Raw genomic sequence first — 115,343 nt, forward strand, 5'->3', positions numbered from 1 at the left:
TCTTCCCCGGGCGGGACGGGTTGACACCGGGCAGCTGGGCCTGCGCGTCACGCGCGATGGTGATGTGGTCGGTGGCGGTGTTGGACCCGGCGTTGCCCGGGCGCAGCAGGATCGCCAACGGTTCTCCGGTGCCGTCCGGGCCGTGGTCGAGGAACGCCAGCAGCGGGTGGAACCCGAACGTCCGCTTGTGGGTGCCGGCGGCCTGCTCCTTCTCGCTGTGCGCGATCACGATGGTGGCGTCGACGTCGATGACCAACGGGTCCGCCGCGGTGGCACCGTGACCAGGGGCGGCATCACCGGCCATCGCCCAGGCGCGCTGGCGAGCTGATGCGCGGGCCCGGTTGATGGCCCGGACCGCGGTGTCCGCGTCAGCGGCCAGAGCCCCCAGGGTCCGGGAGACCGTGGCCTCGGAGGCGACGTTGCCGTACACGCCGGGCGCGGCGCGCAGGAGACCCAGGTCGGCCAGGCAGTCCCCACCCAGCGCCAACGACAGCGCGAGATCACTGGTGATCTTGCCCGGGTCGTGCACCGCCGACGGCTTGCGCCAGGTGCTCAACTCGGCCCTGAGCGAGGCGGTCAGACCGGTGGCCTCGGCGGCGCGGGTCAGCAGCACCCCACCGGCCTGGGCGACCGCGCCCGAACGTGCTGTGTCCACGTGGACTCGCGGGTAGGAACGGGTAGAGTGCTTCACCTGAAAGGTGCTCCTTCTGGGTGACGATGTGTTCTCTAGACAAGTCGCATCATCCCAGGTCAGGAGCACCTTTCTCCGTCACGGCACGCGCCCGCCCGCCCCCACGCGTGAAATCTCGAGGCTAGGGCTCGGGCGCTTGCCGTGATCCGGCGCTACGGGCCAGTGGCAGTGCTGGGCGCCTCGGGCGCCCACTGCTGCCGGCTGTCCTCGCTGAGGGGCACCCGTACGCTTGGTTCGACGCGGTCGAGTCCTCCGACCGGGGCGCCCGTAGCGACTGACCGGCTTGGTGGTCAACGGCTGAGCGGGAACTCATAGTTGCGAGTGGCCGACGGCTCGCATAGGGTCGTAGTCACTAAGACCGGTTCCGCCTACTTCGGTAGGTCCAGGGCCGGTCCTCATTTTTTCTGGTGGTGTTCGTGGGTTAAACGACAAAATGTGTGTCCGGATTCGTCGATTTGTTTGGGTTGATCAGGGGTAATCCGGAAAGTATATGCTCCTAGAGCATATATCCGCCCCGGGGCGGCGAAATACCGGGTGTGACAGCAGCGTGTGGTAGGAGCTGGTGTTGGCATTGATCAATGCCGAAGAACAGACCACGCTGCCACTGCGGCGGCGAGATGAAACGCAACGGTAAGACCTCCGCCAACCGCACCCGGTGGCGGTGCAAAATCTGCGGCGCTTCCACCACCAAGCAGCGCCCCGATATCACCAACTCAGCAGCCTTCGCAGCATTTATCACCCACCTCACAACCGGTGCGAGCTTGGAAACCGCTGCCGCCGAAGCAGGGTGTCATCCGCGTACCCTGCAACGCCGGTTTGAACACTTCTGGCTAGTTGATGTCCCCGATCCCACGATCGGGCACGAAGGCCGGGTCTACGACCAGGTCTTTCTTGACGGCACCTACACCGCCGGCGGATGCTTGATTGTTGCCGCCACCTTGGATCACGTCATCGCTTGGCACTGGTGCACACGTGAGACCACCCGCGACTACCAAAGGCTCCTCGAACGTATCCCCGCGCCCCTGATCGCTGTCATCGACGGCGGCCAAGGCGCTGCCAGCGCAATCAAGACATGCTGGCCTGCAACGAAAGTGCAGCGCTGCCTCGTTCACGCCCAACGCGTGGTGCGTCGGCACACCACCTCACGCCCCCGCACCGATGCAGGACGAGCGATTTACCAGCTTGCGCTCAACCTTACGAAGATCACCGCTCTTGACGAGGCGGCCGCGTGGGGTGCGCAACTGCACGAATACGGCACTATCTACCGCGACTGGATGAACCAGAAAACGTTCACAACCGACCCGGCGACACGGCAACGCACCTGGTCATGGACGCATGAACGCACCCGCAAGGCCTACAACAGTCTCAACCACCTGTGGCGCAACCAGCTGTTATTTGTCTATCTCGACCCACCTGACGGTGTCCTCGATGTCAGCCGGATCAAATCCACCACCAACAGCCTGGAAGGCGGCATCAACGCCCAGTTGAAACTGCTTGCCCGCACCCACCGCGGCAGATCCGGTGAACACCAACGCCGGATGCTGGATTGGTGGCTGTATCTGCAAACGGAACTGCCTGACGACCCTGTTGAGATCGCCAGGCAGTCCAACTGGGGCCAGGACCAACTCGCCAAAGTATCCACCCTGACCCACAACGAGAACCAAGCCGACCACGAAACTGGACGACCAGCCCTCTACGACAACGCTATCGACACCGACTACACACACTCAATCGGCATCCAAAAAGGCCACATCTAACCCCGCGACACGCCGGAGTCAGACACACATTTTGTCGTTTAACCCGTGTTCGTGGGCGAGGGCGTCAAGGCGTACAAGACGTACGCCCGGCAGGTGGAGATCCTCGCGGGTCGTGGCATGGACATGGGGGACCGGGAGTCAGCCGCAGCCACCCTCCGACGCGTGAACTACTACCGATTGAGTGGCTACTGGTACCCGTTTCGGAAGCAGGCGCCCACCGGTCGCCAAGATGACTTCTACGACGGCACGCGCTTCAGTGATGTCGTCGCCCTCTATGAGTTCGACGCTCGTCTTCGCGCCTCCACTTTCGCAGCGTTGGTTCCCGTCGAGTTGGCAATCCGTGCGCTGCTCGGCCCCACGGCGCGACGCGGTGACCAGCACTCCAGGTGGGTTCAGCGGTTCGAGGTCGAGGTGAATCAGTCGCGCGAGGACTTCTTAGCCCACCACCATCAGAAGTACGGCGGGCGACTGCCGGTCTGGGCAGCGACCGAGCTGCTGGACCGGGGGAGCTTGACCTACCTCTATGGCTTCGCTCCCCGCCATGTTCAGGACGTCGTCTCCAATGCGTGTGGGCTCAGTGCACCGCAGTTGACGAGCTGGCTCAAGGCGCTCAACCTGGTGCGGAACACATGCGCTCATCATGGGCGGCTGTTCAACCGCGTCCACACGATCGCACCGAAGCTCCCCGCGATCGGGCGGCACCCTGACCTTGATGCGGTGTCAACCGATTGGAGCCGCACGTTCGGTCAACTCACGCTTGTGCAGTTCTTGTCGGACCGGTTGGGTGCTGGTCGCAGCCGGCTCCTCCCCGCCGTTGTGAAGAGTTTCCCGACCGTGCGGACTGTCCCCATCACTCACATGGGTGCCCCCAATGGTTGGCAGGACAACACTCCGCTCTGGGCCTAACTGACGGTGAGGGAGTCTGCTCTAAAGGTTAATCGGCTACGGAACGTGGTCGAGTTCAAATTTAACGTGTAGTGCTTAACCTCTGCGATGAACTCTTTGATCCCGGGACGTGATGAGGACTGGGGCTATTGTGCTCCCCCGAACGCTACGGCCCGGGGACACGAGGCTGTGTCGCAGGTGCAAGCGAGAGGACCAGGAGCGAAACACAGACCGCTGAGTCGACGCAGTCACGGTAAAGACGGAGCCGTCTAGGCGGTGCTCGAGGTTGCGCGAGATACGGTGACGCTGGGCGTCGGTAAGCGATGCGCATTCGGCGACATCGATGGAAAGCTGGACTTTGCCGTCCGTCGTGTTGACGCCCTGGCCGCCTGGAGTCGACGATTTCGCGAAACGCTCCGCGAGATCGGCGGCGATGACCGCACCGTCGGGGATCCCCGGGCCGGGCGCTATGGTCAGGTCGTTCATGCCGCCCAGCCTAGGTGCCCACAACCCTTTCTCGTCTCGGCGGAAGCGGAGACCGCGTCGCGACGGCCGGGATCCAGCCTCAGTATTATCCTCGTCACCGGTTGATTCGAACGTTTTTTGCTCCTCCTTCTCCCGTCGGGCTTCGATTTCAGCGGCCTCCGTAGGTGGCAGTGATCGCTGGATCCCTCGAACTACCGGTTCCGATCAGCCGTCGAAGGATTTTCGCAGCAGCCGGACCTGCGGCGCCGGTGCCGCCGCCGTAGCCTGACGAGCATCCCCGCCATGACGGCCATCACGACGGCGGTCCCGGCACCGATGATCCAGGGATTACCGAGGAGCCCACCGACGCCTGCAAGTGCTCCGCCCGCCGCGATGAACGGCAGGCCGCAGCAGAGCAGCGACGGAAGCGCGCAGCATGCCAGCAAGAGCAGCCCGGTCACTGCAGCGACGACGGGACCTGCGCGCCATTCGTCGCGGTCCTGATCGGCGCTCATCGTCTGCTTCAGGATGAGATCTCCCCGATTGCCTGTGTTGCCGTTCATGCGCAGCACGACAGCAGCGACGGGTCGGTGGTGAAGGCCTTCGCGGCGATCCGGATGCCCTCGGCCATGGTCAGGTAGGGGGCCCAGGCGTTGGCGACCTCGGCGACGGTCCTGCCGAGCACGTGGACGCCTGCGGCGGCGAGCTCCCCGGCGTCCTTGGCGACGGCGGTCAGGCCGAGGATCTCGTTCGTCTCGGCGTTCACGACGATCTTGATGAACCCGCGGGTGTCGCGGTTCACCAAGGCGCGGGGCACGTGGTGCAGGGGCAGGACGCGGCAGTCGCAGCGGATCCCCGCGGCGAGGACGTCCTTCTCGGTCATCCCGACCGCGCCGATCGCGGGCCCGGTGAACGTCACCCGCGGCAGGCGGGCGTAGTCGACGGACCGGTCGGCGTCGGCGAACGCGTTCTCGGCGACGAGGGTGCCGTGGTGGGCGGCGACGTAGACGAACTCGGGGTGCCCGGTCACGTCGCCCGCGGCCCAGACCCGCGGGTTCGAGGACTGCAACCGGTCGGAGATGACCACCTCGCCGGAGTCTCCGGTATTCACCCCGACCGCATCGAGGTTCAGGCCATCGGTGACGGGACGGCGTCCGAGGGCGACCAGGACCTGGTCGGCGCGGAACTCCTGCGAGCCGCCGGACAAGGCGGCGGTCACGACGGCCTCGCCTCCCGTGCCGCGGGAGACCCGGGTGGGCACTGCGCGGCTGACGACGCGGATACCCTCGTCGGCGAACACCTCCTGGAGCGCCTTCGACACCTCCGGCTCCTCCTTCGACGCGAGCCGGGACCGCACGAGCAGCGTGACCTGCGAGCCGAGGCGGGCGAACAGCTGCGCCTGCTCCAGGGCGACGTAGCCGCCGCCGAGCACCAGCAGCGACTCGGGGACCTCCGTCAGCTCCATCGCCATGGTCGAGGTCAGGTATCCGGTCTCCTCCAGGCCGTCGATCGGCGGTGCCCACGGGCGAGAACCAGTCGCGACCAGGTAGTGGTGGGCCTCGATGGTCTCGACGCTTCCGTCGGATCCGGCAACATCGAGAACCGGCGCATCAGGGGTGCCCACGAACGAGGCGTCGCCGCGGAGGACCTGCCAGCCGTAGGAGTCGGCGACGTCGGCGTACTTCTCGCCGCGCAGCGACTCCACCAACGCTTGCTTCCCGGCGATCAGCGCGGGCATGTCGACGGGATCCGCCGTCGTCGCGATCCCGGGGAACCGGGTTGCGGCGTCGACCGCGACGTGCCGCGCGCCGGCCGCGGCAATGAGCGTCTTCGACGGGACGCAGCCCGTGTTCACGCAGGTGCCGCCGAGCGTCCCGCGCTCGATCATCACCACCGACTTCCCGAGCGTGCTGGCGCGGATCGCAGCGGCGAACGCGCCGCCTCCCGATCCGATGATGGCGAGATCGTACTTCGTAGGCATCGCTGCTCCTGTCAACTCTTGGCTTTCTGCTCTGTCTCAGCCATACTGGACCTTCCAGTGCAGGGGAAGGTCAAGCGCGGCCACGGAGGGAGACAGTAATGTGGATCGGAGAACTCGCCGAGAGGGCGGGCACTACCGCGAAGACCCTTCGCTTCTACGAGGAACAGGGCCTTCTGCCCCCGACCGAGCGCACGCCGTCCGGATACCGCGACTACGCGCCCGAGACGGTCGCTCGGATCGACTTCATCCACCGTGGCCAGGCCGCGGGCCTCACTCTCGCCCAGATCCGCCAGATCCTCGACATCCGCGACGGCGGCCATGCGCCCTGCGAGCACGTGCGCGACCTGCTTGACGTGCGCCTCGCTGAGATCGAGCAGCAGATCGCGCAGCTCTCCGTGCTGCGCGACACTATCGCGGACCTTAGCCAGGACGCCGCGCACCCGGATCCTGAAACGTGCAGCACCGATCAAGTGTGTAGGTACTTGTAGACGGCGGGAGTCAATGACTCAAACGCTACAACCCCGATATGCGCTAGCGCAGGTCGATGCCGCCGGTGCCCACCTCGATGATTTTGGTGGTGGCCGCGATAGCACACAGCAGCGGCATCGGGGCGGAGGCCTGCAGCGCGAAGTGGTGGACTCGGAAGGACGCGTTGTTCACGCCGATTTCGTCCGCAGCCTGGGTGATCTCCAGACGAGTCTTGGCGATCTTTTCCGCAGATGGCCCGCACTAGCTGCCGAAGGCGTAATGCCCGAAGCTTAAGAAGCCGAACGCTTTCATTGGATAACACTCCTTTGATGGTGTTAACGAGAGGGAGTAACTTTGCAACGACATACCGTGGACTTCAAGTTCAACGTCTAACGCTGGGCGTTAATGACGCTTCGCGTTATTGGGGGAGTAGGTTGAAGCGCGGTCCGTTCGTTCGTCGACGCAGCCGCCGCCGGATTCTCGGCGGCGGTTCCGTCCCGAATCTCGGGGACATCCCCCATCTGCGATAGCGTGCGCGAGCTCGAGCACGTCCAGACGACGCTTGGTCCCGGAGCAGCTCGATCCTTTCAAGATCCGCGCTGGAGAGCCAGCGCGCTGGGCGAAGGTGTGTCTCAGCGCTTCGCTTGCGCAGCCCGCAGGCCGTTCAAAATCACGATGACCTCGGCGACTTCGTGTACCAGCACGACAGCGGCCAGGCCCAGTACACCGCTGATCGCCAGCGGCATCAACACGATGATGATGGCCAGAGACAGCACGATGTTCTGGTTAATAATCCTGCTGCCTCGACGGGCGTGCTGCAGCGCCTGCGGGATCAACCGGAGGTCGTGGCCAGTGAAGGCGACGTCAGCGGACTCGATCGCGGCGTCAGAGCCGGTTGCTCCCATCGCAATGCCCACCGTTGCGCCCGCCAGTGCCGGCGCGTCGTTGATGCCGTCGCCGATCATCGCCGTCGGCGTCTTGGAGGAGAGTTCGGCGACGATGCTTGCCTTGTCCTCCGGGCGCAGCTCGGCGCGCACGTCGTCGATTCCGGCGATTTCAGCCAGCGCCCGGGCGGTGCGAGTGTTGTCGCCGGTGAGCATGCTTACTTCCACATCGTTAGTGTGCAGGGTCTGCACGGCTTCGGGCACCTCGGGCCGCAGCTCGTCGCGGACCCCGATCGCCCCGGCAAGGGCGTCATCGACGGTGACAAGGACACAGGTCTGGCCCTCGGACTCCATGCGCTCAACGTCTGCCTTTAGTGGCCCGGCGTCGATCCACCGGGGGCTGCCCACCAGCACCCGTCGACCTTCGACAGTGCCGCCGATGCCATGTCCGGCTTCCTCGCTGATGTCCTGGGCAGCGGGCGCTTCGGGCACCGCTGCCGCGATCGCCGCAGCGAGGGGGTGCGTCGATTGCTGCTCAACTGCCGCCGCGAAAGCAAGCACCTGAGCCCGATCGAATCCGTCTGCCGGAACCACGCCGGTAACCTCGGGCTGGTTGCGGGTAAGGGTTCCGGTCTTGTCCACCGCCAGGTGACGGATTCCACCGAGCCGCTCGAACGCCGCGCCGGACTTGATGACCACGCCGAACTGGCTGGCCGCGCCAATCGCGGCTACGACTGTCAGCGGCACGGAGATTGCCAGCGCGCACGGCGACGCTGCGACCAGGACCACCAACGCGCGGGTGATCCACGTCTCGGGGTCGCCCAGCAGCGAGCCAATCACGCCGACCAGCACCGCCAAAATCATCACTCCGGGCACTAGGGGTTGGGCAATCCGGTCGGCGATCCGGGCGCGGTCGCCCTTTTCCGCCTGCGCCTGCTCGACCAGGTCCACGAGTGTGGTCAGCGAGTTGTCCGTTCCAGCTGCGGTCGTCTCGACCTCCAGCACGCCGGCGGAGTTGATTGCTCCCGCGGGCACCTCGTCGCCGGGCGCAACCTCCTCCGGAATGGATTCTCCGGTGATCGCTGAGGTGTCAAGGCTGGAGCGCCCAGACCGAATGATGCCGTCCGTGGCGATCCGCTCCCCGGGGCGCACGAGCATCAGCTCGCCAACCACGAGGTCCTTCGCTGCGACCTCGACCGCCGTGCCGTCGCGCAGCACCGTCGCGCTCTGCGGTACCAACTTCAACAGTGCCCGCAGCCCGCCCTGGGCCCGTTCCATCGCCTTGTCTTCCAGTGCCTCGGCGATCGAGTACAGGAACGCTAGCGCCGCCGCCTCTTCGACGTAACCGAGGATTACCGCGCCGACCGCGCTGATCGTCATCAGCAAACCAATGCCGAGCTTGCGCTTCGTGGCAAGGTTCCGGATAGCGCCGGGCGTGAACGTATACGCCCCTAGCAGCAGGCCGATCCAGAACAGAACTGTCGCGGGTGTCTCTAATCCGGACCAGTCCAGCGCCAGACCTATGCAGAGGGCTACGCCGGAGAAGATCGGCAGTAGCAACTCGGGGTCCTTCCACCATGGCCGATCGAGATCTTCGATCTCCGTGGCTGGTTCGTGTTCGCATCCACATGCTGAACTCATGCGTCCGCTCCTTTTCCGTCGCAGCCGGGCACCGAGCACTCAGGGTCGATGCACGGGGCGTTTTCGTCGACAGCCAACGTCGCGTTCACGAGTGCGTTGAGCGCTGTCGCGAGGTGCGGATCGGCGATTTCGTAGCGTGTCTTGCGGCCCTCCGGCTCGGCGACGACGATGCCGCAGTCACGCAAGCAGGTCAGGTGGTTCGAGACGTTCGAGCGGGTTAGGTCCAGGTCGCGCGAAAGCACGGCCGGGTAGCTCGGGCCGTCGAGTAGGGTGATCAGGATTCTGGAGCGCGTCGGATCCGCCATGGCCCGGCCGAGCCGGTTCATGACGTCGAGGCGTGAAGCAATAGTCAGCATGTGCTGAACTATACAGTATCCACTGAAATATTCAACACGCACTGAACTGACGTTGGAGCGAAGAGCTTGCGACCTGCAGGGATTAGTCGATGGGGTAGCCGATAACTGGGCTTTTGTGGTTCGGCTGCCAACCCAACGCGGGGGCGAGGTGGGTGGCGAAGTTGTCCAAGATCTTCACGTTGACGTCCACGCCTATCCCGGTGGGGATGGTGTTGAACAGGGTGCCGGCGGACATGACGGCGGCGTCGGCTTTGAGCGTGCTGTCCGCTGGTGTGCCTCCGATGCTGCTGCTTATAAGGTGGCGGGCGCTCCATGAATGCAAGGCGTAGGTCGCGCCTGAGGTCAGGCCGAGGAGGATCCCGTGGCTGACTGAGTCGTAGTCCGAGTTTCCGCACCCCCTGGCCTCTGGTGTACGCGCTAGCCCCGCTCGGGGTAGCGCACGAGGAGATCGTTGCCGATGACTGCGCCGTCGTTGAGCGTTGCCTCGCTCACCTTCGCCCCGGCTGCACCCAGGCCCATAATGTGGCCAACCTCGTCACCGTGGGCGATGAGGTGGTCGGCGATGATGCGCCGGTGGCAGCGCCACCACACCGCCTCGGAGCACATGATCGCGGTGGGAGTTTCGGCGGCGTTCGCCCGTAGCTGCGAGAGCGCGTCCGAGAACTCCTCGCCGAGCGCATGGTCGGCGTAATTGTGGAAGCTGCGGTTACGCCAGTTGCCGTTAACCTCAAACGGCACCGAGTGGGACACGTTGCGCCGCCCGGTGAGGCCCTCGCTTCTGCTGTAAGTGATGCCACATGTGGGAAGGTGTTCGGCAAGGTGGTCGTCGTTGAACCACGGGTACTTCCTGGACCCGGGCAGCTTGCGCACATCCACGATGGATGCCACACCGGCAGCCTTGATCATTTCAGCGAAGTCCTCGAAGTCGAGGTTGGAGTGGCCCACGGTGTAAATGCGCATGTCGCCAATGCTACGCGCCAAGCGATTACACTTACATCGGCTTCACGAATGAGAAGGTGACTTTGCAACGACACGTCGTGGACTTCCAGTTCACCGTCTGAGGGAGGTGGACGTACCGCCCCTCGCAACTGCCTAGCATCGGCACTGCTGGGGGCGCGCTGGAGGGCTTGTCCGTCGCCGAGTATCGGAAGGCAACGCTATCGTTCTCGGGCGCGACCAGAGATATCCAATTGGCAGTTAATGCTGCTTATAAACGCGTAAAGTTCAAGGTCCACGTCCAAAATTCTAAGGAGAGTTGGCCTTGAGCTTCAACGTGTACCTGTCCGGCGAGATCCACACCGACTGGCGCGAAGAGATCCAGCGCGGCGCGGAGGCCGCCGGGCTCGACGTCGTCTTCACCGCGCCGGTGACCGATCACCCTGCCAGCGACGCCGCCGGCGACCACCTCGGAGAAGCACCCGCGGGCTTTTGGCGCGATCACCAGTCCTCGAAGGTCAACTCCATCCGCACCCGCACCCTGATCGAGAAGGCCGACATGGTCGTCGTCCGCTTCGGGGACCAGTACAAGCAGTGGAACGCCGCCTTCGACGCGGGCTACTGCGCGGCACTGGACAAGCCTTATGTCACGCTGCATGGCGACGATATCGTCCACCCGCTCAAGGAGGTCGACGCCGCCGCGCAGGCATGGTGCACCACCACCGACCAGGTCGTCGAGATCCTGCGCTACGTGCTCAAAGCCTAAGAAAAGAGTTCGGGGGACTTGCCTCGGCGTCGTGGAACAGTTGTAAAGAAGATGAGAGGTGCGCAGCTTTGATTAAATCCGCTAACCAATATCCGGTGCACAATCTTTTCAGCCATAACGGCAATGTGCTGTACAAGGTTCCGCCCTATCAGCGTGAATACTCATGGCATAAGCCACAGTGGGAGGACCTCTTTGAGGATCTCATCGATGCTGAAGGTCCGCATTTCCTCGGTACTATCATCACGCTTGATCAGACCACGGACACTCTTGCGGAGAACATTCTCCAGGTCGTCGACGGCCAGCAACGTCTCACGACGCTGACGCTCCTGTTGGCAGCGGTGTATTCGGTGCTGAAGGAGAACATCGACGAGCTCGACGAAGACACTCGAACCGATGTCGCCAATCTAGGGCGGCTATTGGTGCTCAAGGGTGGTGGACAGACACGGGTGACTCCCCAGAAACAGGGGCACAACCTGTCTGACTACCTCAAGGTGCTCGAGGAGGCTGGGCTACCAGTTGAAGGCGAACGGAAGCCTTACTACCCCAGCCGGAAGATAGCGAAGTGCTACCAACACTTTCGTTCGGCAATCCAGAAACTCGCTGAGAGTGAAGAGGTGACCGAACCTGAAGCGGCACTCCGGGTGTATGAGGCGGCAATTCATGCCGTTATTGTCAAGATCGAGGTTGACAGCCACGCTGATGCTTTCGTTCTTTTCGAATCCCTCAACAATCGCGGGATGCCGCTGTCCCCGGTGGATTTGATCAAGAACCACCTCCTGGCTGAGTCCGAGAAGAAGCACGTCATGAACGTCGACCAGGCATTCAAGCACTGGAACGAGATGCTAACCAGCCTTGGCGATAGCTATTCCACGCAAGAGCGTTTTCTGCGGCACTACTACAACGCTTTCAAGTCGGAGCTGCCGGATGTGCCGAATGCATATGTCGCGACGAAGTCCAACCTCATCCGGATCTATGAAAAGGTACTGGGACAGGATCTTATGAGTGTGGTTGATTCTCTCGTAGCGGCGAGCAAAGTCTACGGGCGTATCAACTGTGTAGTGGAGAACGATCAGTCAACCTCGATGGACAGGGCGTTTCGGCGACTCATGCGAGCCCAAGGCGCGCCGTCCTATGTATTACTGCTGTGGCTCATTACTAAGCAGGGGGAGCTGGAGCTGACCGACTCTCACATTGAGAAGGTCACGGACCTACTCACCAGCTTCTTCGTTCGTCGTAATTTGACCGGCTACCCGCCGACCTATGCTCTCGCGAAGCTGTTCATGACGATGATCGGGGACCTGGGTTACGCACGTGGAGATGCCGTGGTGGCACTGATAGGCGAAAAGCTGGATGCGGTGTCAGCATCGGATGAGGAGTTCCATAAACGCCTCCTTGGCCCTATTTATGAGGAGAACACCGACGTCGCCCGATTTGCCCTGAGCACGCTCGCCGAGGACGCGATGACTCGGGAAACCAGAGTTGACCTGTGGCGACAGGAAAAGAATCGTTTCGTGTGGACGATTGAGCACATCCTTCCCCAGGGAGATAATTTGCCGCTCGCGTGGCAGGAAATGCTCGGTGGCGACGCCCTAGCTGCTGAAGAGCAGGAAAAGCACAAGCATCGGCTTGGTAACCTCACTATCACGGCTTATAACAGCACTCTGGGAAACAAATCCTTCATCGAGAAGCGCGATCGTAAGGACTCTAAGGGAAGGTATATCGGGTATAAGAATGGTCTCGCTCTAAACGCGGAGCTGGCTGACCGTTCTGCGTGGACCGGGGAGGACATCGAACGTCGTACCCAGGAGCTGGCGTCGAGGGTGGTGGAACGCTTTCCGCTCGCGGGGAAGGCACACTAACCAGAACTGCACGGATTGTTGCCGACGAATCTATCCCGGGCGGTCCGCGCAGTACTAATCGGCCTTTAGTTTGCCTTGGCGGGGGAGAGGAATCTTGGGCCTCTTCCGTTCTCCCTCGTTTTTCGAGGGTTTGCTAGGCCCAGGCTTGGCTTTCTTCTTTGTCATATTCTCGGTGACTGTGCCAACAGCCTTCTGTGCTTTTTGCCCCGTGTCGGAGATTCGCTCCCACGTGTTTCCGCCGAACTCCTTAGCCGAATCTAACCAGGGCTGTTGGTCCAGTCGGCCAACAGCAGCGTTCTCTAGCTCGAGATAGCCCTCCAACTCCTCGATGTGGTGGAGCGCGCTGTTTGCATTCTGTTGAATTTGGGGGGTTTTCCGGGGAGCTCGTACGCGGCGCGCAACGTCGAGGTCGCCCGCTGAGCGGGTGGTTTGCTTAAAGGTATACAGGCGTTGGGCTATGTCGCTCAGCCGCTTGGCTCTCGCTTGAGTAATACCTTCTCGGTGGGAAGCGAGATGGCTGGGTTCGTGATCGCGCACGCGGGCTAGTTCAAGGACGTACAAGCTGTCGTGCAAGTACACGCTTGTTGCAAGGATGCCGAGCCAGGCGGGGAGCTCTCTATTGAGTTTGTCTAGCTGAATGGACGCCTGTTTAATCTTGACTTTCTTGCCCTGTACCTGGTTGACGGTGTCCTCGATTTGCTCCAGTGCAAATGCTGCGATCTCGTTGAGATGTCCTCCCAGGTGGCTGATCTTTGACCACGTCGTGTCCGACACAGTGCCGCTACGGCGATAGAGCTCATCCGCTTCTTCGATCGCGTGTTGAGTGCCACGGAGCTTTGCTAGTTCTTCGTGCCTGCGCTGGCGCAGGAGCAGATCTACCTTCTCGTCGATGGCGACGAGATAGTTCTTGATCTCAGCTAACGCTGCTTCAAGCGCGATTTGGGTCATCAGACCAGCGACACCTGCTGCCATACCGGGCTTGAACGACGTTTTTTCGAATTTCAGATGTTTGATGATTTCGCCTGGATTGCCGGCGATGCGCAGATCGCCCTTGCGTATTACACCAGTGATCGGGCCCGTTCCCTTGAAATGCTTGAGCAACTCGGCGGATTCTTTATCGAGCTTGAGGTACCTTCCCGAATCCGCATGCCGCCCCATGACTGATCCCACGATTTCAGTTGCATGGATGAGGGCCTGAGAAGTGACGTTGCCGAACTCAAGGCGATTGCCGGACTGTGGCGTAGCAAAGTCGGCTTCCTCACCGAGAAGTAGAAGGCCCTTGCCGTCGCTATCGACGACGAAGCTCAACGCATTATTTGCTGAGGTCATGGAAAGCACTTTAGCAGTGGCAGCTGCTGGTGGAAGTTCTCTTAACCTTCCTAAGCAGGCAGCCGCAGCGTCACGGCGAGCCCACCTTCAGCCCGCGGAGTCAGTTCCACCGAACCGCCGTGGGCCTTCGCAATTGCATCGACGATCGCCAGCCCCAGGCCCTGACCGGCCCCCGAGGTCCGCTGCGCCCGGGCGAAGGGCTCCACCCACGTGCGAACCTCCGCCGCGTCCAGCTGCGGCCCACCTGACTCCACGGTGATCTCCGCGTTCCGACCCACCTGTGCCACCGTCACGGACGGATCCTCGCCGTGGGTGAGCCCGTTGCGCACCATGTTCTCCACCGCCTGACGCACCAGGGTGGGGGAGGCGGCCACCGTGAGCGCTTCCGCCGCCACCGGCACGCTCTGCCCACGACCGATATCACGGCATAGCGCGGCCAAATCCAGCTCCTGGCGATCCCGGACGTCCACGTTCGCCAGCTGCAGCAACGAAGCCACGGTATCGGCGGCCCGTGCATTGACCTCGCGCACCCGCCCCAAGGTGTCCCGCAGCACCTGCGCATCGCCACTGGCCAGGGCCACATCAGCCATCGTCTGGATCGTCGCGATCGGAGTCTTCAGCTCGTGGGAGGCGTTCGACGCGAAGCGGCGTTGCCGCTCGAGGGCATCCGCCAGCTCGTCGAGCATCGCGTTCAGCGCATCCGCCAACTCGCCCACCTCGTCATCAGGGCCCTGGTGGCTGATGCGGGCACTCAAGTCACCCCGGGTGACGGTCGCGGCGTCGTGCGCAAAATCCCGAAGCGGCTTAATCACGAGCCCAGCCACGAACCAACCGATCACCCCAGCGACCGCGGTGAGCAGCGCCAATACGGTCAGGGAGGCCACCAGCACGCGGCGCAGAACCTCATCGGCAATCGGCACCGCGCCGTCGATGACCAGCCCCTCATCCGGGGTTGGGATCTGGGCCATGAAAGGCACCGGCGTGAGCTTCAAATAGGCGTACACCAGGCCAATCAGCGCCAACCCCACGCCCAGGACGGTGCCTAAGAACATCACGGTGATCCGTGCCCGCAAGCTCAACTTCATCGCGGCACCTCCGCCACGTAGTAACCGGCGCCTGCCACGGTATGCACGATCCGCGGCTCGCCCAGCTTCTTGCGCAGATGGGAGACCGTTACGCGCGGGGAATTCGTGAAGGGATCGGCATTCTCGTCCCACGCCTCCGCGAGCAGATCCTCGGCGGAAATCACCCCACCGGCTGCCTCCATGAGGACCTCCAGCACGGCAAACTCCTTCGGGCTCAAGGGCACCGCCACTCCACCCCGGGTGACCTCGCGGCGGAAGGTGTCCAGCCGCACGTCGCCGCACCGGTAGACCTCGCCGCGCACCGGCAGGTTGCGCTTGGCTAGCGCATTAACGCGCGCGATGAGCTCCGGGACCTCGAAGGGCTTGGGCAGGTAATCATCCGCTCCGAGGTCGAACCCAGCCAGGCGGTCGTCGAGCGCCCCCGAGGCGGTCAGCATGATGACCCTCGTCGCCGGGTGGGTATCGACCACCCAGCGGCAGATGTCGTCGCCGTGGATGCCTGGAAGGTCGCGGTCCAGGACGACGACGTCGGGCCGGATATCGTCGATCGATGAGCGCGCGGTGGCACCGTCGTAGACCGCAGTGGCCTGCATGTTTGCGCTGTTCAGTGCGGTGCAAATGGCGTCGGCGAGGTAGCTTTCGTCGTCGACGACGAGAACGCGGATTGTCATGGCATCGATCGTAACGGCACGGGTGTTGTGCCCGCGTTAACGTCCCCGCAACATCGGCCTGCGTACCGTCCCAGCTATGCAGAACCGAAACGTTGGTATCGACGTCGCGCGCGCCGTTGCGCTCGGCGGCATGATGGTCGCCCACCTGACCTACCTGGATGGCGTGGCTGTCCAGGTGTTCTACGGCTTCCCGGCAGCACTCTTCGCTTTCATTTCCGGGGTGTCGATGGGTTACATGCGGGCGCGCCCCGCGCAACTCATCGTGCGTGGACTATGCCTGATTGCTCTGCACTTCGCGCTCGCCCCGTTCACCGGGCAGGTGTTCGTGGTGCTCGGAACCATCGGACTCTGCATGGCGTTGCTCGCCTGGGCGCCGCGCTGGAGCTCGCCCGTCCTCCTGTGGCTGGCCTGCGTGCTGACCTTTGGATCGGCGGTGCTGGCGTCCACCGCGACGGTGCTTATTCCCGCTTTCTGGCCCTACTCGCCGTTGACGTGGGGAGCGCTGATGATCGCCGGGATGCTCTTCCGGCGGCACATGCTCAGCCCGAAGCTGCTCTGGCTCGGCCTCGTTGTCGGCCTGGGGCTCTTCGCCGGGGACCTCGCGCTTCGCTGGTACACCATGCTGCCTGAGTTTTTCGACGTCGGCGGCCATACCGGTGGACTGGGCGACATCATCGGAAGCATCGGGGCGTCGGTGGGCATCTGCTCGTTGTGCTGCCTGCTGCAGCGCTGGATCGGCTGGCTCGCACCGCTGGGCCGTATGCCGCTCACGATCTACTGCATCCACGTGCTCACGGCGGATCGGCTGGCACCGGAGTGGTTCGGCTTCTGGATCAGCTTGGGCGGCGCCATCCTCATCTCTTATGCGTGGCTCGCGGTGTGTGACCGTGGGCCGCTGGAAACTCTGCTTCGCCGCATCACCGCGGTGTTTGGAAAGGATAAAAATGAAGAAGTTCGCAGCTAGCGTGGCCGCCGGGGTGGTCGCAGCAGGAGCACTCGCCATCGCACCAGCCGGTGCCATGGAGAGCAAGACCTTCGCCGGGGACACCGAAGAGGCAAAGCCGGTCGTCTCCGTCCGCGTTGATGATTCTGACCCTGAAGAGGGCGTGTGCACCGGCACCGCCATCGACCCCCACTGGGTGATCACCGCCCGCCACTGCATCGACGCAGCCGCCAAGCCGGGCGGTTCGGTGCGCATCGGCCAGGGCGACGACCAGCGGGTGTACAAGGTGGACCGTCACGAGGCCGCCCCACGCGGGGACATCGCCCTGCTCCACACTGAGCAGGAGATCAACCTGGAGACCTTCGCTGAGGTCGCGGATGAGGTGCCCACCGGGGACGTCAACATTTACGGCTGGTCTTCCGATGGCTCCGGTGGTTCCACCAAGCTGCCGTCCGCTAAGGCAAAGGTCCGCGGTGACTCGCCGCTCGCGCTCTACGAGGCTCCGAAGGCCCTCGACGTTGCCCTGAAGGACGGTGCGCGCATCCAGCCGGGCGACTCCGGTGGTGCGATCTTTGCGGACGGCAAGGTCGCCGGCATCATGTCCGCCGGTCTCTTCGAGGACCCGGAGAACCCGACGGAGGAGGAGATGAAATCTAACGCCGCTGTCTCTGTGGCACCGGTGGCGGAGCAGGCCGACTGGATCCGCGGGGTCATTGGCGGTGATGCGAAGGGCGGCGACAAGAAGGAAGACTCTAGCGAGCCTGCAGCCGCGGCGTCCTCGGAGGAGTCCGGGAACACGGCCCGCAACGTCGGCATCGGAGCGGGCGTCGTCGTCCTCGCTGCGGCGGGTGCCTGGCTGCTGCTGCGCCGCCGCGAGTCCTAAGGCTTGCCTAGTGGCCTGCCTCCTCACCCGGCGGGCCTGCATGATCGCGCCTACACTTGAGGTATAGCCGTTTAACCGCGGAAATACGTTGGCTCAACCGAAGCCGGCTAAACCGAAAAATCTCAAGGACAAGGAGTAGACATGGCAGAGACACGCGATCAGGGACCGAAGCCGTTCGTCGTCGATATCGAGAAGGAAACCCTCGATAACGAGACCTTCCGCACCGCCCTGTGGACCGGAGAGCAGTTCCAGGTCACCGTGATGAGCATCCCGGTGGGCGGCGACGTCGGACACGAGGTTCACACCAAGGAGGACCAGTTCCTGCGCCTCGAGTCCGGCCGCGGCCGCGTCGAGATGGGCCCGTCCAAGGATGAGGTGACCTTCACCGAGGAGGTCTCCGCCGACTGGGCAGTCATCGTTCCGAAGGGGACCTGGCACAACATCATCAACATTGGTGATGAGCCGATGAAGCTCTACAGCATCTACGCACCGCCGCACCACGCGCACGGCACCGTCCACCAGACCCAGGCGGACGACGTCGACTAAAAAGTTCGCTTCGCGACGAGGGAAAAGCGCCCAGCCGACCGGCTGGGTGCTTTTCTTGTCTTGTTATCGTTAACTTTCCCTTCCCCCCTTCCCTGGGGCCCGATGCGGGGCCTATGGACGGGGCCTACCCCACCGAGAGGATTCCGTGAGCATCACTGACCCCGAAAGCGTCATCACCGTCAGCGCCACCGTGATCCGGGACCCGCATGGCCGGGTGCTGTGCGTGCGCAAGGAGGGCTCGCCCTACTTCCAGCTGCCTGGCGGCAAGCCGGAGGCCGGCGAGTCTAGCGCGCAGGCCGCCACCCGGGAGGCCGCGGAGGAGATCGGCGTGGAGCTCAAGGAGGAAGACCTGAGCTTTCTGGGAATCTTCAGCGCGCAGGCCGCCAACGAAAAGGGCTTCCAGGTGCGCAGCACCGTCTACACCCATCCGTACACCGAGGCGCTGGGGCAGGTGGCCGGCGGCCAGGCGGAGATCGCGGAGACCCGGTGGCTGGACATCACGACACCCGAGGAGCTAGATGAACAGCTCGCCCCACTGTTGGCTCAGCGCATCGGGCCGGCGCTGGGCAGGAGGATCAACTCGGTGACCGTGTTCACCGGGGCCAAGACCGGCACGGGGGAGGAGTATGTGGCACAGGCCCGCGAGTTCGGCCAGCCGCTGGCGGACCGGGGCATCACCTTGGTCTACGGCGGCGGGCACGTCGGGCTGATGGGGGAGATCGCCGACGGCGTCCTAGAAAACGGTGGGCATGTGGTCGGCGTGATGCCGCGGCACCTGGTGGACGAGGAGATCGCCCACCCCGGGCTCTCCGCGCTGCTGGTGGTGGAGTCCATGGCCGAGCGCAAGCAGGTGATGACCGACCTGGCAGACGGCTTCGTCGCGCTACCGGGTGGGGTGGGCACCCTCGATGAGGTCTTCGAGGTATGGACCGGCCTCCAGCTCGGCACTCACGGCAAGCCGGTGGCGCTGTGCAACTCCCGGTTCTGGCAGCCGCTGGTCACGGGGTTGGCTGCGATGGTCAGCGAGGGCTTCATCCGCGCGGCGGACATCGATTCGCTGATCGTCACCGAGGACGCGGCCGAGACCCTGGAGCGCTTCGAGGGCTGGCAGCCGCCGCGCCCGCGCTGGTCCTAGCTCTGCTTCGGCGCGTTCGCTGCAGCGTCAGGGGCCTGATCCGACGCCGCCGCGGCTTGCTGCGACGCGTAGCGTTCGTCGTATTCCTCGAGCTTGTCGAGCATCTCCTGGTGCTGGGCGGCCTCCGGGGAGTCCTCATACTCGCCCTCACCCTCATGCTGCTGCTCCAACTCATCCTGCAGCTTCTCACGGAAGCGCTCGTTATCCGGTGCGGTGCCGCGGATGAGCGTCGCGATGCGACGCAGGTCGCGGGTGGACGCCTTGGCCGGAGCCGTAGCGTACTTCCAGATGCGGGAGCGGGCCTTGCCTTCCGCCTCGATACGGCTCGCCGTCTTGAAACGCCACAGGATCAACGCACCCACGATGACCATGCCAATCCAGCCCAGGATCGGGAAGACCACGGAGACCAGGTCGCCGAAGCCCACGAAGCTCACTCCGAAACCGACCAGCACACCCAGCAGATACACCGGGCGGTAGGCCTCCGGCTTCTTGGCGGTCATGCGACGACCCAGGGCATAGAACATGCCCAGGGCTGTGTTGAAAACCATGAACACCACGACCACACTGGCGAAGTGGCTGAACCACGGTGCGATGTGCGTCGTCAGCGCCAGGATCGGGACGTCGGAGCCGAGGACCAGCGGAGCGGCCAGCAACAGCATGATGACCTCGACGACCACCATGGTGCTGTAGATCAGCCCACCCAGCAGACCACCGCGGATCGCGGTTTGCATGTTGCCACTATCACCGCCGATGACCAGGATCATGCTGATGCCGGTGGCTAGCGTCATGCCCGTGTAGTTCAGTGCGGAGAGCCACCATGGCCGCACTGGGGACTCGTTTTGTGCTCCGATGGCAGCAAGTTCCGTGAAAGAGCCGTCCGGTTTATTCAGCAGCACCCACACGAAGACGATGAAGATCACCACGACGATGAGGGGCGTTGCTCCGCCGATGATCGTCGACACGCGGTCCACGTCCAACAATCCCACCAAGGCGATGATGATCGTCAGGCTCAATGCGCCGATCCAGGGCTGAACGCCCCATTGCTGCTCGACGACGGCACCGGCGCCGGCAATCATGATGAACCCAATGGCGAATTGGGTGACGGTTGCTCCCGCATCCATCACCTTGGAGATGATCGGGTGAGAGATGCGGTTGAAGACGGAGGAGTGCTCTTCGGCGAGGAAGAAACTTCCCGCCGTCATCGCGACGATCGCGGCACCCGCGGTGGTGATGGCCGCGACGAGCACACCCCACACGCCCATCGTGCCGAAGCTGACGAAGTACTGGGTAACTTCCTTGCCGGTTGCAAAGCCAGCGCCGACCAGTAGCCCGACCAGCGCCAACCCAATTTTGATGCTTCTCATTCTTAACTTTTCCTCGAAAGGTGCTTCCCGCTACTTCCGGAAATTCACATCCGGCAGCAGCTCTAGCGCCTTCGCCCGGGCGAAACCATAAACCTGGGAGGGCTCGATTTCACCCGGCACCGACACCTCGTCCGGGTTGGTGAGAACCTCGACCAAGTAGGGCTTGGAGGAGTGCACAGCAGTGCGCAGGGCATCGGCCAGTTCCGCTGGCTCGGAGACCTGCACCGACTCCAAGCCCATGGCACGGCCGAGTTCAGCGAAGTCTGGATTATCCAAGTCAGTACCGTACTCCGGTAGGCCAACCTGTTCCATTTCCAGCTTCACCATTCCGAGTTTTGCGTTGTTGAACACCACGATGGTGATCGGCAGATCGTAGGTCACCGCGGTGCGTAGATCGCCTGCCAGCATCATTAGCCCGCCGTCGCCTGCCATCGCCACGACCTGGCGGTCTGGGTACTCCGCCTGCGCGCCCAGCGCCATTGGTAGGGCGTTGGCCATCGAGCCCAAGTTATAGGAGCCGATCAGGCGCCGGGTGCCGCGCATTGGCAGCAGCCGGGAGGGCCACACCGTCGACATGCCGGTATCCGAGGTGAAGATCGCATCGTCGGCGCAGACCTCGTCCAGCGCGGTGGCCACACCCTCCGGGCGGATCCGCTTGCTGGGGTTATCGCCCAGCGAACGCAGCTTGCCGAGCAGTGTTTCATCGAAGTGCGGGTTGGCTAGCTTCTTCTGCCCGTCGAGCCAGCGCTCGTAGCGCTCGCGCAGCCCTTCTGCCCAGTCCTTCGCATCCTTTTCGACGCCGGCGCTGCGCAGCGCGCCGATCAGCAGGCGGAGGCTTTCGGTGGCGTCACCGACCAGGGCGACGTCGATCTGGGCGCGGCGGCCGATGTGGCTGGCGTTGATATCCAGCTGGATCATCTGCTTGCCGGAGGGGATCCACTCCCGGTAGGGGAAGTCCGTGCCGATCATGAAGATCGTGTCGGATTCCTCCATGGCCTTAATCGCCGCCGGGTTACCAATCAGCCCTGATTGACCCAACTGCCACGGGTTCTCATCCTCCAGGAACTCCTTGCCCTTAAGTGTCAGCACCATCGGGGAGTCCAAGATCTCTGCCAGCTCCAGTAGCTCCTCACGGGAGTTCTGCGCCCCGCGGCCGACCAGCAGCGAGACCTTCTCCGCCGACTGCAACGCGTTGACTGCCTCGCCGATCCGATCAGCCGACGGGGTAGACCCCGTGGGCTTTGGCGCGAAGCGTGGGATGGTGGCCTCCTTGGGCAGAGTCAGGCCGCCCACATCGGCGGGAATGCTCAACACTGCCACGCCGCTCTGCGCGATCGCGGCGTTCACGGCCTGCTCGAAAAGGTAGGGCATCTGCTCGGCGGTGGTGACCGTCGCGGTGAAGACGGAGACGTCGTCGAAGAGGCGGTCGTTGTTGACCTCCTGGAAGAAGTTCGTCCCGATGGAGGCCTGCGGGACCTGGCCCACGATGGCCAGCACCGGCGCGTGGGACTTCTGAGCATCATAAAGCCCGTTGAGCAGGTGGATCGCGCCGGGGCCGACGGTGCCCATGACCACCCCGAGTTCACCGGTGAGCTGTGCCTGCGCAGAGGCCGCGAAGGCGCCGGCCTCCTCGTGACGCACACCGATCCAGTCAATGCGATCCTCGCGCCGGATCGCGTCCGTGATGGGGTTGAGGGCATCACCCACCACGCCCCAGACCTTGGAGACCCCGTGCTCGGCCAGGGCCGTAACCATCATTTCGCCAACTGTCATAGCCATGGGTTCAATCGCTCCTCGAATTCAGACCTAAGTTTCTGTTTTTTAAAGAAGCAGTTGCGGCTGGTTGCCGGTCCGGGTCGACCAGCCACAGTGGTGCCCTTTGAGTCCCACTGTAACGGCCGGGTCAGAAGCCTGCAGAGCGTGCGCAGCGCCCCAGCATGAGGGCAGGCGAGGAGTGAGCGGTGTGGCTAGCGCTGCGCGGAACCCTCGAGATTGGCCACTGGCGCCTGTAGCGCCCGCAGCGCGTACAGGACCGCCGCGAGGTCCACGACCTCCTGCAACAGGGCGCCCGCGACCGCCGGGATGTACCCGAATGCCGCCACCAGCATCAGCCCCACCGAGAGCGTGATACCGATGATGATCGAGGTCTTGGCGGTCCGCAGCGTGTGCCGAGCGATCTCGATCGCCTCGGCCAGGGGAGCGAGGCTGTCCTTCAGAATGACGGCGTCCGCGGCCTCGCCGGCCGCCGTCGTTCCCCGCACGCCCAGGGCGATGCCGATGTCTGCCGCGGCGAGCACCGGGGCGTCATTGATGCCGTCGCCGACCATCATCGTCGGGTGGGGAGCGAGGTTGCCCGCCAGCTCCACTTTGTCCTTCGGCAGCAGCCCGGCGTGGACCTCGTTGATTCCCAGTTTTTCGGCCACGGCATTTGCCGTCGGTTCCGCGTCCCCGGTGAGGATCGCGAGCTTGCCGACACCCTGGTTGCGTAGCCAGCGAATCAACGCACCCGCTTCCGGGCGTACCTGGTCGGCCATGTGCAGTGATCCAGCGAACTGGCCGTCGACCGCGACATAGGCGACCGTCTCCCCGGATAGCACCTCCGCCGCATGCGCAGCCGGGTCGGTCTGCTGGATGAAGCTCAGCTTGCCGACCCGGACCTGGTGCCGACCGACCTCGGCAGCCACACCATTCGTGGCGATTTCTTCGAAATCCGTGGCAGTGGGGACGGTGACCCCACGGGCCTCGGCGGCCTGCATGATCCCCTCGGCGAGCGCGTGGGTGGAACCGCGCTCCGCTGCCGCGGCGAGAGCCAGAACCTCGTCCTCCTGCCAGCCATTGCTGGTATCGATGTGCTCCAGTTGCGGCCGGCCCGACGTGAGGGTGCCGGTCTTGTCGAAAGCGGCGGAGCGCACCGTGGCGAGCTGTTCCAGCACGCCACCGCCTTTGACCACCATGCCCCGCTCAGAGGCGCGCGACAGCCCACCCAGGAAGGCCACGGGGGCTGCGATGATCAGCGGACACGGGGTGGCCAGCACGAGCACCTCGGCGAAGCGGGTGGCGTCCTGAGCGACGAACGCCGCCACCGCGGCGAGGAGAACGGCGAAGACCGTGAATGGGAGCGCGAAACGGTCGGCGATGCGCACGACCGGGGCCTTTTCCTCGCGGGCCGTGGCCACCAGGTCGATGATCCGTTGGTATTGAGAATCCGCGGCCACCCGATCCGCCCGCAGACGAAGGGCCGCCTGGCCAGCCAGGGAGCCAGACATCACCTCGTCGCCGGTGTGCTTATCGACGCTGAGGGGCTCGCCGGTCAGCGCGGACTCGTCCACGCTGGCGTGTTCGGAAAGCAGCGTGCCGTCCACCGGGATCTGCTCGGCTGGGCGGACCAGGATGACGTCCCCGATCGCGATGTCCGACACCGCGATCTTCTCGACCTCGTCGGAATCCGCCGAGAGCAGGCGGAGTGCGTGCTGCGGGGCGCGGTTGAGAAGATTCGTGAGGTTGCGCTCCGCGCGGGCCTGCGCGTAATCCTCCAAGGCCTCGCCCCCGGTGATCATGAGGACGATGATCAGGCCCGCGACGTACTCACCGACCAGCAAGGTGGCCGTCATCGACACGACGGCGAGGATATCCAGGCCGGTGTGCCCGCGCAGCAGGTCGCGGATCATGTCCGCACCTACCCAGAGGATGACCGCCACGATGAATACTGAGGCGAGCCACTGTGCGGCGACTGGCTGCTCCATCAGCCGGAGCGCGCCCGTCGTGGCCAGGACTACCAGCGCGAGGTAGACCAGCCAGTAGCGTTGGAAATTTTTAAGCATACGCACATATTCGCCTATTAATGCGCGTTTAGCTAGCAAGGATAGCCTATCTGAACTGCGGTTATGCTGGGCTTCGGAAAGCTGAGGCTCGGCGGTCAGCCCCGGGTTCTTCAGGCCATTTCTGCGCAGCGGACTAGTCCCGCAGGAACTCCAACCACCGGGGGAGCTCCCGCATCGTCTGCTGCATCCCCAGCGCGTAATTTCGCCGCAGCGCGCGTACCTTGCGCTCGGTGCTGGTGACCATCATGTTCTCCGGGTAGAAGATCATGGCCTTACCCTGGCGCTCCAGCTCGGTCATTTGCTCCCGCACCGCGTTATAACGCTCGTGTCTCGTCAATGCAGCCTCCGCCACCGCCGGGTACTTGCGGTTGAACAGGCGCACGAGCTGTGGAGACCCCATCGCCGGGCGCGTGTAGTTGCGCGGCTTCGTCGCCAGGATGAGGAATTTATCGAAGCCGGCCTCGATCGCATTCGGCAGCACGAGGCCACCCGTGTCACCCAGCGCACCGTCCACGTAGGGCACCCCGTCGATGATGGTCGTCGGCATCAGGGCGGGGATCGTCGAGCTAGCCCGAACCTGTTTCATCAGGTCGCCGTCGTTGTGCTGGTCACCGCGACCCCAGGAGACCGTTTCTCCCGTGTCGGCCCGCAACGCGCTGATCGAAAAGGGGGTGTCGTCCGCGAAGAAGGTCTCGAAATCGAAGGGGATCGATGCGTTCGGCAGCGCGGCCTGCTCGTAGATGAAGTCCGAATTGAAGTAGCCGTTGCCCCGCATGAAGGACGACATCCCGCCCGCCGTGGGGTGGGCAGGAAGGGTGATGAAGCTCTCGCGGGCGCGCAGCCGGTCGCCGGAGAGGAAGTTCACGGTGTGCGAGGCACCTGCGCTCACCCCGCCGACCCAGCCGAACTTCACCTCATGGGCGAGTAGCTGATCGATGCAGGCCGCGGTGTAGCTATTGCGCATGCCGCCGCCTTCCAGGACGAGGGCAACGTTTCTTGCATCCAGCATGTTTTCCCTACCTCTTCTTTATCGACGTCGCGATCGCCCTGCACCCAACAACGATGCCAAGCACGATGAACCCGGCGACCAGCCCAAATCCGAGGCTACACAGGGTTTCCGCGAGCCAGGAGGCGAAACCACCCCAACCGGCCACTGCGTCGCTGGCTGCCGCGGCGACCTCGTGTGGCCAATGCCAGCCCAGCTCGTCGAAGCCGGAGAGCAGGATGTGGCCGCCCACCCACAGCATCGCGAAGGTGCCGATCACCGCGATGGTGTTCAGGACCTTCGGCATCGCCGTGACCAAGCCCCGGCCGAAACGGGCGACCGCGGGCTTGTTGGTGGCGATGAGCCGCAACCCGATATCGTCGATCTTCACCAGCAGGCCCACGAAGCCGTAGACACCGAGCGTGATCGCCAAGGCGACGACGATGAGGATGAGGGTGCGGTTTAAGAACGGCTCGGTGGCCACCTCGTTCAGCGAGATGACCATGATCTCCGCCGAGAGGATGAAGTCCGTGAGGGTGGCCTGCTTGACCAGCGCGTCCTCCTCGACGACCTCTTCGCTCTCGGCGTCGTGATGCGCGACGATTCCGAGCTTCTCGGCGACCTTTTCCGCCCCCTCAAAGGAGAGGTAGAACCCGCCCACCATCAACAGGGGCATCAGCGCCCACGGGGCGAGCCAGCTCAGCAGCAGCGCGAGCGGCAGGATGATCACGAGCTTGTTGAATAGCGAGCCGCGCCCGATGCGGAAGATGATCGGCAGCTCCCGGGCAGGGGTCACGCCCTGAACGAACTTTGGGGTCACCGCGGCGTCGTCGACAACCACGCCCGCCGCCTTCGCGCTCGTGCGCCCGGCGGCCGCAGCGACGTCATCCACCGTGGCCGCTGCCTTTTTCGCGATCAGCGCGACGTCATCCAAGAGGGCGGCGAGTCCACCTGCCATAGTCCGGTTGTTGCCTTTCGGTTCTGAGGCGGGGCGCAGTCGCGCCCGCCCGGATTACCAAGATGGCTCAAGTTTAGTGCGCGGAGCGCTCTACCGGGAGGAGCGGACCGATCGCGCCTGCTCCCAGGCACACATAGTTACCGTTCGCGGGGGTGGAGCGCTGCTGTGGGGCCGCCAGAACCTCGATCGTGTTCCCGCCCCCGGAGACCCGCACGTGCTGCTGGTTCAGTTCGGCGGGGACCGCGACCCGGTGCGCGCGGGCCAGGGAATCCTCGTAGCTTTCGAGCCCATTGGGGGTCAGGATGCGCAGCGTGACGGGGGTGCTCGCCGTGGTGTTCAGCACCCAGGTCCACTCGCCGAACTTCAGCGGCGCGCTGAGCTTGACCAGCGTCGGTTCGTTTAAGGGAATCCGCTGCCCGCACTGTGCGCCGTCTGGCTGCTCGTTGACCGCGAGTTTCAGGACGTCCGCGGCCACCAGCTTCCCCTCGTCATTAAGGAACGTCGGGTGTGGTGTCCCAGCTGACACGCCGGGCCAATCTGGCAGGGAGCGGGCGACTTCGGCGATGTCCACCCGTGGGCCGTCGTAGCGGTTCGCGATCATGGCGGGGACGGGCTGGGACAGAAGCGGGGCGGGTGCGGCCCGCAGGCTGGACTTGACGGTGCGCAGCCACTCGTCGGTCTTATCGTTGTGCCAGCTATCCAGGTAGCCGATGGTCGTGGCGGTGGAAGAGGCGATGAACCCCATGGCGAGGACCGCCCGGACAACGTCGCGGGCGCGCGGAGCCTGGGACTTGCCCTTGGTGCTAAGTCCGCGCGTGGTGGTTGCCCGTGGTGCATCATTAGTTGCTGGCGTGTTTTCAGCGAGCTGATGCTCGGGCAGCGTCTGTGCCTCCGCCTGCACAGCAGCGGCAGTGCACAGCAACACGGCCGCGGTGAATGCATCAGCGTAATAATGCAGCGAGGCGGTGATCACGTCCGCCGTGTTGGCGCCAGAGCGGGCCAGGGCTAGGGCGAGGAAAACCAGCGCCAGGTAACCCAAGGAGAGTACCAGCCCGCCGGCCCGCAGCCGAGTGCCAACGGGCCCCTGGCCATGCCGGAAAAGCCACACCGCCACGAGTACGATGGCCCCGACCGCAGCGAGCCAGCCCACTGCAGCCGAGGGGGAGGCGAAGCTGCCACCAGGTGCCCAACGCTCAAAGCTCCACGGCCCACCGAGAACCCCGGGGAGAACTGCGTCCCGCAGCGCCCGCGGTACCGCGCCCCACACCACGGACCCCGACGCCTCCCCGGTGGACGGCGCAGTCCGCGTCACCGCAACATAGAGCACCGCCCACGCGGCGGTGACCAACCACCCAGGCGCAAGGGTGAGGACCCGCATGCGTCGCGACGCGTCGTCCTGACACCGGGGATAGAGGAAGGACGGGAAGAACAGCGCCAATGCGGTGAGCAGGGGAAGGATCGAGAGAGCCTTCTCCGTGAATAGCAGCCCAGCGAAGACAGCGGCAGCAACAGCAGCACCGCGCAGAGCCAGCCGGGTGCGAGGCGATGGCCGGGTCCGACGCAGCAGCAACAACGCCACAGCGCAAGCGATTTGCCAGGCCAGCGCGTTGATGGCCGCCGACCACCAGCCCAGCGCAGCCCCCAGGAATGGGGAGAAACACAGCAGGGCGAGCACCAACGGGCGACCTCGAGCGACCCCACTGGCAGCCCACAGCACAGCAGACACAAAGGTGCCGACCACGATCAGCGTGGCCGGCAGCCACCATTCCAGGGCGGCGATGCGGTCGGCCGCTAGTTGGAGGGCGATCGCGCCGGGCATGAGGTGCCCGTCGTGGGGGAGGAACAGCCCCGTGAACGAGAGCTGCTCCGGGGCGCCGTAGGTGGCGGGGATCAGGAAGTCATCCCAGTACAGGGTGCGGCCAGCCACCCGATATGCGCTGAGCGCGGTGGCGGCGAGAATGATGGCGAAAGTGGCGAACCGCACTGACCTCGCTGCGCCCATGGAACCCCCTGGTCAGCTGCTACTGGGCTGCGCGCACTGGCTGCACGGACATGTACTTATCCTTCCCGGTGCAGCCCTCGAGCCCCTTGAGCTCGATATAGGCGGAGCGGGTCTCCTCCGGCGGGTAGACGCGGATCCCGTCGGCGGCCTTCGGGCTGCACTCCTCAGGGTCCAGCGCCCCGACCTTCGTGATTCGGACGGAGGCGGTTGCGCGGTCTCCCGGCTGGAGGGTCACCTTGTCGGAATCGCCGGACTCCTCGCGATCGGCGCTGGCGCCGAGCTGCGTGCCGTTGTTATCGGTCACGAGGCTGACCCCGGGGTAGCCCTCGAGCGAGCACTCCTCGTCGCCAGTGTTCGTGAATACGATGTCCAGCAGGGTGCTGCCGGCCGCACCCTGCATGTTGTCCGTATCGATCTTCAGGTCAGGGGTGGCGCACAGGCCGTCGCGCTCGCGCTCGTCATCGGCGGCCGCCAGGCCAGTGGATTCGGAAGGGACAGTGGCGGTGGATTCGCGATCCGTCTGTGAGGACAGCGACTGCGGTTTGGCGTCCTCGGGGGAGTCGGATCCCCCGCTGCAGGCGGCGGTCAGTGCCAGTGCTGCGGCACCCAGCCCTGCAGCGGTGCGCCGGGCCCACCGGGAGGCTTGCTTGCCTGCGGAGCCGGAGGTGGTTGCGTCCGGCGTAGTAGTGGTAAGCAAAGGGCTTGTGCCCGTGCGGCCTAGCTGGGATACGGGGTTGGCGTCGCTGCGTGGCTGGGACTGAATCATGAATTTTAGCGTAACTGAGCTGCGGAAAAACCGAGAACCGGAAGGGTTAAAAGTTGTGAAATCGTGACAATGCTGTCCCGGTATCCCATGGCGCGCTACAGTGTCAGATAGTTATCTAGAACACAGTTCCTAAACACGATTTGTGGAGGCCACCTATGGGATTCAACCCGGACTTCGAACCATTCAAACTCCCAGAGGAGTACCAGGAGCTGCGCGAAGCCATCCGCGGACTCGCGGAGCGCGACATCGCCCCGTACGCGCAGGATGTCGATGAAAATGAGCGTTTCCCGGAGGAAGCCCTCAAGGCGCTGAACGAATCCGGGTTCAATGCGATCCACGTTCCGGAGGAGTGCGGTGGCCAGGGGGCGGACTCCCTCGCTGCTGTGATCGTGATCGAGGAGATCGCCCGCGTCTGTGGCTCGTCTTCCCTCATCCCGGCAGTGAACAAGCTCGGCACGATGGGCCTGATCCTCAACGGCTCCGAGGAGCTGAAGCAGGAAGTGCTGCCGGATATCGCCAACGGTGAGCTTGCTTCCTACGCGCTGACCGAGCGCGAGGCTGGCTCCGACGCTGCTGCGATGAAGACCCGCGCCGTGCGCGAGGGCGATGAGTGGGTCATTAATGGCTCAAAGTGCTTCATCACTAACGGTGGACGCTCCTCCTGGTACACCGTCATGGCTGTCACTGATCCGGAGGCAGGGGCCCGGGGCATCTCTGCATTCATGGTCCACAAGGACGATCCGGGATTCCGCGTCGGTGGCCTTGAGCACAAGCTCGGCATCAAGGGTTCCCCGACCGCGGAGCTGTACTTCGAGGACTGCCGCGTGCCGGCTTCCCGCATGATCGGCGAGGAGGGGACGGGATTCAAGACCGCCCTGCAAACCCTGGACCACACCCGTCCGACCATTGGCGCGCAGGCTCTCGGCATCGCCCAGGGCGCATTCGACCAGGCCGTGGCATATGTCAAGGAACGCAAGCAGTTTGGGAAGGCCATCGCGGACTTCCAGAACACCCAGTTCATGCTTGCGGATATGAAGATGAAGATCGACGCCGCCCGGCTGATGATCTACACCGCAGCGTCCAACGCGGAGCGCGGGGTCGCCGAGGGTGGGGAGCGACTGGGCCTGATGGCCGCCGGTTCCAAGGCCTTCGCCTCCGACGTCGCGATGGAGGTCACCGTTGACGCGGTTCAGCTGCTCGGTGGTTACGGCTTCACCCGTGACTTCCCGGTGGAGCGCATGATGCGCGACGCCAAGATCACCCAGATCTACGAGGGCACCAACCAGATCTGCCGCATGGTGATGGGCCGCCAGATTCTGGGTTAACACCGCAACGGGCCGTAGCCCACTGATCCGTCCCGGAGCGCCGCACAGCGCCCGGGGCGGGTTTTCTTTTGTGCGCAGCCCGGAAGAGCGCTGCGCATGGAGCCACGCAGCAGGACGTTCACACGCCTCCCGGGAGTAGCTAGGCCTTCCCAGGGGGGTCTTGGGGGACATATTGGCTGCCCGTTATGCTTAAACGCATGCCACGTACTGTTCCCCAGGGGCCGCCGTACCAGTCGGTGGTGGGCTCCTTCCGCGAAGCCTTCAGTAGCCGACAAAGATTTCGCACCGAGGTGCTGGCCGGCCTGGCCACCTCCTTTGCGTTGATTCCAGAAGTCATCAGCTTCGCGATTCTCGCCGGGGTGAGCCCCGCGGTGGGGCTGTTTTCGACGGTGGTGTTGTGCTTCGTCATCGCGTTCACGGGTGGGCGCCCGGCGATGATTACCGGCGCTGCCGGTGCCACCGCCCTGGTCATCGCACCCTTGGTGGCAAGCCACGGTACGGACTACCTCATCGTGACGGTCGTGCTGGCCGGAATTATCCAGGTGATCTTCGGCCTGTTGGGTGTGGCCAAGCTACAGCGCTTCATCACACCCGAGGTGATGTCTGGATTCGTCAACGCCCTGGGCATCATGATTCTCACCGCTCAGCTGGAGCACATCATCGGCGCAGACTGGCCGGTGTGGGTGCTCTTCGCGATTGGTATCGCCGCTCTTCTGATCTTCCCGAAGATCACCGCCGCGATCCCTGCACCTCTCATTGCCATCGCGATTCTGACCCTGATGGTGGTGATCCTCGGCTGGCGGGTGCCGAACGTGGGGGACATGGGTGGGCTCACCGGAGGGCTGCCCGAGGTGCGCATGCCGGATGTCCCATGGACCTGGGAGACCTTCTTCCTCGTGCTGCCCTATGCGCTGGGCTTCGCTGCTGTTGGGCTCGTGGAGTCGGTGATGACGGGTCAGCTGGTCGACGGTATGACCATGACCTCCTCCAATAAGACCCGGGAAAGCTGGGGCCAGGGGGTGGCCAACATTGCTGCCGGCGCGCTGGCCGGAACGGGTGGCTGCGGCATGATCGGCCAAACGATGGTCAACGTCGAGGAATCCCGCGCCCGCACCCGCCTCTCATCGATCGCCGCAGGCGGATTCTTGCTGCTATTCATTCTCTCGCTGCATCAGGCCGTCTCCGCCATCCCGATGGCGGCGTTGGCCGCGGTGATGGTCATCGTCTCTCTGAAGACGATCTCCTGGTACACCGTGAGTCCCAAGGGGCTGCTGCGGTTGCCTTGGCAGCACTCTCTAGTGATGATGTGCGTCTTCACGGCGACCCTGGCCACGAATAACCTCGCGGTCGGTGTGGTTTTGGGAGCTGCGGTGGGGGTAGTGCTCACAAAAATAGCCCCCACGGAAAGTGGAGGCGAGGCCGCTTAGGCACGTTCGCGGCGGCACCCGCCCGTGGCCCTGGGGCCACGGGCGGGTTGCTAGCCAGTGAGGATCATCGCGACTGTTTTAGCGGACGTTGATCATCGCTACAGTCGGGCTGAAGCCACAGTTGGACGGGCCGGAGTTCTTCTCTACCGTGGTCACGCCACCCTCGAGCAGAGCGACAACCGTGCCGGAGCCGGTCTTCGCGGCGCCATTGACGGTGCCCGGACCCTTCGGGTTGATGCCGTTGTTGCCCAGCACGGTGCTGCCAGTGCGGCCGTTGTTGATGTTTACCCAGTGGACGCGCATGGGGATCGCCTGCTTCTTAGCTGCCGGTCCCGTGCCCAGTGCGGTGAAGACGAAGTTCACCTCACCAGCTGCCACGCCGGGCAGCGGCAATGCAGCTGGGCCTGGAACCGCCATGGCGGTACCGACGGCCTTATCCTTGCCACCGATGCACTTCATGGACACGCTCGGGAAAGCGAACTGGGTGAATGCCGGGCCACCCTCTGGCAGGTAGACGCCAGGATCCTTATCTCCATCGCCGCGGAAGAATCCGACCACGGACTCCAGGGCGGACTTGGCCTTATCCGGCAGGCCAGGGGTGTTGGCGAACTGCTCAATCTGGTTGAGGATGTGCGGTGCCGGACGGCCGAGGTGATCGAGGGAGCCGACAGGAGCTGCCTGAGCAGGGCTGATGACCGCCGTGGCGCCGAGCGCCATCGCGGCGAGGGTCGTGGCGGCGCGGCGGCCCCATGTGCGCTTGCGAGAGGAAGTGGCCTTGACGTTCATACCGGGTGGTGCCTTCCAGTGCTGGTTGCGAAATATTTCGGACGGGCAAGCCTGGTGTTACCCATCCCCGCCTCGCGGGCGGCGGGTGGTCAGCGCTTGCACGGTTATTGTTTGGTTTGGTTCACAATATCAGCAAGGCGTGAAAAGTTGGAGAAAACGATAAAATTTTTCTGGCTGCCGCCTGGCCCTGGAAGCGGGGGAGTGTGCAGGGGTGACGAGCGCGGGCTGGGATAACACATGCAGAAAAACTTCGAGGCATGTGGAAAAATAGTGGAGTCAACCGCGACGCTAACATTGGCACCGTAGGAGTAGCCAATCACTCATAGTCAATATTTTTAAGGAAGCGTTGAACTAGTGACCCATACCGAGTTTCGAAACGTCGCCATCGTCGCGCACGTCGACCACGGAAAGACGACTCTCGTCGATGCCATGCTGCGCCAGTCTGGTGCCTTCGACCCTCACGCGGAAGTCGAGGACCGTGTCATGGACTCCGGCGACCTGGAGCGCGAAAAGGGCATCACGATCCTTGCGAAGAACACCGCGATTCGCCGCAAGGGGCTCGGTAAGGACGGCGCCGACCTCGTCATCAACGTGATCGACACCCCGGGCCACGCCGACTTCGGTGGCGAGGTCGAGCGCGCCCTGTCCATGGTGGACGGCGTGGTGCTGCTCGTCGACGCCTCCGAGGGGCCACTGCCACAGACCCGTTTCGTGCTCGGCAAGGCGCTGGCTGCCAAGATGCCGGTCATTATTTGCGTGAACAAGACCGACCGCCCAGACGCCCGCATCGACGAGGTTGTTGAAGAGGCACAGGACCTGCTCCTCGAGCTGGCCTCCACCCTGGAGGACGAGGAGGCCATGGAGGCTGCCGAGTCCCTCCTGGAGCTGCCCGTGCTCTACACCTCTGGCCGCGAGGGCAAGGCATCCACCGAGAACCCGGGCGACGGCAACGTCCCGAATTCCCCGGACCTGCAGCCGCTCTTCGACGTCCTGTACGACACCCTCCCGGAGCCTTCTGCTGACATCGAAGGCCCGCTGCAGGCTCACGTCACGAACCTTGACTCCAGCTCCTTCCTGGGGCGCATCGGCCTGGTCCGCGTCCACTCCGGTGTGCTGCGCAAGGGCCAGCAGGTCGCGTGGATTCACTATGACGAGGAGGGCGAGCAGCACGTCAAGACCGCCAAGATCGCCGAGCTCCTGCGCACCGTGGGCGTGACCCGCGTTCCTGCCCAGGAGGTCATCGCCGGTGACATCGCCGCGATTTCTGGCATCGACGACATCATGATCGGCGATACCCTCGCCGACCCGGAGCACCCGAATCCGCTGCCACGCATCGCCGTGGATGAGCCTGCGATCTCCATGACCATCGGTGTGAATACCTCCCCGATGGCTGGTCGTGGTGGCGGCGATAAGCTCACGGCCCGCATGGTGAAGGCCCGCCTCGATCAGGAGCTGATCGGTAACGTCTCCCTCCGCGTGCTGCCGACCGAGCGCCCCGACGCCTGGGAGGTCCAGGGGCGTGGTGAGATGGCGCTGTCCGTCCTTGTTGAGACGATGCGCCGCGAAGGCTTCGAGCTCACCGTCGGTAAGCCACAGGTCGTGACCCGCACCGAGAACGGGCAGCTCATGGAGCCCTACGAGAACCTCACCATCGACACTCCAGAGGAATACCTGGGCAACATCACCCAGCTGATGGCCGCCCGCAAGGGTCGGATGGAGTCCATGGACAACACCGGCTCCGGCTGGATCCGCATGCACTTCATCGTGCCTGCCCGCGGCCTCATTGGTTTCCGTACTGTCTTCATGACCGAGACCCACGGCACCGGCATCGCCAACCACTACTCTGCGGGCTACCAGCCCTGGGCTGGCGAGATCAAGGGTCGCCCAACGGGCTCCCTGGTTGCGGACCGCACCGGTCAGGTCACCGCCTATGCGCTGATCAACCTCGCCGACCGCGGCCAGTTCTTCGTCGAGCCGGGCGCTGAGGTCTACGAGGGCGTCGTCGTCGGCGCGAACAACCGCGACGAGGATATGGACGTCAACGTCACCAAGGAAAAGAAGCTGACGAACATGCGCGCCGCGTCCGCGGACACGACCGTGACCCTGGCGAAGGCCCACGAGATGAGCCTCGAAGAGGCCATGGAATTTTGTGGCTACGACGAGTGCGTCGAGGTCGCGCCGGACGTGATTCGCGTGCGTAAGCTGGTTCTCAACGCAACCGAGCGTGCTCGCGCCCGGTCCCGCGAGAAGGCACGTAACAAGTAAGGTGCGTTTCGCCCGCGGCGGGGTGCCACCCGCACGGGCGTCATTGAGCGCAGCAGCGCTGACGGAGGTTGGTCTTGGCAGTTAATCAGCGGCAGCCCCGTCAGCGTTTTTTTTGCTGCCCTCGTAGCGACCCCGGTGGCACTCAGCCTCGTGCTGACCGGCTGCCAGGCTCGCCCCGGCGATGCCCCCACGGTGGAGGAGCCGGCCAAGCCCAAGGCCAAGGACTCCAACGAGGAAAAGAACGAGAACACCGCAGATTCGAAGCTGCGGGAGATCAATATCGGCGTCGATGAATTCGACGGCAATCTGAACCCGCATATCGTCGGCAACCTGGGCCAATCCACGATGGCGGTCGCAGACCTCACGCTGCCGTCGGCGTTCAACCGTGTTGGCAACCGCTGGGTGATGAATAAGGATCTCCTGGTCAAGGTGGATGCCGATAACCCGGAGGCGCCGACCGAGGTGACCTACACGCTGCGTCCGCACGCACAGTGGTCCGACGGTACCCCGATCTCCGGCAGTGATTTCCAGTACCTCTGGGATGAGCTGCGCACTCAGCGCATTGCGGAGAATGCGGCCCAGTACAGCAAGATCTCCGCGATCAAGGTCTCCGGAGGAGGCTCGAAGGTTCGCGTGCGTTTCAGCGAGCCACAGGAAGGTTGGCGGCAGTTGTTCCGGCACCTGCTGCCGAGCCATATCTATCGGGCTGAGGGGCAGCAGTTCGCCACGATGATGGACGAGCAGTCGGTCGCCTCGGGCGGAGCTTATCGGGTTCACTCGGTCGATGCTGGCCGCGGTGTTATCGAACTGCAGCGCAACGACCGCTACTGGGGATCAGCCCCTGCCGCCACCGATAAGCTGATCCTCCGGGCGGTCCCGGATGTGCACACAGGCGCCCAGATGCTGCGCTCGCGGCAGCTGCAGATGTATGCCGCCTATCCAGCGGGTCTGGCGGCGCTGACTCTCGGCGAGGTGCCGGATGTCCGTGGCACGCAGCGGGATCGGAAGGTCCAGCTGAACTTCGCTCTCAACCTCGATTCGGAGCGGATGAACGAGCTGGCCGTGCGTCGCGCGGCATTGTCAGCGATCAAGCCTGGCACTGTGGCGCAGATTGTCTCCGGAAAGAGGGCTGTCACGCCTCCGGAATGGGGCGAGCAGCCTGTGGAGCGGATGCCGGACGACGCCCGGGGTCTGTTCGACGAGCGCCCCTTCACCATTGCCGCGCCTAATAACGACAAGCAGGCGGCCATCGCAGCCCGCACGATTGCTGATGAGCTCAGCCGCAACGGGATCAACGCCCAGGCTTTGACTGTTGACTCGGAAAACTTGCTGGAGAAGATGATCCCCGAAGGGGAGGTCGACGCGTCGGTGCTGTGGGGGCGTACCCCGGATACTCCCACGGACGTGGCCAACCAGTTCTCGTGCGTCCAGCCAGAGGTGCTGCGTCAGGCTGAGGAGCGGGCAGCCGAGGATAATGCGTCGCACGAGGATGGGAAGTCGGACGAGTCGACGAGCAGCATCGCGCCGAGCGAACGCTCCACCGAGTCCGCCAGCCAGAGTGCGTCGCAAGAGTCCCGCAGATCGGAGCCCACCTCGTCGACGGAACCGGTGGAGGCGTCCCAGCAGCGAACCTTTGGGGCGAACATCACGGGCCTTTGCGAGCCGGCAATCGACGAAGCCATCGCCGAGGTGCGCGACGGTCAAGATTCTGCCGCAGCGATCGAGCAGGTGAACGCGCTGGTGCAGAGCCAGTCTGTGCTGCTGCCGCTGTTGCGAGATGAGCAGTACTACGCCGCGAACCCAGAGTTCGTGGGCTCCGACAAGCCTGTCGAACAGTGGCCTTTCGACCCCTATAGTGGAATTTTCGTCGGCGGTGCCCGCTGGACGCGCCAGGAAGTAGCGAAACCGACGACGACGGCGGCCCCAGAACCGGAGGTACCAAGTTCAGATGACTAAGCACGCCACCCACGCGGCACCGCAGCGGGTGTTGTTCGTTCACGCCCACCCGGACGATGAATCCCTGTTTACCGGCCTATTGGTGTCCGCGAGTTCCCGGGTCGGGGCGGAAACATCCGTGCTGACCTGCACGCTCGGTGAAGAAGGGGAGGTGATCGGGGAGAAGTACCAGAACCTCACCTCCGAGCACTCCGACCTGCTGGGCGGTTTCCGCATCGGGGAACTGCAGCAAGCCCTTGAGCACCTCGGGGTTCATCAGGGACCGCAGTTCCTGGGTGGGCCGAGCCGCTGGCGGGATTCCGGGATGGCGGATACCCCGACGATCCGGCACCCCCGCGCCTTCGCCGGGGACTCGGAGGATAACTGGGAGCTACAGGTTGAGCAGCTGCTCGCGGTGCTCCGCCGTGAGCGCCCGGAGGTGCTCGTCACCTACGGCCCCGACGGCGGCTATGGGCACCCCGACCACATCCGAGCCCACCGGGTGACCCACGAAGCAGTCCGCCGGCTCGTGGACGCGGGCGAGGAGGCCGCCCCGCACGAGATCTGGTGGGCCGTCACTCCGGCGGGGGCTTTCCATGCTGCGATGACGGGAGTGGAGATCCCTGAGGGCTGGCGCGAGGCCGAGGACGGCGACGTCGCGCTGGTCGCGGAAGAGTTTATCGACGCCTTCGTCCAGGGCACGCCCGAGGACGTCGCGGCCAAGCGGAAGGCGATGGCGGCGCACGCCACGCAGTTGTGGGTCGCCGACGGTACTCGAACGGACGTCAACCCCGAAGCCCGGGATACGACCACGCCGACGGGGGAGTACCTCTTCGCGTTGTCGAACCTCATCAGCCAGCCGATCCTCCCCGTCGAGGGCTATCAGTTGGGCTGGGTGAAGAACGCTGACCCAAACACAAACAGACAGATCAGTCTGCTACACTTTGACTTCGTGGTTCCCAGCAACGGGACCGCCCAAGAACACGGTAACGACGGGAAGGTACGGGGTGAGAATGGCTGACAACGCGACAAGCCAAAACCACCGTGCCGTCAATCCCGAAGAGACACGCCGGAGCGAGCCTCACTGGGGAGACCCGAACCGCAGCCAGGTGCGCCGCGACACCACCCGCCGCGAACGGATTGCGGGGATCGCCTGGCTGAGCGTTGGGGCTGCCTTCGGACTCTTCGTCTCCGTGCTCTACCTGGGCAGCCGCATCAGCGTCGGCGAGGTGAGTATTCCGTTGCCTTGGACGATCCTCTTCGCGGGAGTGTTCAACTGGATCATCACCAAAACCGCGCTGCTGTGGACCCCGAATAAAGCAATCGCTGCCATCCCCACGTGGATCTGGCTGGCGGGATTCATCGCGCTGCTGATGTGGCCTGCCCTCAGCTCCAGCGGGGATACCCTGATCCCGCAAAGCATCACCACGCTCGGCCTGCTCGCAGCGGGGCTGCTGGGTGGCGCGATTCCGGTCATGTATATCGACCCCACGGCCGATCGTGATTCGAATTGAACCCGTCCGAGTGACAGAATAAAAAAGATAAGAACTTAGCCGTTAGCGCTAGACCCGATAGTGCATAAGGAAGAATAATGACCTACACGATTGCGCAACCATGCGTCGACGTCCTGGACCGCAGCTGCGTCGAAGAATGCCCAGTGGACTGCATCTACGAAGGCAAGCGCATGCTGTACATCCACCCAGATGAGTGCGTGGACTGCGGCGCGTGTGAGCCTGTCTGCCCAGTCGAGGCCGTCTTCTACGAGGACGACATCCCGGAGGAGTGGGAAGAGTACAACGACGCCAACGCGGCGTTCTTCGACGACCTGGGCTCCCCGGGCGGTGCTGCGGCGCTTGGCCCGCAGGACTTCGACGCCCCGATGATCGCGGCCCTGCCACCACAGGCCTAAGTGGCTGGAAGGCCGGCCTTCACAGTGTCGGCCGCGTGCCCGGCTCCCGGTGCTTCTGGTGGGGCACCGGGAGTTTTTCAATGAGGAGAGTGAACCCGTGACTCGACGGTCACCAGCTTTTCGCACCCCCGCCGCCGAGCGGCTTCCTGCGTTCCCCTGGGACACTCTGGCTGAGGCGACGCAGCGAGCTGCCGCCCACCCCGACGGGATGATTAACCTCTCCGTCGGAACGCCAGTCGACGACGTCCCCCCGAACGTCCAGCTCGCGCTGGCGGAGGCCGCGTGGCAGCCGGGCTACCCGCCCACCGAAGGTTCCGCTGAACTCAGGGAAGCCATCGTGGCCGCGATGGCCCGACGCTTCGGGGTCACCGGACTCAGCGAGGATGCCGTGGTACCGGTGATCGGCACCAAAGAGGCGATCGCGAGCCTGCCGATGGACCTCGGCATCCATGCCGATTCGCTGGTGGTCATCCCAGAGCTGGCGTATCCGACCTATGAGGTCTCCGCCAAACTCGCGGGCTGCCGGGTGCTGCGCGCTGATTCGCTGCTGAAGCTGGGGCCCGAAACCCCAGCCCTGATTTACCTCAACTCGCCGGCCAACCCGCACGGCGCAGTGCTCGGGGTAGAGCACCTTCGCAAGGTCGTGGACTTCGCCCGGCAGCGCGACTGCATCGTTGTCTCTGACGAGTGCTACCTCGGCCTGGGATGGGAGGCCACCGAGGTGGCCGACGCGCCCGTCTCTATCCTCGATCCGCGGGTCTGCGATGGTGACCACCGCAACCTGATTGCGGTGCACTCGCTGTCGAAGACCTCCAACATGGCCAGCTACCGTGCGGGCTGGCTCGCGGGGGATCAGCAGCTCATGGCTGAGATTCTCGGGATCCGGAAGCACGCCGGGGGCATGGTGCCGGGGCCGATCCAGCATGCGATGATCGCGGCGCTGAGTTCCGATGATTTCGAAACCCTGCAGCGGCAGCGCTACCGGGAGCGCCGTGAGGTCCTGCTCGCCGGGCTGGACGCTGCGGGCTTCACCGTCGAGCACTCCGAAGCCGGACTCTATATCTGGGCTACTGAAGGGCGAGATGCTTGGGAGACGGTGGACCGGTTCGCGGAACTCGGCATTCTCGTGGCTCCCGGGCACTTCTATGGCCCCGCTGGAGCGCAGCACGTCCGGGTGGGGCTGACCGCTAGCGATGAGCAGATCGCCAAGGTCGCTCGGCGCCTGGCGGAGCTGGGCTAGGGCGCGGTAGAGACACAAAGAAAACGGCCTCGGAAGCACAAGATCGTGCTTCCGAGGCCGTTCACTTCTCTCTAACCACGGGAGACGCGCCAGGAGGGGCCGGCGCGCCCCGGTGACGTTCTAGAGCGTCATCTCCTCGTGATCCTGGGCAGCAGGGTTCACCTTGCCCACGATGTAGCCCAGTGCGGAGAGCACAGCGAATGCGACGGCCACGGTGATGACCTGGCTTCGGGCAGAAGGATCCCACAGCATGAGGACGGTGAGTCCCACCAGTAGGGCAACGGTAAGCCACGGCAGGAAGGGGTAGCCCCACATCCGGACCGGCATCTTGCCGCGGGCCTCGAGGGCCGGGCGCAGTTTGATCTCGGAGAGCACAATCATCACCCAGATCACCAGCAGCGAGCCGCCGACGGCGTTGAACAGGATGCCGATCAGGTTCTCCGGACCCCAGACCTGCAGGGTCACCGACAGGAATGCGAAGAATAGGGACGCCCACACCGCCGGGATCGGAACCTGGTTGGAATTCGTCTTTCGGACGAACTTCGGCGCGTAACCGGTGCTGCCGAAGCTGAACAGGAGGCGGGAGGTCGCGTAGATCTGGGCGTTACATGCCGAGAGCAGGGCGAGGACGATGACGATCTCCATGAGCGTCACCGCACCCGGGATGTTCGCCAGCTCCAGAACGCGGGTGAACGGGGATTCCGCGGCGGTCTCAGCGTCACCCAGGGTGGAGAATGGAAGCAGTGCGGTGATCAGGAAGACCGAGCCAAGGTAGAAGACCGAGATGCGCCAGATGACAGCGCGGACGGCCGAGGCGATGGAGGTGGTGGGGTCCTTGGCCTCGGCGGCTGCGATGGTCACGATCTCAATGCCGCCGAAGGCGAAGGCAACCGCGAGCAGACCGGCGGCCATGCCGGAGACACCGTTCGGCGCAAAGTCGCTGAAGTGGGACAGCCCCGGGCTATCGAAGCCCGGGAAGAAACCGAATAGCAGTCCCAGGCCAATGGCGAGGAAGATAATGATGACCGCGACCTTGATGAACGCGAACCAGTACTCAAACTCGCCGAAGCCGCGCACGGCGGTGAGGTTGACGAAAGTGAAGAACACGACCGCGACGAGGCCGGGGATCCAGCCCTCCACGCCGAACCACTTTCCCATGATGGCGCCGGCGCCGGTGATCTCGGCACCCATGACCATCACGAGCATGAAGTAGTACAACCAACCCAGCGAGAAACCCGCCCAGTTACCGAAGGCCAGGCGGCCATAGGTGGCGAAGGTGCCGGAGGCCGGGCGGGCGGCCGCGAGCTCGCCCAGCATCTGCATCACGAAGATGACGATGATGCCGGCGACGATGTAGGACAATAGGACAGCAGGGCCGGCGGCCTCGATGCCGACGCCCGTTCCGAGGAACAGGCCGGCACCGATGGCCGAGCCGAGGCCCATCATGGTGAGGTGTCGGGTTTCAAGCCCCTTGCCGAGGGCGGAGCCGCTCTCTGGGGTTGCCGCTGTGGTGTCGGCAGCCGACTGAGTATTGGGGGAATTCATGTAAGAATTAGACCATATTCACGCGCGCGTCAGACAACGGAGTCCAGTTATTTGCCCACTTCCGGGCCTGTGGGGGCGGGTAGTGCACCTGTTAAGGGGGAATGCGGGCAGCGCCAGGGGATTGGCGGCGCCCGCGTGTCGTGGGACACCGTTAGTATGAATAACGATGACTACTGAAGACTCCACCCCCAACTTCCCGGCCACCGATTCAGCCAATCTTTCCGATTTTCGTTTCCGTGGACCGGTGCTGTACCGGGGGGCTCCGGACTCAGAGCCGAAGGACTCCACGACCGACCAGCGCTTGCTTCAGCCCCAGGAGAGCACCGACTGGCTGCACACGGATCCGTGGCGAGTGATGCGGATCCAAGCCGAGTTCGTCGACGGCTTCGGCGCGCTCGCGAAGATCCCTAAGGCGATCACCGTCTTTGGCTCCGCACGCATCCGGGAAGACCACGAGTACTACAAGCTCGGCCAGCAGATCGGTGAGCTGATCGCCCGCAGCGGCTACGCCACGATCACGGGTGGAGGACCAGGCCTGATGGAGGCCGCGAACCGAGGCGCGGCTGATGCCGGCGGGCTCTCCATTGGTCTGGGCATCGAGCTGCCCCACGAGCAGCGACTCAACGACTGGGTCCAGCTGGGCATGAACTTCCGCTACTTCTTCGTGCGCAAGACGATGTTCCTGAAGTACTCCCAAGCCTTCATCTGCCTGCCGGGCGGTTTTGGCACCCTCGATGAGCTCTTCGAGGCCCTGGTGATGGTTCAGACGCAGAAGATCCAACGCTTCCCGATCATCCTCGTCGGGACGCGCTTCTGGGGCCCGTTGGTGGACTGGATTAAGGAAGGGCTCGTCGAGGAGAAGATGATTTCGCCGGAGGACGTCGATCTGATTCACCTCACGGATGACCCCGAGGACGCCATGGACTTTTGCCACCGTGCGCACGATAAGCACACCGAAAGCCTAAAGCGCCGCCGGGAGGACCTCGAACGCGAGCGCGGTCGGATTGAGGAGGAGCTGGAGATGCTCCGCCGAGAGCAGCCCTAGGAGAAGCCACAAGGATGTACTGGATCTTTTCGATTGCCGGCGCGGCACTCGTCGCAGGGCTTCTCGTCTACCTGGTGGCGCGGGTATTCGGTCCGGGGGAGTACGCCGGGCCGCGAGCAGATCACCCCGCCGAAAGGCAGGCTGCGGAGTTCCGAGCGAACGGTGAGCTCACCGGAGCGAACCTGCGGCAGCTGAAGTTCACCCGCTCCCTCCGCGGGTACGACGCAGCCGAGGTTGACGCTCTGCTTGAGCGGCTCGCCACCCACCTCGACGACCCAGTCCGGCCGGACGACCGAAAGCAAGCCGCCCCAACCGCCGGGGACAATAAGGACGATCAACAAGCAGCAGAAAGGGCATAGAACCGTGGCTCCCATTCCCAAGATTCCGCAGGCCGTACCCGACATCACCTTCGGTGCGCCCGTCGAGGGAACCGAAGTGCTGAATGTGCGCTTCGACGCGGACCGCGACCACTCCCGCGGCGTCGAGATCAGCGCGAACGGAGAACCCGTCGAATGGGTCGTGGGGCTGCCTGATGCACCCAGGCGGGCATCTGACTTTTCCGAGCACAACGACTTCCTCGACGACGGCTGGCGTGCTCACGGGGCACAGATCGTCCGTCACATGAACCAAGTCGTCGCTGGCCACCCGGTGCGCGCCAAGCGCCACCTCGTCCAGCTCCACCTGCCGGCCAACATCAAGCCGCGCCAGCTCCGCTCTCTCATTATTGGTGTGATCGTGGGAGGTCACCAGTTTTCCACCACGAATGAGAAGCGACCCGGTGCAGTACGCAACCTTCACCTGGCGTGGTACAACCCAGCGCACCGCAGTATCGACAATCGCACGAACCTGGGGCTGCGTCGCGCGGTACGCGACGGTGTGCAGCTGGGCAAGGCAACCTGCTTGTCCCGGGATCTGGCTAATGCCCCCAGCAACGTGAAGTCCCCAGAATGGCTGGCTAAGCGTACGAAGAAGCTGGTAGGGAACATCCCGGGCGTCAAGGTGAAAGTCCGCGACGCCGAGTGGCTGCGGAGCAAGGGATTCGGCGGCATCATCGCCGTAGGCTCCGGATCATCCCGCCCACCGGTGATGGTGGAGATGGTGTGGGACCCCGAGAGCATCGGCCTGCCGCAGCGCCGCAGCTCCATCGCCATGGTGGGAAAGGGAGTGACCTTCGATACCGGCGGTATCAGCATCAAGCCCGCCGCCGGGATGGACCTCATGCGCACGGACATGACCGGCGGGGCGAGCGTCATCGCGGCCTTCCGGGCGCTTGCGGAAGGGCAGGTGCCGCGCAAGGTCGTGGCAATCGTTCCGATGGCAGAGAACATGGTCTCCGGGGACTCTTACCGGCCGGGCGATGTTGTCGAACACTACGGCGGCATTACCTCTGAGGTGACCAACACCGACGCCGAGGGCCGAATGGTGCTGGCCGACGCGATCAGCTACGTGGCCAAGAAGTACGAGCCGAACGCCATCATCTCCATCGCCACGCTCACGGGTGCGGCGAAACTGGCGCTGGGACTGCGCACGGGAGCGGTGTTCGCACCCACCCCACAGGTAGCGCTGAAGCTTGCGCGCCGGGGTGCCCAGGTCGGGGAGCAGTGGTGGCCGCTACCGCAGCCGAAGTACCTGGAACAGGCGGTGGATTCGAAGATCGCGGACGTCCGCCAGGCACCGAAGGGGCCGGGTGCTACCACCGCATCGATGTTCCTCCGCCGGTTCACCCGTGGGGTCGACCTGATCCACCTGGATATCGCTGGACCGGGGCGTGCGGAGCAGACCTACGCGGAGGTCTCGCCGGTCGGTACCGGGTTCGGTGCCCGCACGCTTGTACAGTGGTTAGCCAAATAGCTTATAAATTAAATTCTTGAGGCTTGAATGAAGGAGCGCGACTGTGCTTTCTGATGTGATTGATCTGCTGGCGGATCCGGTGGACGGAACCGCGCTGTCGGCTGGTGACGCGCAGTGGCGAACCCTCGTGTCCGACTCGGGGCATAGCTACGACATCGCCCGCCAGGGCTACGTGACGCTCGCCGGCGGGGCCGGGCTTCGTTACTCCGGCGATGATGCTGCGATGATCAGCGCCCGCGAAACCTTCCTCACCGGAGGCCACTTCGCCCCCTTCGTCGAGGCTGTTACCCACAAGGTGGAGGACGTGCTAGATGACGCCGGGGTCGAGCCTAGTAGCCACCCGGGGCTGGTGGAGATCGGTGCCGGCACCGGCTATTACCTGAGCCATGCGCTGGACACGATTGAAAACTCCCGCGGCGTGGGTATCGATGTTTCCACCGCGGCGGTCAAGCGCCTGGCCAAGGCGCACTCTCGCATCGGCGCCGTCGTCGCGGACGCCTGGTCGCGCCTGCCGATCCAGGACGAGTCCGTGGACGCGATCATGGTGGTCTTCGCTCCGCGTAACGCTGCCGAGTTCGCCCGCATCTTGAAGCCGGGAGGGGAGGTCGTGGTTCTCACGGCAGACGCCGGCCACCTGCACGAGCTGCGCGAGCCGCTGGGGATCATCGAGGTCGAGGAGGGCAAGGTCGAGCGCATGATCGAGCAGGCCTCCGGCCACCTCACCCCGGTCGGAGAATCGGAGACCGTGGAGTTCGAGATGACCCTCGACCAGGATTCCATTGCCGCGCAGATCGGAATGAGCCCCTCTGCGCGCCACATTCACTCCAAGGTGCTCGCTCAGCGCATTGAGAACCTGCCGCCGCAGATGAAGGTCACCGCGCGCGCGAAGATCACCCGACTCGCGAAGGCCTAACGCAGGCAGGAAAGGGCAAAAGCCCCTAGCAGCCGCTGCCACTGATACCGCTGCGACATATGCGCTCGGCAGCGGTGCGCCAGTACAACCCCGCAGCAGAGTAAAAGCCCGGGCAGGGAACGCATCCCCGCCCGGGCTTTGGCATTGCTCACGAAGAAAGCCGTGGCAGACTCTCCGAGCTAGTCCACGTCCAGCAAGTCGTCGATCGCGCCGGACTCGATATCCCGATCTGCCTGGGCCGAGTCCGCGATGATCTGCTCCTGAGCGGCAGCCGAGTTTAGGCCCGCGTGCAGGCGCTGCAGCTGGCGACCCAGGGTAACCATCGACACTTCGGTGCGGGCCCCACCGGTCGCGGTGACCTCCACGTCCCTAACCGGCACTGCCGCCGAGATGCTGCTCGTCAGCGTGGCGGCGCCGCCGTCGGCGTAGACCTCGCACAGCGGGCCGTCGATGAAGACGGTGAGCACGTCGGCCTCTGGGTCGGCGAGGGAAGCGGTGCGGGTGTCTCCCTCGCGGGTGACGGAAACAGCATCCTTGGTGTAGCTGATCAGGGCGATTTCCCCGCCATCCATGTTGCGCACGCTAAGCTCCACCTTTCCCTCACCTGGAGCAAGCTGCCCGGTCCAGATGAGCCCGAAGTCGGAGAAGGAGTGCACGGCCTGTGGGGCGCCAACGATGTCCTGGTACAGCGCCCCGTCCAGCAGGGTGAGGGCGCGCGGCGTGGACAGGCAATTGGCCCAATCCGCGCCGGTGCTAGCGTCCGGGTGGGCGCCCACCAGGCCGATCAGAGCGGGGGTGTCGCCCGGGATGATGCGAGGACGGGTCAGGTCGTGGCCGTGGTCCAGGACGCGGAACTCACCCTGGGGCTGGAAAGTGACCTTCCCGGCAGAGGGGGTGTCGATACGTCCGACGAGATAGCCAGTGACCTCGTCGCCCTCCGCCTTCCAGGTGCCGTCGTCACGGTAGGTGAGGATGAGGACGTGGTAGTCGTGGCCATCGCCCTGGTCGGTCATCTTGACCAGACGCGGGGCGAACGGTCTGGATGCAGGGAGGGACACGTCGCCGTCAATCTCGACGGCACCCGCGACGCGCCAGTGTTGGCGATCCTCGGAGAGGAGCCACACGATCTCGGCGTCCTCGTCGTTGACGAGGTTCAGGGCCAGCATGCCCCAGCCGCCTTCGCCGAGGGGGACAACACTCGGGGTGACGAGGTCGGCGACCGGGTGGGCGGAGTCGTCGATGTCGATGGGTCCAAGGCGGCGCACACCGGCGGCCACGGCCTTCGGGTCGTCGGAGACCTCGTTGAGGGCGGCCAGGTCGTCAATCTGGGCGCGTTGGATTCGGAAGGTGCGTTCGCCGCGGCGACCATTCGCGACCTGGCTGCCAAGCAGCTCCTCCCGACTGGCGTTCGCGTCGCGTGGCTCGGAGGTGACGAAGATCAGCTCAACGGTCTCCGGAGATCCGTCTGCGGCGGAGAGGGTGAGAGCGGAACCCGCGAGGACGTCCAGCTCCTCGCCCTCCGGCTTGAGGACGTCGTCGTTGATGTCCCAGTCGTAGGGAATGTGGGACGCGGTGACATGTGCCCACCGCGAGCCGTTGCTGCGCTTCGTGCGGAACTGGTGGAAAACGTGGATCGCGCCATCGGCGAAGACGGCTCCCGCCGGGGCCTCGAGTACACCGCGTTCGGCGGTGATGTGAAGCTCTGGGGCTTGGTGAGGGAGTTCCGCGTCAGCCTCTGCAGGCTGCGGGTTGACCGGCGCGGAAGTGTGTTCTGCGGAAGGGTTAGCCATGACCCCGTTTATACCAGCGGATTGCCTGCGAGGTCGGGCGGAGTTCACCCAGCACGTGCCTACCCCACAGGCCACAGCCCGGGGGGGTAGAAGCGCGGCCCCGGGCGCAGAAGGGGCTAGTGCTTCGTGATGATCGTGGCACCGGCGCCGACGGGCAGGCGGGCGGCGGTCACATCGGTCAAGCTCGTGATGTATTCGTCGGCCTCGCGCGCGCAGACGGACTGGCGATCGGTGCGCTCCGCGTCGGCGAGTGTGCCGTCCAGCAGCGTGTCCAACAAGAGGAGAACGCCGCCGGAACGGAGGGTAGGAAGGGTGGCTGCCACGGTGGCCTCGATGTCCTCGACCGCGCACTCTGCAATTGCGAGGTCGTAGCTAGTGGAGGCAAGCCGACCGATGACGTCTAGGGGGCGGCTGGGCAGGAAGCGGAAGCCGTTGCTGGCGACGCCGATCTGCTTGAAGGCATTCTTAGCGAGCTGCTGGTGCTGGACCTCCGGCTCGATGCAGGTCAGGTGCGCCTGGCTGGCGCCAGCGGCGTAGAAACCGCGGAAGAGGTGGGAACCCAGCAGGCCGCAGGCGGGGGACATAATGATCCCGGTGGGGGTGTGGCCGCCCAGCGCCGCGCGTCCCGCGGTGTTGGCCGCAAGGAATCGGAGCAGCTCTGCGGTCACGGCGTCCGGGACGAGCAGACCGAATTCGCGTGCCGCTTCGGTCGCAGCGGCGAGTGCCTCATCGGCAGGGGTGGTCTGCTCGACGTAGGACTTGATGGCGTTGATGCTGGAATTATTTGCAGAGTTCACGATTGTCGAGACTATGGCACTGGACCCTGATTTGGGCTCAAGACATGCCTGATAGGGCGGGGTTTTAAGGAAATAGAAACGCTTGTTAATCACTGTGGCTTAAGTGGGGTGGCGGCCGAAGTTCACAGCGTTTCTCCAGTCGGAAACTATCCCGCAGGGAACTTGGCGTGACATGCTACAAACATGACTCACGCGAACGCCAGCCACCATCCCCAGGTTGACGGGCTGGTGACGAGCCCAGCCACCACTGCCGCATTCGATGCCGGCGAGGCTGAGATGCCCTCCTGGTCCGAGCTGGTGGCCGAACACGCCGATCGCGTCTACCGGCTGGCGTATCAGCTTTCCGGCAATCAGCAGGATGCCGAGGACCTGACCCAGGAAACCTTCATGCGGGTGTTCCGCAGCCTCAAGCACTACCGTCCCGGCACCTTTGAGGGCTGGCTGCACCGCATCACCACGAACCTCTTCCTGGACATGGTGCGCCACCGATCCAAGATTCGGATGGATGCGCTGGAGGATTACCCGGAGTACTGGACACCGGCCACTTCCTCGGAACCCACGCCTGAGGCTGCATTCGAGCTCAATAACCTGGATCCTGCCTTGGAAGCGGCGCTGGCCGATCTGCAGCCGGAGTACCGTGTGGCGCTGGTGCTCAGGGATGGGCTGGACATGAGCTACGACGAAATCGCCGTCACTCTTGGCGTGAAGTTGGGGACGGTGCGCTCCCGGATCCACCGCGCTCGTTCGCAGATGAAGGCTAGGCTCGTGGAAAAGCAGGGTGAATTGCACTACGTCGGATCCTAAGGTGGGAGCTATGGAAATCGGTCACTTGGGGCCGGAGGCTATCGCTGCCCTCGTGGACGGGGAACTGAGCCCCCGCGCGGCCGAACGCGCGCGCATCCACCTCGTGCACTGTGCGGACTGCCGCCGTGAAGTGCTGTCCCAGCGCGAGGTTGCCCAGGCGATGCGTACCGCCATGGCGCACCAGGCCGGCCCGGGCCACGCAACTGAGCACGATGGGCAGGGGCTGCCCGAGACACTGCTGTCGCGGCTGGCAGCCATCCCAGAGGAGTCGGATGGTTCCCAGGTGAATGCGCAAGACGAGCGCACCACGCGTGCCACGGGTTCGACCGCTGCTGGCCAGCATGGTCGTGTGGGTGCGCGCAGTGGGGGAGACCGCGCTGAGCAGAAGCTGAATTTCGACATCGCCGGACGGCGATTCCCGCGCACACTGGCGGCGAAAATCGAGCTGTTTATTCACCAGCTTCGTGACGCCAGGAGGTCTTAAGCCAGCCTGCCCGGTGGGCTAAAGTAGGGGGCGTGTTTTCTTCCATCAGTTGGTTCAACATCCTGGTGCTCCTGATCATCGGGCTGATTGTTATCGGCCCGGAGCGGCTGCCGGGGATGATCAAAGATATCCGCGCGGTGGCGTTGGCTTTTCGCAATCTCGTCAACGACGCCCGTCGCCAGCTGGATGAGGACTTCGGCCCTGAATTCAAGGAGTTCCAGAAGCCGCTGAGCCAGATCAACGAGTACCGCCGGATGGGGCCACGCGGTCTCGTCACGAAGGCGCTCTTCGATGGAGACGATGCCTTCTTCAACGACCTGGAGAACACCGGCCGCCAGTTGGCTGATTCAGTGAACTCGGTGACTAATCCGGCTGGACACACGAGCGCCGAGCGCCCCTCCTCACAGGCCCCGCTGCCTGATTCCCAGCCCCAGGGCACAGGGAGCGCCTCCAATGCAGCCGGGTCACGCACCGCGGTCGGCCAGGGAGCACCGAGCGGTGCTTCGGGGCGCACGACGAACCAACAGTCCCAGCAGCTTGCGGCGGGGGAGAGCTCTGCATCATCCCGGGCAGCCGGGGTATGGGACGACGTCCTGTAGCGCCGGCTGGCCCCTGCCCGGGATGGGCGCGCCCTAGGTGCCTATGCAAGACCCTGTGACAAGCCAAACGCCCGCTCGCTGAAGGATCAAGCGAGCGGGCGTTAGCCTGTGCATCAGAGCTACTTGCGGGTGACCCCCAGGCCCAGGGACTTGCCGGCCAGGGAGGAACGCCGCAGCGCGAGGTGATCGGCGATCGCCCCGAAGGCCTGGGCTGCCTCGGAGTTCGGCTCCGAAAGAGCGATCGGGTTGCCCAGGTCGCCGCCAATGCGCAGGTTCGGGTCCAGCGGGATCTGGCCCAGCAGCGGCACCTTCGTGCCCGCGATCTGTGACAGGCGATCTGCCACCAGCTGGCCACCACCGGAGCCGAAGATCTCGTTCTTCGAGCCATCCGGCATCTGCATCCAGCTCATGTTCTCGATCACGCCGCCGATGCGCTGGCGGGTCTGCTGCGCGATGGAGCCTGCACGCTCCGCGACCTCCGCGGCAGCCGCCTGCGGGGTCGTCACGATCAGGAGCTCAGCGTTCGGCACCAGCTGGGCAACAGAGATCGCCACGTCGCCGGTGCCCGGTGGCAGGTCGAGCAGCAGGATGTCCAGATCGCCCCAGAACACGTCGCCGAGGAACTGCTGGATCGCGCGGTGCAGCATCGGGCCGCGCCACACAACCGGGGAGTTGTCGCCCACAAAGTGACCGATGGAGATCAGCTTCACGCCGTGCGCCTGCAGCGGCATGATCATCTCGTCGACCTGGTGCGGCCGGTCGGTGCTGCCCATCATGTTCGGGATGGAGTGGCCGTAAATATCGGCGTCGATCACACCGACCTTCAGGCCACGGCGCTGCAGGGAGACCGCCAGATTCACCGTGATGGAGGACTTGCCCACACCACCCTTGCCGGAAGCGACGGCGTAGACGCGGGTCGTGGAGTCCGGCTGTGCGAACGGGATCACCGGGTCGGCGGCGTCGCCACGGACCAGCTTGCGCACTTCGCGGCGCTGCTCGTCGCTCATCACGTCGGTGGTGACGGTGACGTTCTCGACGCCAGCCACGCTCTCCGCGGCCTTCCTCGTCTCCTCCGTGAGGTGAGACTTCATCGGGCATCCTGCGATGGTGAGGTAGATCTCGACAGCCACGTCGGCGCCGTCGATCTCGATGGACTTCACCATGCCGAGTTCGGTGATCGAGCGGTTCAGCTCGGGATCCTCGACCTTCGACAATGCGTTGCGAATATCAGATTCTTGAACCATGGGCATCGCCTTAAATCTGCTTCTTTACCTATAAGTGTTTTTCGAGGGTCTGGGTCACAAAAGCCGACCCTCAAGCCAATAAGCCACTGTACCTTGGGGGCCGCCGCTTTATTCAACCTCGGCTCCCGTCAAGCGGCTTGCCGCAGCCTCGCTAGGATTCCCCGCGCGGGGAGGAGCCTGCACTTCGAGCACCATCCGCCATCTCGCGCTCGTCTTCGTCATGGGCGCGATCCTCGAGCTTATCCTCAATGCGGCGCATCAGCTCTGAGAGCTCGTCGAGCTCGCGGCGGAGGTAGTCTCGGGTGACCGTTTCGCCCACCGCGATGCGTACGCCCGCCAGCTCCCGGGCCAGAAACTCCGTGTCGGCCTTGGTCTCCTCAGCGCGGCGCCGATCCTCGTTCAACGCCAAACGGTCGCGGTCGTCCTGACGGTTCTGCGCTAGCAGAATCAGAGGCGCTGCGTAGGCCGCCTGAGTGGAGAAGGCCAGGTTGAGCAGGATGAAAGGGTAGGGGTCCCAGTTCCACCACATCCCGCCGATGTTGAGGCAGATCCACACCACCACGATGAGGGTCTGCCAGGCGAGGTACTTGCCGGTGCCCAGGAAGCGAGCCACCTTCTCTGCGCCCGCGCCTACAGCGTCGCCATTGAGAGAAAACAGCGAGCGGCGCGCCCCGGTGGTTGGGGTGTCGAGGGCGGGCTGATTGTAGTTCTTAGGCATCTGCGTCACCTTCCTGCAAGGACGTCTGTGGCGCCTGCTGTGCGTCGTTGTCGACGCGCCAGTCCTGGTCGCGCCAATCTTCCGGCAGCAGGGCGTCTAACAGGTCGTCGACGGCGAGCACCCCGAGGAGGTGGTTGCCCTCATCGACAACGGGCGCGCAGACCAGGTTGTACGTTGCGAAGAAGCGCGCCGCGGCCTCGTGACTATCTGTCACGGACAGGGCTGGTAGGTCGAGGTCGATCAGCTCGCTGACCAGGGTGGCTGGCGGGTGGCGCAGTAGCTTCTGCAGGTGCACGCAGCCTAGGTAGTGCCCCGTGGGGGTGGACTGGGGCGGGCGCACCACGAACACCAGGGAGCTCAAGGAACTGGACACATCGGGGTTGCGGGCGTGCGCCAGCGCCTCAGCAACTGTCGCCTGTGGGGTGAGGATGATTGCCTCGGAGGTCATCACGCCACCGACCGTGTCCGCAGAGAAACTCATCAGGCGACGCACTGGGGCGGAGTCCTCGGGGTCCATGAGTTCGAGGAGCACGTCCGAGGTGCCGGTCGGAAGCTCGGCGAGCGCATCCGCGGCATCATCCGGCTCCATTTCCTCCAGAACCTCGGCTGCGCGCTCCACACCGAGCTGATTGAGGATCGCGATGCGGGAGTCTTCCGGTAGCTCGGCGACGACATCCGCGAGGCGCTCGTTCGGAATCTCCCGGGCTAGCTTGGTTTGCTGTTCTTCTGGCAGGTCGTTCAGCGCGATAGCGATGTCTGCGGCGTGCATTTCTTGGAAGGACGCCAGTAGCTCGGCGTTGCTGTCCGCAGGTCCCGTCCCGCTCGCGCTCAGGCCCTGGATGCGTGACAACGGCACCACGGCGACCTTTCCCAGGCGGCCGAGGCGGCCGCGCTGGGCCACCGCGACCCGGCTGACCTCCCAGTCCCTGGTCCGGGACTGCTTCAGCTCCACATCCACGATCTCGAGCGCCTGGCCATGCAATTCGGCGTGCTCGGGATCGTCCGTGTGCACCTTGGCGCCAACCAGCTCGTGCTGAATACTAATCTCGCCGGAGCGAGACTGGAAGGGCTTTAAGTTCACCGAGCTGGAGGTCGCCATCACCTCTGAGGGGTTGATGCTGGCCACGCGAAGCATCGGAAGAAAGATTTGGCGTTTATTGGGCAGGGCGATGACCAACCCTAGGACGTGGCTGCGGTGCTGGTAGATGGTGACCACAACATCCCGCACTCGGCCGATGGAGTCTCCGTAGGGGCCCATCAGCATCATTCCGGCCAACCGGCCTGCATAAACGCGAGTTTCTGTCATAGAAACCAAGAATACTTGAGTGTCCACGCAGCCACGATGCCCGGTGGGTCGCGGAGCTCGCGATAGGATGAGGAGCATTCCTCGCAGCCTAATTTTCGCTGCAAACCCTTAAAGCCGTGAGACCCACCCCAAGGAGAGCTGCAAGCCGTGTTTCTTCCGCGCAACGCCGATGCTGGGCGCACCCCGAAAAGAAAGAGTGTGGTGGCGGCTGGACTTGCGCTGGCGCTGGCGGCACCGCTGACGTCCTGCGCGGATAAGGACCAGATCGTGATCGGGGTGCCGGATGCAGGCACAGGGCCCCATGGCGGGCCACGCATGGAAGAAGAGCTAGTCGAGCCGCTGGCGCAGGAGTACGTCGAGCAGTTCGAAGACATCAGCGAAGACACCCCAGAGGTCTCCACGACGCAGATCCCCGCCGGGCAAAGAATTAATCAACTGCGCGAGGGTAAGATCAGCATGACCTTCGGCTGCGTGGGGGAGCTACTGGACGCCCTCGATCCGGCGAAAGGCAGGGAGCTACGGGAGCTGTATGCAGCGGAGGAGAAGCCCGACCGTGTGAAGTGGCGGGATATCACGCACTCCACGATGCTCTCGGCGCTTCCTGCGGAGCTGACGGCGACCAACCCCGGGGCTGCTGTGATCTGTGAGGACGATACTCTGCCACAGAATATCGTTGCCCTGTGGGCCAAGCCGCAGCCTGACCGATATGAACTGCGTGCGGCGAATAACGTCGCCGGAGGGGTGTCCACCGAGAAGCTGCGTGCGACCGCAGCGGGCGAAGAATACGTCCACTAGGCGTGGGGGTCGGAGCTTGCGTCCTCGCGGGGCGGGCGCGGCGAGGGCACGGCTAGGAAAGCAGCGGCGTAAAGAGGCCTTCTAGGCATAAGAAAATGCTCCCCCAAGCACGTGGCTGGGGGAGCATGGGGGCAATCTGCCGACTAGTCGGCGAAGGCCTCCTCGAGCAGTGCCTTCTCCTCGAGCTGGTGGACCTTGGCCACACCAGTTGCGGTGGAGGACTGCGGGCGACGGGACACGCGCTTCAGCTGGATACCTGGCAGGTACTCAGGCAGCTCCAGCGCGATGAACGGCCACGGACCCTGGTTGGCCGGCTCGTCCTGCACCCAGCGGAACTCCGCGTTCGGGTAGTTGGACAGAGCGTCGCGGATGCGGTTGAACGGCAGCGGGTGCAGCATCTCCAGGCGGATGATGGCGACATCGTCGCGGCCATCCTTCTGGCGCTTCTTCTCCAGCTCGTAGTAGATCTTGCCGGAGCACATCAGGACGGTCTTGACGTCCTTGTTCACGCCGTTCTGGTTCGGGTCGTCGATCACCGAGGTGAACTTCTTCGTATCCGTGAAGTCCTCAACAGCGGACACTGCAGCCTTGTTGCGCAGCATCGACTTCGGCGTGAAGACGATCAGCGGGCGGGTGAGGGAACCCAGCGCGTGGCGACGCAGCAGGTGGAAGTAGTTCGCCGGGGTACTCGGCTGAGCCACGGTCCAGGACCCTTCCGCGGACATCTGCAGGAAACGCTCGATGCGTGCGGAGGAGTGGTCCGGGCCCTGGCCCTCGTAGCCGTGCGGCAGGAGCATGACCAGGTTGGACTTCTGACCCCACTTCGCCTCACCGGAGGAGATGTACTCATCGATGACGGTCTGGCCACCATTGGCGAAGTCGCCGAACTGTGCCTCCCACAGGGTCAGCGCGTCCGTGTTGCCCACGGAGTAGCCGTATTCGAAGCCCAGGCCCGCGTACTCGGTGAGCGCGGAGTTGTAGGCCTCGAAGCGGCCGCCATTGCCGGTGTCCTCGGCGAGGGACTGCAGTGGGCTGTAGCGGTCGAAGTCCTCGTTATCGAAGAGGACCGCGTGGCGCTGGGTGAAGGTACCGCGCAGGGAGTCCTCGCCGACGAGGCGGATGAGCTTGCCCTCGGCCGCGAGGGAACCCAGGGCGAGCAGCTCGCCGAAGGCCCAGTCGATGTTGCCGTTCTCGCTCATCTCCTTGCGGCGCTTGATGAGTGGCTTCACGCGACGGTGGGCATTGAACCACTCCGGGGTCTCGTAGAACTTGTCGCCGATCTGGCGAACCAAGTCCTTGGAGATGGAGGTGTCCAGACCGTGGGGCAGCTTCTGAGAGCCGGTGATGCCGGTCTGCTCTGCCGGGGGAGCGTCCTTCTCAGCCTCGCGGACCTGGTTGAACACGGTCTCGAGCTGGTCGTGGAAGTCCTGTGCAGCGCGCTTGGCCTCCTCTTCGGAGATGTCGCCGCGGCCGATGAGAGCCTCGGTGTACTGCTCACGGGAGGTCGGCAGCTCGTTGATGATGTCGTACATCAGCGGCTGAGTCATCGACGGGTCGTCAGCCTCGTTGTGGCCGCGACGGCGGTAGCTCACCAGATCGATGAAGACATCCTTGCCGAAGCGGTTGCGGTAATCGACCGCCAGCTGTGCCACCCAGACGACAGCCTCAGGGTCGTCGCCGTTGACGTGGAAGACCGGAGCATCGAAGCCCTTGGCCAGGTCGGTGGCGTAGTAGGTCGAACGGCCGGAGTCCGGGGTCGTCGTGAATCCAATCTGGTTGTTCACGATGACGTGGACGGTGCCGCCGACGGAGTAAGCGTTCAGCTTGGAGAGGTTGATCGTCTCCTGAACGATGCCAAGGCCAGTGAAGGCCGCGTCACCGTGCAGCAGGATCGGCATGACCGAGCCCTTGGCATCCTCGCCGTACTTCTCGGTGAGCAGGTCCTGCTTCGCGCGAGAGATACCTTCCATGACCGGGTTGACTGCCTCCAGGTGGGACGGGTTGGCAGTCAGGGTGATGTCGATCTCGTTGTCGCCGAACATCTGGATGTAGGTGCCCTCAGCGCCCAGGTGGTACTTCACGTCACCGGAACCGCCGGCGGAGCCCGGGTCGATGTTGCCCTCGAACTCGGTGAAGATCTGGGAGTAAGGCTTGCCCACGATGTTGGCGAGTACGTTCAGGCGACCGCGGTGGGCCATGCCGATGACGACCTCGTTGAGCTTCGAATCGGCAGCGCGGTCGATAGCGGCGTCCATCAGTGGGATCAGCGTCTCCGCGCCCTCCAAGGAGAAGCGCTTCTGGCCGATGTACTTGGTCTGCAGGAAGTTCTCGAAGGCCTCAGCGGAGTTCAGCTTCTGCAGGATGTACTTCTGCTCGGCGGAAGAGAACTTCGGCTGGCCGCCCTCGACGTGCTGCTGCAGCCACAGGCGCTCGTCCTTATCCATGACGTGCGCGTACTCGTAGCCGACTTTGCGGGTGTAGGCCTTACGCAGGGTGTCGAGTACCTCGCGCAGGGTCATGGTCTCGCGACCATTGAAGCCACCAACGTTAAAGGTGCGGTCGAAATCCCACAGGGTCAGGCCGTGAGATTCGATGTTCAGGTCGGAGTGATCCGGCACTGGCAGACCCGGCTGGACCCAGTGCAACGGGTCGATGTCCGCGATGAGGTGACCGCGGGAGCGGTAGGCCTCGATGAGCTGCGCGACACGGGTGGACTTGTCCACACCGGTGTTCGGCAGATCCTGGGACCAGCGGATCGGCGCGTACGGGACGTGCATGGCCTGGAAGATCTCGTCCCAGAAGCTGTCGTTGATCAGCAGGCGGGACATGGTCCGCAGGAACTCGCCGGACTCCGCACCCTGGATGATGCGGTGGTCGTAGGTCGAGGTGATGGTGACGAGCTTGCCGATACCCATCTCGCCGAGGCGGTCGACGGACGTGCCCTGGAACTCGGCCGGGTAATCCATCGCACCAACGCCGATGATCGCGCCCTGGCCGTTGGTCAGACGCGGCACGGAGTGGCGGGTACCGATGCCACCTGGGTTGGTCAGGGAGATGGTCACGCCCTGGAAGTCGTCCATCGTCAGCTTGCCGACGCGGGCACGGGCGACGATGTCCTCGTAGGCGTCGACGAACTCGGAGAAGTTCATCTTCTCCGTCTCCTTGATCGCTGCCACGACCAGGCTACGGCTGCCGTCCTTGTTGTTCATGTCGATCGCCAGGCCCAGGTTGATGTGCTCCGGGGTGACGACGGTCGGCTTGTTATCGACGACCTTGTAATTCAGGTTCATGTCCGGGTGAGCCTGAACCGCGCGGATCAGGGCCCAGCCGATGATGTGCGTAAAGCTGATCTTGCCGCCACCGCGGGCTAGCAGCTGCTGGTTGATGATCGCGCGGTTTTCGAACATGAGCTTCGCTGGCATGTCGCGGACCGTGGTTGCGGTCGGGATGCTCAGCGAGGCGTCCATGTTCTTAGCGATGGCGCGGGCTGTGCCACGCAGCACCTGCTCGCCAGCCTCGGGGGGCTCTACAGGCTGCTTTGGCTCCGGCGGGGCGACGCGCTTCGGAATGGCGTCATAAGCCTCGATGACACGCTCGTCGGCGTCGCCACGTAGGCCACCGCGTCGACCGGAAGCGGTGGTGGCGGCGCCAGCGGAGGCGGCAGGAGCGCTCTGGGTGCTCGTAGCGGCACCGTTATCTGCGCTCGCCGAGCTGCCGGCGGTGTCGCCGTTCTTCTCGAAGTACTTCCGCCATTCGGGGTCAACCGACTCCGGATCCTTCTTATACTGCTGGTACATCTGATCGACCAGCCATTCGTTCTGACCGAAATTCGCGCTGCTCACAGCAGGTCCTCGCCTCTTTTCATCATGACTTCAGTCTCGCTGTAACAGCCTACACGATGTGCTATGCGATTTCGCTTCCAGGTGGCGCGTCACCGACCGGCGAAAAACGGCGTGTGACCTAGCGAGATTCCCGGGACGCGGCGACGAGGTTTGCGTAGCTCCCGCCGGATTCCAAAAGCTCCTGATGACGGCCTTGTTCAACAATTTTTCCGGCGCTGACGACCGCAATATTGTCCGCCATCTCCGCGGTGGAGAGCCGGTGCGCGATGATGATTGCCACCCGCGAACGCGTAGCCAGTGCGATTGCCCGAACCACGTCAGCTTCGACGGCAGGATCGATATTCGCCGTCGCTTCATCCAAGACCATGACGTCTGGGTCGATGAGCTCCGCGCGCGCCAACGCGATGATTTGCTGCTGGGCAGAGGACAACCCCCGACCGCGCTCGCCGACCTCGCCGGCAAAGCCACCTTCAATCCCGGCGATAATCTCCGTGCCCCCGATGGCAGCAATCGCCGCGGTGATCTCCTCCTGGCTCGCCGCCGGTCGGCCGTAGGCGATGTTCTCCGCCACCGTGCCGCGGAACAAGTGCGCTTCCTGAGGGACATAGCCCACCCGAGCGCGCCAGGCTCGAAGTGGGAGCTGGGGGAGGTCGAGGCGCCGCCCGTCGGGGCCGTCCGAAGCGAAAACCGCGGTGATGGACCCCGCCGACGGTTGGTACCACCGGGTGACCAGCTTCGCGATCGTCGACTTCCCGGCGCCAGTCGCACCGACGAGGGCCGTCGCGCCACGGAAGTTGACGGATGCGCCCCGCAGGGAGGACTGGTCGGCGCCGTCGTAGCGGAAGTGCACGTCAGAGAAGTCCACCGCGGTGACCTTGCCTGCCAACCTGGTCTCGGCATCGTCGTCGGCTGCGCCCTGCTCGGCAGGTACGGCCAACAACTCCGAGATTCGCTCGAAGCTCACCGCAGCCTGCTGGAATTTATCGAAGATCTGCGACAGCTGCTGGACGGGTCCGAAGAAGAAGGTCAGATACAAACTGAAGGCAACCAGCGCGCCGTGGCTCGTCGTGCCCTCCGCGACCCGGGCGGTACCGAAAAAGAGGACCGTCGCCTGGGCCAGCTCGGTGATGAAGGAGATGCCGGGGAAGAAGATGCTGACCGCTGCCTGCGCGCGGGTACGCAGCCGAACATATTGCTGCGATTGTTCCCCAATCCGCTCGGCCAGCACCGGTCCGAAGCCGTAAGCCGCGGCAGTGTTGAGCCCATTGACTGCCTCCTGGAAGTGGGCGTTGACCGTAGAAACCTGGGAGCGGGCGGCCCGGTACAGGCGCGAGGAATAACGGCGAAAGACCCACGCGCCCACTCCGATGACCGGCAGGAACAGCGCGGCGATGCCGGCCAGCGCTGGGTCTGTCCACACGAGCATGCCCAGAACGCCCAACAGCATCGTGGTGGAGACGATGGCCTGGGAAAGTCCGGTCTGCAGGAAGCTGGAGAGGTTGTCGATGTCCGTGGTCATCCGGGTCATGACCCGGCCCGAGGCGTTGCGCTCGAACCAGCTCATGGGTAGCCGGTGAAGGTGTTCGAAGCTGCGCGCACGGAGGGCGTAAAGCAGACGCTCGCCGGTGTGCGTGGTGAGCACCGTGTTCCACGCATTGGCAGCCCAGGAAACGCACACCAGGAACAGGGCCCCCAGTCCCAGCGAAAACAGTGCGCTGCGATCCGACCTGCTGATTCCCTGGTCGATGGCCTTGCGCACCAGGGATGGAAGTGCAATGTCGGCGACGAGCCCCAGCAGCAGCGTCCCCACGATGATCGCGGTCGCGATCGGGACGAGGCCCACCAGGGTGCGCAGCCGCAGCACGGGGGTCGTGTCCTCGGACCGTGGGGTAGTGGGAGCGGGGTGCTGAGACGCCGTCTCCTGTCGCGCCAGCGTGATTCGACGCAGCGCTGCGGCGTCGGCGTCCAACTGTTCCCTGGACCTCGCAGCGTCGGCCGGGCGCGCATGCCTGTCGTCGCCAGGGGTAACGGCGACACCGCGGAGATCCCGGTTCGCGTCCTCCTGGATCTCCTCCCAACTACGCGGCCACAGCGGACGCGCCGGGGGAGCGGGCAGGCTGATCACGCTGGTATCCCTGCCATCAGTGTTGGCCGCACCCGTGTCCGCGGGCTCTGCGCGGTGGTCAACGATGATCATCGTCAGGTTGCCCTCACCAGCCCGCTGATGGAGGTTGGCGATGATCTTCTGCTCGGTGACGGTATCGATTGCGCTGGTGGCGCTGTCCAGGATCAGGATCCTGGGGTCGCGGAGAACGGCGCGTGCCAGGGCGATCCGCTGTCGTTGCCCACCCGATAGCGTCAGGCCGCGCTCACCCACGATGGTGGAATAACCGCCGAGCTCGTCGATGAAGTCGGCCGCGCAGGCAACGCGGGCGGCCTCGGCCACCTCGGCGTCGCTCGCCTGAGTTCCCATGCGGATGTTCTCCGCGATGGACATGGAGTAGAGGAAAGGCTCGTCGAAGACGATCGTCGGCCACTGCTTGGGCGGCAGGTCGCCCAGCGGCACCGCGGTGTTGCCCGCGTAGGCAGAAAAATCGGCGTCAGCGTCTGCCGACTGTCCAGCCAGGACCAGCGCCAGCGCCGACTTTCCCGAACCCGCAGGGCCCGTGATGTACGCGGTGGACCCGGGAGCGACGTCCACGGCGACGTCCTCGCCGCTCCGGGTGCGGAAGGTGCCCCGAATCCCGACGGGACCATCCGGGAGCTTGGCCGGGTGCTCGGGGATCCGCCGTTGCGGGAGGGCGAGAATATCCTGCACGCGGGAGACCGCGGCATTCGCTAGGTGCACGGTCACCAACATTCCGGCGCCCATGCGCGTCATCCGAGACAGCAGGGTGACGTAGGCGGAGGCCGAGAGGAATTCTCCGATGGTGATGGCGCCGCGCATCGCGAGCAGGCCGCCGACAACCACGGTGGCGATCAGCGCGATCTGCGGGACCGCCGCCAACGCCGGCTGGAAGCGGGCAGTGAGCCGCCCGACGTCCAGCCGCATCCCGAAGAGCCTGCGTGCCCGGACCATAAAGTTGCTTTGCTCGCGCTGCTCTTGGACGAAGGCCTTGACGATGCGCACGCCGGTGACCGTTTCCTCCACCTGGCTTGCGACGTCCGCGGCCTGCTGCTGCGCCTCCCACGTCGCGTCGTAGAGCCGACGGCGGGAAAAGAAGGCGATGGCGGCGAGCACCGGAAGCTGGATGCTCAGCAACACCGCCAGCGGCCAGGAGAGCCAGAACATGATCCCTAAGATCAGCACGACCTCCACGAGGATGCTGCCCATGATGGGCAGCATCGCCAGCATCCCCTGGATCTGGTTCAAATCCGAGATGGTCCGGGAGACCACTTGGCCGGTACGCACCTGGCCCATCGCCGCCGGTGATGCGCCTTGCAGGGCAGCCAGGCAGCGCATGCGGATGTCGTGCTGGACGTCGACCGAGAGTTTCCCGGCGAAGAAGCGCCGCGCACCATGGGTGCACAAGCGGGCGAAGGCCGCCGCGATGAGTAGCCCAATCGCGCCGGGGCTTCCGTCGATGGCACGGCCGGCGAACAGCGGGATCAGCACGGCCGCGGCGGGCATGAGCACGCTCAGCAGGGTGATGACACCCAGCTGCATGCGGTGAGCGCTCAGGGCGGCGCGGAGGAAAGCAAACACGATAGCCATCAGCCTATCGCCTGCATCAGGCAGATAAGCCAGCCATCACTAGAGCGGGCGACGTCGAAAAGCAGAAGCAGGGAGAAACGGCCCCGGCGCGAGAGAAATAAACCGGGTTAAGATCAACGCAGGAGACGAACCGCGCCGCGGAGAGAGGATTCCTCAATGGGATTTTTGGAAAATATCGCCCAGGCCCTCGACGTTGAGGGCATCGAGTCCCGAGCCAATGATGGAACGCTGTTCGTTCCAGTCTCAGCGGAAGTGGAGATCCAGTTCGAGCTCATTGAAGGCGTGGCCGGGGTCAGTACGTCGGCCGCGAATGTCTTCGTCGCGCTCGCTGATGTCACCGATGAGGATGAAGACTTCGACGCCGCCCTGGTCGGGGTGGTCTTCACTCCGGAGGCAGCGGTCGAGGCAGTGAATCGACACATGGCCACCGACGAGGTGATCACGGTGCTCAACGAGCTGCTCGATGGGCAGGATCCTCGCGTCGAGGACCTCGAGTTCGAACAGGATGATTACGACCCCCTCGTCCTGCGCGCGAACCTCAGCGCGAACTCCAAGGTCACCGTGAAGATCTCGGAGGGGCAGGGCACGCCGACCGCAGCGGTGAATTTCGTGGTGCTTCCCGATAGTGTCTTCGAGCTGGCAGAGAACATCGCCGCGGAGATTCTCGTCGACGAGGAGGACGAGCAGGACCCGGCGAAGCTGGATATGTTGGACGCCACCCTGGACGAGCTGCGCACGCAGTACCAGGAGGTGCTGGACCTCGGCGTATTTGAAGACTTCAACCAGCTCTTCGATGTGCTCGCTTATGTCTCGCAGCAGGCCGAGGACTGGGAGGACCTCCTGGTCACCCTCGACGACGGCTCCGAGGACCCGTTCTTCGAATGGGTCGAAGTCGATGACGGTGAGCTCGAGGACGGTGGATTCGACGACGACGACGCTGCCGACGCGGAGGACGGCGGCGTCACGGAAGACGGCGAGTAACGCTAGCTTGCCTCTCACCGCGACTGGCGGGGTGGCGGGTGGCCAGACGCGACCGGGGCGTCGGCTAGCATGGCTAGCGTGATGATGGGCACAGCCCCCGGCACGGTGCCGGGCACGTGCTGTGCCACCGAAGCGTTGAGCAAGAACCGCAGGAGGGGTACGTGACCGAGGTAGCCATTATTGGGGCCGGCATGGCCGGCCTCGCAGCGGCCCGCACGCTCTCCCAGTCCGGGGTGCGCTGCACCCTCTTCGACGCCGCTGACCGCGTGGGCGGGTTGGTGCGCTCGGAGCAGCACGGCGAGATCACCGTGGACCGCGGGCTGCAGTTCTTCAATACCTGGTACCCGGCGGTCAAGGAGATCCTGAATCCCGGGGAGTACACCGCCCTCAAGATCAAGAACTTCCAGCCAGGGATCAACACCGTCACCCCGGCGGGTTCCGCGCTGATCATCGATCCCGTCCGCGCGCCATCGATGGTTCCGAAGCTGCTGCGCTCGGAGTTCAGCTCCGCCCTGCGCCTCGGCGAACTCGTGCGCATGCGCAACTGGCTGCGCAGCGAGCTGATGCACCGCTCCTCCCTGGAGCTGCGTGGACCCAGCCGCTTCGGACACGCCAGCGACGAGCCGGTCTCCGCATCGCTTGATAAGGCTGGCATCACCGGCCCAGTCCGCCAGAACGCGGTCGACCCGATCCTGCGCGCCTTCCTCTACGACCATGGCGGGGAAACCTCCGCGGAGTTCGCGAAGTGGGTCTTTGTCACCCTGTTGCGCGGCACGCTGGCCTTGCCGGAGCGCGGAATGGGGGACCTGGCGGCGACGATGGGGCGGCTGGGCGGCGTCCGCGTCGAACTGAACTCCCAGGTCACTGCCGTGGACGTCCAGCCGGGCGGGGTGGAGCTAACAGTGAACGGCAAGACCGAGCGCTTTTCCCATGCGATCGTAGCCACCTCTGCGCAAGCGGCCCATGACCTGATCGGCACCGCAGTTCCCGAGCATCGCGGGCAGAGCACCTGGTGGTTCACCGTGGCCGATGAGGTTCACAGCGACCGGCTCGTGACCGTGGATGGCAGCGGCGAACTGTGCATCGACCTGGCCGCCGCGGTCACCTCCGTGGCCCCGGCCTACGCGCCGGGAACGCAGCTGATTGCCGCAGCGGCCTCCCACCCGTACAGCAATGGTGACTTCGACGCTGCCCGCGATCTGCCGACTGAGCAGGAGGTCCGCCGGGATGTGTCCAGCATTTACGATTGCAGCCCCGACGCCCTGGAGCTGGTCACCCGCCACGATATTCCAGATGCCCTGCCGCTGGTCGGGCCGAATCACGCGATCCAGGCCCAGCCGGCCGCCGAACTGCTAGACGGTCGAGTGGCGGTCGCCGGTGCTCACGCCGCGACCTCCACCATCGACGGCGCCATTCGCTCCGGGCAGCGGGCGGCGCGGGCGATCGCGGAGCTCGTGGCAGAAAAGTAGGCCTGTAGCGGGCGGCTGACCCCTGGGACCCATGGATGGGCTCACAGCCAGATCCCATAAAAAATCCCCGCACCAGTGAACTAGACCCCGAAAGTTGGACTGGTTTAATTCTAGGCGGTGAGGGGTTCAAGGGTCTGATTCCGATATTGCATCGGGGTCAGGCCCTTGAGTCGTTGTTGGACGCGTTCGGTGTTGTACCACCCGATGTACTCGTCGATCGCTTGGTTGAACTCTGCGACCGTGTCGAAGACCTCACCGTGGTACATCTCGGTTTTCAAGTGCCCGAAGGAGTTCTCCATGACCGCGTTGTCGTAACAGTTGGCTTTACGCGACATCGACTGAACACCACCGTTGTCGCCGATCAGATTGCGCCACGAGGAATGCTGGTACTGGAAACCTTGATCGGTGTGCATCATCCACCCGGGTTCAGGTGCACACGCTGTGATCGCCTTGGACAAAGAATCGGTGGTCAACGCTGTCGACGGTGATGTAGCCACAGTGTGGGCAACGATCGAGCGGTCGAACAAGTCCATCACCGGTGACAGGTAGACCTTGCGGCCTTGGACCCTGAACTCGGTGACGTCGCTGACAAAGACGGTATTCGGCCTATCTGGGGTGAACCTGCGGTCAAGCGTGTTGTCAGCGATGTGGCTGATCGTCCCAGTGTAGGAAACATATGGCCTGCGTTGGCGGATCTTGGCTCGAAGCCCCATCTCGCACATGAGTTTGTACACGAGCTTGTGGTTGACCACCCAGCCTTGGTTCCGCAGGTCAAGTAGGACTCGCCTATAGCCGTAGCGATGCTTGTTCCGTTCGAAGCACTCCCGGATCGCGGCTTTGAGTGCTGCGTGCTTATCCGGCTTGTTGAGGCGTTTCTGGTGGTAGAAGAACGTCGACCTCGGCATGCCTGCCGCATCCAAAAGGTATTGCAGACGATGCTGTGACTTGAGGATGACAATCGCCTGGACTTTCAGGCGTGTCCCTGGTTCCTCAAGTCCCGCAATTTTTTTTAAGTAAGCGTTTTCCGCTTCCAACCGCGCGATCTGACGGCGAAGCTTGTCTTCTTCTGTAAGCTGCTTCGGTGCGACCGAGCCTTTGGGTCTGCCCTTCGGTTTCGGTGTCAACGCGTCATCGCCGCCTGTGCGCCATTTCCTGGTCCAATCTTTGACGAGCTGGTCTGACGACAGGCCAAACTCGCGGGCAAGATCCATTCTTGTCTCGCCGGCAAGGTAGCGTTGGACAACTTCCTTTTTGATGTCGAACGAGTACTGCTGTTTAGTTGGTTTCTCCACAAGACATAGCTTGCCATGCAGCTGAAACCGACGACGCAGCGTACGGGCGGCATACTTGGAGACACCAAGAGCATTGGCAGCGGCTGTATAACCCATGCCTTGCTCAAATAGTTCAACCAACTGCTCGCGCTGCTGCTTACTCAGCGAACTTCGTGCTCTCAATGGAAACTGCTCCCCACTAGTCGGTAACTGATTTCTCAGTCCAACTAATGGGGAGCAGTTCACAGGTGCGGGGATTTATTGCTTCCAGGGGCGGGGCTAAACCGCGGCGGCCTCGGCCTTGTTCTTCCGGTCGATGAAGTAGTAGCGGATGGACATGGCCACCGTGAACACCACACCCGCGATGAGCGCGGAGTGGAAATCCGACATCCAGAACATCGTGCCGAAGGTCAGCAGGATCATGGCGATCGCGAAATACTGGCCCAGCGGCCACAGCGGCACCGTGAAGTTCGCGTGGGCGACATCCTTGAAGTTGAGGTGCTTGCGGTAGGCCAGGTGGCTGATGAGGATCATCAACCAGACGAAGATCGTGGCGAAGGTGGCCAGCGCGGCGATGTCCTGGAATAGGCGCTCGGCGGTTGGGTTGATCAGCTGCAACACGACGCCGATGACCAGCACGATGAGTAGGGCACTGATCGTGGATACCGGCACGCCATTGCGCGGATCAATCTTGGCGAACATCTTCGGGGCAAGCTTCTGTCGCGCCATGCCGTGGATCACGCGGCCGGCACCGTAGAGGTCCGAGTTGATCGCGGACAGTGCCGCGGAGAGAACCACGACATTCAGCAGGGCGGCGGCCCAGCCGATGCCCAGGGAGCTGAAGATCTGCACGAACGGGGACTGCTCGCCGGTGATCTCGCGCCACGGAATCACTGCGACGATGACGAAGATCGCGAGCACGTAGAACAGCAGGATGCGCATCGGCACCGTGTTGATGGCCTTCGGGATCGTCTTCTCCGGGTCCTCGGCCTCGGAGGCCGTCACACCGATGATCTCCGTGCCGCCGAAGGCAAAGAGCACCAGAATGAGGGCGGACAGCACGCCGGTGAAGCCGTTCGGGAACAGACCGCCGTCGTTCCACAGGTTCGAGATGCCGACGGTGCCGCCGGTGTCCACGTTGAACACCAGGATGGCCGCGCCACCGAGGATCATGGCGACCACCGCGGTCACCTTGATCGTCGTGAACCAGAACTCCAGCTCACCAAACCAGCGGGCGGAGGCGAGGTTCGCCGCCCCCACGATGATCAGCGCCACCGCGACCCACACCCAGGAGGCTGTCTCCGGGAACCAGAACTTCATATACAGCGCCACGGCCGTGAGGTCGGCCAAGCACACGATGATCATCTCGAAGGCATACATCCATCCGGTGATGTACCCGGCCCATCCGCCCAGGTAGCGGCGGCAGTATTCCGCGAAGGACCCAGCAACGGGGTGGGCCACGGACATCTCGCCCAGGGCTCGCAACATGAAGTAGACGATCGCGCCGCCGAGCAGGTAGACGAAGATCACGCCGGGGCCCGCCGCGCCGATCGCGCCGGCGGAACCGTAGAACAGCCCGGTGCCGATGGCCGAACCCAGCGCGATGAAGTGGATGTGCCTGTGGCGCAGCGCGCGCCGCAGCTCGGCCTGGTGGCTGTCAGTCGTCGAGGATTCGCCCGCCGTGGCGGTCTCGGGCGCTGGTTGTTGCGACATGGGATTGTCCTCCGGATTCCGTCAAGCCGCGAAAGTCAGATCGATATCAGCCGTAGTATGCCACGTCACATTCCGAGCTAAAGATTCGGGTCGGCACTGCCAGCGGCCACAATCGGGGGAGGCTGTGATCTGCCTTCCACCGGGAGGCGCCGGTATGGCTTTTGCCGGGCGCAGAGCGTACTGTCAAGTGCGATGAGTGATACTGATAGCGTCTCCGGCGACGTCAACAAGCCGGTGGATAACGATTACTCGGTAGCTCAGAACAATCTGCAGGAAGAGAAGCAGCAGGCGCCGGCCAACGACGCGCCGCTGAATATCTCTGATGTGTTGGGGGAGAACACCGAAGATTCCGCGATGGAATCCGCCGGTGACTCCGCTGTAGCCGAGGGCGCAGAAGATTCTGGGAAGACCGACAATCTCAACAACGAGAAGAACAAGAACGAGAACCCAGAGGACACTGTGGCCGATCAGCAGGCGGAAACCGTAGAAAACAACAACACCGACGACACCACCCCGACCGCGTCCAGCCAGGACGACGTCGTCGCGCAGGACAACGAGCAGGAAAACAAGGACGACGACGGCGCCGGTTTCGGCGACCTCGGTCTGTCGCCGGAGGTTTTCGACGCTGTCCGTGCCGTCGGTTTCACCAAGCCCTCCCCGATCCAGGAACAGACCATCCCGCTGCTGATGGCAGGGGAGGACGTGGTCGGTCTTGCGCAGACCGGTACCGGTAAGACCGCCGCCTTCGCGCTGCCGATCCTGTCCCGACTGAACCTGAAGTCCCGCAAGCCGCAGGCCCTGGTGCTCGCGCCGACCCGTGAGCTGGCCCTGCAGGTTGCTGAGTCCTTCGAGGACTTCGCGGAGAAGATGGGCGGGGTCAACATCCTGCCGATCTACGGCGGCCAGCCCTATGGTGCGCAGCTTTCCGGCCTGCGCCGTGGCGCGCACGTGGTCGTCGGCACCCCGGGTCGCGTGATCGACCACCTGCAGAAGGGCAGCCTCGATATCTCCGAGCTGCGCTTCATGGTGCTCGACGAGGCCGACGAGATGCTGAACATGGGCTTCCAGGAGGACGTGGAACGCATCCTCGAGGACACCCCGGAGGATAAGCAGGTCGCACTGTTCTCGGCGACGATGCCGTCCGCGATCCGCCACCTGTCCAAGCGCTACCTCAACTCGCCGCAGGAAGTGACGGTCAAGTCCACCCAGCGCACCGCGGAGAACATCGAGCAGGACTATCTGATCGTGCACCACCGCGAGAAGCTCGACGCTCTGACCCGCATCCTCGAGGTCACCGACTTCGATGCGATGATCATGTTCGTCCGCACCAAGAACGACACCGAGGAACTCGCGGAGCGCCTGCGCGCCCGGGGCTACGAGGCTGCCGCCATCAACGGCGATATTGCCCAGGCACAGCGCGAGCGCACCGTCGACCAGCTCAAGGACGGTCGCCTGGACATCCTGGTTGCCACCGACGTCGCCGCCCGTGGCCTTGACGTCGAGCGCATCACGCACGTGTTCAACTACGACATCCCGCGCGACACCGAGTCCTATGTCCACCGCATCGGCCGCACCGGACGTGCGGGGCGTTCCGGTCGCGCCGTGCTGTTCGTGACCCCGCGCGAGCGCCGGATGCTGAAGTCCATCGAGCGCGCGACGAAGTCCCGCCTCAACGAGATCGAGCTGCCGAGCGTTGACCAGGTCAACGAGGCCCGCAAGGCGAAGTTCAACCGCGAGCTGACCAAGAATCTCGAGGATCCGCAGGTCTCCGTGTTCCGCGACCTGGTGACCACCTACGCGGAAGCCAACGGGGTCACCCTGGAAGACATCGCCGCGGCACTTGCGGCCGGTGCCCAGGGTGGGGAGAAGTTTCTCATGGAGGAGGCGCCGCGCCGAGAACACAAGCGGCGCAGCGATGACCGCTACGGCGATGCTGATCGTCGTGGTGGCGGCGCCTACCGCTCCTTCGAGGAGCGCTTCAACAAGCCAGCACCGCGGTTCACGGACCGCAACGGCAACGAGATGGAGGTCTACCGGCTTTCCGTCGGCCACCGCCAGCGCGTGCGCCCGGGCGCGATCGTGGGTGCCCTGGCCAACGAGGGCGGCCTGAACTCCCGCGATTTCGGCCGCATCAGCATCTTCTCTGAGCACTCCCTGGTGGAGCTGCCGGCGGACCTGCCGAAGCAGGTCTTTGAGGCTCTCGACCAGACCCGCGTGTCCGGCCAGCTGATCAATATCGAGCCGGATCCGGGCGCTCCGAAGGGCCGACCGGGCTCTCACCGTGGCAACCGTCGCGACCGCGATGACCGGCGCGGTGGTTACCGCGAAGACCGGGGCCGGGGCGACCGCCGGGGCGGCGGTCGTTTTGACCGGGACCGCGACCGAGGTGGCCGCGGGCGTGGCCGTGGGCACCACAACCGCTTTGAGGACTCCCGTGGGGATCGCCGTGGCGGTGGACGCCAGCGGGATGACCGCGGTTTCGAGGGCCGTGGCGGTCGCGGTAATAACCGTCGCGGGGGACGCTACTAGCCAGCCCCTGTGAACCCGGCTGACGTGGGAGAACCCAGGTCAGCCGGGTTTTTCGTGGCGGGGTAGCCCTTCAGGAGCCCAAAGCCTAGAAAATAAAGCATAGCCGTGGGAGCGAGACTCGCTCCCACGGCTATGTGGTTTGCGTGCAGCCCGTGAGCGGCTGCGGGAGTGACTGGGGCTAGACGAACATCAGGATCGCGGTGACCAGCCACAGCAGGTTGAAGATGCCCCCGAACATTGCAGCCTTACCGGGCAGGGCCTGAGCAGCGTCACCCTGGACAGCGGCGAGTTCATCCTCGCTAGCCGGGGTGTCGGATTCGTCCAGGCCGTCCACGGAGATCAGGCCGCGCCGCTGCTGCGGGATCACTGCCAGCAGCAGAACCAGCCATGCCACCAGGGAGGTCAGGATGGCGGCGTGGAAGGCGTAGTTTTGCATTGCGCCGTCCACGGTCATGAATGCGACCAGGCCCAGTACCGGGACCAGCAGGGAGATGTAGCCGTAGCGGCGGGTCATGCCAGCCAGGGTTGCCACGGAACCTACCGCCTTGGCGGAGCCGGACTGCGCGGCGCGCAGGGTCGGGGCGAATGCCGAGGTAGCGACCGCGACCGGTCCGATGAGGAGGATTGCGGCGATGACGTGGAGAGCAGTAATAAATTGATCCATGTGAACTACTCTGTCAAAAAAATTTCTGACTAGTCACAAAACCCCCGGTCAGCGGGGGAGCTGGCAGACCTCGCGGGCCACGGCAGCGTCGCCGGTCGTGATCGCCAGACCGTAGCGAACGATGACCACGAGGTAACGGGCAGCGTAGGGGCACTGGGCAGCCGGATTGGGCGGCAGCCACGCTTCCAGCGTGGCGTCGGATTTCTCCCGGTTGATTTCCGAGGCGGTGACCGCCAGGTTGTAATGCCAGTCGTTGGCGAAGCGATGACGCTTCTCCGCCGACCAGGCGTGCGCCCCCAAGTCCCAGGCCGCGGCGAGCGGGACAATGTGGTCGATATCGACGCCCTGCGGGCGCACCGGTGCAGCGGAGTACTCATCGGCGGCCTCGCCGATGGCCCGCGGGCAGGGGCTGTCGGGCTCGGTGGGGAAGCTCAGATTCAGGACCAGCTCACGGGTCGAGCAGTAACTGCCATCGGGTGCGATGCTTTGCTCCCAGCCCTGAAGAAACCGGGTGCGGTCGTAGCCCACCACCCGGACCCGCTGCGGCACGACCTCCACCTGCGCCAGCGCGCGGCGGGCCAGCTCCTGGGAGCGTTGATTCACCACGCGGCCGCCAGGAAGCCAGCCGGTTGGCACCGGAACCGACGTCGTGAAAAACAAGAGGCCGGCCACGGCGAGAAGAAAGATAAGCGAGAAAAAGAAACGTCGCCCCATGTTGTCTTAGACAACGCGAGGCGACGTTTGGTTCCCGAGGCTGCGGAAAAATTTTCCGCAGGGAGGGGAGGGGCTACTTAGCGGCCTCCTCCACGAACTCCTTCTCGGTGAGGCGATCGGCCTTGTTGCTCAGCTCGATGGACTTGTCGAACTCATCCAGAACCTTCGCGGAAGGTGCCTTGGTCATCAGGGTCACACCGACCATGAAGACCACGTTGGCCAGCACGCCCGGGATCATCTCGTAGAGGCCGAACGGCTTATCGGCGATGCCGAAGTTAGCCAGGCCGCCCCACAGGAAGCTGACGACCGCACCGGCAATCAGACCAGCGATCGCGCCCGGGGCGTTCAGGCGACGCCAGTACAGGGAGGCGATGATGACCGGGCCGAAGGCGGAACCGAAGCCGGCCCACGCAAACTCGACCAGGCTCAGCACGCCGGAATCCGGCTTGGCCGCGATGACCACCGCCAGCAGAGCGACAGCAAGCACTGCGAAGCGGGAGAGCACCTGCAGCAGGCGATCGGACGCGTTCTTGTTGAACAGGCCCTTGTAGATGTCCTCGATCAGTGCAGAGGAGACCACCAGCAGCTGGGAGGAAATCGTGGACATGATGGCCGCCAGCACAGCGGTGAGCACCAGACCCGCGATCAGCGGGTGGAACAGGATCTGACCCATGTCCAGGAAGATCGTCTCGAAATTCACCTGGTCAACGATCTGGATGTTCGGGTTCTCGGTGAAGAACGCTGGTCCGATGATCGCCACGAAGACGGTACCGATCATGGACAGACCCATCCAGGTCACGCCGTAGAACATGCCCTTGCGTGCGGAGCGCGGGGTACGCAGCGCCATGAAGCGCACGATGATGTGCGGCTGGCCGAAGTAGCCCAGGCCCCAGGCGAGACCGGAGATGATGGTCACGAAGCCCACGCCGTTGAACAGGGAGAACCAGTTCGGGTTCGGCTCCAGGCCGGAGGCGCCGTAGGCGTTCTCCGTCTGGAGGCTGAAGATCTGGCTCGGGTCATCCATGTGCAGCACAGCGAAGATCGGCACCAGGATCAGGGAGATGAACATGATGCAGCCCTGCACCGCATCCGTGTAGGACACAGCGAGGAAGCCACCGACGAAGGTGTAGATCACGGTCACACCGGCAATAACAGCAATGCCGACGGCGTAGGAGGAGTCGAACGTCGACTCGAAGTAGCGGCCACCGGCGACCATGCCGGATGCCACGTAGAAGGTGAAGAACAGCAGAATCACGAGGCCAGAGACCACGCGAAGCACGTGGGACTTGTCCTCGAAACGGTTCTCCAGGAAGCTCGGCACGGTGATGGAGTTATCCGCCACCTCGGTGTAGGCACGCAGGCGCGGTGCGGTGAACCACCAGTTGAGGGCGCAACCGGCCAACAGGCCGATAGCCACCCAGAGCTCAGAAAAGCCAGATACGAAGATCGCGGCAGGGAGGCCCATGAGCAGCCAACCGGACATGTCGGAGGCGCCAGCGGACAGGGCTGCGACGAACGGGTTTAGGTTTCTGCCGCCCAGCATGTAGTCCTCGTACTCGTCGGTCTGCTTATAACCGAGGAGTCCAATGAACATCATGACGATCAGGTAGATCACCATGGCTGTGACGAACCATGCTTGGTCTGTCATACAGAATGTCTCTTTCTTTGTAGGGTCGGAGACTTCCTGAAAGACCACCCGGGGCCGATGAAAAGCCGGCCGAATGGTTAGTCGAAGTCAGTATTTAAAACTTGAGCATGGCCATGATGCCAAAATTCTCGACGCTTTTCTGCTAAAAGCCTGAAAAAAGACCGAAAAAATGCCGTGTTCCTGAGCTCTAGTGGCAGGGGGTTAGGTCGCGTACGTGCAGCGATTCGGTGTGTCCGCGGGGCATGGTAGATCCTTATAACTATGGGATCTGCTTTTCTGCTGCACGCACTCGTACCCGCCGGGGGCGGCGTGCAGCTGTGGGCCGAAAAGGTCGACGGCCGTCAGATCGTCATGCGTAGCGAGGACATTCCCGCCGGGCAGTGGCCCGACGAGCTGCGCGCCGTGCTGGCCGCCAAACCGCTGCGCTCCCGGGGTCTGGTGCTCGTCTCCACGCCGAGCGGTAAACCCACCACGCTTGCGATCCCCACCGCGGCGTGGGTGCCTGAGCAGTCCGTGGCCCTGCTGGAACATCTGCGCCGGATCGCCGCCGACCCCGAAGTTCGCACCGGGTTGAGCCCCGAGGTGATCTTCCTTATCGACCTGTTCGAATACGTCGAGGCTGCCGTGAAGGCAGGGCGGGTCATGGTGCGGATGGAGCGGCAGGATCAGCAGTGGCACCCCAGATTCACATTGGCCACCGCCGGGGAGCATTCCGCGGTGCTCAACGAGTTCCGGGCGCAACTCCCCGGGGTCCTGGCGCGCAACGGGGACGGGGACGTGGTGGGGGATGCCGCTGATGACTGGGCACATTGGATGGCCGTGAGTCTTATCTCCGATCGGGCCCGGCCCCCGGAATATGAGGAGCTGGAGAGCCCCCTGGTCACCGACCTCCTCGCCGGGCGTGCTACCGCGAAGGCGGGGCCCGCCACCGTCACCGCGCTCAATGAATGGCGCAGCAGCGCTAGGGAAGCAGCCACCCAGTTGGTTTTCCGGCTCACGGATCCGGCGGACGCCCGGGAGGTTGGGGCGCCGGTGGTGGCGTCGTCCCTGGCAGAAGACCGCTCCACTGCCAACCGGGAACGTGAGCAGAACCAGGCGGGCGATGACACGGCGAAGCAATTCACCTGGCGGCTGGAAGTGGGCCTGTCGGCGGATGGGGCGCCGGCCGAACCGATCAACACCGCGACCACCGGGGATGATCAGGCGCGCAAGATCCAGCGGCGGCTGCACCAGGCAGCAAAGGTGTGGCCCCGTTTGGGCAGACACCTAGACTCCGTCGATCGCTGGGCAACCGTGGGCCGCTGGCTCCCACCAGAGTCCACCTACACCGGGGACCCCGCCCTTGATCTCCAGGTGGCCTTCAGCGTGGACCTCGACGACGTGGCGGATCTACTGGACACCAAGGCCAGCCGGCTGCAGGAAGCCGGCTTTCCCGTGATGATCCCGCGCGCGTGGGCCCCGAAAGCCACGCAGGTGGGAGCTAAGTTTCAGGCAGTGGGCTCCGGGCCGGGCTCCGGAAAGCTCGGGATGGACCAGCTCCTGGACTTCGAATGGAACCTCTCGGTGGACGGCACCCCGGTTGGCGAGGCGGACAAGCTGGAGCTCATCAGTTCTGCCCGCCAAATCGTGCAGGTCAATGGGCAGTTCGTGTTCCTGGACAAGAACTCGCTGAGCAAGGCTCGCGGGTGGCTCAGCGCGCTCACGGAGGCGGCGGAGAGGGATGCGTCGGAGCTCAGTAAGGTCACGCTGGCAGAGCTGCTGGAGGCGGAGGCCGCCGCCGAGGCCCGCGGAGACGATGACCCGGACCACAACATCCGGGTGGATATGGACGGCTGGGTGCGCCAGCTCTTCGACCGTGAGAACGCGGTCGCTCCCGCCAGGCACGTGGAGCTTCCCACGACGGTGCTGACCGAATTGCGTGAACACCAGCGCCGCGGCGTGAACTGGTTGGCGTGGATGGCAGAACATGGCCTGGGGGTGATTCTGGCCGATGACATGGGGCTGGGGAAGACCCTGCAGGTGCTGGCCTTGCTTGCTTGGGAGAAAGAAGCGACATCGGCGCGGGATGCGGGCCAGGAAGCTACCGGCCCGACCCTTGTGATCGCGCCCACCTCGGTGCTTGCTGCTTGGCAGTCCGAGGCCGTCCGCCACATCCACGGCTTTTCCGTGCTGGTGGATCACGGGGCAGGGAAGGTCAGCGACGCCGAGTTCCCGGAGCACGCTCGGCAGGCGGACCTCGTCGTCACCAGCTACGGGACAGTAGCCCGCAACCCGGCGCGTTATCAGAAGATTCAGTGGCAGCGCGTGGTCGCCGACGAGGCGCAGAACATCAAAAATCCCGCGACAAAACAGTCCCGGGCCGTACGCGGGATTCCCGCCAATCACCACATTGCACTCACCGGCACTCCGGTCGAAAACCGGCTTTCCGACCTCTATGCCCTCATGGACTTCGCGAATCCGGGGATTCTGGGATCGGCCGCTGCGTTTCAGAACCGCCTGGCGATCCCCATCGAGCGGTATCAGGACGCCGGCGCGACCGAACGTCTTAAGCGGATCGTGGAGCCTTTCATCCTCCGGCGCCTCAAAACGGATCCCGCCGTGGGGGTGGCGCTGCCCGAAAAACGGGAGCACGTGGAAGCCGTGCCGCTATCGGCTGAGCAGGCCAGCCTCTACCAGGCGTATATCGCGCAGGTCGAGGAAGCGCTGGAGCAGGGGTCCGCCAGCCGCCGGGGCCTGATCCTGGCCTCTCTGGTGAAGATCAAGCAGATCTGCAACCACCCCGCGCACTTCGCAGGAGACGGCTCGGGGATCCTGCGCGGTGGCAAGCATCGCTCCCCGAAGATCGAAAGGATTGTCGAACTCATCGGCCAGGCCGTAGCGGAGGGCAAGAAGGTGCTGCTGTTCACGCAGTTCCCCTCCTTCGGCCGGATGCTGGCGCCCGCCATCGAGGCCGAGTACGGGATGCCCGTGCTGCAGCTCGATGGCGCGGTGAGCCGGTCCCGCCGCACGGAGCTGGTGGCGCAGTTCCAGCGAGATAGCGGGCCGGGCGTCATGCTGCTCTCGGTGCGCGCCGGGGGTACCGGAATCACTCTGACCAGGGCTTCCGTGGTGATTCACATTGACCGCTGGTGGAACCCAGCTGTGGAGGACCAGGCGACGGACCGCGCCTATCGCATCGGTCAGGAACAGGACGTCGATGTGTATAAATTTGTCTCGGCGGGCACCCTCGACGAACGCATCCATGAGATCATCACCGGCAAGCGGGAGCTCGCCGGAACTGTCGTGGGAGAGGGCGAGGGATGGATCGCGAGCCTGAACGATGATGATCTCGCCGAGCTCTGGCAGCTGCGGGAATCCTCGGACGTGTCTGCTGCGGATGCTACATCTTTGGCTACAAAGGTTTCTGCTGCAGATAACCAGTCAGAAGGAGGTGGCAGATGAGTAGAAGGAACTCCCCACGGACCACGTGGGACGGCAACGTCATCCTCGCGGATTTCGGGGCCCGCCGCCGTGCGGAGACAGCCACCCCGCGAGTGAAGACACCCGTGCCCGCGGACGCGCTGGGGCCGGAGAGCTGGGCTGGGGCCCAGGTGTTGGAGGCTGTCACTGGCGCTACCGACCGTGGTCGATTGGAGCGCGGCCGGGAGTATCACCGGGATGGCCACATTCAGAGCATGGAGCTGAGCACCAACACGGTGGTGGGGATAGTCGCCGGCACCCAGCCGCAGCCCTTCGAGGTGGTGATCAAGGCTGCTGCGCTGAGTGCCAAGAGAAGGGACTTTATCGCCGCAGAGGTCGCCGCTGACCCCGCGCTCGTGCGGACCATTGTGCGTGGGGACGCGCCGCCGACGGATCTCGCCGCGATGCTGCTGCGGCCCGACCAGATTCTTTTCGAGGGCTGCACGTGCCCAGATGGGGCGCTGGTGTGCAAGCACGCGGTCGCCGTAGCCTATCAGCTAGCGAGCACCTTTAACCACGACCCCGCAGCCATCCTGCAGTGGCGAGGGGTGGAGGCCGCAGAGGCTGTGCGCAGCGTCCAGCTCGGCCACGTGGGGGAGCAGGAGGGCAATTCAGCCCAGCCAGATTCGAGGAGCGCGTCCCAACAGGCCCCGGAAGTGCTCGACCAGGCGGAGTTCTGGGGCTCGGAGGAACGCCGGGTGAGCTGGTCGCCGCCACCCGTGGAAAGTGGGTTGGAGCTCGGGGATCGCGACGCCCTGATGCGCGCGCTGCGCAGCCTGAGCTGGACCAGTGTCGATCAACTGCAAACGATGCATGAGCTGGAACTGTGCCTGGAGATGATCACTGATGACTCCGGGCGTTTCGACCCCACCCCGTGGGCCCGCCCGGTGACGGGCACGAGGATGAAGTGACAAGGTGAAGAACATGAGCGATGCACAGCTGACAACGGCGTCTTCCCAGCCAACCGAAGGCGGTGTGGGCGCGCATTCGGTGCGCTTCCTGCACACCTCCGATTGGCAGATCGGGATGGGTCGGCGCTTTCTCGGCGAGGATAACCAGCGGCTCTTTGACGAGGCTCGCCTGGCCGCCGTGGAGAAGCTCTTCGCGGTCGCTGACGACCGGCAATGCGAGGCCATCGTCGTCGCCGGGGATGTTTTCGACGATAACCTCCTGGCGGAAAAGACATGGACGCGAATCCTCGATGTTCTGCGCAATGCCCCGGTTCCGATCTACCTGCTGCCAGGCAACCACGATCCGCTTAACCCTGCGAGCATTTACCATCAGCCGAGCCTGCAGCAGCTGTCTCCAGACAACGGCGGGAAGGTCACCGTCCTGCAGGATTCTTCCCTGAGGACGCTGCGCGAGGGCGTGGAGATCATCGGAGCGCCGTTGCTGAGTAAGGTGGCCAGCGAGGATCTGGTGTACCGGGCGCTTCACGACCTGGCGCCGGCCGGGAACACAATCCGCATCGCGGTGGGCCACGGGCACACGGAGTCGCGGGACAGTGTCGCGGATCCGTCGGTGATCGACGTCGCCCGACTCAGCGAGCTCGCTCAGCAGCGCGTCGTCGACTACGTGGCCCTGGGAGACACGCACTCCGCAATGCCTCTCGATGAGCGTGGGGTGGTGTGGTACTCCGGTGCTCCGGAGGTCACTGATTTCAAGGAGCCCGACGGCGGTGGTGAGTCCAACTCGGGCAAGGCGCTGGTCGTGGATGTCGGCATTGACCCGGAGAACCCGGCTGAGCCCGCGGCGGTCACCGTGGAGCAGGTTGAGATTGGGCAGTGGCGCTTCCTGGCGATGACGGAGGACATTAACTCCCCAGAGGACGCCGAGGACTTCCTGGCGAAGCTGGCCAGCCTGCCGCAACCGCGATCGACCGTGGTCAAGTACGCGCTGCGGGGGAGCATCGACCTGATGACGGATATCCGGCTGGAGACCGCTCTGGCTGAGCAGCGTCCCCGCTTCGCCGCGCTCTACGAGCGAACCCGGCTGATGGATCTGCACGTGTCCCCGGAACTATCGGAGCTTCGCGGGGCCCTCCAACTACGGGGCTACCCAGAAATCGCGATGGAAAACCTGCTCGCCGTCGCCGAAGACCAGCGGGAGGCCCAAGGAACTCGAGATCAGGCCACGGATGCCCTGAAACTCCTTTATCGCTTGGCAGCCGGCGTGCAGGCCAAGGAAAGCTAGGTGACGAGGACAATGACTAACCCACAGCAGCACAATGCCGGAGCCGGTCTGACCATCCACCGCCTGACCTTGGATGACTTCGCGGGGGTGCCGCACGTCGACCTCGACCTGGCAGATTCCGGGGTCACCGTGGTTCACGGGCGCAATGAATCTGGAAAGTCGACCCTGCTCACGGCCATGAAGCTCCTGCTCAACACGAGCGTGAATACCAAAACCCGCAAGCAGGAGGTCATGGCGCTCAAGCCGGTGGGCAGCAATGGCAAGCCCACGGTCGCCGCGGAGATGAGCATCGGGCCGTACCGGCTGCGGATTGAGAAGAGCTTTGGCACTGGCCGACATGCGGCCACACTCGATGTCTCGGCACCCACCGTGGAGAACCTGGTGGACCGGGAGGCCGAGGAGCGTTTTGCGGAGATCCTTAACGAGACGGTGGATCGCACCCTGTTGGATGCGCTGACAGTGGAGCAGGGCGCGAGCCTGGAGGCTTTCTCCGCTGGCCGAATCCAATCCCTCAGCACCGTTCTGGCGGCGCAGAGTGACCAGAGTGCGGATGCCGATACCGGCCACGAAGTGGATGCCACGGCCGCGGAGCTGCTCGCGGCGATCGAGAAGGAATACGATCGCTATTTCACCGCCAAGGGGGCGGTGAAGAGGAACGGTGAGCTGCAGGCGGCCCGTGACGAGCACGAGGCCGCAGAACGAGCTTTGGTGGAAGCCACCGAGACTTATGACGGAGCACAGCGGCAGATCCGGGCGATCACGGAACTGGAAGAGGAGGAACGCCAGGCTGCGGCGGAGCTGCCCGAGGCGAAACGGACCGTCGAGGAACTCGAGGAACAGCTGCAGACCGCCCGGGCGGCACAGGAAAAGCTTCGGGGCTTCGAACGCGAGGTCAAGAACGCGCACCAGGCACTCGATCTAGCGAAGTACCGCCATGACGCGCGGAAGAAGCAGGTTGAAGCGGTGACTGGCAAGCGAGCCGAGCTCGAGAAGGAACAAGAGCGGCGCGATGAGCTCGCAACGAAGGCGGCCAAGGCTGAGGAAGAACAGCAGAAGCTGAAAGCGGAATATTCCAGCGCTGCCGCGCAGCAGCGATTCGCGCGAGGCTACGTTGCCTGGGCGCAGGCTGGCACCGAATACCGAGCGGCGGAGAAGAACCACCAGAACGTCGCCGAGCGCGCAGCGGAGGCAGAAAAGACGGTGGGTAGGCTGCGGGAGCTGGAGAATAAGCTCGCGGAGAACCCGGCGACCCAGCAGGCCCTGGACGCGCTGAGTAGCGCCAACACCCAGCTTGCCGTGGCGACCGCGCAGCAGGAGGCAATCGCCACCGAGGTGAAGATCACCGGTCCTGCTGGCACGGTGCGCGACGGCGAGGAGGATGTCGAACTCACGGCGGAGGGATACCGCACCCTGGTGAGTTCCCCGCGTCAGTTCGCACTCGGGGACTACCGCGTTGCGGTCACTCCGGCCCGAGACACCAGCGAGACGGAGACCGCGGTGAGCCGTGCTCGGGAGCAGGTCGCCCAGGCATCGAAGGCCCTCGGCATCGAGGACGGGGACACGGAGGCCGCTCACCGGCTGGCCCAGCAACGGCGCGCCCTGGAAAACGATCGCGACGAGGCACAGCTGGAGCTGCGCGGAATCACCGGGGGCGTGAGCTCCCAGGACCTGCAGTTCAGTGTGGAGCAGTCCAGCCGAGAGCTGGTCACCGCAGGTGAGAAGCTATCCGACCGGGCCCGCGCCGCGGCCAATATCTGGCGGGAGCTGGGCGGGAATGCAGAGCGGGCCGAGGAATTCGGCCTTGAACCCGAGCTGGAAGAACAGCTCGCCCAGTTAACGCGGGACTCGTCGCGAGAAGCGACGGAGGACACAGAGCCGCAGGTCGCTGAGGCCCAGACTGCGGGGGAGCAGGACCCAGGACACAAAGCCGAGCTTGCGGGGCTCGTGGTCGATCTGGAAACAGCACAACTGTTCCTCGAGCGCAGCGAGGCGCGGTACACCGCAGCTCAGCAGGCCAAGGATGCGACGGAGCACTCGCAGATCCTCCAGGAGCACAAGCTGGCAGAACTCAATGCTACGCAGCAGGCGCAGCAGCTCGCGGCCGCAGAGGACGAGTTGGCGCAGCAGCGCGAAGAGGCCAGCGACGAGCAGCTGGCGGAGGCCGTCGCCGTGCAGAACAGCGCGTTGGTGGAGGCTGCCGCGATTCGCGATGAGGAGAAGGAGAAATACGAGTCCGCCGCCACCGCCGAGCAGCTTGAGGGCCTCCTTAACGGTGAGAAGGCGGGTCTCGGGGTGCTGCAGAAAAACGCCACGCAACGCGGCCAGGAGCTCGTCCGCCTGCGCACCGAGTTGGCCGGCCGCGAAGGCGCTGCGGAGGCCAAGCGTGAAGCGGCAGCCGGGGCGGAACGGGCCGCTCGCACCCTGGCTGCCGTCACTGCCCGGGCGGAGGCCGCCCAGCTTCTGTGGGAGACGATGAATGAGGCTCGTGCCGAGCTGCGGGGTCGCTACTCCCGCCCGTTGTCCGAGGCCTTCCATATCCTTGCTCGCACCATCTACGGTCCGGGGGTCCAGTTCGAGTTCGACGAGGACTTGCAGGTGAGTCGCCGCATCGACGACGGCGTGGCCCTCGACGTGTCCTCCCTGTCCGGTGGTGCGAGGGAGCAGATCAACCTGCTTTCCCGGCTCGCGGTGGCATCGCTGGTGGCCCGGGGTGGGGGAGTGCCGATCATTATTGACGACAGCCTCGGTTACAGCGACCCGCAGCGCAGCAGGGACATGAACGTGGTGCTGTCCCAACTGGGCGAGCAGCACCAGATCATCGTGCTGACCTGTGATGCGCAGCGCTTCTCCCGCGTGGTGGGCGCCAAGCAGGTGGACATGGTTCAGCTGCGCCGTGGTGGGGAGTAGCCCCGCGGCATAAAAAGGCCCGGGTGGAACGCGCAGTGAACGCGCCCCACCCGGGCAATAAAACGTGCCCCCGAGACGATTCGAACGTCCGACCGCTGGTACCGGAAACCAGTGCTCTATCCCCTGAGCTACGGAGGCATCAGATCGGTAGTCTAGCACCCTGGGTGCAAGCGGAGGCAAAAGCACCCCGCCGAACAGCGTGCCCAGCGCATACGGATGGGGGCGACGAACCCGCATTACGTGCTGATAAAGTCTTTAGGCGTGACTCCAGCAGAACTTTCCGAATTCATTGCACGCATCGCCCGCGAGGTCCTCACCGAGCGCGGACTGGACGCCTCCGTCGTCCCCGATAACCCAACGGTCGAGCGCCCGCGCAACCCAGAGCACGGCGACTACGCCACCAATGTCGCCATGCAGACCGCCAAGAAGGCCGGTACGAACCCCCGTGAGCTAGGCACCTGGCTCGCCGAGAAGCTGGCCGCTAGCCCGGAGATCGACGAGGCCAGCGTCGCCGGCCCTGGCTTTATTAACATCCGTCTGGCCGCCGCCGCGCAGGGCAAGATCGTCGAGAATATTCTCGCCGCCGGCCAGGATTTCGGCCGCGGAGATGCCTACAAGGGCACGAAGATCAACCTGGAATTCGTCTCTGCTAACCCCACCGGACCGATCCACCTGGGTGGTACCCGCTGGGCCGCCGTTGGCGACTCCCTTGGTCGTCTGCTGGCAGCTCAGGGCGGCGAGGTGACCCGCGAGTACTACTTCAATGACCACGGTGGCCAGATCGACCGCTTCGCGAAGTCCCTGCTCGCCGCCGCGCGTAATGAGCCCACCCCGGAAGACGGCTACGGTGGCCAGTACATCCAGGACATCGCCGCCCAGGTCGTCGAGGCGAACCCGACCTGGGGCGAGCTCTCCGACGCGGACGCCCAGGAGCTCTTCCGCGCCCAGGGCGTGGAGCTGATGTTCGACCACATCAAGACCACGCTGAAGCAGTTCGGCACCGAGTTCGACGTCTTCTTCCACGAGAACTCCCTCTTCGAATCCGGCGCGGTGGACAAGGCCATCGAGGAGCTGAAGTCCAACGGCAACCTTTACGAAGCCGACGGGGCGTGGTGGCTGCGCTCCAGCGATTTCGGCGACGATAAGGACCGCGTCGTCATCAAGTCCGACGGCAACGCTGCTTACATCGCCGGCGACATCGCCTACATCGCGGATAAGATCAACCGCGGCCACGACCTGTGCATCTACATGCTGGGTGCGGATCACCACGGCTACATCGCCCGCCTGCAGGCAGCCGCCGCAGCGCTGGGTTATGACCCGCAGCAGGTGGAGGTCATGATCGGCCAGATGGTGAACCTCGTCCGTGATGGCGAGGCCGTGCGCATGTCTAAGCGCGCCGGCACCATCATCACCCTCGACGACCTGGTCGAGGCCATCGGCGTGGACGCGGCCCGGTACGCGCTGATCCGCTCCTCGGTGGACTCCTCCCTGGACATCGACATGGACCTGTGGGCCTCCCAGAGCAACGAGAACCCGGTGTTCTACGTCCAGTACGCCCACGCCCGCCTGTGCTCCCTGCAGCGTAAGGCCGATGAGCAGGGAGTGGACTTTGCCGGCGCCGATCTCTCGCTGCTGACCCACGACCGCGAGGGCACGCTGATCCGTTCCCTCGGCGAGTTCCCGAAGGTGGTCCGCACGGCCGCTGAGCTGCGCGAACCGCACCGCATCGCCCACTACGCGGAGAAGCTGGCCGGGGATTTCCACCGCTTCTACGACGCCTGCCAGGTGCTGCCGAAGGCCGACGAACCCACCGGCACGGATGCCGCCCCGGTCTTCCACGCCCGCCTGGCCCTGGCCGCCGCCACCCGCCAGGTGCTGGAGAACGCACTGAGCCTGGTCGGCGTATCCGCCCCAGAGAGGATGTAAGGCTAAACCCGTATGGATCCGGTCACAGCACAACAACCCACACCACTGCGCCGGCGCACCGCCACCACCGAGGAATTCAACCTCATCCCGGCCCACGTCTTCCCACGCACCACGCGCCGGGCAGAGAACGGGGAGGTGGCGATCGGCGGCGTGAGCCTGCCCGAGCTCGCCGCCACACATGGCACCCCGAGCTTCGTCATGGACGAGGCCGACTTCCGCTCCCGCTGTCGGGAGATGGCGGAAGCCTTCGGCGGGGGAGAGCGCGTGCACTACGCCTCCAAGGCCTTCATCTCCACGGCTGTGTGCCGCTGGGTGGCTGAGGAGGGGCTGAGCCTGGACGTCGCGAGCCTCGGCGAGCTGCGCATCGCCCTGCACGCCGACTTCCCGGCCGAGCGCATCACGGTGCACGGCAATAACAAGAATGAAGAGTTCCTGCGTGCCGCCGTCGAGGCGGGCGTGGAGCTCATCGTGATCGACTCGCTGCAGGAGATCGCCGAACTGTCCCGCGTGGCCCGCGACCTGGGCACCACCCAGGACGTCCTGGTGCGCGTGACCCCGGGCGTGCACGTCGATACCCACGAGTTCATCGCGACCTCCCACGAGGACCAGAAGTTCGGCTTCTCCCTGGCCTCCGGCAAGGCCAAGCAGGCGGCCGAGGAGTGCCTCGCCGCTGATGGCCTGGTGCTGCGCGGCCTGCACTGCCACGTCGGCTCCCAGGTTTTCGATGCCGACGGCTTCGTGCTCGCCGCCGAGCGCCTGCTGGGCCTGTGGAAGCAGCTGCTATCCCACGAAGCCACGGGGGCGGATTTCAACGTCCTCGACCTGGGCGGCGGCTATGGCATCGCGTATACCCCGGACCAGGAGGCGCTTGACGTGGCCTCCGTGGCACGCAACCTGCTCGCGAAGGTCGCCGAGGCGGCCGAAGAAGCGGGCGTGCCGACCCCGATCGTCAACGTCGAGCCGGGGCGCGCGATCGCAGGCCCGGCCATGGTGACCATTTACCGGGTCGGCACCGTCAAGGACGTCGAGACCAGCGACCACACTGTGCGCCGGTACGTCTCCGTCGACGGCGGGATGAGCGATAACATTCGCCCGGCCCTCTATCAGGCGGAGTACGACGTCCGGGTGGTCAACCGTGAGGTCTCCGGCACGCTCGTCCCGACCCGTATCGTCGGTTCCCACTGCGAGTCCGGCGACATTCTGATCAACGATGTCCCGGTTCCCGACGACGTCGCGCCGGGCGACCTGTTGGCCATCGCGGCTACGGGGGCGTACTGCTACTCGATGTCCTCCCGCTACAACATGTTCCTGCGCCCGCCGGTGATTACCGTGGCTGATGGCCAGGACCGGGTGATGATTCGCCGGGAGCGCCTGGAGGATATTTTGGCCCTCGAGGGCTAGGGAAGGTCTGCCCCGGTAACGCCGGGCACACCCGTGAAACATAAAACTAGACAGCTTGGTCTATGTGGGTTAACCTCTGACCTAAGCGAATAACAGCTTGGCCTACTGTCGCTCGCTAGAATGGCTAGCCGACGCCACCAAAGGCGAGCGCAAAACCAACAACAACATTGGGAGAATATTCATGACTGACGCATCGGCGCCCACCATCCGCCCGGGTAAAGGACTCGACGCCACTATTGGTGTTGCACTGCTGGGCATGGGCACAGTCGGTGCTGAGGTTTACCGACTGCTCAACGAGCGTGCCGACGAGTTCGCGGCCCGTATCGGCGGGCCGCTGGAGGTCCGCGGTGTTGCGGTCTCCGATCTGTCCCGCCCGCGCGAGGGGGTCGACCCCGAGCTGCTGACGGACGACGCGCTCTCCCTGGTGCAGCGCGAGGACATCGACCTGGTCATCGAGGTCATCGGCGGCATCGACTACCCACGCCAGGTCGTCAACGCGGCCCTGAAGGCCGGCAAGTCCGTGGTCACGGCGAACAAGGCCCTCATCGCCGCCCACTCCGGCGAGCTTTCCGAGGCCGCCGAGTCCACCGGCGCTGACCTCTTCTTCGAGGCAGCCGTCGCCGCGGCCATCCCGGTCGTCGGCCCGCTGCTGCGATCCCTGGCTGGCGACAAGATTGAGTCCGTCATGGGCATCGTCAACGGCACCACCAACTACATCCTCGACGCCATGTATGAGCGTGGGGCCAGCTATGACGAGATGCTCGCCGAGGCCACCGAGCTGGGCTACGCCGAGGCCGACCCGTCCGCGGACGTCGATGGCCACGATGCAGCCTCCAAGGCTGCGATCCTGGCATCCCTGGCCTTCCACTCCCGCGTCTCCAGCGAGGACGTCCACACCGAGGGAATCCGTAACATCACCACCCAGGACATCGAGGCCGCCCGCGCCGCAGGCTGCACCATCAAGCTGCTCGCCCTGTGCGACCGCGTCACCCAGGCCGACGGCACCCCAGGTGTGTCCGCCCGCGTCTACCCGGCGCTCGTCCCGCTGTCCCACCCGCTGGCCAGCGTCTCCGAGTCCTATAACGCCATCTTCGTCGAGGCCGAGTCTGCCGGTCGCCTGATGTTCTACGGCAACGGCGCCGGCGGTGGCCCGACCGCCTCCGCCGTCCTCGGCGACGTCGTCGCCGTGGCCCGCAACATCATCCACGGTGGCCGCGGTCCGCGCGAGTCCACCTACGCCGCCCTTCCGATCGCTGATTTTGGAGACGTCGTGACCCGGTACCACGTTGACATGCTGGTGGAGGATCGTGTGGGCGTGCTCGCCGAGATCTCCAACGCCTTCTCTAAGCACAACGTCTCCCTGAAGACGGTGCGCCAGGAGAACAAGGACGACCTGGGCGCCCGCCTCGTCGTCGTGACCCACAGCGCCACCGAGAAGGACCTGGAGGAGACGGTCGCCACGCTCAACGAGCTCGACGCCGTCCGCGAGGTCCACTCCGTCATCCGTATGGAAGGTAAGTAACAGCAATGGCGACTGAGATCCCCGTCGGCCGCAAGGTTCGGGTCAAGGTTCCGGGTTCTTCCGCGAACCTGGGCCCCGGATTCGACTCGCTGGGTCTGGCCTTGAGCATCTACGACCATGTCGAGGTCGAGGTCATCGACTCCGGCCTCGAGGTGGAGGTCACCGGCGAGGGGCAGGGCGAGGTGCCGCTGGACGAGCGACACCTGGTCGTCCGCGCGATCCGTGCCGGGTTGAAGAAGGCGGATGTTATCGCCCGTGGCCTGCGGGTGCGCTGCAATAACTCCATCCCGCAGTCCCGTGGCCTGGGTTCCTCTGCCGCCGCCGCGGTCTCGGGCGTGGTGGCGGCCAATGCGCTGGCCGGGGATGTCCTGGACACGGACACGATCATCCAGCTCGCCTCGACCTTCGAGGGGCACCCGGATAACGTCGCGGCTTCCGTCCTCGGCAGCGCTGTCGTGTCCTGGACGAACATCCCGGTCGACGGCACCGAGCCGACGTACCACGCCTCCCCGGTCACGGTGCACCCGGATATTCGCGCCACCGCGCTGATTCCGAATTCCCACGCCTCCACCGAGGCTGTGCGTCGCGTGTTGCCGAGCGATATTCCGCACCTGGACGCCCGCTTCAACGTGTCCCGCACCGGCGTGCTGCTCGTTGCTCTGTCCAAGGACCCGAGCCTGCTGTGGGAGGGTACCCGGGACCGGATGCACCAGCCATTCCGCGCCGAGGTGCTGCCGATCTCCTCCGAGTGGGTCAACCGCCTGCGCAACCAGGGCTACCCGGCGTTCCTCTCCGGGGCGGGTCCGACCGTGCTGGTGCTGTCCACCGAGCCGGTGGAGGAGGCGCTCCTGCAGGAGGCCCGCGATCGTGGCATCCGGGTCGAAGAACTGACGGTAGCCGGGCCGGTGACCGTCGAGGACGCCTAAGCGGCTGACCGCGAACTAGCGGAAGCGGGCGAGGCCGCCGCGCAGGCTGGCCAGCCCCGTGATGCCGCGTCGCTCCAGCGCATCCACCGCGTGGGCGGAACGAGCCCCGCGCGCGCAGACCACGACCGCCCCGTTTTCCACCTCCGGCGGGGTGTAGCCGCCCAAGATCTCGGCCAGCGGTACATTGATCGCCCCGGGCAGGTGGAATTCCGCGAACTCTTTGGGCTCTCGCACGTCGATGATCGTGCTCCCCGGGGGAACCTCGGTGACCTCCACCGGACCATGCGGGGGCGTGCCCGTGCGCACCTGCTCGGTCACCGCCGGGTTGGCTGCCACCGGGATCTCCTCCCAGCTCGCGGTCAGGCTGTCGTAATAAGCGAGCCGGCCGAGCAGTGGGCGGCCCACACCTGTGATGAGCTTGATGGCCTCCAGGGCCATCGCTGAACCCACGATGCCCACCAGCGGGCCCAGGACACCCGCCTGCGAGCAGGAGGGCACTGCACCCGGCGCGGGCGGGGTGGGGAAGAGGTCCTCGTAGATCGGCCCATGACCAGCCCAGAACACCGATAGCTGCGCTTGATAGCCCAGGATCGAGGCCCAGACGTGCGGGATGCCCAGCCGGGCAGCCGCGTGACTGGCGACGTGCCGGGTGTCGAAGTTATCGGTGCCGTCGAGGACGAGGTCCGCGCCCTCCAGGAATGTCAGCGCGTTCTCCCAGGTCAGTCGCTCGACGACCGGATCGATGTGGACATCGGGGTTGAGCTCCGTCATCCGCGCGCGGGCGGAATGAGCCTTCGACTCACCCGTCGCGGCGGCGGTGGAGCTATGGATCACCTGGCGGTGCAGGTTGGTGAGCTCCACGGTGTCGTCGTCGATGAGGGTGATCCGACCAACACCCGCTGCCGCGAGGTACAGCAGCGCGGGGGAACCCAGCCCACCGGCTCCGATCACTGCGACCCGCGAGGCAGCCAGCTTCTCCTGGGCCTGTGGGCCCATGAGGGTGACCTGGCGGCTATAGCGCTTGCTGGCGCTTGCTGAGCCTGCAGCGTCGACGGGGTGCGAGGACAATCTTCATGCTCCTTGGGGGATAATGTGCGGGCTTGTGCTCGCGAGGATTTATACCCCGCAGGCGACCTTCCACTGTAGCCCTAAAATGGGACCCGGTAGCCCGTCGCGACACCGCAGAAAGCATTGGTTCTTGCGGCTCGTGCAGGCGGCGTCGAGAAGAACTTGAGGAGCGCAGATGAGCGGCACAGACCAACACAACAACGCAGCACAGCGCAAGAGCGCTGATACGACCCAGCGCAAGATCGCCGACTCGCGCGATGATACGGCCCACCGCAAGAGCGCGAAGATCGTCGTCGTCTCCGACCGCATCGCCGGCGGGGAGCGGGAGAACACAATCGGGCAGGACGCAGCGGCGATTCTGCAGGAGGCCGGGTTCAGCGTCACCGACCTGCTCGTCGTGCCCGAGGGCGCCGAGCCCATCCGGAAAGAGCTCGAACGAGGCATCGCTGATGGGGTGACATTGCTGCTGACCTGCGGTGGAACGGGGCTGGGGCCGCGGAACCTCACCCCGGAAGAAACACTCAAGGTCATCTCCACCCGGCTGGAGACCGTGGAAACCCAGGTACTCGTGGAGGGGCTGAAGAATACGCCCAAGGCCTCGATGTCGCGCGGCGTGATCGGGCTGACCTCCCGGGAGCCGGGCGGCACATTGGTGGTCAACGCCTCCTCGTCCTCGGGCGGAATGCGGGACTGTCTGAAGGTCATCCTGGCGGTCTGGCCCAGCATTTCGGGCTGGATCCGATAGCGCCTAAGAACGGGCTAGCATGGTGCACATGCGTATCCACTACTTTGCCGCCGCCCGCGCCGCCACTGGGGTCAGCGAGGAAACCAGTGAGGGCTTCGACACCCTCGGCGAGCTGCTCGACGATGCGGCAGCGCGGCATACCGGTCGCACGGACTCTGGGTTGAGCCTTGCCGACATCCTGGAACGCTGCACCTTCCTCGTCGATGGCCAGCGGGCCGAGCGCGCATTCGTGCTTGATGGCGCTCAGCGCGTGGACGTCTTGCCACCCTTCGCCGGGGGATAGGGGCTTATTCGGCGCTCGGTGTCGGCCGCGCCCGGCTGCGCGGATGAGCCCACCCCAGCCTGACTCAGTCCGACGTCATTCACGTCCGACGTCGCCGAACCCGGCTTGATCACCCAGCCCAGTCCCACCCAGTTCGACGTCACCCAGCTCCGCGAGTTGCGCCGGGGTGTCGAAGTCTCGCTCCGCGCCTGTTCCCGGCACCCGCACAACCCGCCCAGTGGCCCGCAGCAGCGAGCCAGCAGGCACCTCCCGAGCTCCGGTCTCCGCTATTGCCGCGATGAGACTGGCCCGGCGCCAGAGAGCGCACAGCGGCTCGTTGAAACCCTCGGCGTTGACCACCACCGCGCAGTCCGCCGCGCCAATGGCCTCGGCGAGCTGGGGCAGGAGCGCGGCAGAGCCAGGGGCGTCGACGGCCAATACCGCCACCCATTCGGTATCCAGCTCTTTTAGCCCCGCGGCAATGCCCGCCACTGGCCCACCGAAGGGAGGGGTTTCGCTGACCGTCGGCACCCCCAGATTCTTTGGGGCCACGGCCACCCGCGGGCAGTGGGAGGGGAGGGACTCCCACAGCCGGTCGATGAGCCTGCGCCCATCCACTGTGACCTGGGCCTTATCAGCCCCCATGCGGGTTGATCTTCCGCCCGCCAACACCACGATGCCAAGGTTGGCAAGCACGTCATCCGGCAAGGTGGAGCGCGCGCCGGGGCGCACGCTGGTGGGCTCGCTGGCGTCGTGAGGGGCCGACATTCTCGACCATGCCTAGAGCCACTGCCCGGCGTTGCAGCGGCCGAGCAGATAGACGAGCAACGGTTCCCCTTCGCCTGGGGCTGCGACCCCCGCCGTGCCGTCTGCAGCAGCATCGACAACGGGCTCGATGACCGTGAAGCCATCGATGCCGGTCAGCGCGGTGACGTCGCTGGAATTATGAGCGCCAGTGGAAAACGGTACTGCGACCGGGGCACCGTCCCCCTCGGTTAGGCGGACGGGAACGACCAGTGAGCGGCCCTTTCGCGGGGCAGCGAATCCAGGTCCGGCGACCGCCCGGATTGGCCGAAACGCCTGGGCCGCCCGGTTACCCGTGCCCAGCACCGCGAGCAGCGGGGCCACGTAAAGCAGGAAAGACACATAAGCCGCCACGGGGTTCCCCGGCAGGCAGACCAGCGTGGCTTCACCCCAGGAGGCCACCCCCTGTGGGGTGCCGGGGCGCTGCGCGACCGGGCCGAACCACGACCCTTCGCGAGGGGCCACCACCTCCCGCACCACGTCGAAGGCCCCTGCGCTGATCCCGCCGGTGGTCACGATCACGTCGCACGCACTCGCCTCGTCCAGCAGCTCCGCCAAACCCCTGCCGCGATCCCCACTGTGGAACCTTCGCACCTCAGCTGCCCCATGCTCCGCGGCCAGCGCGGCGATCATCGGCAGGTTGGAATCCGGCAGCTGGGAGGCACCCGGTAGATCCGGCCAGGGCACCAGCTCGTCCCCGGTGGAGATCACCGCCACCGTGGGCCGGGCATATACATCCACGGCCTGAACCCCCGCCGAGGTCAGCGCGGCGAGCGTGCCCGCATCCACCCGCATGCCCGCTGCTGCCACAACCACCCCGGCGGCGTGCTTGCCCCCGGCAAGGCGGATGTGGCTGCGGTTTACATCCACCGTGCGCACCGTGATTTGCTCGGGCAGGGTCTGCGGCCCGGCGGGGACGGAAGTCTGTTCCACAGGAACGACGAGGATGTCCTCTCCCGGTGGCACCGGGGCACCCGTCATAACCCGGACCGCGTGGCCGGGAGGGCACGTGATGCGCGGGGCGCCGGCGGGGATATCACCGGCCACCGGCAGCACCCAGGGGCCGGGATCGGTGACATCCGCCGCGTGCAGCGCGAAGCCATCCATCGCGGAGTTATCGAAGATTGGATTCGCCAGTATGGCGCGGGCATCGCCCGCCAGCACGTGGCCATAAGCCCGGTCGAGCGGTACACTCTGGCAGACTTTCGGCCGGGCCAGTGCGAGCACTCGAGCGCGGTGCTGGGCGATGGAAGTTAGATCTGCCACGTTAGCCGCCGATCTTGCTCATGGTGCGCTCCGGTTGGAGGAAGCCGGGATCATCGATGCCGTGTCCCGGCTTCTTGCGCGCCATCGCACCGGCCCACGCATCCGCGAGCTCCTCGTCGCTTGCGCCCTGCCGCATCATGTCCCGTAGGGAGACCTCGTCGGCGGCCTTGGAGAATAGGCAGGAGCGGATCGCCCCGTCGGTGGTCAGTCGGGTGCGGTCGCACGCCCCGCAGAAGGGGTGGGTGACGCTCGCGATGATGCCCACCTGCCCGGAGTACTCCCCGTCGGTGATATCCCATAGTGCAGCGGGCGCGGAGCCGCGAGGCTCTTCTGCAGGAGTGAGGGTGAACTCGGTCGCCAACCGCTCCAGGAGAGCAGCGGCCGTCACCATGCCCTCCCGGGTCCACTGGCCGCGCGGTCCCAACGGCATCTGCTCGATGAAACGTAGCTGCAGACCCTTTCTCAGGCAGAAGCGCACCAAATCCGCGGCCGAGTCCTCGTTTTCGCCGGGGAGGACGACCGAGTTGATTTTCACAGGGTTCAAACCGGTCGCCAGCGCGGCGTCGATGCCGCGGAGGACATCCTCGTGCCGATCCCGCCGGCTGAGCGCCGCGAAGGTCTGCGGATCCGTGGTGTCGAGCGAGATATTGATGCGGCTCAAGCCAGCTGCCTTAAGCCCGGCTGCCCGCTTGTCCAGACCGAGCGCATTCGTCGTGATGGCGATGCCCGGCGCCTCACCCTCATCTGTGCGCAGCTCGGCGGTGGCCGCCACCAGCCCCTCCAGGGACTTGCGCAGAAGCGGCTCGCCACCGGTGAAACGAACCGCCCGGATGCCCAGCGTCTCCACGCCGATGCGCACCAGGCGAATGACCTCCGCATCGCTCAACGAGTGCTCCGTGGGCAGCCATTCCAGGCCATCAGCCGGCATGCAATACGTGCAGCGCAGGTTGCAGCGATCAGTGAGGCTGACCCGCAGATCCCGAGCCACCCGGCCGAAGGAATCGACCAGCTGGCGGGGGCGGGGAGCAGAGGAATTGTGAGTCATCGTGGGGCTCATTCTAGTGGGACTGTCAACGCCCGTAGCAGCCACTAGTCCTCGCCGAACTCGGCTTCTTCGTCGGGGTCCGGCAGGGTCATGATCTCCAACTCGCCACGGCGCATCAGCCGGCGCAGCTCCTTCTTGTCGAACTTCTCCACGCTCGTGCGCTCGATGTTCTCCACGAAACAGAAGTTCTCCGGGGCCATCCACGCGGGAACCTGCGGCAGCAGGGAGTTGCGGATATCCGTCGCGGTCTCCTCCGTTGGTTCGTAGCCCGCGGCCAGGACGACGACGGCCAGGGGTCGCTGGCCCCATTTATCGTCCGGGATGCCGATGACCGCCGCCTCGTTCACCCCGGGATAGGCCAGCAGGTAATTCTCCAGGGAGGCGGAGTAGATCCACTCGCCACCCGAGCGGATCACGTCGTTCTTCCGGTCGTGGATGACGAGGAAACCGTCCTGGGTCACGGTGGCGATATCACCCGTGCGCAGCCAGCCGTCGACAGTGAAGCGGCTGGAGCCATCGTCCACCGCCTCGCCCCGGAAGACGCTGGCGGCGCCGTCGCCCGTCTGGCTGGGGGACTCGTAGTAGCTGGCGGCCACGGTATTCCCGCGAACCTGCAGCTCGCCGGCGTTGCGGTCGTGGGACTCTAGGGCGCGGCCGGCGTCGTTGACGATGCGGTATTCCAGCCCCACGGGGAAGCGACCCTGGGAGTAGCGGTAGGCGGCGCGTGCTTGGCCGGCAACACCGGCGGGCGGGTGCGCGACCGTGCCGATCGGCGAGGTTTCCGTCATTCCCCAGCAGTGGATCATGTCCACGCCGTAGCGGGCCTCCCAGGCATCGATGAGCGCCGGGGGAACCTGCGAGCCGCCGGAGTAGATCGTCTGCAGGCTCATGCGCCGCGGCGGGGTCTTCTCGTAGTGGACGATCAGGCTCATCCACACCGCCGAGGCTCCGTGCGCCTGGCGGGGCATGGCGTCCTCGATGACGTGGGCGAGGTGCTCGGGGTCCGTGGTGTGCCCGGTCATCACCATCGGTGCGCCGGACATGAACGCGGCCAGCGGAACGCCCCAGCTCAAGACGTGATAGATCGGCACTCCCAGGAGGAATGGGGTGTCGTTCTGGATGCCGAAGCTATCGGCCGTGCGCAGCCCCAAGGAGTGCAGCCACAGGGAGCGATGCGAGTACACCACGCCCTTCGGCGCCCCGGCCGTGCCGGTGGAGTAGCACAGTGCTGCCGGTGCGGTTTCCGGCAGATCCGGCCAGTCGTAGATCGCGGGCCGTTCATCGAGCAGCGACTCGTAGTCGGCCACGTGGACCTGGCGATCGGGGTCAGCCTCGGCGAAGGTGAGGGTGATCCGGTCCTGGATTCGGGTGATATCCGCGGGGCTGGCCCCGACGAGGACCACCCCCTCCACGGTGGGGCAGTGCGGGAGCATTTCGACCAGGCGGTCGGCGTCCACCGCGTCGCACACGATGACGCGGTCCTCGGCGTGGTTGATGGCGTGGATGACCTGGTCGTCGGCGAGCTGCCGGTTCAGAGGCTGGAAGACCGCGCCCATCGACGGGGCAGCCAGCAGCACTTCGAGGTGCTCGGTGCGGTTGACCATCAGGGTTGCCACCCGGTCGCCGATGCGGATACCGAAATCCTCGGCCAGCGCGTGGGCGAGCGCGGCCACACGCGCCCCGATTTCCTTGAACGTCGCGACCTCAGGCTCGATTCCCAGGTAAGTGGTCACCGTGCTGTTGCGGTGCGCATTGGCGCCGTAGGTCAAGATTTGCGATACGGAAAAGGGGCGTTCCTGCATCGTAGATTCCATGCTGTCCACCTTAGCCCGCGGTTGGGTGTTCCTTTTCTTTATGACGCCACCAGCTCACCAACCCGGCGACTCGGCCGATATTGATGCGCCCCGGCCAAAAGGACCCGTGACTCAAGCCGGGGTTTAAAAGTGTGTGAGCTATCGCCGGGTGTTACACTTGCAGCTGCTTCGAGGGCACCGTGCGAACAGCCGGGGCCAAAGGAGGATTCCATGGTGTGGGGCGTTCAATCGCCAGCGCCGCTTCGTGGGCCGGGTTGTTAGTGGCCCCGTGGCAGCCGCACCGCCACCGCGATTCCCGGTCGGCCCCAGATAGTGGGCGTCCGCCAGACGTGCGGGATCGTGTGAGGGCAATTTCTTTAATACTCAAGAATAATTCCGGGTTGTTGCCTGCTTGGCGCATCTGTTGAGTGGCTGCCACCTGGGCCGGCGTGTGTCGTCGGCCAAGAAATCAATGCAAATTCTGCGCAGCGCGTGAGATGCACTGGTCAATAGTCCTGGCCGGTGTCGACCAAGGGTGCTGTGCGACGGAAAGGACTTTCGTGAGCTTGTCCGACATCATCGAGCGGGGTCAGGCCAATGGGCTGGCTTCCCTCAAGCTGGCCGAGCTGCGGCAGGTTGCAGCGGCCCAGGGGCTTAAGGGAACGTCGAAACTGCGTAAAGGAGACCTCGTGGCAGCCATCGAGAACGCCGGCAAGGGTGGCGGCGCTGTAGCAAGCGACCGGCCCGAACAGAAGGCCGAGAAGAAGGCTGAGCAGCGCAGCGAGCGCAACGAGCGCGGAGAAGGCAAGCAGGCCGACCGTCGCGATGAGCAGCAGGACGGACACGCATCCTCCAAGGAGCCAGAGAACAACTCCGGCCAGCAGGAGGAGCAGAACTCGGGCAACAATGAGCGGGAGGATCGTCGCAACAACCGTCACAACGATGGCGGCGATAACCACCAGGGACGCCGGCGTCGTAACCGCCGCAACCGTCGCAACCGTCGTGGGGGAGACCGTGGCCACGACCGCAACAACGGGCACCGCCACAATGGTCACGGGGACGGCGGCAACCATGAGGATGGTGGCGAGAACCGCAAGGAGCAACAGGACCACAAGCCGGAGCCGCAGGAGGCCCCGGTCGCAGGCATCCTCGACTTCGCCGACGCCAACACCGCCTTCATTCGGACCACTGGCTACCACGCGGGACCGACGGACGTGTACGTCCCGATCAACACGGTGCGCAAGTACGGTATGCGTCACGGTGACGCCATCGTCGGCACCATCCGTCCGAATGCAAAGCAGGGCGGTGGGCGCGGCCGCAACCGCCAGAAGTTCACCCCGCTGCACTCGGTAGAGACGGTCAACGGCCTTTCTCCGGAGCAGGCAGCGCAGCGTCCGGACTTCTCCAAGCTGACCCCGCTGTACCCGAACCAGCGACTGCGCCTGGAGACCACCCCGAAGGTGCTGACCACCCGCGTGATCGACCTGATCATGCCGATCGGTAAGGGGCAGCGCGCGCTCATCGTCTCCCCGCCGAAGGCTGGTAAGACCACCATCCTGCAGGACATCGCCAACGCGATCTCCACCAATAACCCGGAGTGCTACCTCATGGTCGTCCTCGTCGACGAGCGGCCGGAGGAGGTCACGGACATGCAGCGCAGCGTCAACGGCGAGGTCATCGCCTCGACGTTCGACCGCCCGCCGAAGGAGCACACCGCCGTCGCGGAGCTCGCGGTAGAGCGCGCGAAGCGCCTGGTCGAGCAGGGCAAGGATGTTGTTCTCCTGCTGGACTCCATCACCCGACTGGGCCGTGCGTACAACAACTCCTCGCCGGCCTCCGGGCGCATCCTGTCCGGTGGTGTGGACTCCAACGCCCTGTACCCGCCGAAGCGCTTCCTGGGTGCTGCGCGCAACATCGAGCACGGTGGCAGCCTGACCATCATCGCCACCGCCATGGTGGAGACCGGTTCCGCTGGTGACACGGTGATCTTCGAGGAGTTCAAGGGCACGGGTAACGCCGAGCTGAAGCTGGACCGCAAGATCGCCGAGCGTCGCGTGTTCCCGGCTGTGGACGTCAACCCGTCCGGCACTCGTAAGGACGAGCTGCTGCTCGGCCCGGATGAGGCCCGCGTCATGCATAAGCTGCGTCGCATCCTCTCCGCCCTGGATCCGCAGGCCGCGATCGATCTGCTGATCAAGCAGCTGCGGAAGAACAAGACGAACCGCGACTTCATGATTCAGATCGCCAGCTCCGCCCCGCTTGCGGATGAAGAGGACGACTAGTCTGCACGCCAACCGGCTAGCATTGACCAGTGGACCAGGACTATTAGGAAGAGACTAAAAGCATGTCCAAGGCAGGCAAAGACTCGAGCAAGGATTCGGCGCTCGACCACACCCCGTCGGTGATGGATGACATCCTCTCGGAGTACCAGGGGCTGGAAGCCCAGCTGGCGGACCCGGAGCTGCACAATGACCCGAAGGCGGCGCGCCGAGTCGGCAAGCGCTTCCAGGAGCTCCAGCCGGTGATTCAGACGTACGAGCGGCTGAACACCGCGCGGGAGGATCACGAGGCTGCGGCCGAAATGGCGAGCGAGGATGCGGAGTTCGCTGAGGAGGCCACCCGCCTGGAGGCGGAGATCGAGGAGCTGCAGGAAAAGCTCACCGACCTGCTCGCCCCGCGGGACCCCAAGAACGGCGACGACATCATCATGGAGATCAAGTCCGGTGCCGGTGGCGAGGAGGCAGCCCTCTTCGCTGGCGAGTTGGCGCGCATGTACCAGCGCTACGCGGAGCGCCACGGCTTCGCCACCGAGGTCCTGGGACTCAACGAGACCGACCTGGGCGGGGTCAAGGACATGACCATGTCCATCCGTTCCAAGCAGCCCTCCCGCGACGGCGCATGGGCCGACTTCAAGTTCGAGGGCGGCGTCCACCGCGTGCAGCGCGTGCCTGTGACCGAGTCCCAGGGCCGCATCCAGACTTCCGCCGCCGGTGTGCTGGTCTACCCGGAGCCGGACGAAGTCGAGGACGTCGAGATCGACGAGAAGGACATCCGCGTGGACGTCTACCGTTCCTCCGGTAAGGGCGGCCAGGGCGTGAACACCACCGACTCCGCAGTCCGCATCACCCACCTGCCGACCGGCGTGGTCGTGACCTGTCAGAAGGAACGCTCCCAGATCCAGAACCGCGCCCGCGCGATGCAGGTGCTGGCTGCGCGCCTACAGCAGATGAAGGAAGAGGAAGCCGAGGCGGAAGCAGCCGAGGGGCGTGCCGCACAGATCCGCACCATGGATCGCTCCGAGCGCATCCGCACCTATAACTTCCCGGAGTCCCGCGTCTCCGATCACCGCATCGGTTACAAGGCCAATAACCTGGATTCCGTGCTGGACGGGGACCTGGAGTCCCTCTTCGCGGCCCTGAAGGAAGCCGAGCGCATCGAGCGCCTCGAGGCCGAGTCCTAAATGGCCACCGTCAGCGAGGCGGTGCGCGCCGCTGCGCGGCAGTTTTCCGACGCCGGCCTGGCGTCTCCGCTCAACGACGCCCGCTGGCTCATGGCCTACGCCCTGGCCGGGGAGGGCAACGCAGACTCGCCGCGCACCCCGGCCGGGCTGACCGAGGTCTTCTCAGCCGGTGGCGACCCGGAACCAGCGATCTTCGCCGATTGGGTGATTCGCCGGGCACACCGCGAGCCTCTGCAACACATCGTGGGGGCCGCGCCCTTCTTCGGCTACGACCTCTTCAGCGATGCCCGTGGTTTCATCCCGCGACCGGAAACCGAGCTACTCACCGAGTACGCGTTGGGGCGGATCCGTTCCTGGCTAGAGCGCGCAGCCGCCGAGCCAGACCTGCGCCCTGCAGACGGGATCGTGCGGATCGTGGATCTGTGCGCCGGCCCCGGCACCATCGGCCTGGCGCTGGCAGCGCAGCTCACCGAGTTCCTCCGCGGGCAGGCTACGGCTAGCTCCGCCGACTACCGCTGGCTGCGCACGGTTGAGGCGACCGGCATCGAGCTGGACCCGGCGGCCGTGGAGTTGGGCCAGGAGAATCTCGCCTATTTCCGCCGGGCAGGTCTGCTCGGCGAGCAGCTGGACGTCCGCCTCGTGGAGGGCGACGTCCGCGACCTGGAAGTTCTCGACACCCTGGGGCTTGCCGGTCGCGCCCAGCTCGTCGTGGCGAACCCGCCCTACGTTCCCCGCGGAAGCCGAACGGACGTTGAGACGGGGGCCGACCCCGCGATCGCCGTGTTCTCCGGCGACGACGGCCTGGAGCTCATGCCCCACGTCGCCGCCGCGATTGTCCGCGCCGCTGCCCCCGGAGCACCGGTCGCCGTCGAACACGACGACGCCACCGGGGATCAGACCCGGGAGATCCTCATCGCAGCGGGCCTGAGCGACGTCGAAAAGAAACAGGACTTTGCTGGCCGAGACCGCTTCGTCGTCGGGCAAGCGGCGTCAAAGTAGGCACGCCAATAGCAGCCACCGCGCGGGCAGCACTGGGCGGGGCACTACACTCTAGAAGAAGAGAACATCGCACAATTCCCAAGTAAGGGAGAAGGAAGCACATGGCCCAGCGAGTAGACGCGACAAACCCCGGAGACCGGGAAGGCGCCATCGTTACAGCGGAGAACGCGGTGAAGGGCGGCCGGTTGATCGTCATGCCGACGGACACGCTCTATGGCATCGGCTGCGATGCCTTCGATAACGCCGCCGTCGAGGCGCTGCTGCAGGCCAAGCACCGCGGCCCGGACATGCCGGTGCCCGTGCTGATCGGTTCTTGGGAGACCGTCGAGGGGCTGGTCGCGGAATTCAGTGCGCACCTGCGTCGACTGGTCGAGGCGTTTTGGCCCGGTGGGCTTTCCCTGGTCGTGCCGCAGGCTCCGAGCCTGCCGTGGAACCTGGGGGACACCCGTGGCACCGTGATGCTGCGGATGCCGAACCACCCGATCGCCATCGACCTGCTGCAACGCACGGGGCCGATGGCTGTCTCCAGCGCGAATGTCTCCGGCCAGCCGCCAGCCACCACCGTGGCAATGGCCGAGGATCAGCTCGGGGACTCCGTGGCGGTGTACCTGGACGGCGGGGAGGCGACCATCGGGGAGCCATCGACGATCGTTGACCTGGCTGGCCACCGCCCACGCATCCTGCGCGAGGGCGCGATCAGCGCCGAGCAGATCGGCGAGGTGCTTCAGATGCCAGCCAGCGAGCTGCGCTCGAAGTCCTAAAGGTGGGCTAGCGGGATGCTTGTGGCTCAGGGACTCACGCCGGTGGCCGGTGCCGGCGTGCCGCTGCGCGAGCTGGCGCTCGTGCTGCTGGTCGGCTGCACCGTGACCTTCCTGACCACCGGTGGCGTCCGTTATCTCATGGTCCGCTACGGCACCATGGCGATGCCACGGGAGCGCGACGTGCACACGGTTCCCACGCCCCGCTTGGGTGGGGTGGGGATGTTTACCGGCGTGGTTTTCGCGATCGTCGCCGCAGCTCAACTACCCGCCTTGAATCGGGGCTTCCCGCCGGTGACTCCTGATATGACGGCGGTGCTGGCTTCAGCCTTCGTGATCGTCATCGTCGGTATTCTCGACGACCTGCGGGACATCGCCTGGTGGGTCAAGCTCGGTGGGCAGGTCGTGGGCGCGACGCTGATGAGCCTGCTGGGGTTGAGCTGGTATTTGATCTACTGGCCGGGTGGTGACGGAACCACCCTGATCCTCGACCAAGTCCAGTCCACAATCTTGACCGTCCTGCTCACGGTGACGATTATCAACGCGATGAACTTCGTCGACGGCTTGGACGGGCTGGCTGCTGGACTGGGCCTGATCGCAGCGGGAACTATCCTGATTTACTCGCTGACAATCCTGCACGATCAGGGTGGGGCAGTATCCGCGTATCCGCCGGCGATCATCTCGGCCGTGCTGGCCGGAGTGTGCATGGGCTTTTTGCCGCACAATTTTTCACCGGCGCGGATTTTCATGGGGGACTCTGGCTCGATGCTCATCGGCACGCTGCTCTCGGCCGCGTGCGTCTCGGCCTCCGGGCGCATTAACTTGTCGCTCTATGGTGTGGCGGACATGTTCGCGCTGTTGTCGCCGGTGATCGTGGTGTTGGCCGCGCTGTTCATCCCGCTGCTGGATCTTGTGCTCGCCGTGGTGCGACGCGTGGCAGCCGGCAAGAGCCCGTTCGCTCCGGATAAGAAGCACCTGCATCACCGGTTGCTGCGGTTGGGGCACACCCAAAAGCAGGTGGTGCTGGTGCTTTATACCTGGGTTGGGGTGGCGGCGTTCAGCGCGGTGGGCTCCACGGTCTTGCCGACGAACTTAACCGCCATCTTGGTCGGAGTGCTGCTGCTCGTGGCCGTGGTGAGCACGGCGATCCCATTGTGGAAATCTGGGGAAGTGGAAGATAGAGTAATCCGACGTGAGTGAAGATTTTGCAGGTCACCATGACCGTCAGCCAGACCAGCCCGGGGTAAGCGACCCTTTAGCTGCGCAGTCCCCGCTGCCTCCCGTTGAGGACGACCCGGACGTCGGTGACTCCCGCCGTCCGCTGCTCCGTGCAGCCCGGGGTGGTCTCATCGCGCTGGCTGCTGTCACGGTGTTCTCCCTGGCCCTGTGGGGTGCGACGCGCGACCTTCCGGGAATCTATGGTGCGCTCATCGGCGCGGCGATTGGTGGCGGCTTCTTGCTGATGACCATCGGCGTGGTGTTGGTGACTGCCAATTCCTCCCCGCAGGTCACCCTGGGAGCCGTGCTGGGTTCCTGGCTTCTCAAGGCGGCGCTGCTGCTGGTTGTGTTGATCGTGATTAAGGACAAAACCTTCTATGACAACACCGCACTCGGGGTGACTATCATTCTGGTGCTTGTTGCGATGCTCGGCTCGGAGATCATGGCAATTACCCGCACGAAGCTGATGTATATCCCAGAAAAATAGGCCTCGGATCCAGCCGTCGGCAAGCACTGTAAGAGGGCTGTTCGGAACGGTAATCCGGCCCAACGGGAAAGAGCGAAACCCCGCAGGTGAATGTGATCACATCCTGCGGGGTTTCGCTTATGGTTTCTTGGGGGGTTCCTGGTAGAGTCGTAGCGGGCCAACTGGGCTGCTGGGCGTTTTGCTACCAAGGCAGCGTAATTCGGCACCGACCCACCCCTATGGACGTGCGACGGAGTCCTGGGGGGAGAGGTAATACTAAGAAATAGACCTCCATCGCACCGCCTAACTTTTCTAAAAGTTCACGCGGCCCAATCACGGGAGAGAACGCTGAGTGTAACAACCTTGGCAATGAAGGGTGAGTTTCATCCCCCTTCATTGGAGCACGAATTCTTCCCGGGGCAGGTGGATCCAAACCAGCTGTGGCTGACCGGTTTCGCGGGCGATATCTTCGCCCTCGACCGTCTCATGCTCGTGCGTATCCTGATGATCGCCATCGTGGTGATCTTCTTCCTGATCGCTATGCGCAAGCCGAAGCTGGTTCCCCGCGGCATCCAGAACGTTGGCGAAATCGCTCTGGACTTCGTGCGGATCCACATCGCGGAGGAAATTCTAGGCAAGAAGGAAGGTCGCCGGTTCCTGCCGGTGATTGCGGCAATCTTCTTCACTGTCGTGGCTGCGAACCTGCCGACCCTCATCCCGTTCCTGAACATCTCCCCAAGCGCCCGTGTCGGCCTTCCGCTGGTACTGGCGCTTGTGGCATATGTGGTGTTTATCTACGCGGGTGTGAAGCGTTACGGGTTCGGTAAGTACATGAAGTCCTCGCTGGTCATCCCTGGCCTGCCGACCTTCATCCACTTCATTGTTGTACCGATCGAATTCTTCTCGACCTTCATCCTCCGTCCGGTAACCCTGACCATTCGTCTTATGGCCAACATGCTGGCCGGTCACATCATCCTCGTCATGCTTTTCAGTGCCACGAACTTCTTCTTCTGGCAGCTGAACGGCTGGTCGCTGGTGGCTGGCGGCACGATGGTCTTCGCGATCGCATTCTCGCTCTTCGAGCTCATGATCGTCTTCCTGCAGGCATACATCTTTGCCCTGCTGACGGCTGTGTACATCGAGCTGAGCTTACACGCGGACGCACACTAACCCCGGTTAGTAACTCTGAAATCTGAACAACTGAACCGATCGCAACAAACCACCCGCAACAAGCGGGAAGATCGGTCACCAGAAAGGTAATGGAAACCAAATGAACGACATCCTCTTCCTGGCTCAGGACACTGTCACCAAGTTCGAGGGCTTCGGCACCATCGGCTACGGCCTCGCAGCAATCGGTTCTGCAATCGGTGTGGGTAACGTCGCAGGCAAGACCGCTGAGGCTATGGCACGTCAGCCGGAGATGGCTGGCCAGCTGCGCACCACCATGTTCCTGGGTATCGCGTTCGCTGAGGCCCTGGCCCTGATTGGTTTCGTCGCCGGCTTCCTGTTCTAAGTCAGTCCGCTCAAGAAGCGGTCGGGGATTACTCGGGCTCGAAGGCTCCTCCCCGTGGGGAGCTAGCGAACCGGCACCGATCGTGAGAAAAAGTTTTAAAAACTTAGGACTTTCAAGAACAACGCACTAAAGCGAAAGCTGGAGACTATGACGAACACCTTTTTCTTGGCAGCTGAGACGCTGCCGTTGGAAGAGCCGATTAACCCGCTCATTCCACCGCTTTATGACATCGTCTGGTCCATTATCCCGTTTGCCGTCATCCTGTTTGTCTTCGCGAAGGTTGTCCTTCCGAAGTTCCAGGAAGTGCTGACTCAGCGTGAGGACAAAATCGAGGGTGGCATTCAGCGTGCCGAGGCTGCTAAGGCTGAGGCTCAGGAAGCCCTCGAGAAGTACAACAAGCAGCTCGCAGAGGCACGCACCGAAGCGGCTCAGATCCGTGATGATGCTCGCTCCCAGGGGCAGAAGATCATCGCTGACATGAAGACGCAGGCAACCGAGGAGTCCAACCGCATCGTTGAGGCTGGTAACAAGCAGCTGGAGGCCAACCGCGCTTCCGTCGTTGCTGACCTTCGCAAGGAGATGGGGGAGAACTCCATCAACCTGGCTGAGCGCCTGCTGGGCGAGCAGCTGAACGATGACGTCAAGCGTTCGGGCACCATCGACAACTTCCTCGCCGGGCTGGACAACGTCGGCACCGCTGGGAAGTGATCGGTATGCACGCAGCGAGCCGCGAGGCATTTGAGCGACTCATCAAGACCTTGGACCAGGGTCTAAAGGAGTCTGATAACGCAGTAGGCAACGGAGCAACGACCGGCACCGAGCTTTTCGATGTCGTCGACGTCCTGGATCAGGAGCGCAGCCTGCGCGTCGCAATGGTCGACGCCGCTGCAACCCCGGAACAGCGTGTCGAACTCGTCAAGACCCTGCTGTCCGGCAAGGTCACGGCCTCTACTGAAGAGATCGTGTCCGCTGCGGTATCCCAAAACTGGTCAAACTCGCAGGACTTCCGGACTGGCCTGGAACGTCTCGGCCGCCGAGCACTTCTTCGTTCGGCTGAGGCTCAGGGTCAGCTCGAGCGCGTCGAGGAGGAGCTGTTCTCCCTCGCCCGCATCCTCGAGCGTGAGTCCGAGCTCGAGCTTCTGCTCTCCGATCGAGCAGCAGCTGTGGACGACCGCCGTGACCTTCTCGCGAAGGTTCTCTACGGCAAGGTTTCCTCGGTGACTGAAGCTCTGGCCCTGCAGGCAGTCGGTCGCGCCCGCAAGGCGCCGGTCGATCTGCTGGATGACCTGTGCCAGGAGGCAGCTTCTCTCAACGGCTACGAGGTTGCGCGTGTTACCAGCGCCGGCCCGCTGTCCGAGGAGCAGAAGGCAAGCCTCTCCGAGAAGTTGCACAAGATTTATGGTCGCAAGATTGCGGTTCACACTGAGGTTGACTCCAGCCTCCTCGGCGGTGCCGTAGTCCGGGTCGGCGACGAAGTGATCGACGGAAGCACAGCTGGCAAGCTGGAGCGCATGCGTCGTTCCCTCGCATAACGACCGACCAAGCGAGAACACGAATTGCTGGAACACGAAACCGAGAGCAGGAAAAACATGGCGGAGCTGACGATCTCCTCCGATGAGATCCGTAGCGCGATTGCGAACTACACCTCGAGCTACTCCCCGGAGGCCTCCCGCGAGGAGGTCGGCGTGGTCACGACGGCAGCCGACGGCATTGCCAACGTGAGCGGCATGCCATCGGTGATGGCTAACGAGCTGCTCGAGTTCCCAGGCGGCGTCATTGGCGTCGCACAGAACCTTGACACCGACTCTGTTGGCGTCGTGGTCCTGGGTAACTACGAGACCCTTAAAGAGGGCGACGAGGTAAAGCGGACCGGAGAAGTCCTTTCCATTCCGGTCGGGGAGAACTTCCTCGGCCGCGTTATCAACCCACTGGGTGAGCCGATCGACGGCCTTGGCGACATCACCGACACGGAGGAGCGCGCACTCGAGCTGCAGGCTCCTTCCGTGCTGATGCGTCAGCCAGTGAACGAGCCGATGCAGACCGGCATCAAGGCTATCGACGCAATGACGCCGATTGGCCGTGGTCAGCGCCAGCTGATCATTGGTGACCGTAAGACGGGTAAGACCTCCGTCTGCATCGACACCATCCTCAACCAGCGTGACAACTGGGAGTCCGGCGACCCATCGAAGCAGGTGCGCTGCATCTACGTCGCGATTGGTCAGAAGGGTTCGACCATCGCGTCGATCCGCCAGACCCTGGAAGAGCACGGCGCGCTGGAGTACACCACCATCGTTGCCGCACCGGCATCCGACTCCGCAGGCTTCAAGTGGCTCGCACCGTTCGCAGGTGCAGCTCTGGGCCAGCACTGGATGTACCAGGGCAAGCACGTCCTCGTCATCTACGATGACCTGACCAAGCAGGCTGAGGCCTACCGCGCCATTTCCCTGCTGCTGCGCCGCCCGCCGGGCCGCGAGGCATACCCAGGTGACGTGTTCTACCTGCACTCCCGTCTTCTCGAGCGTGCTGCAAAGCTGAACGACGAGCTGGGTGGCGGTTCCCTGACCGCACTGCCGATCATCGAGACGAAGGCAAACGACGTGTCTGCCTTCATTCCGACCAACGTTATTTCCATTACCGACGGTCAGGTCTTCCTTGAGTCTGACCTGTTCAACCAGGGTGTCCGCCCAGCAATTAACGTTGGTGTGTCCGTTTCTCGTGTCGGTGGTGACGCACAGACCAAGGGCATGAAGAAGGTGTCCGGTAACCTGCGTCTGGACCTGGCCGCATACCGCGACCTGGAGGCATTCTCTGCCTTCGCATCCGATCTGGACGACGCTTCCAAGGCTCAGCTGGAGCGCGGTGAGCGCCTCGTCGAGCTGCTGAAGCAGACCGAGCACGCGCCGCAGTCCGTCGAGCACCAGATGATCTCCATCTGGCTGGCCGGCGAGGGCGAGTTCGATGACGTTCCAGTCGAGGACGTCCGTCGCTTCGAGGCTGAGCTGATCGAGCACCTGCGCTCCAACGCATCTGGCGTCTTCGACCAGATCGCTGGCGGCACCCCGTTCACCGAGGAGTCCCAGGCGCAGCTGAAGCAGTCCACCAGCGAGTTCAAGCGTGGTTTCCAGACCACCGACGGCACCCCGATCATCCGGGAGCCAGAGGCTCGCGCCATGGAGCAGGACGAAGTTAAGCAGTCCGAGATCACCGTTACCCGCAAGACCGTTTAAGGCCGCGGAAAGGGATCGACAAAGCACCATGACTAACTACGGACAAGAAGGGAGGCGGTAGCGCATGGCTAATCTTCGCGAACTCAGGTCACGTATCAAGTCCGTGAACTCGACCAAGAAGATCACCAAGGCCCAGGAGCTTATCGCCACCTCGAGGATCACGAAGGCTCAGGCTCGCGTCGATGCTTCGCAGCCTTACGCTCACGAGATCACCAAGGTGATCGAGCGTCTGGCTTCCGCCAGCTCCCTGGATCACAAGATGATCCGGGAGCCGAAGGATCCGAAGCGCGCAGCCATCCTCGTGGTTTCGAGTGACCGTGGCATGTGCGGTGGCTACAACAACAACGTCTTCAAGACCACTGCGGAGCTCCGCAAGCTGCTTGAGGACGAGGGCAAGGAAGTTGTGCTGTACGTTCTTGGCAGCAAGGGCGTGACCTACTACAACTTCCGCAACGAAAACATCAGTGGATCGTGGACCGGGCACTCTCAGGACCCGGTGTACGCCGAAACCCTGAACCTGCGTAACCACCTGATCGGCGGCTTCCTCGCCGGTTCGGAGGGCACTGTCGACGTCGTTGACGGCGTTAACGCCGAGGGCGACCAGGTGCCGGGCTTCGACGAGGTCCACATGGTTTACACCGAGTTCCACTCGATGCTTTCCCAGGTGCCAAAGGCACACCGCCTACTGCCAATCAAGACTGTCGTCGAAGAGGAGAAGATGGAGCTGGGTTCCGACATGGTGTCGGACTCCGCAGACCAGGTCTCCGCTGAGGTGGATTTCGAACCGGATGCAGACACGCTTCTCGCGAACCTGCTTCCGCAGTACGTATCCCGCGGCATCTTCGCCGCGCTGCTCGAAGCAGCAGCCTCCGAGTCGGCCGCGCGTCGTACCGCTATGAGTGCGGCGACGGACAACGCGAGCGAGCTGGTGGAGAACCTGTCTCGTATCGCAAACCAGGCTCGCCAGGCGCAGATTACCCAGGAAATCACAGAGATCGTCGGTGGCGCGTCTGCGCTCGGCGATAGCGGAGAGAGTGACTAATAATGACTACAGCAATTCAGGAGCAGCAGAACTCTGCTGCACCGACTGCTGCCGGCCGCGTCGTTCGAGTGATCGGCCCGGTTGTCGACGTGGAGTTCCCGCGTGGGCAGCAGCCAGCACTATTCAACGCGCTGCACGTCGAGGTTGACCTCGAGGCAGTTGCGAAGACCATTACCCTGGAGGTCGCACAGCACCTGGGTGACAACCTGGTGCGCACCGTCTCCATGGCCCCGACCGACGGCCTGGTCCGCGGTGCAGAGGTCAAGGACACCGGTAAGCCGATCTCTGTGCCAGTCGGCGATGTTGTCAAGGGGCACGTCTTCAACGCCCTGGGCGACTGCCTGGATGAGCCAGGTCTCGGCCGCGACGGCGAGCAGTGGGGCATCCACCGCGAGCCACCGGCATTCGACGAGCTCGAGGGTAAGACCGAGATCCTGGAGACCGGCGTTAAGGTCATCGACCTGCTGACCCCTTACGTCAAGGGCGGCAAGATTGGCCTCTTCGGTGGTGCAGGTGTGGGTAAGACCGTCCTGATTCAGGAGATGATTACCCGTATCGCCCGCGAGTTCTCCGGTACCTCCGTGTTCGCCGGCGTCGGCGAGCGTACCCGTGAGGGTACGGACCTCTTCCTCGAGATGGAGGAGATGGGCGTGCTCCAGGACACCGCGCTGGTGTTCGGTCAGATGGATGAGCCGCCGGGAGTCCGTATGCGCGTGGCTCTGTCCGGTCTGACCATGGCGGAGTACTTCCGCGATGTTCAGGGCCAGGACGTGCTGCTGTTCATCGACAACATCTTCCGTTTCACCCAGGCAGGTTCTGAGGTCTCCACGCTGCTCGGCCGCATGCCGTCCGCAGTGGGTTACCAGCCGACCCTGGCTGACGAGATGGGTGTTCTGCAGGAGCGCATTACCTCCACGAAGGGTAAGTCCATTACCTCCCTGCAGGCTGTCTACGTGCCGGCCGATGACTACACCGACCCGGCACCGGCGACGACCTTCGCCCACCTCGACGCAACCACTGAGCTGGACCGTGCGATCGCTTCCAAGGGTATTTACCCGGCAGTGAACCCGCTGACCTCCACCTCTCGTATCCTCGAGCCGGGCATCGTCGGCGAGAAGCACTACGAGGTTGCGCAGCGCGTGATCAACATCCTGCAGAAGAACAAGGAGCTCCAGGACATCATCGCCATCCTCGGTATGGACGAGCTGTCTGAGGAGGACAAGATCACCGTCCAGCGTGCTCGTCGTATCGAGCGCTTCCTGGGCCAGAACTTCTTCGTCGCAGAGAAGTTCACGGGCATCCCGGGTTCCTTCGTTCCACTGGAGGAGACCATCGACGCCTTCGAGCGCATCTGTGATGGTGAGTTCGACGCTTACCCAGAGCAGGCCTTCAACGGCCTGGGTGGTCTGGATGACGTCGAGGCTGCCTACAAGAAGCTCACGGACAAGTAAGAGGAGCACACATGGCTGAGATTGCCGCTGAATTGGTGGCTGTGGAGAAGGCGTTGTGGTCGGGCACCGCAACGGCCGTCATCGCGGAGACCACCGAGGGCGAGATCGGCGTGCTTCCAGGTCACGAGCCACTGCTCGGCCAGCTGGTCGAGAATGGCGTCGTGATCATCCGGACAACTGAGGGTGAGAAGCTGGTGGCCGCGGTGCAGGGCGGGTTCCTGTCCGTGTCCTCCAAGAAGATCACCGTTCTCGCTGATAGTGCTGTGTGGGCCGACGAGGTCGACCAGGCTGATGCTGAGGCTCGGGTACGTGAGGCGTCCTCCGAGGAGGAGAAGTCTCGCGCAGAGTCCGAGTTGCGCGCTGTGAAGCGTTCCAAGGAGAAGTAGACCGAAGTTTCGGACTACCGGCCAAAGGCCACGTCGCGTGGGATGACCCGCGGGGCGTGGCCTTTGTGCTTTTCCTCTATGGCGAAGTTTTTCCTCACGCCGAGTGGGGAAGGTGGCCCGCCGATGGGAGGGAATTGTTAATATCCAGGCATGGGGCTAGATTTTGATTAAGGTATTGCAGCCTTGAGACACTCCTGATTTTCCTGCCCGCCGGGTTGGCGGGATGATGCGACGGTGAAGAGGCGGAAACGTTGACCACGATTCTTGTGCTTTTGGGAATTGTTCTTTTTCTGCTGCTAGTCGGCGTCCTCCTGTGGCGCTTCTTCTACCTGCGGAGTGAGGGGTACCCCGTGCTGCTGCGTGCGCTTCCCGCCGAGGAAGCAAGGCACTGGCGGCACGGGGTTTTGGTGTATTCGAGGACCTCGGCCCGGCTGTACAAGCTGCGCAGTCTGCGCCCCGGTTCGGATCTCGTGCTGACCCGGTTGGCGACCACCGTGGAGTCCCGTCGGGACATCGTGGACAGGGAGAGGCCCTTCATCGAGGGCTACTGTCACGTGATGAAGATTTCCCATCGCGGTGAAGAATATGAGATCGCGATCGACGATCAGGGGGATAACGCCTTCGTCTCTTGGCTGGAGTCCGCGCCGTCAGAGCGCTGGGTGCGCACGACGCGCTTTTCTTAAGCATTCTTGTTTTCCAACCCCGACCGGGGCTACCCGGGCGAGGTTTTTGCGTTGGTGCAAGAAAAAGGGGCTGACCAGCTGCCCTCCGTGCCGTCTGGAGGGAAGGGGTAAGACGAATAGCGAGGAGGTCGAGGTCGGTAACGGCGTCACCACCGATAAGGCTATCCGCCAGGCACTGACCCTGGGCTCGACCGGCTCTGCGACCGCTGCCTGTACCTCCACCACGGAGTGCTGACCACGACGCCCTATGAATAGCCCGTTGTTGCCAGGCGTGGGGTAGCGTTGGAAAAATGCGTCTCATCATCGCCACGTGTGCCGTCGACTACGTCGGTCGACTGGAAGCTCATCTGCCGCGCGCCGATCGCCTGATCATGGTGAAGGCGGACGGTGCGGTCTCCATTCATGCGGATGACCGGGCCTATAAGCCCCTGAACTGGATGACCCCACCCTGCACGACGACCGAATACCGCCGCGCGGAGGCACTCGCCGAGGCCACAGACGGCAAGGACCCCTTCCTCACACTTCCTGAACTCGAAGACGAAGACGTCGAGGCCCTGTGGGTCGTCGAGAATCCGAAGGGCGAGCAGCTGCGCATCCAGCTCTTCGCGGTGCACTCCGACCAGAACTTTGACCTCGGCGAAGACCCGGGGCTGCAGAAGGACGGCGTGGAGGCCCATCTCCAGGAGCTGCTGGCCGAGCAGATCGAGATCCTGGGGGAGGGCTACTCCCTGGTGCGCCGTGAGTACCCGACCCCCATCGGGCCGGTGGACATCCTCACCAAGGATGCGACGGGGGCGACCGTCGCTGTGGAGATCAAGCGCCGCGGGAACATCGACGGAGTCGAGCAGCTGACCCGTTACGTCGAGCTGCTCAACCGTGACGAGCTGCTTGCCCCGGTGACTGGTGTCTTCGCCGCCCAGGAGATCAAGCCTCAGGCCCGCACCCTGGCCGAAGACCGGGGAATTCGCTGCGTGACCTTGGACTATGCGGCGATGCGTGGCACCGATGATTCGGAGTTTCGGCTGTTCTAGGCCCCGGTGGTCATGGGGTCGAAGCGTCCCAGTCGGCCGGGGGATTGGGCGCGGTCACCCCGCGGTCGGAAGCCGTTACTATGGAGGGCATGACTGTACCGCACGATCCTTCCTCCCAGCAGCCCTCTCAATCACAAAGCGACGCCCGGCAGGCGCGGCCATCCGCTCCACAGCAGCCGCAAGCGCCGCAGCGCTTCGTCTCGGGAGCGATTGACCTGGGCACGGTGAAGCAGCAGGCCGTGCAGCGCGAAAGGCACGCGCAGCAGGCAGCGGAAGCGGGAGTGAGCGTGGACTACGTCGCCCGCTCGGCGGACGTCACCCCGGAATCCTTCGAGCAGGACCTCGTGGTCCGCTCCACCCAGGTTCCGGTGATCCTCCTGGTGGGTAGTGCCCGCTCCGAGGCCAGCGCGGAGCTGAAGAACTTCTTCGCCCGCCTGGTGGAGATCCCGGATGTGCCGCAGGAGCAGCTGAAGTGGGTATTCCGCTACATCGACGCCGATGCGGTGCCGGAGATGGCCCAGGCACTCGGAGTTCGCGGTGTGCCCACGGTGCTTGCCCTGGTGGCTGGCCGCCCAGCGACGTCCTTCCAGGGAGCCCAGCCGCAGGAGCAGGTGGAGCAGTGGCTGGAGTCGGTGATCCAGGCCGTCGACGGTAAGCTGCCGGGCCTGCCTGCGGATTCGGGGGCCGCCGCTGAAGAACAGGACTCCCGCCTCGCTGAGGCTGCCTCCCTCATTGAACAGGGGCAGACCCAGGAAGCGATCGCCGCCTACGACGCCATCCTCGCCGACCCGAACACCGACCCCGAGCTCGCGGCGACGGCACGGGCCGCACGCGCCAACGCCATCCTCGCCGAACGTGCCGGGGACCCAGCGGCAGGGGAGCAGGCACTGGAGCAGGTCGAGGCGGATCCCGGCAACGTCGACGCTGCGGCAGCCGCTGCTGAGCTGCTCGCCCTGAGTGGCGAGAAGGCCCAGGGCTTCGAAATCCTCGTCAATGCGATGCGTCACACTGCGGGCGAGGAGAAAGACCGCGCAAAACAGCAGCTGCTGCAGCTCTTCGATCTCTACGACGCAGCCGACCCGGAGGTCATCGCGGCACGAACGAACATGGCCAGCGCCCTGTTCTAGAACCGCGATTGTCCGCCGGAGTAACCCGATCCGATCCCACGAGCCCCTGAGGTAGCGAGAACCACCATGCAACGCAATGTCATTTCCACCCCGGAAACCCAGCCGGCGGCGCCGGAGGACCTGATCCTGGACATGCGTGGCGTGTCGCTGCGCCGGGGCGGGAACGAGATCCTGCATGAGCTGGATTGGCAGGTTGAGCTCGACGAGCGCTGGGTCATTCTGGGACCCAACGGTGCTGGGAAGACCTCGCTGATGCGCCTGGCCAGCGCGCAGCTGTTCCCGACGACCGGCACCGTGGACATCATCGGCGAGCGGCTGGGATCCTCCGATGTCCGCGACATCCGCACCGCCGTCGGGATGTCCTCCTCCGCCTTGGCTCACCGCATTCCGGAGGACGAGGTGGTGTCGGACATCGTCATCTCCGCGGGCTACGACGTGATGGGACGCTGGCGGGAGGCCTACGACGAGATGGACTACGAGCAGGCCGTCAACACACTTGAGGTCGTGGGGGCCTATCACCTGGCCGACCGCACGTGGGGCACGCTGTCTGAGGGGGAGCGCAAGCGCACCCTCATCGCGCGCGCCCTGATGACCGACCCGGAGCTACTCTTGCTCGACGAGCCGGGTGCAGGACTGGACCTCGGTGGCCGCGAAGATCTGATCGAGCTGCTCAGCCAAATCGCGATGGACCCGGACTCCCCGGCGACCGTGTTGGTCACCCACCACGTGGAGGAGATCCCGCCGGGATTCACCCACGGGATGCTGCTTGACGAGGGCCACATCGTGGCTCAGGGGCTGCTGACCGACATCATGACCAGCGAGAACCTCACCAAGGCCTACCACCAGCCCATTGAGGTTAAGCAAGAGGACGGCCGCTGGTTCGCCCGCCGCCTTCGCCGCGGTGGGGCCCACCGGGCGCGGGATTAGATAAAGTCTTAAAAGTACCGATTTAGGTTGAAAGCGAGGTGCGGCTCGAGATGGGATTTGCAGAGCAGTTGGGTCCGGTAGAGCCACGTCATGCCTCCACAGTCATTCTGCTGCGTGACACGCTATCCGGCCCGGAGGTCTACGTGCAGGAGCGCGCGTCAACCATGGCGTTCTGCGCGGAGATGACGGTCTTCCCGGGCGGCGGTGTGGATGCTCGCGACATGCCCGGCGACGTCGACGGTGATGGGGTGGACTCGCCCGATGTGCGCTGGTCCGGTCCGGACGTTCGTTGGTGGGCCCACCGTCTGCGCAAGGACCCTGCGATCGCTCGCGCCCTGGTGTGCGCCGCGGTGCGCGAGACCTTCGAGGAGGCAGGAACGCTGCTGGCCTCCAACGAGGATGGAGACATCGTCGCGGACACCACGCGCTTTCAACACGAGCGCCAGGAGTTGGAGAATCACCTGCTCCCGTTCTCGACGTTCATGGATCGGCACAAGCTGATCCTGCGGGCGGACCTGCTGCGTCCCTGGGCGAATTGGGTGACCCCGGAGGGGCAGCCGATCCGTTACGACACCGCATTTTTCGTCGCCCGTCTGCCGGAGGGGCAGGACACGACCGGGGACACGCGGGAGGCGACATCCACGGGCTGGTTCCGCCCGTCGACGCTGCTGGACGGGTGGCGTTCCCGGAAGATCAGCCTGATGCCCCCGACGTGGGCGCAGCTGAAGCTGCTGAGCACCTTCCGCACCGTCGATGAGGTCATGGACTTCTCTTCGGGACTCTCGGTGGACCCCGTGCTCAATGAGCCGATCGACGAGCCGTACATGGCGGAGTATTACCTCATGGAGTCCAAGATGTACGGCCGCCCGAAGCGTGTCTTCGCCCCAGGGATGAAGTTCGCGGTGGACCCGGCAGATCTGCCGGAACACCCGTTTGAGCACCGTCCGGGCTCCTATCTGCAGTAGGTCGCGGTTGTCTTTTAGCTTTGAGGAGCTCCAGTGGCTCCAGTCCTCTACCGACGCCGACGCCGCCATCGCGCAGGGCAGCGAGCTGGAGCTCAGCCAGCGTAGTGTGGTCGCCGATACGGCAACGTTGCGCAAGGCCTGGGGTGACAACGCCCGTGCGGTGGGCGAGCTGGTGGAAGCCCGTCGGATCGCGGCGGCCAAGCTACCTGGCGAACTCGCTGCCGGGTGGTGGACCGATAAGGATGCCGCCCAGCAGTCCACCCCGCTGGCCGTGGCGCGATTCCGTGCTCGGCACCTCGCGTCACTGGGGGTGGAGGTGGCTCGCGATGTCACCTGTTCGGTGGGGACCGAGCTTGTGGCGCTGCAGGAGGCGAGGCTAACGTGCACCGGCTCCGACATTGACCCCGTTCGGGTGGCGATGGCTCGCAAGAACTGCCCGGACATCGAGGTGCGGGTGGCCGATGCCCTCGAGTCGTGGGAAGGGGAGCCGGGGGTGCACCCGGTGATTCTTGCGGACCCGGCTCGGCGCAACTCCTCGGGGCGGATCCACCGGCTCGAGGACATGCAACCTCCGGTCGGGGCTCTAGTGGTGGCCTATCCCGGCCACGAGCTGATGGTGAAACTTGCCCCCGGTGTGGATTTCGCAGAGCTGGAGGACTGGGCCGGCCAGGTGGACGTCATCAGCGTGGATGGTCAGGCCAAGGAGGCCTGTGCCTTGACCGCCGGGCTGGTGTCCCCGGAAGCCCGGGATAACGAGGGGCTGGCGCGCCGGGCGGTGGTGATTCGCGCCAGTGGCCAGGACGAGAGCGTGGACATCGTGGCGAGCTGGGAGCCCGAGCTTGCGGAGGAGGACGTCGCAGCACGTGCGGGCCAGCCTGGCCGCTACATCATGGAGCCGGATGCAGCGATCATCCGTGCTGGGCTGGTGCGCCACTTCGCGGCGAGGGAGGGGCTGTGGCTGGTGGACCCGAACCTGGCCTATGTCACGGGGAACCATATCCCGGCGGGCATGCGGGCCTTCGAGGTGCTGGATACCGTGCCGGTCAAGCAGTTGCGCAAGGCTTTGCAGCAACGAGGAGTCGGCAAACTGGAGATCCTCGTGCGTGGGGCGGATATCAATCCGGACCAACTGCGCGCGAAGCTGAAGCTTAAGGGCAAGGGGGAAGCCACAGTCGTCATTGCGCGGTTGGGAGAGCGGAATTCGACGCCGCGCGGGGGCGGGTTGAGCAGCGGTGTGGTGGCCTATATTTGCCGCGCGGTAGCCCCCGAAAAGCACTAATTCTGCGAATTCACTGCCGGTTGGCGCAAAGCTCGGGCGCGGGGAGTGTTCGTTGGGTACAACGGACGGTGACACGCCCGGCCCCTGCGGTGGGGTGGTTCTAGAAAAATATTAATGTGTTGTGGCGAAGCTCACGTTTTTCAAGCTAAGCTGAACTGGAAACCAACACGCAATCACGAAAGGCCAACGCATGTCGAACATCGTTGTTCTGGTTAAGCAGGTGCCGGACACGTACTCCGAGCGCAAGCTCCGTGAGGACGACTTCCGTCTGGACCGTGACAGCGCCGACGCTGTTCTCGATGAGATCAACGAGAACGCGGTCGAGGCTGCGCTCCAGCTGAAGGAAGCAGACTCCTCCCGCAACGTCATCGTGCTCTCCGTGGGTCCGACCCGCGCGACCGAGGCGCTGCGCAAGGCACTGTCCCTGGGCTGCGACGAGGCAATCCTGGTCACCGACGAGGCCCTCGAGGGCTCCGACGTCCTGGGTACCGCCTGGACGCTGAGCAACGCGCTCAACCAGATCGAGGACATTGAGCTCATCATCGCTGGTAACGCATCCACCGATGGTGTTGCGGGCGCTATCCCGGGCCTGCTGGCCGAGTACCGCCAGATCCCGGCTCTGACCCACATGGAGGAGCTGGCTGTCGAGGGGGGCACCGTCACCGGTAAGCGCGTCACCGAGGAGGGTATCTTCGGCCTCGAGGCGCCGACCCCGGCCATCGTCTCCGTCACGGAGAAGTCCAACACCCCGCGCTTCGCCGTCTTCAAGGGCATCATGGCCGCGAAGAAGAAGGAGATCAAGGAGCTCAGCCTCTCCGATATCGGCGTCGATCCGGCGAACGTCGGCGGTGGCAACGCAACCTCTTCGGTCGCTGGCGTCACGCCGAAGCCACCGAAGTCCGCCGGTGAAAAGATCACCGATGAGGGCGACGGCGGCAAGAAGCTCGTCGAGTTCCTCGCCAAGGAAAAGCTGATCTAGCTCACCGCTTTTCA

95 protein-coding genes, 1 tRNA gene and 2 pseudogenes (1 of these 98 only partly in view) are annotated in these 115,343 nt (G+C 64.5%); 59 read left to right on the forward strand and 39 right to left on the reverse strand.

What is annotated here, in order from left to right; all coding sequences use genetic code 11:
- A protein-coding gene (locus CU_RS03135) for an IS1380-like element ISCur1 family transposase (RefSeq protein ID WP_231837738.1) crosses the window boundary here: on the reverse strand, window positions 1–691 show its 5' end (the start). It extends 740 nt beyond the left edge of the window; the window shows 691 of its 1,431 coding nt (coding positions 1–691); the start codon lies at window positions 689–691; its stop codon lies beyond the left edge, outside the window.
- A gap of 578 nt (window positions 692–1,269) precedes the next feature.
- On the opposite strand from CU_RS03135, the gene CU_RS03140 reads away from it, so the two are divergent.
- Both CU_RS03140 and CU_RS03145 read left to right on the forward strand, forming a co-directional pair.
- Complete coding sequence (locus tag CU_RS03140; RefSeq protein ID WP_012359880.1) at window positions 1,270–2,448, forward strand: IS256-like element ISCur2 family transposase; 1,179 nt, start codon at window positions 1,270–1,272, stop codon at window positions 2,446–2,448.
- A gap of 45 nt (window positions 2,449–2,493) precedes the next feature.
- A complete protein-coding gene (locus CU_RS03145) occupies window positions 2,494–3,354 on the forward strand; it encodes an Abi family protein (RefSeq protein ID WP_012359881.1) in 861 nt (286 codons plus the stop codon).
- 75 nt (window positions 3,355–3,429) lie between these two features.
- Here the strand turns inward: CU_RS03145 and CU_RS11090 are convergent, their stop codons facing one another.
- From CU_RS11090 to merA, 3 genes are all read right to left on the reverse strand, one after another.
- Entirely contained in the window at window positions 3,430–3,819 is a 390-nt protein-coding gene (locus tag CU_RS11090; protein WP_015381421.1) for a class I peptide chain release factor, read from the reverse strand.
- Between the two features lie 191 nt (window positions 3,820–4,010).
- On the reverse strand, window positions 4,011–4,361 hold the full coding sequence (locus tag CU_RS03155; protein WP_005291003.1) for a hypothetical protein: 351 nt from the start codon (window positions 4,359–4,361) through the stop codon (window positions 4,011–4,013).
- Window positions 4,358–5,779: a mercury(II) reductase gene (merA, locus tag CU_RS03160; protein WP_012359884.1), complete on the reverse strand. Its 1,422-nt coding sequence runs from the start codon at window positions 5,777–5,779 to the stop codon at window positions 4,358–4,360. Before merA ends, CU_RS03155 begins: the two co-directional genes overlap by 4 nt.
- A gap of 98 nt (window positions 5,780–5,877) precedes the next feature.
- On the opposite strand from merA, the gene CU_RS03165 reads away from it, so the two are divergent.
- The gene (locus CU_RS03165) at window positions 5,878–6,267 is read left to right on the forward strand and encodes a heavy metal-responsive transcriptional regulator (RefSeq protein WP_005290994.1); all 390 of its coding nucleotides are present in this window, start codon (window positions 5,878–5,880) and stop codon (window positions 6,265–6,267) included.
- 46 nt (window positions 6,268–6,313) lie between these two features.
- Here CU_RS03165 and CU_RS10910 read toward each other — a convergent pair.
- From CU_RS10910 to CU_RS03190, 5 genes and pseudogenes are all read right to left on the reverse strand, one after another.
- Window positions 6,314–6,559 (reverse strand): annotated as a pseudogene (locus CU_RS10910) (LLM class flavin-dependent oxidoreductase); the annotation flags it as partial.
- A gap of 320 nt (window positions 6,560–6,879) precedes the next feature.
- On the reverse strand, window positions 6,880–8,772 hold the full coding sequence (locus tag CU_RS03175; protein WP_012359886.1) for a heavy metal translocating P-type ATPase: 1,893 nt from the start codon (window positions 8,770–8,772) through the stop codon (window positions 6,880–6,882).
- Window positions 8,769–9,128 carry a Cd(II)/Pb(II)-sensing metalloregulatory transcriptional regulator CmtR gene (cmtR, locus tag CU_RS03180; RefSeq protein ID WP_012359887.1) on the reverse strand — a complete coding sequence of 120 codons (360 nt, stop codon included), beginning with the start codon at window positions 9,126–9,128 and terminating at the stop codon, window positions 8,769–8,771. Before cmtR ends, CU_RS03175 begins: the two co-directional genes overlap by 4 nt.
- An 82-nt stretch (window positions 9,129–9,210) precedes the next feature.
- Complete coding sequence (locus tag CU_RS10915; RefSeq protein ID WP_231837739.1) at window positions 9,211–9,363, reverse strand: alkane 1-monooxygenase; 153 nt, start codon at window positions 9,361–9,363, stop codon at window positions 9,211–9,213.
- Window positions 9,364–9,545: 182 nt separating this feature from the next.
- Window positions 9,546–10,088, reverse strand: a complete 543-nt coding sequence (locus tag CU_RS03190) for a DUF488 domain-containing protein (RefSeq protein WP_012359889.1) — start codon at window positions 10,086–10,088, stop codon at window positions 9,546–9,548.
- Window positions 10,089–10,389: 301 nt separating this feature from the next.
- Here CU_RS03190 and CU_RS03195 point away from each other — a divergent pair, with 301 nt between their 5' ends.
- Entirely contained in the window at window positions 10,390–10,830 is a 441-nt protein-coding gene (locus CU_RS03195) for a YtoQ family protein (RefSeq protein ID WP_012359890.1), read from the forward strand.
- A 68-nt stretch (window positions 10,831–10,898) separates the two neighbouring features.
- Window positions 10,899–12,689 (forward strand): DUF262 domain-containing protein, encoded by a 1,791-nt coding sequence (locus tag CU_RS03200; RefSeq protein WP_012359891.1) that lies wholly within the window; start codon window positions 10,899–10,901, stop codon window positions 12,687–12,689.
- A 54-nt stretch (window positions 12,690–12,743) separates the two neighbouring features.
- Here CU_RS03200 and CU_RS03205 read toward each other — a convergent pair whose 3' ends face one another.
- The 3 genes from CU_RS03205 to CU_RS03215 are packed head-to-tail and all read right to left on the reverse strand — an operon-like array spanning window position 12,744 to window position 15,774.
- Window positions 12,744–14,018: a hypothetical protein gene (locus CU_RS03205; RefSeq protein WP_012359892.1), complete on the reverse strand. Its 1,275-nt coding sequence runs from the start codon at window positions 14,016–14,018 to the stop codon at window positions 12,744–12,746.
- Window positions 14,019–14,068: 50 nt separating this feature from the next.
- Complete coding sequence (locus tag CU_RS03210; protein WP_012359893.1) at window positions 14,069–15,103, reverse strand: sensor histidine kinase; 1,035 nt, start codon at window positions 15,101–15,103, stop codon at window positions 14,069–14,071.
- Window positions 15,100–15,774 carry a response regulator transcription factor gene (locus CU_RS03215; protein WP_012359894.1) on the reverse strand — a complete coding sequence of 225 codons (675 nt, stop codon included), beginning with the start codon at window positions 15,772–15,774 and terminating at the stop codon, window positions 15,100–15,102. Before CU_RS03215 ends, CU_RS03210 begins: the two co-directional genes overlap by 4 nt.
- A gap of 76 nt (window positions 15,775–15,850) precedes the next feature.
- Here CU_RS03215 and CU_RS03220 point away from each other — a divergent pair, with 76 nt between their 5' ends.
- From CU_RS03220 to CU_RS10305, 4 genes are all read left to right on the forward strand, one after another.
- On the forward strand, window positions 15,851–16,738 hold the full coding sequence (locus CU_RS03220) for a DUF418 domain-containing protein (protein WP_012359895.1): 888 nt from the start codon (window positions 15,851–15,853) through the stop codon (window positions 16,736–16,738).
- Window positions 16,719–17,600 carry a trypsin-like serine protease gene (locus CU_RS03225; protein ID WP_012359896.1) on the forward strand — a complete coding sequence of 294 codons (882 nt, stop codon included), beginning with the start codon at window positions 16,719–16,721 and terminating at the stop codon, window positions 17,598–17,600. The genes CU_RS03220 and CU_RS03225 overlap by 20 nt, the downstream gene beginning before the upstream one ends.
- 141 nt (window positions 17,601–17,741) lie before the next feature.
- Entirely contained in the window at window positions 17,742–18,146 is a 405-nt protein-coding gene (locus CU_RS03230) for a cupin domain-containing protein (RefSeq protein ID WP_012359897.1), read from the forward strand.
- A 145-nt stretch (window positions 18,147–18,291) separates the two neighbouring features.
- Window positions 18,292–19,281: a TIGR00730 family Rossman fold protein gene (locus tag CU_RS10305; protein ID WP_012359898.1), complete on the forward strand. Its 990-nt coding sequence runs from the start codon at window positions 18,292–18,294 to the stop codon at window positions 19,279–19,281.
- Here the strand turns inward: CU_RS10305 and CU_RS03245 are convergent.
- The 7 genes from CU_RS03245 to CU_RS03275 form a co-directional block, all read right to left on the reverse strand.
- Window positions 19,278–20,645 (reverse strand): YkvI family membrane protein, encoded by a 1,368-nt coding sequence (locus CU_RS03245; RefSeq protein WP_012359899.1) that lies wholly within the window; start codon window positions 20,643–20,645, stop codon window positions 19,278–19,280. The genes CU_RS10305 and CU_RS03245 overlap by 4 nt on opposite strands.
- Before the next feature lie 30 nt (window positions 20,646–20,675).
- On the reverse strand, window positions 20,676–22,424 hold the full coding sequence (locus CU_RS03250; RefSeq protein WP_012359900.1) for a thiamine pyrophosphate-dependent enzyme: 1,749 nt from the start codon (window positions 22,422–22,424) through the stop codon (window positions 20,676–20,678).
- Between the two features lie 188 nt (window positions 22,425–22,612).
- The gene (locus CU_RS03255; RefSeq protein WP_012359901.1) at window positions 22,613–24,466 is read right to left on the reverse strand and encodes a heavy metal translocating P-type ATPase; all 1,854 of its coding nucleotides are present in this window, start codon (window positions 24,464–24,466) and stop codon (window positions 22,613–22,615) included.
- Between the two features lie 133 nt (window positions 24,467–24,599).
- The gene (locus CU_RS03260) at window positions 24,600–25,475 is read right to left on the reverse strand and encodes a patatin-like phospholipase family protein (protein WP_012359902.1); all 876 of its coding nucleotides are present in this window, start codon (window positions 25,473–25,475) and stop codon (window positions 24,600–24,602) included.
- Window positions 25,476–25,482: 7 nt separating this feature from the next.
- Window positions 25,483–26,409, reverse strand: a complete 927-nt coding sequence (locus CU_RS03265; RefSeq protein WP_012359903.1) for a DUF808 domain-containing protein — start codon at window positions 26,407–26,409, stop codon at window positions 25,483–25,485.
- Window positions 26,410–26,482: 73 nt separating this feature from the next.
- Window positions 26,483–28,393: a hypothetical protein gene (locus CU_RS03270; protein WP_231837740.1), complete on the reverse strand. Its 1,911-nt coding sequence runs from the start codon at window positions 28,391–28,393 to the stop codon at window positions 26,483–26,485.
- A gap of 37 nt (window positions 28,394–28,430) precedes the next feature.
- The gene (locus tag CU_RS03275) at window positions 28,431–29,108 is read right to left on the reverse strand and encodes a DUF4232 domain-containing protein (RefSeq protein WP_231837741.1); all 678 of its coding nucleotides are present in this window, start codon (window positions 29,106–29,108) and stop codon (window positions 28,431–28,433) included.
- A 224-nt stretch (window positions 29,109–29,332) separates the two neighbouring features.
- Here CU_RS03275 and CU_RS03280 point away from each other — a divergent pair, with 224 nt between their 5' ends.
- Window positions 29,333–30,502, forward strand: a complete 1,170-nt coding sequence (locus CU_RS03280; protein ID WP_012359906.1) for an acyl-CoA dehydrogenase family protein — start codon at window positions 29,333–29,335, stop codon at window positions 30,500–30,502.
- A gap of 197 nt (window positions 30,503–30,699) precedes the next feature.
- Window positions 30,700–31,929, forward strand: coding sequence for a SulP family inorganic anion transporter (locus tag CU_RS03285; RefSeq protein WP_231837742.1), 1,230 nt, complete (start codon window positions 30,700–30,702; stop codon window positions 31,927–31,929).
- A gap of 78 nt (window positions 31,930–32,007) precedes the next feature.
- Here CU_RS03285 and CU_RS03290 read toward each other — a convergent pair whose 3' ends face one another.
- Window positions 32,008–32,715, reverse strand: coding sequence for an Rv1157c family protein (locus CU_RS03290; RefSeq protein ID WP_012359908.1), 708 nt, complete (start codon window positions 32,713–32,715; stop codon window positions 32,008–32,010).
- Window positions 32,716–33,069: 354 nt separating this feature from the next.
- On the opposite strand from CU_RS03290, the gene typA reads away from it, so the two are divergent.
- The 6 genes from typA (at window position 33,070) to dapC (ending at window position 40,064) form a co-directional block, all read left to right on the forward strand.
- Window positions 33,070–34,980, forward strand: coding sequence for a translational GTPase TypA (gene typA, locus CU_RS03295; RefSeq protein WP_012359909.1), 1,911 nt, complete (start codon window positions 33,070–33,072; stop codon window positions 34,978–34,980).
- 135 nt (window positions 34,981–35,115) lie between these two features.
- Window positions 35,116–36,936 (forward strand): ABC transporter family substrate-binding protein, encoded by a 1,821-nt coding sequence (locus CU_RS03300; RefSeq protein WP_012359910.1) that lies wholly within the window; start codon window positions 35,116–35,118, stop codon window positions 36,934–36,936.
- Window positions 36,929–37,936, forward strand: coding sequence for an N-acetyl-1-D-myo-inositol-2-amino-2-deoxy-alpha-D-glucopyranoside deacetylase (mshB, locus tag CU_RS03305; RefSeq protein ID WP_012359911.1), 1,008 nt, complete (start codon window positions 36,929–36,931; stop codon window positions 37,934–37,936). The genes CU_RS03300 and mshB overlap by 8 nt, the downstream gene beginning before the upstream one ends.
- Window positions 37,929–38,429 (forward strand): hypothetical protein, encoded by a 501-nt coding sequence (locus CU_RS03310; protein WP_012359912.1) that lies wholly within the window; start codon window positions 37,929–37,931, stop codon window positions 38,427–38,429. Before mshB ends, CU_RS03310 begins: the two co-directional genes overlap by 8 nt.
- 77 nt (window positions 38,430–38,506) lie before the next feature.
- Window positions 38,507–38,824, forward strand: coding sequence for a ferredoxin (gene fdxA, locus CU_RS03315; protein WP_012359913.1), 318 nt, complete (start codon window positions 38,507–38,509; stop codon window positions 38,822–38,824).
- A 97-nt stretch (window positions 38,825–38,921) separates the two neighbouring features.
- Complete coding sequence (gene dapC / locus CU_RS03320; protein ID WP_012359914.1) at window positions 38,922–40,064, forward strand: succinyldiaminopimelate transaminase; 1,143 nt, start codon at window positions 38,922–38,924, stop codon at window positions 40,062–40,064.
- A 120-nt stretch (window positions 40,065–40,184) separates the two neighbouring features.
- Here the strand turns inward: dapC and CU_RS03325 are convergent, their stop codons facing one another.
- Complete coding sequence (locus CU_RS03325; RefSeq protein WP_012359915.1) at window positions 40,185–41,609, reverse strand: amino acid permease; 1,425 nt, start codon at window positions 41,607–41,609, stop codon at window positions 40,185–40,187.
- Between the two features lie 166 nt (window positions 41,610–41,775).
- On the opposite strand from CU_RS03325, the gene CU_RS03330 reads away from it, so the two are divergent.
- The 4 genes from CU_RS03330 to CU_RS03345 are packed head-to-tail and all read left to right on the forward strand — an operon-like array spanning window position 41,776 to window position 45,418.
- Window positions 41,776–42,654: an LOG family protein gene (locus CU_RS03330; protein ID WP_012359916.1), complete on the forward strand. Its 879-nt coding sequence runs from the start codon at window positions 41,776–41,778 to the stop codon at window positions 42,652–42,654.
- A gap of 14 nt (window positions 42,655–42,668) precedes the next feature.
- Window positions 42,669–43,013 carry a DivIVA domain-containing protein gene (locus CU_RS03335; protein WP_012359917.1) on the forward strand — a complete coding sequence of 115 codons (345 nt, stop codon included), beginning with the start codon at window positions 42,669–42,671 and terminating at the stop codon, window positions 43,011–43,013.
- 4 nt (window positions 43,014–43,017) lie between these two features.
- Window positions 43,018–44,505: a leucyl aminopeptidase family protein gene (locus CU_RS03340; RefSeq protein ID WP_012359918.1), complete on the forward strand. Its 1,488-nt coding sequence runs from the start codon at window positions 43,018–43,020 to the stop codon at window positions 44,503–44,505.
- A gap of 43 nt (window positions 44,506–44,548) precedes the next feature.
- Window positions 44,549–45,418, forward strand: coding sequence for a methyltransferase domain-containing protein (locus tag CU_RS03345; RefSeq protein ID WP_012359919.1), 870 nt, complete (start codon window positions 44,549–44,551; stop codon window positions 45,416–45,418).
- A 179-nt stretch (window positions 45,419–45,597) separates the two neighbouring features.
- Here the strand turns inward: CU_RS03345 and CU_RS03350 are convergent, their stop codons facing one another.
- On the reverse strand, window positions 45,598–47,208 hold the full coding sequence (locus CU_RS03350; protein ID WP_012359920.1) for a hydrolase: 1,611 nt from the start codon (window positions 47,206–47,208) through the stop codon (window positions 45,598–45,600).
- A 116-nt stretch (window positions 47,209–47,324) separates the two neighbouring features.
- Window positions 47,325–48,098: an O-methyltransferase gene (locus CU_RS03355; RefSeq protein WP_012359921.1), complete on the reverse strand. Its 774-nt coding sequence runs from the start codon at window positions 48,096–48,098 to the stop codon at window positions 47,325–47,327.
- Between the two features lie 90 nt (window positions 48,099–48,188).
- Between CU_RS03355 and sigE the strand changes: the two genes are divergently transcribed.
- Genes sigE through tatB form a run of 3 tightly spaced genes read left to right on the forward strand, consistent with a single transcriptional unit; the run spans window position 48,189 to window position 49,892 of the window.
- A complete protein-coding gene (gene sigE, locus CU_RS03360; RefSeq protein ID WP_012359922.1) occupies window positions 48,189–48,809 on the forward strand; it encodes an RNA polymerase sigma factor SigE in 621 nt (206 codons plus the stop codon).
- A gap of 10 nt (window positions 48,810–48,819) precedes the next feature.
- Window positions 48,820–49,293, forward strand: a complete 474-nt coding sequence (locus CU_RS03365) for an anti-sigma factor family protein (protein ID WP_012359923.1) — start codon at window positions 48,820–48,822, stop codon at window positions 49,291–49,293.
- Between the two features lie 32 nt (window positions 49,294–49,325).
- Window positions 49,326–49,892 (forward strand): Sec-independent protein translocase subunit TatB, encoded by a 567-nt coding sequence (tatB, locus tag CU_RS03370; protein ID WP_012359924.1) that lies wholly within the window; start codon window positions 49,326–49,328, stop codon window positions 49,890–49,892.
- Window positions 49,893–50,011: 119 nt separating this feature from the next.
- Here the strand turns inward: tatB and CU_RS03375 are convergent, their stop codons facing one another.
- The 3 genes from CU_RS03375 to CU_RS03385 form a co-directional block, all read right to left on the reverse strand.
- A complete protein-coding gene (locus CU_RS03375) occupies window positions 50,012–51,142 on the reverse strand; it encodes an Mrp/NBP35 family ATP-binding protein (protein ID WP_012359925.1) in 1,131 nt (376 codons plus the stop codon).
- Between the two features lie 145 nt (window positions 51,143–51,287).
- On the reverse strand, window positions 51,288–51,854 hold the full coding sequence (locus CU_RS03380) for a DUF1003 domain-containing protein (RefSeq protein ID WP_012359926.1): 567 nt from the start codon (window positions 51,852–51,854) through the stop codon (window positions 51,288–51,290).
- The gene (locus tag CU_RS03385; protein WP_231837743.1) at window positions 51,847–53,160 is read right to left on the reverse strand and encodes a magnesium transporter MgtE N-terminal domain-containing protein; all 1,314 of its coding nucleotides are present in this window, start codon (window positions 53,158–53,160) and stop codon (window positions 51,847–51,849) included. The genes CU_RS03380 and CU_RS03385 overlap by 8 nt, the downstream gene beginning before the upstream one ends.
- Window positions 53,161–53,361: 201 nt before the next feature.
- Here CU_RS03385 and CU_RS03390 point away from each other — a divergent pair, with 201 nt between their 5' ends.
- Window positions 53,362–53,955, forward strand: a complete 594-nt coding sequence (locus tag CU_RS03390; RefSeq protein WP_231837744.1) for a hypothetical protein — start codon at window positions 53,362–53,364, stop codon at window positions 53,953–53,955.
- A gap of 143 nt (window positions 53,956–54,098) precedes the next feature.
- On the opposite strand, the gene CU_RS03395 is transcribed toward CU_RS03390, so the two are convergent.
- Together CU_RS03395 and CU_RS03400 are read right to left on the reverse strand one after the other, a co-directional pair.
- On the reverse strand, window positions 54,099–57,797 hold the full coding sequence (locus CU_RS03395) for a multifunctional oxoglutarate decarboxylase/oxoglutarate dehydrogenase thiamine pyrophosphate-binding subunit/dihydrolipoyllysine-residue succinyltransferase subunit (protein WP_012359929.1): 3,699 nt from the start codon (window positions 57,795–57,797) through the stop codon (window positions 54,099–54,101).
- A gap of 118 nt (window positions 57,798–57,915) precedes the next feature.
- On the reverse strand, window positions 57,916–61,512 hold the full coding sequence (locus CU_RS03400) for an ABC transporter transmembrane domain-containing protein (RefSeq protein ID WP_012359930.1): 3,597 nt from the start codon (window positions 61,510–61,512) through the stop codon (window positions 57,916–57,918).
- Window positions 61,513–61,668: 156 nt separating this feature from the next.
- Here CU_RS03400 and CU_RS03405 point away from each other — a divergent pair, with 156 nt between their 5' ends.
- The gene (locus CU_RS03405) at window positions 61,669–62,493 is read left to right on the forward strand and encodes a hypothetical protein (protein WP_012359931.1); all 825 of its coding nucleotides are present in this window, start codon (window positions 61,669–61,671) and stop codon (window positions 62,491–62,493) included.
- Between the two features lie 161 nt (window positions 62,494–62,654).
- Window positions 62,655–63,962 (forward strand): FAD-dependent oxidoreductase, encoded by a 1,308-nt coding sequence (locus tag CU_RS03410; protein ID WP_231837745.1) that lies wholly within the window; start codon window positions 62,655–62,657, stop codon window positions 63,960–63,962.
- Window positions 63,963–64,072: 110 nt separating this feature from the next.
- On the opposite strand, the gene CU_RS10310 is transcribed toward CU_RS03410, so the two are convergent.
- Both CU_RS10310 and CU_RS03420 read right to left on the reverse strand, forming a co-directional pair.
- Entirely contained in the window at window positions 64,073–65,416 is a 1,344-nt protein-coding gene (locus CU_RS10310; RefSeq protein ID WP_012359933.1) for an IS3 family transposase, read from the reverse strand.
- Between the two features lie 96 nt (window positions 65,417–65,512).
- Window positions 65,513–66,946 (reverse strand): amino acid permease, encoded by a 1,434-nt coding sequence (locus tag CU_RS03420; protein WP_012359934.1) that lies wholly within the window; start codon window positions 66,944–66,946, stop codon window positions 65,513–65,515.
- A 192-nt stretch (window positions 66,947–67,138) separates the two neighbouring features.
- On the opposite strand from CU_RS03420, the gene CU_RS03425 reads away from it, so the two are divergent.
- Complete coding sequence (locus tag CU_RS03425; protein WP_012359935.1) at window positions 67,139–69,475, forward strand: DEAD/DEAH box helicase; 2,337 nt, start codon at window positions 67,139–67,141, stop codon at window positions 69,473–69,475.
- 178 nt (window positions 69,476–69,653) lie between these two features.
- Here CU_RS03425 and CU_RS03430 read toward each other — a convergent pair whose 3' ends face one another.
- The 3 genes from CU_RS03430 to putP form a co-directional block, all read right to left on the reverse strand.
- Window positions 69,654–70,139 (reverse strand): hypothetical protein, encoded by a 486-nt coding sequence (locus tag CU_RS03430; RefSeq protein WP_012359936.1) that lies wholly within the window; start codon window positions 70,137–70,139, stop codon window positions 69,654–69,656.
- 48 nt (window positions 70,140–70,187) lie between these two features.
- Window positions 70,188–70,742, reverse strand: coding sequence for an HNH endonuclease family protein (locus CU_RS03435; RefSeq protein ID WP_231837746.1), 555 nt, complete (start codon window positions 70,740–70,742; stop codon window positions 70,188–70,190).
- A 184-nt stretch (window positions 70,743–70,926) separates the two neighbouring features.
- Complete coding sequence (gene putP / locus CU_RS03440) at window positions 70,927–72,501, reverse strand: sodium/proline symporter PutP (RefSeq protein WP_012359938.1); 1,575 nt, start codon at window positions 72,499–72,501, stop codon at window positions 70,927–70,929.
- A 261-nt stretch (window positions 72,502–72,762) separates the two neighbouring features.
- Here putP and CU_RS03445 point away from each other — a divergent pair, with 261 nt between their 5' ends.
- From CU_RS03445 to CU_RS03460, 4 genes are read left to right on the forward strand one after another with little or no spacing between them, the layout of a single operon-like run.
- On the forward strand, window positions 72,763–75,942 hold the full coding sequence (locus tag CU_RS03445) for a DEAD/DEAH box helicase (protein ID WP_012359939.1): 3,180 nt from the start codon (window positions 72,763–72,765) through the stop codon (window positions 75,940–75,942).
- Window positions 75,939–76,871: an SWIM zinc finger family protein gene (locus tag CU_RS03450; protein WP_012359940.1), complete on the forward strand. Its 933-nt coding sequence runs from the start codon at window positions 75,939–75,941 to the stop codon at window positions 76,869–76,871. The genes CU_RS03445 and CU_RS03450 overlap by 4 nt, the downstream gene beginning before the upstream one ends.
- 13 nt (window positions 76,872–76,884) lie before the next feature.
- Window positions 76,885–78,153, forward strand: coding sequence for a metallophosphoesterase family protein (locus CU_RS03455; protein ID WP_012359941.1), 1,269 nt, complete (start codon window positions 76,885–76,887; stop codon window positions 78,151–78,153).
- A gap of 12 nt (window positions 78,154–78,165) precedes the next feature.
- The gene (locus CU_RS03460) at window positions 78,166–81,060 is read left to right on the forward strand and encodes an AAA family ATPase (RefSeq protein WP_012359942.1); all 2,895 of its coding nucleotides are present in this window, start codon (window positions 78,166–78,168) and stop codon (window positions 81,058–81,060) included.
- A gap of 65 nt (window positions 81,061–81,125) precedes the next feature.
- Here CU_RS03460 and CU_RS03465 read toward each other — a convergent pair.
- Window positions 81,126–81,198 (reverse strand) — tRNA-Arg (locus CU_RS03465).
- 123 nt (window positions 81,199–81,321) lie between these two features.
- Here CU_RS03465 and argS point away from each other — a divergent pair.
- From argS to thrB, 4 genes are all read left to right on the forward strand, one after another.
- Window positions 81,322–82,986, forward strand: a complete 1,665-nt coding sequence (argS, locus tag CU_RS03470; protein WP_041628466.1) for an arginine--tRNA ligase — start codon at window positions 81,322–81,324, stop codon at window positions 82,984–82,986.
- Between the two features lie 12 nt (window positions 82,987–82,998).
- Entirely contained in the window at window positions 82,999–84,387 is a 1,389-nt protein-coding gene (gene lysA / locus CU_RS03475) for a diaminopimelate decarboxylase (protein WP_012359944.1), read from the forward strand.
- A 181-nt stretch (window positions 84,388–84,568) separates the two neighbouring features.
- Window positions 84,569–85,909 (forward strand): homoserine dehydrogenase, encoded by a 1,341-nt coding sequence (locus CU_RS03480; RefSeq protein WP_012359945.1) that lies wholly within the window; start codon window positions 84,569–84,571, stop codon window positions 85,907–85,909.
- Between the two features lie 5 nt (window positions 85,910–85,914).
- A complete protein-coding gene (gene thrB / locus CU_RS03485; RefSeq protein WP_012359946.1) occupies window positions 85,915–86,835 on the forward strand; it encodes a homoserine kinase in 921 nt (306 codons plus the stop codon).
- Between the two features lie 15 nt (window positions 86,836–86,850).
- Here the strand turns inward: thrB and CU_RS03490 are convergent, their stop codons facing one another.
- Complete coding sequence (locus CU_RS03490) at window positions 86,851–87,903, reverse strand: ThiF family adenylyltransferase (protein WP_012359947.1); 1,053 nt, start codon at window positions 87,901–87,903, stop codon at window positions 86,851–86,853.
- Between the two features lie 175 nt (window positions 87,904–88,078).
- Here CU_RS03490 and CU_RS03495 point away from each other — a divergent pair, with 175 nt between their 5' ends.
- Complete coding sequence (locus tag CU_RS03495) at window positions 88,079–88,648, forward strand: molybdopterin-binding protein (protein WP_012359948.1); 570 nt, start codon at window positions 88,079–88,081, stop codon at window positions 88,646–88,648.
- Between the two features lie 28 nt (window positions 88,649–88,676).
- A complete protein-coding gene (locus CU_RS03500; protein ID WP_173362308.1) occupies window positions 88,677–88,931 on the forward strand; it encodes a MoaD/ThiS family protein in 255 nt (84 codons plus the stop codon).
- A 75-nt stretch (window positions 88,932–89,006) separates the two neighbouring features.
- Here CU_RS03500 and mobA read toward each other — a convergent pair whose 3' ends face one another.
- Genes mobA through CU_RS03520 form a run of 4 tightly spaced genes read right to left on the reverse strand, consistent with a single transcriptional unit; the run spans window position 89,007 to window position 93,839 of the window.
- Window positions 89,007–89,678: a molybdenum cofactor guanylyltransferase gene (mobA, locus tag CU_RS03505; protein ID WP_012359950.1), complete on the reverse strand. Its 672-nt coding sequence runs from the start codon at window positions 89,676–89,678 to the stop codon at window positions 89,007–89,009.
- Window positions 89,679–89,690: 12 nt separating this feature from the next.
- Window positions 89,691–90,980, reverse strand: a complete 1,290-nt coding sequence (locus CU_RS03510) for a molybdopterin molybdotransferase MoeA (protein ID WP_012359951.1) — start codon at window positions 90,978–90,980, stop codon at window positions 89,691–89,693.
- A gap of 1 nt (window position 90,981) precedes the next feature.
- Window positions 90,982–92,025: a GTP 3',8-cyclase MoaA gene (gene moaA, locus CU_RS03515; RefSeq protein WP_231837747.1), complete on the reverse strand. Its 1,044-nt coding sequence runs from the start codon at window positions 92,023–92,025 to the stop codon at window positions 90,982–90,984.
- A gap of 44 nt (window positions 92,026–92,069) precedes the next feature.
- Window positions 92,070–93,839 carry a long-chain fatty-acid--CoA ligase gene (locus CU_RS03520; RefSeq protein ID WP_012359953.1) on the reverse strand — a complete coding sequence of 590 codons (1,770 nt, stop codon included), beginning with the start codon at window positions 93,837–93,839 and terminating at the stop codon, window positions 92,070–92,072.
- A gap of 539 nt (window positions 93,840–94,378) precedes the next feature.
- On the opposite strand from CU_RS03520, the gene rho reads away from it, so the two are divergent.
- From rho to CU_RS03625, 21 genes and pseudogenes are all read left to right on the forward strand, one after another.
- The gene (gene rho, locus CU_RS03525) at window positions 94,379–96,100 is read left to right on the forward strand and encodes a transcription termination factor Rho (RefSeq protein ID WP_012359955.1); all 1,722 of its coding nucleotides are present in this window, start codon (window positions 94,379–94,381) and stop codon (window positions 96,098–96,100) included.
- 62 nt (window positions 96,101–96,162) lie between these two features.
- Complete coding sequence (prfA, locus tag CU_RS03530; protein WP_012359956.1) at window positions 96,163–97,278, forward strand: peptide chain release factor 1; 1,116 nt, start codon at window positions 96,163–96,165, stop codon at window positions 97,276–97,278.
- On the forward strand, window positions 97,279–98,277 hold the full coding sequence (locus tag CU_RS03535) for a N5-glutamine methyltransferase family protein (RefSeq protein WP_012359957.1): 999 nt from the start codon (window positions 97,279–97,281) through the stop codon (window positions 98,275–98,277).
- Window positions 98,278–98,378: 101 nt separating this feature from the next.
- Complete coding sequence (locus CU_RS03540) at window positions 98,379–99,038, forward strand: L-threonylcarbamoyladenylate synthase (RefSeq protein WP_012359958.1); 660 nt, start codon at window positions 98,379–98,381, stop codon at window positions 99,036–99,038.
- A gap of 15 nt (window positions 99,039–99,053) precedes the next feature.
- On the forward strand, window positions 99,054–100,235 hold the full coding sequence (locus CU_RS03545; protein WP_012359959.1) for an MraY family glycosyltransferase: 1,182 nt from the start codon (window positions 99,054–99,056) through the stop codon (window positions 100,233–100,235).
- Window positions 100,228–100,740 (forward strand): hypothetical protein, encoded by a 513-nt coding sequence (locus tag CU_RS03550; RefSeq protein WP_012359960.1) that lies wholly within the window; start codon window positions 100,228–100,230, stop codon window positions 100,738–100,740. Before CU_RS03545 ends, CU_RS03550 begins: the two co-directional genes overlap by 8 nt.
- 348 nt (window positions 100,741–101,088) lie before the next feature.
- Complete coding sequence (gene atpB / locus CU_RS03555) at window positions 101,089–101,889, forward strand: F0F1 ATP synthase subunit A (protein WP_012359961.1); 801 nt, start codon at window positions 101,089–101,091, stop codon at window positions 101,887–101,889.
- Between the two features lie 100 nt (window positions 101,890–101,989).
- Window positions 101,990–102,232, forward strand: a complete 243-nt coding sequence (locus tag CU_RS03560; RefSeq protein ID WP_012359962.1) for an ATP synthase F0 subunit C — start codon at window positions 101,990–101,992, stop codon at window positions 102,230–102,232.
- A 147-nt stretch (window positions 102,233–102,379) separates the two neighbouring features.
- Window positions 102,380–102,940 carry a F0F1 ATP synthase subunit B gene (locus CU_RS03565; RefSeq protein ID WP_012359963.1) on the forward strand — a complete coding sequence of 187 codons (561 nt, stop codon included), beginning with the start codon at window positions 102,380–102,382 and terminating at the stop codon, window positions 102,938–102,940.
- A gap of 5 nt (window positions 102,941–102,945) precedes the next feature.
- Complete coding sequence (locus tag CU_RS03570) at window positions 102,946–103,764, forward strand: F0F1 ATP synthase subunit delta (RefSeq protein ID WP_012359964.1); 819 nt, start codon at window positions 102,946–102,948, stop codon at window positions 103,762–103,764.
- 57 nt (window positions 103,765–103,821) lie between these two features.
- Entirely contained in the window at window positions 103,822–105,459 is a 1,638-nt protein-coding gene (gene atpA, locus CU_RS03575; RefSeq protein WP_012359965.1) for a F0F1 ATP synthase subunit alpha, read from the forward strand.
- Between the two features lie 64 nt (window positions 105,460–105,523).
- On the forward strand, window positions 105,524–106,501 hold the full coding sequence (locus CU_RS03580) for a F0F1 ATP synthase subunit gamma (RefSeq protein ID WP_012359966.1): 978 nt from the start codon (window positions 105,524–105,526) through the stop codon (window positions 106,499–106,501).
- Between the two features lie 2 nt (window positions 106,502–106,503).
- Window positions 106,504–107,952, forward strand: coding sequence for a F0F1 ATP synthase subunit beta (gene atpD / locus CU_RS03585; protein WP_012359967.1), 1,449 nt, complete (start codon window positions 106,504–106,506; stop codon window positions 107,950–107,952).
- 11 nt (window positions 107,953–107,963) lie between these two features.
- Complete coding sequence (locus CU_RS03590) at window positions 107,964–108,338, forward strand: F0F1 ATP synthase subunit epsilon (RefSeq protein WP_012359968.1); 375 nt, start codon at window positions 107,964–107,966, stop codon at window positions 108,336–108,338.
- 251 nt (window positions 108,339–108,589) lie between these two features.
- Complete coding sequence (locus CU_RS03595) at window positions 108,590–109,021, forward strand: DUF2550 domain-containing protein (RefSeq protein ID WP_231837748.1); 432 nt, start codon at window positions 108,590–108,592, stop codon at window positions 109,019–109,021.
- Window positions 109,022–109,311: 290 nt separating this feature from the next.
- Window positions 109,312–110,052, forward strand: coding sequence for an endonuclease NucS (gene nucS / locus CU_RS03600; RefSeq protein WP_012359970.1), 741 nt, complete (start codon window positions 109,312–109,314; stop codon window positions 110,050–110,052).
- Window positions 110,053–110,141: 89 nt separating this feature from the next.
- Window positions 110,142–111,179 carry a tetratricopeptide repeat protein gene (locus CU_RS03605; protein WP_231837749.1) on the forward strand — a complete coding sequence of 346 codons (1,038 nt, stop codon included), beginning with the start codon at window positions 110,142–110,144 and terminating at the stop codon, window positions 111,177–111,179.
- Window positions 111,180–111,311: 132 nt separating this feature from the next.
- Window positions 111,312–111,818, forward strand: a pseudogene (locus CU_RS11170) (ABC transporter ATP-binding protein); the annotation flags it as partial.
- A gap of 338 nt (window positions 111,819–112,156) precedes the next feature.
- Window positions 112,157–113,071 (forward strand): NUDIX hydrolase, encoded by a 915-nt coding sequence (locus CU_RS03615; protein ID WP_012359973.1) that lies wholly within the window; start codon window positions 112,157–112,159, stop codon window positions 113,069–113,071.
- A 7-nt stretch (window positions 113,072–113,078) separates the two neighbouring features.
- Complete coding sequence (locus tag CU_RS03620) at window positions 113,079–114,350, forward strand: class I SAM-dependent methyltransferase (RefSeq protein ID WP_012359974.1); 1,272 nt, start codon at window positions 113,079–113,081, stop codon at window positions 114,348–114,350.
- A gap of 190 nt (window positions 114,351–114,540) precedes the next feature.
- Window positions 114,541–115,329, forward strand: coding sequence for an electron transfer flavoprotein subunit beta/FixA family protein (locus CU_RS03625; RefSeq protein WP_012359975.1), 789 nt, complete (start codon window positions 114,541–114,543; stop codon window positions 115,327–115,329).
- The last annotated feature ends 14 nt before the right edge of the window (window positions 115,330–115,343 follow it).

This window comes from Corynebacterium urealyticum DSM 7109 (assembly GCF_000069945.1).
Taxonomy (GTDB): domain Bacteria; phylum Actinomycetota; class Actinomycetes; order Mycobacteriales; family Mycobacteriaceae; genus Corynebacterium; species Corynebacterium urealyticum.

Bases quoted from the DNA above. Each gene is read 5' to 3' on its own strand.
- thrB (WP_012359946.1), top strand. From the start codon at position 85,915: ATGGCGACTGAGATCCCCGTCGGCCGCAAGGTTCGGGTCAAGGTTCCG.
- putP (WP_012359938.1), bottom strand. From the start codon at position 72,501: ATGACAGACCAAGCATGGTTCGTCACAGCCATGGTGATCTACCTGATC.
- lysA (WP_012359944.1), top strand. From the start codon at position 82,999: ATGGATCCGGTCACAGCACAACAACCCACACCACTGCGCCGGCGCACC.
- nucS (WP_012359970.1), top strand. From the start codon at position 109,312: ATGCGTCTCATCATCGCCACGTGTGCCGTCGACTACGTCGGTCGACTG.
- CU_RS03375 (WP_012359925.1), bottom strand. From the start codon at position 51,142: ATGCCCATGGTTCAAGAATCTGATATTCGCAACGCATTGTCGAAGGTC.
- CU_RS11090 (WP_015381421.1), bottom strand. From the start codon at position 3,819: ATGAACGACCTGACCATAGCGCCCGGCCCGGGGATCCCCGACGGTGCG.
- CU_RS03445 (WP_012359939.1), top strand. From the start codon at position 72,763: ATGGGATCTGCTTTTCTGCTGCACGCACTCGTACCCGCCGGGGGCGGC.
- CU_RS03430 (WP_012359936.1), bottom strand. From the start codon at position 70,139: ATGGATCAATTTATTACTGCTCTCCACGTCATCGCCGCAATCCTCCTC.
- CU_RS03155 (WP_005291003.1), bottom strand. From the start codon at position 4,361: ATGAACGGCAACACAGGCAATCGGGGAGATCTCATCCTGAAGCAGACG.
- CU_RS03615 (WP_012359973.1), top strand. From the start codon at position 112,157: ATGGGATTTGCAGAGCAGTTGGGTCCGGTAGAGCCACGTCATGCCTCC.
- CU_RS03565 (WP_012359963.1), top strand. From the start codon at position 102,380: ATGACGAACACCTTTTTCTTGGCAGCTGAGACGCTGCCGTTGGAAGAG.
- CU_RS03450 (WP_012359940.1), top strand. From the start codon at position 75,939: ATGAGTAGAAGGAACTCCCCACGGACCACGTGGGACGGCAACGTCATC.
- CU_RS03535 (WP_012359957.1), top strand. From the start codon at position 97,279: ATGGCCACCGTCAGCGAGGCGGTGCGCGCCGCTGCGCGGCAGTTTTCC.
- CU_RS03560 (WP_012359962.1), top strand. From the start codon at position 101,990: ATGAACGACATCCTCTTCCTGGCTCAGGACACTGTCACCAAGTTCGAG.
- CU_RS03205 (WP_012359892.1), bottom strand. From the start codon at position 14,018: ATGACCTCAGCAAATAATGCGTTGAGCTTCGTCGTCGATAGCGACGGC.
- fdxA (WP_012359913.1), top strand. From the start codon at position 38,507: ATGACCTACACGATTGCGCAACCATGCGTCGACGTCCTGGACCGCAGC.
- CU_RS03625 (WP_012359975.1), top strand. From the start codon at position 114,541: ATGTCGAACATCGTTGTTCTGGTTAAGCAGGTGCCGGACACGTACTCC.
- CU_RS03605 (WP_231837749.1), top strand. From the start codon at position 110,142: ATGACTGTACCGCACGATCCTTCCTCCCAGCAGCCCTCTCAATCACAA.
- CU_RS03380 (WP_012359926.1), bottom strand. From the start codon at position 51,854: ATGCCTAAGAACTACAATCAGCCCGCCCTCGACACCCCAACCACCGGG.
- CU_RS03325 (WP_012359915.1), bottom strand. From the start codon at position 41,609: ATGAATTCCCCCAATACTCAGTCGGCTGCCGACACCACAGCGGCAACC.
- CU_RS03140 (WP_012359880.1), top strand. From the start codon at position 1,270: ATGCCGAAGAACAGACCACGCTGCCACTGCGGCGGCGAGATGAAACGC.
- CU_RS03540 (WP_012359958.1), top strand. From the start codon at position 98,379: ATGGCCCAGCGAGTAGACGCGACAAACCCCGGAGACCGGGAAGGCGCC.
- CU_RS03330 (WP_012359916.1), top strand. From the start codon at position 41,776: ATGACTACTGAAGACTCCACCCCCAACTTCCCGGCCACCGATTCAGCC.
- atpD (WP_012359967.1), top strand. From the start codon at position 106,504: ATGACTACAGCAATTCAGGAGCAGCAGAACTCTGCTGCACCGACTGCT.
- cmtR (WP_012359887.1), bottom strand. From the start codon at position 9,128: ATGCTGACTATTGCTTCACGCCTCGACGTCATGAACCGGCTCGGCCGG.
- CU_RS03590 (WP_012359968.1), top strand. From the start codon at position 107,964: ATGGCTGAGATTGCCGCTGAATTGGTGGCTGTGGAGAAGGCGTTGTGG.
- CU_RS03210 (WP_012359893.1), bottom strand. From the start codon at position 15,103: ATGAAGTTGAGCTTGCGGGCACGGATCACCGTGATGTTCTTAGGCACC.
- CU_RS03425 (WP_012359935.1), top strand. From the start codon at position 67,139: ATGAGTGATACTGATAGCGTCTCCGGCGACGTCAACAAGCCGGTGGAT.
- CU_RS03455 (WP_012359941.1), top strand. From the start codon at position 76,885: ATGAGCGATGCACAGCTGACAACGGCGTCTTCCCAGCCAACCGAAGGC.
- CU_RS03190 (WP_012359889.1), bottom strand. From the start codon at position 10,088: ATGCGCATTTACACCGTGGGCCACTCCAACCTCGACTTCGAGGACTTC.
- mobA (WP_012359950.1), bottom strand. From the start codon at position 89,678: ATGTCGGCCCCTCACGACGCCAGCGAGCCCACCAGCGTGCGCCCCGGC.
- CU_RS03365 (WP_012359923.1), top strand. From the start codon at position 48,820: ATGGAAATCGGTCACTTGGGGCCGGAGGCTATCGCTGCCCTCGTGGAC.
- CU_RS03165 (WP_005290994.1), top strand. From the start codon at position 5,878: ATGTGGATCGGAGAACTCGCCGAGAGGGCGGGCACTACCGCGAAGACC.
- CU_RS03580 (WP_012359966.1), top strand. From the start codon at position 105,524: ATGGCTAATCTTCGCGAACTCAGGTCACGTATCAAGTCCGTGAACTCG.
- CU_RS10915 (WP_231837739.1), bottom strand. From the start codon at position 9,363: ATGTCCGCCGGCACCCTGTTCAACACCATCCCCACCGGGATAGGCGTG.
- CU_RS03175 (WP_012359886.1), bottom strand. From the start codon at position 8,772: ATGAGTTCAGCATGTGGATGCGAACACGAACCAGCCACGGAGATCGAA.
- CU_RS03420 (WP_012359934.1), bottom strand. From the start codon at position 66,946: ATGTCGCAACAACCAGCGCCCGAGACCGCCACGGCGGGCGAATCCTCG.
- mshB (WP_012359911.1), top strand. From the start codon at position 36,929: ATGACTAAGCACGCCACCCACGCGGCACCGCAGCGGGTGTTGTTCGTT.
- CU_RS03260 (WP_012359902.1), bottom strand. From the start codon at position 25,475: ATGCTGGATGCAAGAAACGTTGCCCTCGTCCTGGAAGGCGGCGGCATG.
- atpA (WP_012359965.1), top strand. From the start codon at position 103,822: ATGGCGGAGCTGACGATCTCCTCCGATGAGATCCGTAGCGCGATTGCG.
- CU_RS03225 (WP_012359896.1), top strand. From the start codon at position 16,719: ATGAAGAAGTTCGCAGCTAGCGTGGCCGCCGGGGTGGTCGCAGCAGGA.
- CU_RS03250 (WP_012359900.1), bottom strand. From the start codon at position 22,424: ATGGCTATGACAGTTGGCGAAATGATGGTTACGGCCCTGGCCGAGCAC.
- CU_RS03230 (WP_012359897.1), top strand. From the start codon at position 17,742: ATGGCAGAGACACGCGATCAGGGACCGAAGCCGTTCGTCGTCGATATC.
- atpB (WP_012359961.1), top strand. From the start codon at position 101,089: ATGAAGGGTGAGTTTCATCCCCCTTCATTGGAGCACGAATTCTTCCCG.
- CU_RS03385 (WP_231837743.1), bottom strand. From the start codon at position 53,160: ATGACAGAAACTCGCGTTTATGCAGGCCGGTTGGCCGGAATGATGCTG.
- CU_RS03220 (WP_012359895.1), top strand. From the start codon at position 15,851: ATGCAGAACCGAAACGTTGGTATCGACGTCGCGCGCGCCGTTGCGCTC.
- CU_RS03265 (WP_012359903.1), bottom strand. From the start codon at position 26,409: ATGGCAGGTGGACTCGCCGCCCTCTTGGATGACGTCGCGCTGATCGCG.
- CU_RS03495 (WP_012359948.1), top strand. From the start codon at position 88,079: ATGAGCGGCACAGACCAACACAACAACGCAGCACAGCGCAAGAGCGCT.
- CU_RS03335 (WP_012359917.1), top strand. From the start codon at position 42,669: ATGTACTGGATCTTTTCGATTGCCGGCGCGGCACTCGTCGCAGGGCTT.
- CU_RS03310 (WP_012359912.1), top strand. From the start codon at position 37,929: ATGGCTGACAACGCGACAAGCCAAAACCACCGTGCCGTCAATCCCGAA.
- CU_RS03570 (WP_012359964.1), top strand. From the start codon at position 102,946: ATGCACGCAGCGAGCCGCGAGGCATTTGAGCGACTCATCAAGACCTTG.
- CU_RS03215 (WP_012359894.1), bottom strand. From the start codon at position 15,774: ATGACAATCCGCGTTCTCGTCGTCGACGACGAAAGCTACCTCGCCGAC.
- sigE (WP_012359922.1), top strand. From the start codon at position 48,189: ATGACTCACGCGAACGCCAGCCACCATCCCCAGGTTGACGGGCTGGTG.
- CU_RS03290 (WP_012359908.1), bottom strand. From the start codon at position 32,715: ATGAACGTCAAGGCCACTTCCTCTCGCAAGCGCACATGGGGCCGCCGC.
- CU_RS03350 (WP_012359920.1), bottom strand. From the start codon at position 47,208: ATGGCTAACCCTTCCGCAGAACACACTTCCGCGCCGGTCAACCCGCAG.
- prfA (WP_012359956.1), top strand. From the start codon at position 96,163: ATGTCCAAGGCAGGCAAAGACTCGAGCAAGGATTCGGCGCTCGACCAC.
- CU_RS03460 (WP_012359942.1), top strand. From the start codon at position 78,166: ATGACTAACCCACAGCAGCACAATGCCGGAGCCGGTCTGACCATCCAC.
- CU_RS03405 (WP_012359931.1), top strand. From the start codon at position 61,669: ATGGGATTTTTGGAAAATATCGCCCAGGCCCTCGACGTTGAGGGCATC.
- CU_RS03255 (WP_012359901.1), bottom strand. From the start codon at position 24,466: ATGCTTAAAAATTTCCAACGCTACTGGCTGGTCTACCTCGCGCTGGTA.
- CU_RS03520 (WP_012359953.1), bottom strand. From the start codon at position 93,839: ATGGAATCTACGATGCAGGAACGCCCCTTTTCCGTATCGCAAATCTTG.
- merA (WP_012359884.1), bottom strand. From the start codon at position 5,779: ATGCCTACGAAGTACGATCTCGCCATCATCGGATCGGGAGGCGGCGCG.
- CU_RS03500 (WP_173362308.1), top strand. From the start codon at position 88,677: ATGCGTATCCACTACTTTGCCGCCGCCCGCGCCGCCACTGGGGTCAGC.
- CU_RS03245 (WP_012359899.1), bottom strand. From the start codon at position 20,645: ATGAGAAGCATCAAAATTGGGTTGGCGCTGGTCGGGCTACTGGTCGGC.
- CU_RS03280 (WP_012359906.1), top strand. From the start codon at position 29,333: ATGGGATTCAACCCGGACTTCGAACCATTCAAACTCCCAGAGGAGTAC.
- CU_RS03400 (WP_012359930.1), bottom strand. From the start codon at position 61,512: ATGGCTATCGTGTTTGCTTTCCTCCGCGCCGCCCTGAGCGCTCACCGC.
- moaA (WP_231837747.1), bottom strand. From the start codon at position 92,025: ATGACTCACAATTCCTCTGCTCCCCGCCCCCGCCAGCTGGTCGATTCC.
- CU_RS03545 (WP_012359959.1), top strand. From the start codon at position 99,054: ATGCTTGTGGCTCAGGGACTCACGCCGGTGGCCGGTGCCGGCGTGCCG.
- CU_RS03285 (WP_231837742.1), top strand. From the start codon at position 30,700: ATGCCACGTACTGTTCCCCAGGGGCCGCCGTACCAGTCGGTGGTGGGC.
- CU_RS03480 (WP_012359945.1), top strand. From the start codon at position 84,569: ATGACTGACGCATCGGCGCCCACCATCCGCCCGGGTAAAGGACTCGAC.